112 protein-coding genes and 2 tRNA genes (1 of these 114 running past the window's edge) are annotated in these 115,343 nt (G+C 46.2%); 22 read left to right on the top strand and 92 right to left on the bottom strand.

Going from position 1 to position 115,343, the window contains the following annotated elements:
* Positions 1 to 142: 142 nt before the first annotated feature.
* The 9 genes from J2T16_RS20955 to J2T16_RS20995 form a co-directional block, all read right to left on the bottom strand.
* The gene (locus tag J2T16_RS20955; protein WP_336122181.1) at positions 143 to 1,159 is read right to left on the bottom strand and encodes an RluA family pseudouridine synthase; all 1,017 of its coding nucleotides are present in this window, start codon (positions 1,157 to 1,159) and stop codon (positions 143 to 145) included.
* Positions 1,156 to 1,731, bottom strand: coding sequence for a cob(I)yrinic acid a,c-diamide adenosyltransferase (locus tag J2T16_RS20960; protein ID WP_090922268.1), 576 nt, complete (start codon positions 1,729 to 1,731; stop codon positions 1,156 to 1,158). Before J2T16_RS20960 ends, J2T16_RS20955 begins: the two co-directional genes overlap by 4 nt.
* A gap of 72 nt (positions 1,732 to 1,803) precedes the next feature.
* Entirely contained in the window at positions 1,804 to 2,346 is a 543-nt protein-coding gene (locus J2T16_RS20965) for a bifunctional adenosylcobinamide kinase/adenosylcobinamide-phosphate guanylyltransferase (protein WP_186811661.1), read from the bottom strand.
* A gap of 36 nt (positions 2,347 to 2,382) precedes the next feature.
* Positions 2,383 to 2,934: a hypothetical protein gene (locus tag J2T16_RS20970; RefSeq protein WP_336122180.1), complete on the bottom strand. Its 552-nt coding sequence runs from the start codon at positions 2,932 to 2,934 to the stop codon at positions 2,383 to 2,385.
* Between the two features lie 183 nt (positions 2,935 to 3,117).
* Positions 3,118 to 3,306: an aspartyl-phosphate phosphatase Spo0E family protein gene (locus J2T16_RS20975; RefSeq protein ID WP_308722269.1), complete on the bottom strand. Its 189-nt coding sequence runs from the start codon at positions 3,304 to 3,306 to the stop codon at positions 3,118 to 3,120.
* 220 nt (positions 3,307 to 3,526) lie between these two features.
* Positions 3,527 to 4,735, bottom strand: coding sequence for an aminotransferase class I/II-fold pyridoxal phosphate-dependent enzyme (locus J2T16_RS20980; RefSeq protein WP_090922260.1), 1,209 nt, complete (start codon positions 4,733 to 4,735; stop codon positions 3,527 to 3,529).
* Between the two features lie 13 nt (positions 4,736 to 4,748).
* A complete protein-coding gene (locus tag J2T16_RS20985; RefSeq protein WP_123065064.1) occupies positions 4,749 to 5,249 on the bottom strand; it encodes an Lrp/AsnC family transcriptional regulator in 501 nt (166 codons plus the stop codon).
* A 156-nt stretch (positions 5,250 to 5,405) separates the two neighbouring features.
* Positions 5,406 to 5,789 (bottom strand): spore coat protein, encoded by a 384-nt coding sequence (locus J2T16_RS20990; protein WP_336122179.1) that lies wholly within the window; start codon positions 5,787 to 5,789, stop codon positions 5,406 to 5,408.
* A 53-nt stretch (positions 5,790 to 5,842) separates the two neighbouring features.
* Positions 5,843 to 6,076, bottom strand: coding sequence for a hypothetical protein (locus J2T16_RS20995; protein ID WP_090922254.1), 234 nt, complete (start codon positions 6,074 to 6,076; stop codon positions 5,843 to 5,845).
* Positions 6,077 to 6,171: 95 nt separating this feature from the next.
* Between J2T16_RS20995 and J2T16_RS21000 the strand changes: the two genes are divergently transcribed.
* Positions 6,172 to 7,392, top strand: coding sequence for an FAD-dependent oxidoreductase (locus tag J2T16_RS21000; RefSeq protein ID WP_154887436.1), 1,221 nt, complete (start codon positions 6,172 to 6,174; stop codon positions 7,390 to 7,392).
* 115 nt (positions 7,393 to 7,507) lie between these two features.
* Here the strand turns inward: J2T16_RS21000 and J2T16_RS21005 are convergent, their stop codons facing one another.
* The 4 genes from J2T16_RS21005 to J2T16_RS21020 all read right to left on the bottom strand — a co-directional run bounded on the left by J2T16_RS21005 (position 7,508) and on the right by J2T16_RS21020 (position 12,390).
* The gene (locus tag J2T16_RS21005) at positions 7,508 to 8,716 is read right to left on the bottom strand and encodes an MFS transporter (protein WP_253495888.1); all 1,209 of its coding nucleotides are present in this window, start codon (positions 8,714 to 8,716) and stop codon (positions 7,508 to 7,510) included.
* A gap of 132 nt (positions 8,717 to 8,848) precedes the next feature.
* A complete protein-coding gene (locus J2T16_RS21010) occupies positions 8,849 to 9,415 on the bottom strand; it encodes a hypothetical protein (protein WP_336122802.1) in 567 nt (188 codons plus the stop codon).
* A gap of 120 nt (positions 9,416 to 9,535) precedes the next feature.
* Positions 9,536 to 9,961: a DUF350 domain-containing protein gene (locus J2T16_RS21015; RefSeq protein ID WP_090922248.1), complete on the bottom strand. Its 426-nt coding sequence runs from the start codon at positions 9,959 to 9,961 to the stop codon at positions 9,536 to 9,538.
* A gap of 62 nt (positions 9,962 to 10,023) precedes the next feature.
* On the bottom strand, positions 10,024 to 12,390 hold the full coding sequence (locus J2T16_RS21020; RefSeq protein WP_308722136.1) for an endonuclease MutS2: 2,367 nt from the start codon (positions 12,388 to 12,390) through the stop codon (positions 10,024 to 10,026).
* A gap of 193 nt (positions 12,391 to 12,583) precedes the next feature.
* Between J2T16_RS21020 and J2T16_RS21025 the strand changes: the two genes are divergently transcribed.
* Both J2T16_RS21025 and J2T16_RS21030 read left to right on the top strand, forming a co-directional pair.
* On the top strand, positions 12,584 to 12,943 hold the full coding sequence (locus J2T16_RS21025) for a phage holin family protein (protein ID WP_090922244.1): 360 nt from the start codon (positions 12,584 to 12,586) through the stop codon (positions 12,941 to 12,943).
* Between the two features lie 222 nt (positions 12,944 to 13,165).
* A complete protein-coding gene (locus tag J2T16_RS21030; RefSeq protein WP_090922242.1) occupies positions 13,166 to 13,534 on the top strand; it encodes a cupredoxin domain-containing protein in 369 nt (122 codons plus the stop codon).
* A gap of 102 nt (positions 13,535 to 13,636) precedes the next feature.
* On the opposite strand, the gene J2T16_RS21035 is transcribed toward J2T16_RS21030, so the two are convergent.
* The 16 genes from J2T16_RS21035 to leuB form a co-directional block, all read right to left on the bottom strand.
* Positions 13,637 to 16,441 carry a hypothetical protein gene (locus tag J2T16_RS21035; RefSeq protein ID WP_221786802.1) on the bottom strand — a complete coding sequence of 935 codons (2,805 nt, stop codon included), beginning with the start codon at positions 16,439 to 16,441 and terminating at the stop codon, positions 13,637 to 13,639.
* 139 nt (positions 16,442 to 16,580) lie between these two features.
* Positions 16,581 to 19,034: a phenylalanine--tRNA ligase subunit beta gene (gene pheT, locus J2T16_RS21040; protein ID WP_253495894.1), complete on the bottom strand. Its 2,454-nt coding sequence runs from the start codon at positions 19,032 to 19,034 to the stop codon at positions 16,581 to 16,583.
* 57 nt (positions 19,035 to 19,091) lie between these two features.
* Positions 19,092 to 20,126 (bottom strand): phenylalanine--tRNA ligase subunit alpha, encoded by a 1,035-nt coding sequence (gene pheS / locus J2T16_RS21045; RefSeq protein WP_221786804.1) that lies wholly within the window; start codon positions 20,124 to 20,126, stop codon positions 19,092 to 19,094.
* Positions 20,127 to 20,546: 420 nt separating this feature from the next.
* Positions 20,547 to 22,448, bottom strand: a complete 1,902-nt coding sequence (gene abc-f, locus J2T16_RS21050) for a ribosomal protection-like ABC-F family protein (RefSeq protein WP_221786809.1) — start codon at positions 22,446 to 22,448, stop codon at positions 20,547 to 20,549.
* Positions 22,423 to 22,620 carry a hypothetical protein gene (locus J2T16_RS21055; RefSeq protein WP_221786810.1) on the bottom strand — a complete coding sequence of 66 codons (198 nt, stop codon included), beginning with the start codon at positions 22,618 to 22,620 and terminating at the stop codon, positions 22,423 to 22,425. Before J2T16_RS21055 ends, abc-f begins: the two co-directional genes overlap by 26 nt.
* A 280-nt stretch (positions 22,621 to 22,900) precedes the next feature.
* Positions 22,901 to 22,971, bottom strand: a tRNA-Gly gene (locus J2T16_RS21060).
* An 11-nt stretch (positions 22,972 to 22,982) separates the two neighbouring features.
* Positions 22,983 to 23,056: transfer RNA gene (locus J2T16_RS21065), tRNA-Pro, on the bottom strand.
* A gap of 141 nt (positions 23,057 to 23,197) precedes the next feature.
* A complete protein-coding gene (locus J2T16_RS21070; RefSeq protein ID WP_221786816.1) occupies positions 23,198 to 25,324 on the bottom strand; it encodes a bifunctional diguanylate cyclase/phosphodiesterase in 2,127 nt (708 codons plus the stop codon).
* A gap of 309 nt (positions 25,325 to 25,633) precedes the next feature.
* Positions 25,634 to 26,590, bottom strand: a complete 957-nt coding sequence (locus J2T16_RS21075) for an aldolase catalytic domain-containing protein (protein WP_090922231.1) — start codon at positions 26,588 to 26,590, stop codon at positions 25,634 to 25,636.
* Between the two features lie 83 nt (positions 26,591 to 26,673).
* A complete protein-coding gene (locus J2T16_RS21080) occupies positions 26,674 to 27,993 on the bottom strand; it encodes a hypothetical protein (RefSeq protein WP_221786818.1) in 1,320 nt (439 codons plus the stop codon).
* Positions 27,990 to 29,105: a DUF58 domain-containing protein gene (locus tag J2T16_RS21085; RefSeq protein WP_221786820.1), complete on the bottom strand. Its 1,116-nt coding sequence runs from the start codon at positions 29,103 to 29,105 to the stop codon at positions 27,990 to 27,992. Before J2T16_RS21085 ends, J2T16_RS21080 begins: the two co-directional genes overlap by 4 nt.
* A 4-nt stretch (positions 29,106 to 29,109) precedes the next feature.
* Positions 29,110 to 30,075, bottom strand: coding sequence for an AAA family ATPase (locus tag J2T16_RS21090; protein ID WP_090922225.1), 966 nt, complete (start codon positions 30,073 to 30,075; stop codon positions 29,110 to 29,112).
* 120 nt (positions 30,076 to 30,195) lie between these two features.
* Positions 30,196 to 31,302 (bottom strand): ATP-binding protein, encoded by a 1,107-nt coding sequence (locus tag J2T16_RS21095; protein WP_090922223.1) that lies wholly within the window; start codon positions 31,300 to 31,302, stop codon positions 30,196 to 30,198.
* Between the two features lie 472 nt (positions 31,303 to 31,774).
* Positions 31,775 to 32,191: a hypothetical protein gene (locus tag J2T16_RS21100; RefSeq protein WP_090922221.1), complete on the bottom strand. Its 417-nt coding sequence runs from the start codon at positions 32,189 to 32,191 to the stop codon at positions 31,775 to 31,777.
* 356 nt (positions 32,192 to 32,547) lie between these two features.
* On the bottom strand, positions 32,548 to 33,087 hold the full coding sequence (locus tag J2T16_RS21105) for a peroxiredoxin (RefSeq protein WP_090922219.1): 540 nt from the start codon (positions 33,085 to 33,087) through the stop codon (positions 32,548 to 32,550).
* Between the two features lie 367 nt (positions 33,088 to 33,454).
* Positions 33,455 to 34,540, bottom strand: a complete 1,086-nt coding sequence (leuB, locus tag J2T16_RS21110) for a 3-isopropylmalate dehydrogenase (RefSeq protein WP_110897647.1) — start codon at positions 34,538 to 34,540, stop codon at positions 33,455 to 33,457.
* A 253-nt stretch (positions 34,541 to 34,793) separates the two neighbouring features.
* Between leuB and J2T16_RS21115 the strand changes: the two genes are divergently transcribed.
* Positions 34,794 to 35,774, top strand: a complete 981-nt coding sequence (locus J2T16_RS21115) for an aldo/keto reductase (protein WP_090922215.1) — start codon at positions 34,794 to 34,796, stop codon at positions 35,772 to 35,774.
* A 209-nt stretch (positions 35,775 to 35,983) separates the two neighbouring features.
* Here the strand turns inward: J2T16_RS21115 and J2T16_RS21120 are convergent, their stop codons facing one another.
* The 4 genes from J2T16_RS21120 to ilvB all read right to left on the bottom strand — a co-directional run bounded on the left by J2T16_RS21120 (position 35,984) and on the right by ilvB (position 41,213).
* Positions 35,984 to 37,525: a 2-isopropylmalate synthase gene (locus J2T16_RS21120; protein WP_221786822.1), complete on the bottom strand. Its 1,542-nt coding sequence runs from the start codon at positions 37,523 to 37,525 to the stop codon at positions 35,984 to 35,986.
* A 140-nt stretch (positions 37,526 to 37,665) separates the two neighbouring features.
* Complete coding sequence (ilvC, locus tag J2T16_RS21125) at positions 37,666 to 38,658, bottom strand: ketol-acid reductoisomerase (protein ID WP_090922211.1); 993 nt, start codon at positions 38,656 to 38,658, stop codon at positions 37,666 to 37,668.
* Positions 38,659 to 38,982: 324 nt separating this feature from the next.
* Positions 38,983 to 39,465, bottom strand: coding sequence for an acetolactate synthase small subunit (ilvN, locus tag J2T16_RS21130; RefSeq protein ID WP_090922209.1), 483 nt, complete (start codon positions 39,463 to 39,465; stop codon positions 38,983 to 38,985).
* Positions 39,462 to 41,213 carry a biosynthetic-type acetolactate synthase large subunit gene (gene ilvB / locus J2T16_RS21135; protein WP_336122176.1) on the bottom strand — a complete coding sequence of 584 codons (1,752 nt, stop codon included), beginning with the start codon at positions 41,211 to 41,213 and terminating at the stop codon, positions 39,462 to 39,464. Before ilvB ends, ilvN begins: the two co-directional genes overlap by 4 nt.
* A gap of 598 nt (positions 41,214 to 41,811) precedes the next feature.
* On the opposite strand from ilvB, the gene J2T16_RS21140 reads away from it, so the two are divergent.
* Positions 41,812 to 42,255: a GNAT family N-acetyltransferase gene (locus J2T16_RS21140; RefSeq protein ID WP_373323213.1), complete on the top strand. Its 444-nt coding sequence runs from the start codon at positions 41,812 to 41,814 to the stop codon at positions 42,253 to 42,255.
* Positions 42,256 to 42,261: 6 nt separating this feature from the next.
* Here the strand turns inward: J2T16_RS21140 and J2T16_RS21145 are convergent, their stop codons facing one another.
* From J2T16_RS21145 to J2T16_RS21185, 9 genes are all read right to left on the bottom strand, one after another.
* Positions 42,262 to 42,636: a hypothetical protein gene (locus tag J2T16_RS21145; RefSeq protein ID WP_221786825.1), complete on the bottom strand. Its 375-nt coding sequence runs from the start codon at positions 42,634 to 42,636 to the stop codon at positions 42,262 to 42,264.
* A 186-nt stretch (positions 42,637 to 42,822) separates the two neighbouring features.
* The gene (locus J2T16_RS21150) at positions 42,823 to 43,785 is read right to left on the bottom strand and encodes an ABC transporter permease (RefSeq protein WP_090922200.1); all 963 of its coding nucleotides are present in this window, start codon (positions 43,783 to 43,785) and stop codon (positions 42,823 to 42,825) included.
* Positions 43,786 to 44,865, bottom strand: a complete 1,080-nt coding sequence (locus J2T16_RS21155) for an ABC transporter permease (protein WP_090922198.1) — start codon at positions 44,863 to 44,865, stop codon at positions 43,786 to 43,788.
* The gene (locus J2T16_RS21160) at positions 44,858 to 46,396 is read right to left on the bottom strand and encodes an ABC transporter ATP-binding protein (protein WP_221786826.1); all 1,539 of its coding nucleotides are present in this window, start codon (positions 46,394 to 46,396) and stop codon (positions 44,858 to 44,860) included. The genes J2T16_RS21155 and J2T16_RS21160 overlap by 8 nt, the downstream gene beginning before the upstream one ends.
* Positions 46,397 to 46,595: 199 nt before the next feature.
* The gene (locus tag J2T16_RS21165; protein WP_090922194.1) at positions 46,596 to 47,636 is read right to left on the bottom strand and encodes a BMP family lipoprotein; all 1,041 of its coding nucleotides are present in this window, start codon (positions 47,634 to 47,636) and stop codon (positions 46,596 to 46,598) included.
* 573 nt (positions 47,637 to 48,209) lie between these two features.
* Positions 48,210 to 48,569: a 50S ribosomal protein L20 gene (gene rplT, locus J2T16_RS21170; RefSeq protein WP_017689664.1), complete on the bottom strand. Its 360-nt coding sequence runs from the start codon at positions 48,567 to 48,569 to the stop codon at positions 48,210 to 48,212.
* Between the two features lie 88 nt (positions 48,570 to 48,657).
* Entirely contained in the window at positions 48,658 to 48,861 is a 204-nt protein-coding gene (gene rpmI / locus J2T16_RS21175) for a 50S ribosomal protein L35 (protein ID WP_017689665.1), read from the bottom strand.
* A gap of 24 nt (positions 48,862 to 48,885) precedes the next feature.
* Entirely contained in the window at positions 48,886 to 49,380 is a 495-nt protein-coding gene (gene infC / locus J2T16_RS21180) for a translation initiation factor IF-3 (RefSeq protein WP_139168915.1), read from the bottom strand.
* A gap of 340 nt (positions 49,381 to 49,720) precedes the next feature.
* The gene (locus J2T16_RS21185) at positions 49,721 to 50,959 is read right to left on the bottom strand and encodes a glycosyltransferase family 2 protein (RefSeq protein WP_090922190.1); all 1,239 of its coding nucleotides are present in this window, start codon (positions 50,957 to 50,959) and stop codon (positions 49,721 to 49,723) included.
* Positions 50,960 to 51,670: 711 nt separating this feature from the next.
* Between J2T16_RS21185 and J2T16_RS21190 the strand changes: the two genes are divergently transcribed.
* A complete protein-coding gene (locus tag J2T16_RS21190; protein WP_090922188.1) occupies positions 51,671 to 52,198 on the top strand; it encodes a phosphatase PAP2 family protein in 528 nt (175 codons plus the stop codon).
* 50 nt (positions 52,199 to 52,248) lie between these two features.
* Complete coding sequence (locus tag J2T16_RS21195) at positions 52,249 to 53,400, top strand: MGDG synthase family glycosyltransferase (RefSeq protein ID WP_499019174.1); 1,152 nt, start codon at positions 52,249 to 52,251, stop codon at positions 53,398 to 53,400.
* 111 nt (positions 53,401 to 53,511) lie between these two features.
* Here the strand turns inward: J2T16_RS21195 and J2T16_RS21200 are convergent, their stop codons facing one another.
* The 3 genes from J2T16_RS21200 to J2T16_RS21210 all read right to left on the bottom strand — a co-directional run bounded on the left by J2T16_RS21200 (position 53,512) and on the right by J2T16_RS21210 (position 57,041).
* Positions 53,512 to 55,065, bottom strand: a complete 1,554-nt coding sequence (locus tag J2T16_RS21200; RefSeq protein WP_221786828.1) for an ABC transporter substrate-binding protein — start codon at positions 55,063 to 55,065, stop codon at positions 53,512 to 53,514.
* Positions 55,066 to 55,163: 98 nt separating this feature from the next.
* Positions 55,164 to 56,099: a carbohydrate ABC transporter permease gene (locus J2T16_RS21205; protein ID WP_244159348.1), complete on the bottom strand. Its 936-nt coding sequence runs from the start codon at positions 56,097 to 56,099 to the stop codon at positions 55,164 to 55,166.
* Between the two features lie 36 nt (positions 56,100 to 56,135).
* Entirely contained in the window at positions 56,136 to 57,041 is a 906-nt protein-coding gene (locus tag J2T16_RS21210) for an ABC transporter permease (protein ID WP_090922181.1), read from the bottom strand.
* A 385-nt stretch (positions 57,042 to 57,426) separates the two neighbouring features.
* On the opposite strand from J2T16_RS21210, the gene J2T16_RS21215 reads away from it, so the two are divergent.
* Positions 57,427 to 59,691 (top strand): AraC family transcriptional regulator, encoded by a 2,265-nt coding sequence (locus tag J2T16_RS21215; RefSeq protein WP_499019175.1) that lies wholly within the window; start codon positions 57,427 to 57,429, stop codon positions 59,689 to 59,691.
* A 73-nt stretch (positions 59,692 to 59,764) separates the two neighbouring features.
* Here the strand turns inward: J2T16_RS21215 and trmB are convergent, their stop codons facing one another.
* Positions 59,765 to 60,520, bottom strand: coding sequence for a tRNA (guanosine(46)-N7)-methyltransferase TrmB (gene trmB / locus J2T16_RS21220; RefSeq protein WP_154886924.1), 756 nt, complete (start codon positions 60,518 to 60,520; stop codon positions 59,765 to 59,767).
* A 151-nt stretch (positions 60,521 to 60,671) separates the two neighbouring features.
* Positions 60,672 to 60,872: a hypothetical protein gene (locus tag J2T16_RS21225; protein WP_090922175.1), complete on the bottom strand. Its 201-nt coding sequence runs from the start codon at positions 60,870 to 60,872 to the stop codon at positions 60,672 to 60,674.
* A gap of 314 nt (positions 60,873 to 61,186) precedes the next feature.
* Here J2T16_RS21225 and mnmL point away from each other — a divergent pair, with 314 nt between their 5' ends.
* The 4 genes from mnmL to J2T16_RS21245 all read left to right on the top strand — a co-directional run bounded on the left by mnmL (position 61,187) and on the right by J2T16_RS21245 (position 64,972).
* Positions 61,187 to 62,140 carry a tRNA modification radical SAM protein MnmL/YtqA gene (gene mnmL / locus J2T16_RS21230; protein ID WP_499019176.1) on the top strand — a complete coding sequence of 318 codons (954 nt, stop codon included), beginning with the start codon at positions 61,187 to 61,189 and terminating at the stop codon, positions 62,138 to 62,140.
* Entirely contained in the window at positions 62,141 to 62,725 is a 585-nt protein-coding gene (mnmM, locus tag J2T16_RS21235) for a tRNA 5-(aminomethyl)-2-thiouridylate-methyltransferase MnmM (RefSeq protein ID WP_154958273.1), read from the top strand.
* A 207-nt stretch (positions 62,726 to 62,932) separates the two neighbouring features.
* Positions 62,933 to 63,913, top strand: coding sequence for a type I phosphomannose isomerase catalytic subunit (locus tag J2T16_RS21240; RefSeq protein WP_221786831.1), 981 nt, complete (start codon positions 62,933 to 62,935; stop codon positions 63,911 to 63,913).
* Positions 63,914 to 63,952: 39 nt separating this feature from the next.
* Complete coding sequence (locus J2T16_RS21245) at positions 63,953 to 64,972, top strand: alpha/beta fold hydrolase (protein WP_090922167.1); 1,020 nt, start codon at positions 63,953 to 63,955, stop codon at positions 64,970 to 64,972.
* Positions 64,973 to 65,128: 156 nt separating this feature from the next.
* Here the strand turns inward: J2T16_RS21245 and odhB are convergent, their stop codons facing one another.
* The 7 genes from odhB to J2T16_RS21280 form a co-directional block, all read right to left on the bottom strand.
* Positions 65,129 to 66,403, bottom strand: a complete 1,275-nt coding sequence (odhB, locus tag J2T16_RS21250) for a 2-oxoglutarate dehydrogenase complex dihydrolipoyllysine-residue succinyltransferase (protein WP_221786832.1) — start codon at positions 66,401 to 66,403, stop codon at positions 65,129 to 65,131.
* Between the two features lie 5 nt (positions 66,404 to 66,408).
* Positions 66,409 to 69,282 (bottom strand): 2-oxoglutarate dehydrogenase E1 component, encoded by a 2,874-nt coding sequence (locus J2T16_RS21255; protein WP_221786834.1) that lies wholly within the window; start codon positions 69,280 to 69,282, stop codon positions 66,409 to 66,411.
* 719 nt (positions 69,283 to 70,001) lie between these two features.
* Positions 70,002 to 70,244: an NUDIX domain-containing protein gene (locus tag J2T16_RS21260; protein WP_312027573.1), complete on the bottom strand. Its 243-nt coding sequence runs from the start codon at positions 70,242 to 70,244 to the stop codon at positions 70,002 to 70,004.
* A gap of 53 nt (positions 70,245 to 70,297) precedes the next feature.
* The gene (locus J2T16_RS21265; protein WP_090922159.1) at positions 70,298 to 70,783 is read right to left on the bottom strand and encodes a GNAT family N-acetyltransferase; all 486 of its coding nucleotides are present in this window, start codon (positions 70,781 to 70,783) and stop codon (positions 70,298 to 70,300) included.
* 152 nt (positions 70,784 to 70,935) lie between these two features.
* Positions 70,936 to 71,370: a GNAT family N-acetyltransferase gene (locus tag J2T16_RS21270; RefSeq protein WP_499019177.1), complete on the bottom strand. Its 435-nt coding sequence runs from the start codon at positions 71,368 to 71,370 to the stop codon at positions 70,936 to 70,938.
* Positions 71,371 to 71,544: 174 nt separating this feature from the next.
* On the bottom strand, positions 71,545 to 72,027 hold the full coding sequence (locus J2T16_RS21275) for an 8-oxo-dGTP diphosphatase (RefSeq protein ID WP_090922157.1): 483 nt from the start codon (positions 72,025 to 72,027) through the stop codon (positions 71,545 to 71,547).
* Positions 72,028 to 72,206: 179 nt separating this feature from the next.
* The gene (locus J2T16_RS21280) at positions 72,207 to 72,995 is read right to left on the bottom strand and encodes a DUF3891 family protein (RefSeq protein ID WP_221786835.1); all 789 of its coding nucleotides are present in this window, start codon (positions 72,993 to 72,995) and stop codon (positions 72,207 to 72,209) included.
* Between the two features lie 226 nt (positions 72,996 to 73,221).
* Between J2T16_RS21280 and coaA the strand changes: the two genes are divergently transcribed.
* Both coaA and J2T16_RS21290 read left to right on the top strand, forming a co-directional pair.
* Positions 73,222 to 74,151: a type I pantothenate kinase gene (coaA, locus tag J2T16_RS21285; RefSeq protein WP_090922153.1), complete on the top strand. Its 930-nt coding sequence runs from the start codon at positions 73,222 to 73,224 to the stop codon at positions 74,149 to 74,151.
* Between the two features lie 25 nt (positions 74,152 to 74,176).
* Positions 74,177 to 74,539 carry a DUF423 domain-containing protein gene (locus tag J2T16_RS21290; protein WP_499019178.1) on the top strand — a complete coding sequence of 121 codons (363 nt, stop codon included), beginning with the start codon at positions 74,177 to 74,179 and terminating at the stop codon, positions 74,537 to 74,539.
* Positions 74,540 to 74,614: 75 nt separating this feature from the next.
* On the opposite strand, the gene J2T16_RS21295 is transcribed toward J2T16_RS21290, so the two are convergent.
* The 17 genes from J2T16_RS21295 to J2T16_RS21375 form a co-directional block, all read right to left on the bottom strand.
* The gene (locus J2T16_RS21295) at positions 74,615 to 75,190 is read right to left on the bottom strand and encodes a histidine phosphatase family protein (protein WP_499019179.1); all 576 of its coding nucleotides are present in this window, start codon (positions 75,188 to 75,190) and stop codon (positions 74,615 to 74,617) included.
* A gap of 24 nt (positions 75,191 to 75,214) precedes the next feature.
* Entirely contained in the window at positions 75,215 to 76,012 is a 798-nt protein-coding gene (murI, locus tag J2T16_RS21300; RefSeq protein ID WP_499019181.1) for a glutamate racemase, read from the bottom strand.
* A gap of 81 nt (positions 76,013 to 76,093) precedes the next feature.
* Positions 76,094 to 76,492, bottom strand: coding sequence for a hypothetical protein (locus J2T16_RS21305; RefSeq protein WP_499019182.1), 399 nt, complete (start codon positions 76,490 to 76,492; stop codon positions 76,094 to 76,096).
* A gap of 12 nt (positions 76,493 to 76,504) precedes the next feature.
* Positions 76,505 to 76,957 carry a hypothetical protein gene (locus tag J2T16_RS21310; RefSeq protein WP_499019183.1) on the bottom strand — a complete coding sequence of 151 codons (453 nt, stop codon included), beginning with the start codon at positions 76,955 to 76,957 and terminating at the stop codon, positions 76,505 to 76,507.
* Positions 76,954 to 77,109, bottom strand: coding sequence for a hypothetical protein (locus tag J2T16_RS21315; protein ID WP_499019184.1), 156 nt, complete (start codon positions 77,107 to 77,109; stop codon positions 76,954 to 76,956). Before J2T16_RS21315 ends, J2T16_RS21310 begins: the two co-directional genes overlap by 4 nt.
* A gap of 13 nt (positions 77,110 to 77,122) precedes the next feature.
* The gene (locus J2T16_RS21320; protein ID WP_318283219.1) at positions 77,123 to 77,335 is read right to left on the bottom strand and encodes a hypothetical protein; all 213 of its coding nucleotides are present in this window, start codon (positions 77,333 to 77,335) and stop codon (positions 77,123 to 77,125) included.
* A 226-nt stretch (positions 77,336 to 77,561) separates the two neighbouring features.
* The gene (locus tag J2T16_RS21325; protein ID WP_499019185.1) at positions 77,562 to 78,440 is read right to left on the bottom strand and encodes a serine/threonine-protein kinase; all 879 of its coding nucleotides are present in this window, start codon (positions 78,438 to 78,440) and stop codon (positions 77,562 to 77,564) included.
* A 24-nt stretch (positions 78,441 to 78,464) separates the two neighbouring features.
* The gene (locus tag J2T16_RS21330; RefSeq protein ID WP_499019188.1) at positions 78,465 to 79,019 is read right to left on the bottom strand and encodes a GNAT family N-acetyltransferase; all 555 of its coding nucleotides are present in this window, start codon (positions 79,017 to 79,019) and stop codon (positions 78,465 to 78,467) included.
* A 111-nt stretch (positions 79,020 to 79,130) separates the two neighbouring features.
* A complete protein-coding gene (locus J2T16_RS21335) occupies positions 79,131 to 79,274 on the bottom strand; it encodes a hypothetical protein (RefSeq protein WP_499019190.1) in 144 nt (47 codons plus the stop codon).
* A 76-nt stretch (positions 79,275 to 79,350) separates the two neighbouring features.
* Positions 79,351 to 80,361: an SDR family oxidoreductase gene (locus J2T16_RS21340; RefSeq protein ID WP_499019192.1), complete on the bottom strand. Its 1,011-nt coding sequence runs from the start codon at positions 80,359 to 80,361 to the stop codon at positions 79,351 to 79,353.
* 157 nt (positions 80,362 to 80,518) lie between these two features.
* Positions 80,519 to 81,838, bottom strand: coding sequence for a F390 synthetase-related protein (locus J2T16_RS21345; protein ID WP_499019194.1), 1,320 nt, complete (start codon positions 81,836 to 81,838; stop codon positions 80,519 to 80,521).
* On the bottom strand, positions 81,835 to 82,719 hold the full coding sequence (locus J2T16_RS21350) for an MBL fold metallo-hydrolase (protein WP_499019195.1): 885 nt from the start codon (positions 82,717 to 82,719) through the stop codon (positions 81,835 to 81,837). Before J2T16_RS21350 ends, J2T16_RS21345 begins: the two co-directional genes overlap by 4 nt.
* Positions 82,719 to 83,708 (bottom strand): NAD-dependent epimerase/dehydratase family protein, encoded by a 990-nt coding sequence (locus J2T16_RS21355; RefSeq protein ID WP_499019196.1) that lies wholly within the window; start codon positions 83,706 to 83,708, stop codon positions 82,719 to 82,721. The genes J2T16_RS21350 and J2T16_RS21355 overlap by 1 nt, the downstream gene beginning before the upstream one ends.
* On the bottom strand, positions 83,705 to 84,946 hold the full coding sequence (locus tag J2T16_RS21360; protein ID WP_499019197.1) for an ATP-grasp domain-containing protein: 1,242 nt from the start codon (positions 84,944 to 84,946) through the stop codon (positions 83,705 to 83,707). The genes J2T16_RS21355 and J2T16_RS21360 overlap by 4 nt, the downstream gene beginning before the upstream one ends.
* Positions 84,936 to 85,937 carry a beta-ketoacyl-ACP synthase III gene (locus tag J2T16_RS21365; RefSeq protein ID WP_336122164.1) on the bottom strand — a complete coding sequence of 334 codons (1,002 nt, stop codon included), beginning with the start codon at positions 85,935 to 85,937 and terminating at the stop codon, positions 84,936 to 84,938. The genes J2T16_RS21360 and J2T16_RS21365 overlap by 11 nt, the downstream gene beginning before the upstream one ends.
* Before the next feature lie 258 nt (positions 85,938 to 86,195).
* Positions 86,196 to 87,083 (bottom strand): TIGR01777 family oxidoreductase, encoded by an 888-nt coding sequence (locus J2T16_RS21370; RefSeq protein ID WP_499019198.1) that lies wholly within the window; start codon positions 87,081 to 87,083, stop codon positions 86,196 to 86,198.
* Between the two features lie 160 nt (positions 87,084 to 87,243).
* Positions 87,244 to 87,774 carry a hypothetical protein gene (locus tag J2T16_RS21375; protein WP_499019199.1) on the bottom strand — a complete coding sequence of 177 codons (531 nt, stop codon included), beginning with the start codon at positions 87,772 to 87,774 and terminating at the stop codon, positions 87,244 to 87,246.
* 227 nt (positions 87,775 to 88,001) lie between these two features.
* On the opposite strand from J2T16_RS21375, the gene J2T16_RS21380 reads away from it, so the two are divergent.
* On the top strand, positions 88,002 to 88,376 hold the full coding sequence (locus J2T16_RS21380) for a BlaI/MecI/CopY family transcriptional regulator (protein ID WP_154886970.1): 375 nt from the start codon (positions 88,002 to 88,004) through the stop codon (positions 88,374 to 88,376).
* 9 nt (positions 88,377 to 88,385) lie between these two features.
* The gene (locus J2T16_RS21385; RefSeq protein WP_221786857.1) at positions 88,386 to 89,831 is read left to right on the top strand and encodes a M56 family metallopeptidase; all 1,446 of its coding nucleotides are present in this window, start codon (positions 88,386 to 88,388) and stop codon (positions 89,829 to 89,831) included.
* Between the two features lie 97 nt (positions 89,832 to 89,928).
* On the opposite strand, the gene J2T16_RS21390 is transcribed toward J2T16_RS21385, so the two are convergent.
* The 5 genes from J2T16_RS21390 to J2T16_RS21410 all read right to left on the bottom strand — a co-directional run bounded on the left by J2T16_RS21390 (position 89,929) and on the right by J2T16_RS21410 (position 94,428).
* Positions 89,929 to 90,684: a YdcF family protein gene (locus J2T16_RS21390; protein WP_208606798.1), complete on the bottom strand. Its 756-nt coding sequence runs from the start codon at positions 90,682 to 90,684 to the stop codon at positions 89,929 to 89,931.
* A gap of 24 nt (positions 90,685 to 90,708) precedes the next feature.
* A complete protein-coding gene (locus J2T16_RS21395; RefSeq protein ID WP_499019200.1) occupies positions 90,709 to 91,260 on the bottom strand; it encodes a nucleotidyltransferase family protein in 552 nt (183 codons plus the stop codon).
* 326 nt (positions 91,261 to 91,586) lie between these two features.
* On the bottom strand, positions 91,587 to 92,432 hold the full coding sequence (locus tag J2T16_RS21400) for an AraC family transcriptional regulator (protein ID WP_336122160.1): 846 nt from the start codon (positions 92,430 to 92,432) through the stop codon (positions 91,587 to 91,589).
* 91 nt (positions 92,433 to 92,523) lie between these two features.
* Positions 92,524 to 93,381 carry an EamA family transporter gene (locus tag J2T16_RS21405; protein WP_090922113.1) on the bottom strand — a complete coding sequence of 286 codons (858 nt, stop codon included), beginning with the start codon at positions 93,379 to 93,381 and terminating at the stop codon, positions 92,524 to 92,526.
* Between the two features lie 87 nt (positions 93,382 to 93,468).
* Positions 93,469 to 94,428 (bottom strand): metallophosphoesterase family protein, encoded by a 960-nt coding sequence (locus J2T16_RS21410; protein ID WP_336122159.1) that lies wholly within the window; start codon positions 94,426 to 94,428, stop codon positions 93,469 to 93,471.
* 341 nt (positions 94,429 to 94,769) lie between these two features.
* Between J2T16_RS21410 and J2T16_RS21415 the strand changes: the two genes are divergently transcribed.
* The 3 genes from J2T16_RS21415 (at position 94,770) to J2T16_RS21425 (ending at position 97,362) form a co-directional block, all read left to right on the top strand.
* Positions 94,770 to 95,540, top strand: coding sequence for a DeoR/GlpR family DNA-binding transcription regulator (locus J2T16_RS21415; RefSeq protein WP_336122158.1), 771 nt, complete (start codon positions 94,770 to 94,772; stop codon positions 95,538 to 95,540).
* 85 nt (positions 95,541 to 95,625) lie between these two features.
* The gene (locus J2T16_RS21420) at positions 95,626 to 96,159 is read left to right on the top strand and encodes a TetR/AcrR family transcriptional regulator (RefSeq protein ID WP_154958299.1); all 534 of its coding nucleotides are present in this window, start codon (positions 95,626 to 95,628) and stop codon (positions 96,157 to 96,159) included.
* A 90-nt stretch (positions 96,160 to 96,249) separates the two neighbouring features.
* Entirely contained in the window at positions 96,250 to 97,362 is a 1,113-nt protein-coding gene (locus J2T16_RS21425; RefSeq protein ID WP_499019201.1) for an MFS transporter, read from the top strand.
* A 264-nt stretch (positions 97,363 to 97,626) separates the two neighbouring features.
* Here J2T16_RS21425 and J2T16_RS21430 read toward each other — a convergent pair whose 3' ends face one another.
* Entirely contained in the window at positions 97,627 to 98,163 is a 537-nt protein-coding gene (locus J2T16_RS21430) for a hypothetical protein (protein ID WP_499019202.1), read from the bottom strand.
* 200 nt (positions 98,164 to 98,363) lie between these two features.
* Between J2T16_RS21430 and J2T16_RS21435 the strand changes: the two genes are divergently transcribed.
* On the top strand, positions 98,364 to 98,642 hold the full coding sequence (locus tag J2T16_RS21435) for a SunI/YnzG family protein (protein WP_253495943.1): 279 nt from the start codon (positions 98,364 to 98,366) through the stop codon (positions 98,640 to 98,642).
* Between the two features lie 67 nt (positions 98,643 to 98,709).
* Here the strand turns inward: J2T16_RS21435 and J2T16_RS21440 are convergent, their stop codons facing one another.
* From J2T16_RS21440 to J2T16_RS21500, 13 genes are all read right to left on the bottom strand, one after another.
* Positions 98,710 to 99,888, bottom strand: a complete 1,179-nt coding sequence (locus J2T16_RS21440; protein ID WP_499019203.1) for a DUF4272 domain-containing protein — start codon at positions 99,886 to 99,888, stop codon at positions 98,710 to 98,712.
* A gap of 120 nt (positions 99,889 to 100,008) precedes the next feature.
* The gene (locus J2T16_RS21445; protein ID WP_336122154.1) at positions 100,009 to 101,229 is read right to left on the bottom strand and encodes an RtcB family protein; all 1,221 of its coding nucleotides are present in this window, start codon (positions 101,227 to 101,229) and stop codon (positions 100,009 to 100,011) included.
* A 199-nt stretch (positions 101,230 to 101,428) separates the two neighbouring features.
* A complete protein-coding gene (locus J2T16_RS21450; protein ID WP_251502545.1) occupies positions 101,429 to 101,878 on the bottom strand; it encodes a GNAT family N-acetyltransferase in 450 nt (149 codons plus the stop codon).
* Positions 101,875 to 102,327, bottom strand: a complete 453-nt coding sequence (locus tag J2T16_RS21455) for a GNAT family N-acetyltransferase (protein ID WP_336122153.1) — start codon at positions 102,325 to 102,327, stop codon at positions 101,875 to 101,877. Before J2T16_RS21455 ends, J2T16_RS21450 begins: the two co-directional genes overlap by 4 nt.
* Positions 102,328 to 102,510: 183 nt before the next feature.
* Positions 102,511 to 104,604 (bottom strand): S-layer homology domain-containing protein, encoded by a 2,094-nt coding sequence (locus tag J2T16_RS21460; protein WP_499019204.1) that lies wholly within the window; start codon positions 104,602 to 104,604, stop codon positions 102,511 to 102,513.
* Between the two features lie 133 nt (positions 104,605 to 104,737).
* Positions 104,738 to 107,407, bottom strand: coding sequence for a winged helix-turn-helix domain-containing protein (locus tag J2T16_RS21465; protein ID WP_339837093.1), 2,670 nt, complete (start codon positions 107,405 to 107,407; stop codon positions 104,738 to 104,740).
* A 174-nt stretch (positions 107,408 to 107,581) separates the two neighbouring features.
* Positions 107,582 to 108,118, bottom strand: coding sequence for a CDP-diacylglycerol--glycerol-3-phosphate 3-phosphatidyltransferase (pgsA, locus tag J2T16_RS21470; protein ID WP_221786874.1), 537 nt, complete (start codon positions 108,116 to 108,118; stop codon positions 107,582 to 107,584).
* Positions 108,115 to 108,828 carry an SDR family NAD(P)-dependent oxidoreductase gene (locus J2T16_RS21475; protein WP_499019207.1) on the bottom strand — a complete coding sequence of 238 codons (714 nt, stop codon included), beginning with the start codon at positions 108,826 to 108,828 and terminating at the stop codon, positions 108,115 to 108,117. Before J2T16_RS21475 ends, pgsA begins: the two co-directional genes overlap by 4 nt.
* A gap of 74 nt (positions 108,829 to 108,902) precedes the next feature.
* Positions 108,903 to 109,628: a class I SAM-dependent methyltransferase gene (locus tag J2T16_RS21480; protein ID WP_499019208.1), complete on the bottom strand. Its 726-nt coding sequence runs from the start codon at positions 109,626 to 109,628 to the stop codon at positions 108,903 to 108,905.
* Positions 109,629 to 109,896: 268 nt separating this feature from the next.
* Positions 109,897 to 110,280 (bottom strand): VOC family protein, encoded by a 384-nt coding sequence (locus tag J2T16_RS21485; protein WP_499019210.1) that lies wholly within the window; start codon positions 110,278 to 110,280, stop codon positions 109,897 to 109,899.
* A 172-nt stretch (positions 110,281 to 110,452) separates the two neighbouring features.
* Positions 110,453 to 110,977, bottom strand: coding sequence for a YfiT family bacillithiol transferase (locus J2T16_RS21490; RefSeq protein ID WP_499019212.1), 525 nt, complete (start codon positions 110,975 to 110,977; stop codon positions 110,453 to 110,455).
* A 69-nt stretch (positions 110,978 to 111,046) separates the two neighbouring features.
* Positions 111,047 to 111,589 (bottom strand): GNAT family N-acetyltransferase, encoded by a 543-nt coding sequence (locus tag J2T16_RS21495; protein WP_499019213.1) that lies wholly within the window; start codon positions 111,587 to 111,589, stop codon positions 111,047 to 111,049.
* A gap of 146 nt (positions 111,590 to 111,735) precedes the next feature.
* Positions 111,736 to 112,197 carry a hypothetical protein gene (locus J2T16_RS21500; RefSeq protein WP_499019214.1) on the bottom strand — a complete coding sequence of 154 codons (462 nt, stop codon included), beginning with the start codon at positions 112,195 to 112,197 and terminating at the stop codon, positions 111,736 to 111,738.
* A 163-nt stretch (positions 112,198 to 112,360) separates the two neighbouring features.
* Here J2T16_RS21500 and J2T16_RS21505 point away from each other — a divergent pair, with 163 nt between their 5' ends.
* The gene (locus tag J2T16_RS21505) at positions 112,361 to 113,134 is read left to right on the top strand and encodes a sporulation protein (RefSeq protein ID WP_499019215.1); all 774 of its coding nucleotides are present in this window, start codon (positions 112,361 to 112,363) and stop codon (positions 113,132 to 113,134) included.
* 72 nt (positions 113,135 to 113,206) lie between these two features.
* On the opposite strand, the gene J2T16_RS21510 is transcribed toward J2T16_RS21505, so the two are convergent.
* The gene (locus tag J2T16_RS21510) at positions 113,207 to 113,488 is read right to left on the bottom strand and encodes a hypothetical protein (RefSeq protein WP_499019216.1); all 282 of its coding nucleotides are present in this window, start codon (positions 113,486 to 113,488) and stop codon (positions 113,207 to 113,209) included.
* Between the two features lie 19 nt (positions 113,489 to 113,507).
* A complete protein-coding gene (locus J2T16_RS21515; protein WP_499019217.1) occupies positions 113,508 to 114,077 on the bottom strand; it encodes a DMP19 family protein in 570 nt (189 codons plus the stop codon).
* A 179-nt stretch (positions 114,078 to 114,256) separates the two neighbouring features.
* On the opposite strand from J2T16_RS21515, the gene J2T16_RS21520 reads away from it, so the two are divergent.
* On the top strand, positions 114,257 to 115,343 hold the 5' portion of the coding sequence (locus J2T16_RS21520; protein ID WP_499019218.1) for a glycosyltransferase family 4 protein. Its footprint extends 71 nt past the window's final position; 1,087 of the gene's 1,158 nt are visible here — the first part of the coding sequence; it begins with the start codon at positions 114,257 to 114,259; its stop codon lies off the right edge, out of view.

Here is a 115,343-nt window from a genome sequence, read left to right on the forward strand (position 1 = left end):
TGCGCTGCTCTCTGAACTCTAAGGCTCAAATACCTTAAAAGCTCAAAACCTCTCTAGCCCTCGGCATGCTGTTCAGCTGCGCTGCTCTCTGAACTGTATACACTTTTATTTTCGAACATGCAGCTGCGTCCTAAATCCGAGGTTACTTTTCCGCTTGGGTTTGTCCCTCTGCTTCCTGAAGCATTACTCTCGGGGCCGCCTCGGTATCCAAACGTTTTTCCAATGCGGCCATATCTGGCGGCAGTGGAGCCTGGAATGTCATGCGTTCCCGGAGGATCGGATGTTCGAATATCAGTTCACACGCATGTAGCGATTGGCGTTCAATCCACGTATCCCGTTCCTCACGAACAGCCATTGTCTGCTCATCCACGTTATGCATTGGCAACGTCTTATACATCTGATCACCGATCAACGGGCAACCGATAGACGTCATATGTACCCGGATCTGATGGGTTCGTCCACTCTCCAGCTTCAAACTTACAGCACTGGCACTTCCATCATCCCAGCGAGACAACGTTGTGTAGAGCGTTCTGGCCGCATATCCGTCTGGTGTAACGATACGGCGATGCGGTTCCTCGGGATCGCGATCAATTGGCCCGTCAACTGCCCCCTGTTCGGGAACAGGGCTGCCATGCACCAGAGCGATATATTTTTTATCCACAGTGCCGGCGATCATCTGCTCTGATACATGCTGGTGCACATACGGGTTTTTGGCAATCGCCAGCACGCCGGATGTTTCCTGATCTAATCGGTGGATTGGACGGAAGCGGAATTTCTCGCCTTTTTGTTGCCAATAATGCACCACACCATTAGCTAAAGTACCTGTATAGTGCCCATGGGTTGGATGCACGATAATTCCGGCATCTTTATTCACGATCAGCAGATGTTCGTCTTCATACAACACAGCGAATGGAATATCCTCTGGCAAAATATCATCGGATTCCTCTCGCTCCATCCGAATCTCCACCAGATCACCTGCACTCACTTTGACACTGATATATACCCGTTCACCATTCAGCATAACACCTTGTTCGGTGAGTTTGATTTTGGATAAAAGCTTACGCGAAACCTGAAGCCGCTTTTGAAGCACGGTTTTTAGCAGCCAGCCGTCCTCTACTTCGGTCACCGTGTAGGCAATCGGTGCATAATATTGGCTCATTCTTTGCGGCGGAATACTTTTTTGCTCCGCACATATTCAATATCCGCAACTTGTTGTCTTGCATTGGCTGTCCGTGCAACAACAAAGAAGTAATCCGAAAGACGGTTCAGATACCGACGCACCGACGGATTAATATCCGTATGCTGTCCCAGCGTAACGGTACGGCGCTCTGCACGACGGCATACTGTCCGGCACACATGTAGAGCAGAAGAGAGTTGACTTCCGCCAGGGATAATAAAACGTTCCACTTTAGGATTTTCAGCATCATATTGATCGATCCACTGCTCCAAACGTGTGACCATCTCATCCCTTACTTTGTACTTTGTCTCACTTATTCGCACAAAAGCCAAATCTGATCCACAGTCAAAGAGCTCCTGTTGCACTTCAAGCAAATGTTCGCGCAAATCCTCAAATTCTCCGTTAGCAGAGTCAATCAAACTGATTGCTTGACCCACAAAGCAATTTAATTCATCGATCGTGCCATAAGCCTCTACCCGATCATCATCTTTGATAACTCGGCCTCCAATGACCGAAGTCTGGCCTTCATCACCGGTTCGTGTATATATCCCCATCATAATCCCTCCAATTGTGCATCAATCATTTATCAAACGCTGAAATATCTTACCCGATTACCCAAAGCTCGTCTATCCTTCATCTTCATAACGCAAATGCAGAGCTTTCAGATCAATCGCAAGTCCAGACACCAACATAAACATCTGTTTTGCATTAGACTGCAGAATCCGGTTCACCGAAGCCATTCTCGCTGCAAAAATACGTTCCTCTTCTGACGGATGTAAGCTACCATGCATCTCATTTGTAATGATAAGTATTTTCCCCTGATAGGATAGCAGTGCATCTAGTAGCCGTTGTGTTTCCACACGTTGCTGACCCAGATCCGTTGCTTCCCTGAAACTGGCTGCCATCCAGGACGTCAGGCTATCCACAATCAACATGCGTTGATCCGCCAGAAAAAGATTGGATTCCCGATTAATCTGGTTCACCACTTCAGCAAGCTTCGGGCCGTTCCCCACCTGAATGGCACGATAATGAGCGGATGGCAATTCGGGAATTACGGAATCATGATCACCAGTGGACAAATATACACCTTCCCGGCTCATTTGAGCCGCATATTTCAGCGCAAAGCGCGTTTTTCCGCTGCCCATACCGCCTGTGACCGTAATCAGCAATCCGTTCCCTCCTCCCATACCTGTTCTAGATAGATGTTATTCTGTCAGCGCTTTGAGCACTTTTTTCGACTCTTCAATGTTAGCCGCTGACAATGGAATGGTAGCGAACAGATTGCTTGGGGCATAGTTTACATCCTTGAACATCTGCATATTCTCCAGCGGAATACCGTACAAGTGGGTTTCTTTTTTCATATCAGATCCATCGTCGCCCTTCCCTTTTTCAACCAATACAGATCCCTCAAATACACCACGTTCATATTTCTTGGGATCAAATGTATCATCTAGCGGGACATTCGAGCCGTTCCGACCATACTGTTTCATATCATTTTCAGGCAAAATAAAGATATCATGGCTGCCAGCGGCATATTCAACCAATATTTTTTGAACATCATACATCGCACTTGTAATGATTTCTACTTTTGGTTCTTCACCAAGCTTTTGCTGCAGATTTGTTTGTAACTGTTCCGAAATACCCGATGGATTACCCTGGTTATCAATAATAAACACCGTAAAACCATCTTTACCGCCACATCCGGCTAATATAAAGATTAATGAAATTATTGCGGTCAGTCCCCAAAATCTCCTCATTCCAGTTCCCCCTTTAGTCTCCTAACTCCAATATATCACAATTGTTCCACGCAAAAAAATAACCCATATTCGACATTACATTAAAGTACATAACAAAAAGGAGACCCTTTCGGACCTCCTCCCTGCCGTGTTACAAATTATATCATTCTACATGTTCCTAGCATATATCCATCAACCCGATATTTACTTCGGTTTAACCGGATTAGCCTTCATGTATTCGTTAATTTTCAAGTCCAGCAAACTGCTGATTTCAATCACAATGTCGGATGTAAATGATTTCTCTTCCAGAAAAATCTGTTCCATCTTGCTGCGAAGCATGCGGATCTCATCTTCCAAGGAAATGTTATGCAAGGATGCGTCATCAGGGTTCACCGACCATCGGTCGCCATGATCGCTTTCTGCCAGAACGTGTCCACGATTTGTCGGTAAATCATATTCAACACAAAACAAAGCTAACCCCTCCTCAGAAAATAATTTTCCAAATATATGAAATCCTATTTCAAATTGAAATTATATCATAATATTTTGTAAAAGAAAGTATTTTTTTGGAAAAGTACCAAATGCCTTATTTATACTGTAGTTCTTCTTTGTATTAACCCTCTTTTTGAACTTTGTAAACAAAATTTCCGATACGTTCCAAAGCTTCGTTTAACTGGGATACTGAGGTCGCATAAGAGCAACGTAAAAATCCTTCTCCTTGCGGCCCAAACACGTTACCTGGCACCGCAGCCACCTTGTTCTCCGTTAACAATCGTTCAGCAAACAGATCGGAGCTGAGGCCTGTCTTCTGAATACTCGGAAAAGCATAAAACGCTCCCTGCGGTTCATGACAATCCAGTCCAATATCACGGAACCCCTGTACGATCAAACGTCTGCGCTGGTTATAGGATTCGACCATTCGGTCTTTTTCACCCAGTCCATTTGTCAATGCTTCGAGAGCTGCTACCTGACCCATTGCCGGCGCACACATTACCGTGTACTGATGGATTTTGAGCATTGCTGCAATGAGTTCAGGATGTCCACACATATATCCAATCCGCCATCCCGTCATCGCAAACGCCTTGGAGAAACCGCTCACCAAAATCGTGCGATCTTTCATATCGGGAATTGAAGCGAAGCTAACATGTTTTTGATTATAAGTCAACTCAGCATATATTTCGTCAGCAATGACGATCAAATCATGTTTTTTGATGACCTCTGCAATCGGCAGCCAGTCTTCGTAGGTCATGATCGCCCCTGTTGGGTTGCTTGGATAACATAAAATAACAACCTTCGATTTCGGTGTAATGCTAGCTTCCAGCGCTTCAGCCGTTACCTTGAACTGATCCTTTGCATATGTCTCTACCCCGACAGGGATACCTCCACCGATGGAAGCAATAGGAGAGTATGCGACATAAGATGGCTCAGGGATAAGAATTTCATCTCCGGGCACGATCAATGCACGCAAAGCAAGGTCAATTGCTTCACTTCCACCTACGGTGACAATAATCTCATCTTTCGGATCATACTTGGTATCAAACTGCGTATCCAGATAACTGCTGATTGCCTCACGCAACTTCGGCATACCTGCATTCGATGTATAACTGGTCATGCCTCTCTCGAGAGAGTATACACAAGCTTCACGCATGTGCCACGGTGTTACGAAATCCGGCTCGCCTACACCAAGCGTGATGATATCTTTATTGTCGCCCACCAGATCAAAAAACTTGCGGATGCCGGATGGCGGGATCTGTTTCACGAGCGGAGCCAAATATGAGGACATTGTTTTGTTATTCCCGGTTGTCTGTTCATTCACTATCATGACACATCTTCCTTTACGGCGAGATCATGAGACGGTTGTCTTCCTGATGGTCTTCAAAAATAATCCCGTCCTGCTTATATTTTTTAAGAATAAAATTCGTCTTGGTTGACAGTACTGAATCAATCGGAGACAGCTTCTCCGATACAAAGTTAGCCACTTCACGCAGATTACCACCCTCTACTTCAACAAGCAGATCGTATGCTCCTGACATGAGGTAAACCGACTTTACTTGCGGATAAAGATAGATTCTTTCGGCAATCCCTTCAAAGCCACGCCCACGCTCAGGTGTAATCTGAACTTCAATTAGGGCCGTCACTTTCTCATCATCAATTTTGCTCCAGTTCACTACCGTTGCATATTTCACGATGACGTGTTCTTCTTCAAGCTGTGCTACAGCAGCTTTGATTTTATCTTCCGACTCCCCCAGCAGCGTTGACAGCAGTGCGGGAGTCCTTCTCGCGTCTTCCTTCAACAGATCCAGAACTTTGAGTTGCAGATCGTTCAACTCTTTCATCGTTTTCCCTCCAGCGTCATCCAGGTTCCTAAAATGAATTAATACTTATATTACATGAATTCAACGTTGGTGCATAGACAAAAGACCGCCTGCCTTCAATTCAGGCAAGCGGTGGTATGGTCTTTAAGCATATGCTTCAAAACCCTTATCTACAGGTTACATGTAATAAGGGTTGCCGTAATTCGGTTGACGCGGAGATACATTTGGTACTTGACCATAAGAGCTAGTTTGTACAGTTTTTTCTTGCACGAATTGCTGACACTTCTGCTGTGCCTGGTGTGCAGACTGAATCTGCTTGTCCAAGTCCTGACGCGGTGCTTTGGCAGAAGCGGAGTACATGTTGTTCTGCTGCATCAGGTTAAACAGTTCTCCTTGCAGACGAAGTGTATCATTCGTCAAATCATTGAACATAGTGCGAACCATCGGACAGGAAGATTCTGTTGTAGCCGTTGTGTATTCGCGCGAAGTTCGTCTCAGGTCTGCAAGAAGGGTTTTTAACAAATCCTGTTCTTGCATAAAAGTTCCGGTTTGATTATACATGTGTTTTCCTCCTATGTGCTGATTTATTGCTGTGGGTTGCTTGTTGATGTGAATTATTGTGATTGGGAAGGTGCAAGAGATTGATGCTGATGCAATGTTTGAATCAATGTGTTCATATGTTGCTCATGAGAGCGAACATATTGATTCAATGCCTGTTGAATAGCCGGATGTGTGGATATGGAAGCTGTAGCTGCACATTGCTTGATCAGCATCTCCTCGTTGGAGATGGAATCGGCAATATAGTTCAATTCTTTTGGACTCAGGGCTTGCATTTGTGAATGTTGCATGTACGTCGTACCTCCTAGATCTATAGTTTATGCGAGTTTATTGTTACCTTGAAATACAAAACTATACCAATGTGAAGACAAAGGAGCTGGTTCAATTGGATCTTGTATATGGCACACCTTACTGGCCTTCAACTTATAAATCGGATGTGGATTATCCCTCTTTAAATGGCGACATCTCTTGTGACTGCTTGATTATTGGTGGCGGTATGGGAGGTGCACTGACTTCAAGGCTGCTTGCAGAGCGTGGATTCGATACGGTTGTCATTGACAAGCGGAAAATAGCACATGGAAGCAGTTCAGCCAACACCGGCCTGCTACAATATACCAATGACAAAACGTTGACATCGTGCATCAACACATTTGGAGAAGCAAAAGGGGTACGCTTTTATCAGCTGTGCCGTGAAGCCATGCAGCAGCTTTCCGAAATTGCGGGGAGTCTGAAGACCGATCCGTGGTTTATTCCGCGAAACAGCTTTTGTTTTGCCAGCAGCGAAGAAGATGTTTCTTTGCTAGAGGAAGAATATCAGACCTTACAAAAGCATGGATTCGAAGCAGAGCTATGGAACGCAGACCAAATCAAAAGCCATTTTCCTTTTGTGAAACCAGCCGCCTTATACACCAGAGGAGATGCGGAAGTAAATCCGTATCGGTTTGTGCAAGGGCTGTTTGAGTCGGCCGTTCAACATGGGGCACGTATCTACGAACAAACAGAAATGATTCACTGTGAATATGACGATGAAGGGGTCTTGTGTTATACTCCCCATGGCAAAATTCGAGCTAAACAGATCGTGTATGCCGCTGGTTATGAAACGCAAGAGATCAAAAAAGACCGGGGAGCGTATTTGAAAGCAACGTATGCTATAACAACCAAACCTCTGTCTGATCTGAGCTCTTGGCATGAGCAAGCTATGATCTGGGAAACGGCTCGCCCTTATCTATATATGCGTACCACGCCAGACAACCGCATTATCGTGGGTGGACTTGATGAAGAAACACCGGACAAGGATCAGCGCGAGCTCCGTTCCAAAAATCAAGGCGATGTTCTGCTAGATGAGCTCAAAACATATTTCCCGCTTGATCAGCTAGAGGTGGATTATGCTTGGGGTGCTGTATTTGGTAATACACATGATGGCCTTCCCCTCATTGGTACGCATCCGGATTACCCACATTCATACTTTGTCGAAGGGTACGGTGGGAACGGAACGGTGTACAGCATGATTGCGGCCTCACTGATCGCAGATGCCATTAGCGGCGTTCAGAATGAAGATATGAAGCTTTTCTCCCTAACAAGAACGAGCAAACCATCTCCAGCCTAAACGCAAAAACACATTGGATGACATACGGTTTCATCGTATGAAAAACAACAAAAGGGTACGGCTAAAGGATAACTTCCATTCCCTCGCTGCACCCTTTTTTTTCAGTTATAAACTTTCATGAATCGCGAGCTGTCGTGTTGATCAAAAGTTTCCTCATAAACATCCAGCCAATGAGCGGAAAAGCCCCAAGGATGATAATGAGCCAGATTAACACTTTAGTTGATGGCGAGTTTAACACAGTAATCATAAATACGGTCAAGCCAAAAAGCCGCCCGCACATCAGACTGAGTTCCCTCAATACGACAAGTTCAACCCTTTTCTCCACATTTTCGCCGCTTGTGCCCATCATGTCGAAACCTGCGGAGATCATCGGCAAAATATATAGCGGCATCGCTATAGCGCTTCCGATTCCCATAAAAAGCAGTGTCCCATATGTCACTTTCCAGAGTAGTGGTAACAACACCAGAAGTAACAACACGGAACCTGTAAACATCCCTTTAGATCGATAATGAGGTTTAAACCATTTTCCTGCTGCCCAGTAACTGGCGAGCGCAACAGCTGAAGTAATAAGAGAGAATTGTCCAAGCTTGTACTCCTGGCTTGTCGCCAGATAAACCAGCAGTGCAATCAAAAAGGCAAATACCCCTTCCCGAACGCCTTGGGCAAACAGCCCCATGGAAAGCGGCCGCCACGGACTCTTTGGGGTGGACAACTGCCGGATGGGTTCTAACCAGCAGTATGTCCCGCTAACTTTTCGTTTTTTCAGAAAAAAACTGAAAATCACTGCAATAATATAAATAACAAGAGATACGGTGAATATAAGCCGATATCCTGTATTATCTGCCATACGTGAAATAATGAGGCCCGAAAACCACGGCCCAACAATGCCTGTCATGGACCCTAACAAACCAACCCAGCCATTAAACAAGTCCCTATTTTCCCGATCCGTCACTTCGAAATAGACGACATTAAAGGCAATCCAGAATAGCCCCAATGCACATCCTAGGAGCAAACCTAACGGCCAGATCCAATCCACAGCGCTCTTGCCAGTCCACAGAACAAGCATATAGAACATACCAGATAATGCTGTCCCAAGCCTCAATGCACTCATTTTATTATGTTCCTTGACCCACTTCCCCGCGAGCCAAAACGTGATGCCAATAGCCAGTTGCTGACTGATGGTAAACCAGCCGAGCATGGCGTAATCCGGACGGCTTTTCCATAGAAACACGTTCAAAAACGTACCGGACAAGGCTCCGGCTAACGCAAACAATCCATTCACGCCTAAAAGCAGAATGGATTGTCTTCCCAAAGTAATCTTCATCTGCCCCTCCTCCATCACCTGAATCCAACTTAACGTGAACAGGTGGCTCTTGAGGCTTAACGTACCCCAAGCCGGAGGAAAACATGATGAATCTTTGGTGTTGTATAAAATTAGTTTTCAAACCAATGTGATCTATTCGTGTGCACTCAGGTTCTGAATCAAACGCAGACGGTCATCCTCTGATAAACTGTATTGAACCTGGAAGCAACCAGAGCACACGTAAGTCAATACCGTAAATGGAGATGACAAGACAACACCTTTCCCAGAAGCAGCATTGGCCACTGGTGAGAATGTATCCTGACTCGCTGTCTGCGTACCAGCTAGAATCATGAATTCCCGACAATTCGGACACTCTGGTACTTCCTCTTGCTGATCCAGTTGCTTTTCTACACCTTGTTCATATTGAATCAGATCGTTGCCCTCATCTGCATATTTATTCAATGTCCGAAGTTCTGGCAACTTCAGTTCCACTTCATCACCCCAAAGCGAAGTCAGGTCCGAGATTTGCTCTTTATCGTTTGAAATGTCCTTCATGTCGAACTCTTCTTCGCTATCATCATTCTCTTCATCACCAATGTTAATGTTCAGTGTACGGTAACCCTTTAATTCATTATGACAATACGGACACTCTTCTTCCGGACCCAGTTCCTCATCCCAAACAATCTCTGTTTGACACCAAGGACATACCGTTGTTTCCATCATGTATCAACCTTTCTCTTTCATATAATTACGTATTTAACACATAGATCACACCGATGGCAAAAAACACAATCGACGCCGCAAACAAAATCCGTATCAATATTTTCATCATCGATCCCCCTAGACAATGCTTGCGCCAATAACAAAGGACAGTGAGACAGAAATGATCATGGATATTAATCCAACTGCACGGTTATCTGCTTCAATCTCCCGGTCAATTGAAAACACTGGCGTCAGGAACTCGAACAAAAAATAAGCAATGAGCAACAAAACAAACCCGACAAATGACCATGTCATCGCTTCATATACTGAAGATTTTGCTTGAATGCAAAAACGGAGTACGTTGCAAATCCCAAAGATTTTCCCGCCTGTAGCCATAGCCACAGCCACATTGCCTTTTTTGATCTCCGTCCAGCATTTATATTTGGTCACCAGTTCGAAGCATGCCAGAAAAACAAGCAACTCCATAATGGCAACCGAGAAGAAACCGAGGACCATCCCGAGCGGATGAGACAGCAGTCCGTCAATCGCTTCTTTCACTCCCATTCTCCTTCCGAACCTGCTATCCACCTTGACTGAACAGCAGGCATTGTTTATTCATCTTGAGGCTATTCCAGTTCAGCGACGGTTACACCGTTTCCTCCCTCTCCGTAATTGCCTAGACGATAACTTTTAATATGTTTATGCTTCCGCAGGTAATCCTGAATACCCGTACGCAAAATTCCTGTACCTTTGCCATGGATAATATACACTTGACCCAAGTTGGCAAGGAATGCTTCATCGATGAAACGATCTGCTTCCATCAGCGCCTCTTCCAGGTTAGCCCCCCGCAGATCCAGCTCACTCTTCACGTTATCATCTCGAGTACGCTTCATGCCTGTGACTGGTTTTTGCTTTGGCTGTTTTGCTGCTGGTGCTGTCTGTTGCAACTCCAAATCATCCAGCGACACTTTCATTTTCATAATGCCGAGCTGTACCACAGCATCCTTGTTGCCTGCCATCTCCACGACATGCCCCTTCTGATTCAGACTATAAACCAGAACTTCATCACCTGGGCCAATTGCACGTGCTTTCGGAGCAGCTGTCTTTTTCACCGTTTTTTTACGTTTTTCCGGTTCTGCTTCATCCAGCTGCTTACGAGCAGCGATCAATTTATGCTCCTTGACAGAAGCCCCCTCTTCCAGGGCCAGCTGACGAAGATCCGCAATAATTTTCTCTGCTTCTGCACGGGCCTTATCAACAATGCTGCGTGCATCTTCCTCCGCTTTTTCAATCCGGCGGTCACGCTGTTGTTCCAGCTTTTCCAGCTCGGCTTGATGGCGGCTGCGCAATTTCTCCATATCCTGACGAAGCGTTTCCGCTTTCTGGCGCTCTTGTTCAGCTGTTAGACGGTTCTCTTCGAGCGAAGCGATCATGTGTTCAATCCGCTGATCTTCTTCTTTCACTTCACCGCGTGCATAATCCAGAATGTAACCCGGAAGCCCCAAGCGCTCTGCAATCGCAAAAGCGTTACTGCGTCCCGGTACACCGACAAGCAAACGGTATGTTGGACTCAGTGTATTAATATCAAATTCCATACTGGCGTTAATAACGCCTTTACGCTCGTACGCATAAGCTTTCAACTCACTATAGTGAGTCGTTGCCACCATGCGGCAACCTGTCTGGTGCATATGCTCCAGCATGGAGATGGCGAGCGCAGAACCTTCTGCCGGATCTGTTCCTGCTCCAAGTTCATCCAACAGGATGAGACTTTTCGGCGTCATATTTTTCAAAATACGAATGATGTTGGTCATATGGCTAGAGAACGTACTCAGATTCTGCTCGATACTCTGCTCATCACCAATGTCGGCATAGATCGCATCAAAGACACATAGCTGACTGCCGTCTTCGGCTGGAACAAACAATCCCGACATCGCCATTAAACTTAATAGACCGATGGTTTTCAACGTTACCGTTTTACCACCCGTATTCGGTCCAGTCACGATAATAGAGGTGTAGTCGTTGCCCAGCTCTACATCAATTGGAACGACATGTTCAATCGGAATCAGCGGATGACGTCCTTTTTTCAGCTTCAGGAAACCCCGATCATTCATCCGAGGCAGGGTTGCTTTCAGTTCACGGGCTAAACGTGCTTTGGCAAAAATAAAATCAAGCGATGCCAGCAAATCGACATCATATAACAGCCACTCACCCTGCTCACTGACATGGGCCGTCAATTTTTGCAAAATAACCTCAATCTCACGTTCTTCCCGAATCCGGGTTTCGCGTAATTTATTGTTCATAGCCACGATGGATTCCGGCTCAATAAATAGAGTCGCTCCTGAACCAGACTGATCATGAACAATGCCGCCGAAATAAGAGCGGTACTCTGCTTTGACCGGAATCACAAATCGATCTCCACGAATCGTAATAAGCTGATCTTGAAGCATTTTGGATACCGTAGATGAACGAATCATTGAATCCAGCTTTTCCCGAATCCGTGCTTCTCCCCCGCGCAGTTCACGGCGAATCTGTGCCAGCGTTACACTCGCACTATCTGCAACCTCCGCATTATCATCAATACAGATACGGATCGCATCTTCAAGCTCCTTCTGCTCGGACAACTGGTCACTGATATAGAAGAGCGACGCTATCGGCTCGTCCTCATGCAGCGTTGCAATCTGACGTTTCAATCGTCTGGCCGCATGTGTCGTTGTGGAAATACCCAGCAGTTCATGCGGGTTCAGGGTGCCTCCAATCTCAGCACGTTTTACAGAAGCCGTGATGTCTACAATCCCGCCAAATGATGGGGAACCTTTGAGACGCTCAAAGGTGAAAGCTTCATCCGTTTGTTGAAGTAAACGTTTTACTTCTTCAAGATCACTATTCGGTTCAAGTTGCTCCGCTTTTTTCTTGCCCATTGACGTTTGAGCAAAGCCAATCAATGTATTTAGAATTTTGCGATATTCTAATGTGTGTAATATTTTCGTGTCCAAGTGTACAACTCCTTCCAAACTATACCTGTATTATAACGAAAGAAACTTTGTTGCGCTATTTAACGAATCCTTCCACACATAACTTGGGGTATGACGCCACAAACTACATGTGTCAGGATTGTGCTATTCATTTTACTCCCTTAGAGTTCCCATGTTTATGCCCAATCCAATCTGAACAAAGGAGGTAACCCCTATGAATTTTCTGGGCCATGTCGTACGATTTATTATTGCAGCTATCGTCTTAATGGTTGTAAGCTGGATCGTTCCCGGTTTCGCCGTTGGTGGTTTCTGGAGCGCACTGATGCTTGCATTGGTCATTGCCTTGCTGGGCTGGATCGTTGAAGGCATCTTTGGCAAAAGAGTGAATCCTTTTGGCCGGGGAATCGTCGGCTTTATCGTAAGTGCACTGGTCATTTGGCTGGGTCAATATGTGGTTGATCATGTTGAGGTCAGCCTGCTCGGTGCCATTCTCGCCGCATTGGTCATCGGGATTATCGATCTCTTCATCCCGGTATCCACACCGTTTGATGCCGGACGAAGCTCCAAAAGCTAAAGACTGGCTGTCATTCTGCTAGCGCTCTAACAAGACACCTAAACCTCGGAAGGCCGTTGGCCTGAAGAGGTTTTTCTTTTTGCACATCAAGTGATCAGCAACCATCGATAAATTTCAATAAAACGACATACCCCACATGTACAGGCATCGCCAGATTGCGGTATGATGACTTGAGAAATCATTCAAATTTTATCCATCCCACACGTCTGAAGGAGGTACATGATGAAGAAAGGTATAACATGGCTTGCCGCGTGTATGTTAATTCTTGTTCTTGCTGCATGCGGTAGTCCCAAAGATTCAGCATCCGAGCCAGAGATTACAGCCAGCGAACAACTGGTGATCAAGGCAAGCAACTACGAATTCGATCAACCCGAATATCGACTCAAAAAAGGTGTGCCTGTGAAGATTGTTTATGAAAACGTCAACGGAAATCACGGTTTGCTCGTGCCTGAGTTCAATCTTCGGTTAGACACTCAAAAAAGTTCCAAAGTCATTGTCCCGGAAAAAGTCGGCGAGTTCGAAATGTCATGTTCCGTTTTTTGTGGTTCTGGACACAGTAGCATGATCTCCAAAATTATAGTAGAAGAATAACACTTCAAGACAAGAGCCCCCGTAGCGACGGGAGCTCTTTGTGTATTATAACAAATTATGCAAGAGTTTGCTGGTCAGCATATTGACGAAAGTGTCTATCCTCTACGTCTGATCCTGCTCAATCAATTCAATCCATTCGTTATATTCCGTCTGTAACTTCGTATATTCATCGTGCAGCTGACGATATTCCGTATTGAGCTGCTCCGCCTTTTCTTGTTCCATCTCCCGCTCAACCTGCAACAACCGAAGCTGGTTTGCCGCTAGTTCATAACGTTCACTTATTTCTCGCAGTTCATTCTCCATGATCTGCTTCTCCTCATCAGCCTCCACTTGATGCTGTTCCCGCTGTGAACGTTCCCTGAGCAACTGGTCCCGTTCTTGTACCAGTTCTTCCAGCTTCTCGGAACTCGCTGCACTCTCTCGTTGCCACGCTGTCAATTCACTCTCCAGCGCTGTCCAGCGATCCTGCCATGCCCGTTCCTGCTCCGCCCATTCATCAGCTCGGAGCTTCCATTCCTGTTCGTTCTGTTCTGCCGACTGAGTTGCCTGTTCCAACTGTGAGCGAAGCTCTTCTTCACGTGTCATCAGTTGCTGGATACGAGAAGATAGTTCCGCCTGATTGGCGGACAGATCCTCATGTTTAATTTGCCATTCGAGAGCTTCCTCTTCCGTCTGCGCGAGTTGATTCGCTTGCTGTGTATAACGCTTGGCAAGCTGCTCAGCGGACTGTCTTGCTTCGTTCAGCGATTGCTCCAGCGCATTCTTCTCCGCTTCGAGTTCACTCATTAGAGAACCAGCATTTTCTTCTCGTTGGAGAGCATCACTATAATCGTTACGGATCTGCTTGTATTGTTCTTGCAAACGGCTTAATTCCTCTTGGGCACTATGCAATTCATCGCGATTATCAGCTAACTCCTCATGCTTATCATTTAGTTCACGGCGTGTGCCTTGTAATTCCTCATCCAATTGCTTGAGTTTTTCTTCCAGGACCTCGTTTTCTTTCTCATAACGAACAGCCTCTTCATTGTAGAGACGTGCTTCTTCCTTTACAACGGAAAGTTCATCATGTAAGGACTGTACACCAGCCTCCAGCGTTTCATTCTGATCGGCCGCTTCGAGAATCTGATTCTCCAGATCGCCAATATCGGCGAGTCGCTGTTCAGCAAGATCTTTCCAGGATTGTTCACTCTCCGTTAGTGTTGTGATCTCATTTTGCAATGTACGTACAGCCGCATGTGCCTGCTCAAGCACCTTGTGCAATCTGCGCTGTTCTTCTTCTGACTTCGCTTCTGCTTCAAGCAAATGCTGCGCATCCTGTTCAAGCTGGGTATGCTGTTCCTGGAGTTTACGCAGTTGAGCTGTGAGCGCTGTTTCACGATCCACTGCTTCATTATACAGATCTTGCAACTGTTGCTGAGAGTCCTGTGTCTGTTTCAACGACTGCTCCGTTTCACGAAGTTTGTTTTGCAGATCATTGCTGTCTCCTCTCAATTGCTCCAATTGCTGCTGAAGCTCCGCAATTCGACGTGTCTGAGTCTCCTGATCCTGAATACGGATCTCGTGCTCCTGTTGCAACGACTCCACATGGGTACGTTCCGCTTGAAGCAACTGTTCTTGCTCAGACACCACTTCCTGCGCATGTTGAAGCTGACTCCGAACCTCTCCCAGTTGTTCATTGATCTCCGTTATGCGAGCATTTGCCTGAGCGCGTTCTTCCTGCAACTGACGAGCCAGTTTACTCCGCTCCTGCTGTAGCGTTTCTTCAGCCGCAGCCGTTGCCTCAGCTGTACGGGTAGCCGCTGCTTCCTGCTCTTCTTTCAATTGTTCTTCATAAAATGCCTCTTTCTCCATCCATTCCAGTTCGGATTGCTCGGAAAGAGCTTTAAACTCAGCCTGCAATTGCTCCCGTGTAGCCTGATGCTTCTGTTCAGCTTCAGCAATCCATGCTTCACGCTCTTGTTTCGCTTGTGCTTGGAACGCATCCGCCTGCTTCTGTGCATTCTGCTCGGCTTGCTCCAGACGTTGCTTCATTTGACTTTCAAGTTCGCTGTATTGGAGGGTTGCCTCCTCCTGCACCTGTCTCAATTTGACTTCAGCCTGTTCCAGTTCAGAGAGGATCGCAGCTTCTGCCTCTTCTTTGGCCGCTTGTACCTGCTCTGCCGCCTGAACCTGCAGTTTTTGGCGCTCTGCTACTGCCTTGCTTTCGGCTTCCTTCAATTGTGCCGCAGTTCTTTCCTGCAACTCCTTGTACTCAGTTGCGGCTTTGGCCCGCACCTGCTGTAGCTCAGCTGCCGCACGGTTCTGTGCTTCTTTAAGTTGCGACGCAGATTGAGCCTGTACTTGTTTGAGTTGGTTTGCTGCCTTTTCCTCTGCTTCCTTTACACGTGTATTAGCTTTCACTTCTGCCTCTTTGAGTTGTGCCGCGGCTTGCGCTTGCATCTTCTGGATCTGATCCTTCATTTGGCTGCGCTCTTGCTCCAACATCGCATTCAGTTTGGAGATTTCAGCCTGCTTGTCTGCGGTGAGCTTTTGCAAAGCCTGCTCCGCCTCAATCTTCTGCTGGCGAACCTCAGCGAGAGACTGATCTCGCTGTTGCAATTCATTTTGGTGTTCGCTCTGAATGGCGTTTAATCGGTTCAATTCATTTCGAAGTTCTGTACGTTCTCCCGTGAGCATCTTGAGCTCATTTCGGATCTCCTGCGTCTGAAGAGACTGCTCAGCCATATGTACGGCCGCAAGTACAGCAATACGCGGCGTGTCCAAACGGGAATGACTTTTGGAGATGGCGCTCATACGCTCATCTACCAGATTAGCTACTTGTTTCATATAATCGGCACTGCTGCCGACCAGTTTATAGGAAGTCCCGTAGATCTCTACGGTGACGCGTGTACGATCAGGTGTAGTCACAGTTGTGCCCTCCTTCAAGTCTGTATGTTGATTCTAAGCTGTAATGACAAAAAAGTCACATCGATCCTCTATTGCTAAGGATTCGATGTGACTTCGAGCAATTCCTGCTAATCTTTGTTCAAAAAAATTGACTTCTGTCCTATTTGCGCAGTTCTGCGTTGAATTGCTCTTCCAAACGTGTTACGACCCGCGCATGAGCTTCGGTAACTTCCTCGTCTGTCAACGTGCGTTCACGGTTTCGGTATACCAGAGCCATGGCCACACTTTTCTTGTCTTCACCCAGCTTGCTGCCTGTGAATACGTCAAATACCTGTACGTTCTGCAACAGTTCACCCGCACATTCACGGATGGTACGGAGCATGTCGCCAGCTTCGATATTCTTGTTTACCACCACGGCAATATCCCGCTCTACTGCCGGGAAGCGCGGAAGCTCACGATAACGAATATCCGCATCCGCTTCCTGATATATCGCTTCAAGAGCAATTTCAGCAACATAAACATCATTCAGATCATATTGTTGCTGTAGTTCTGGATGCAACTGACCGAGAGTACCGATCAATGTGCCTTCACTTCCATCTTTGCCATCCAGATAGATGGAGGCAGAACGCCCTGGATGGAATCCTTCCGGACTGTTCGCCACGAAGCGAATCCGCTGCTCAAGCCCCAAATAAGCAAACAAGTTCTCAAGTGCACCTTTGATGTCAAAGAAGTCCACTTTCTCTGCTCCTACATTCCATTGTTGCGCTACACGGTCACCCGTAAGCAACATGGAGAGTACCGGAATTTCATGCGGTTGCTTCGTCAGCTTCTCTTCCTCCGTGAAGAAAACACTGCCTACTTCAAACACAGCAAGCGAATCCTGCTTCCGATTCATGTTGTATACAGCAGCATCCAGCATCTGCGGCAGAATGCTCGTACGCAACACACTACGATCTTCACTCATCGGCATAGCCAGCTTAACCGCTTTGCTTCCTTGTGTCAGCGCAGGGAACAGCACTGATTTGTCCGGATGAACAAAGGAATAACTGATCATTTCCTGCCAGCCGCTACCAGACATCAACCCACGGATCGTACGACGAATGGCTTGAGGACGGGTATATGCTCCTGGTGTAGTCGGGCCCTCAATCCACGTTGTTGGAATGTTGTCGTACCCGTATAGACGGGCAACCTCTTCGAACAGATCCACATCTATCGTGATATCCCCTCTGCGAGTAGGCACTTCCACATCGAGAACACCCTGCTCCGCATCACCACATGCAAAGTGCAACCGGGCAAAGATTGTTTTCACCTCAAGCAGAGAAAGATCCGTTCCCAAATAACGATTAAGTCTGTTCAGAGACATTTGAATGACACGTTTCTCGGAAGCTTCAGCCCCAGCCTGCACAATCCCTTGATGTACTTGGCCTGATGCATAACGCTGAATGAGTTCAGCCGCACGATCCAGAGCCGTAATTACAGCACCCGGGTCTACTTCTTTTTCAAAACGCAAGCTTGCTTCGGAACGAAGCCCCAGTTGGCGCGACGTCTTCCGAACCGTTCCGCCATCAAACTTGGCGGACTCCAAAAGCAGATTCACGGTGCCTTCCGATACCTCGGAATTTTCACCACCCATAACCCCGGCGATGGCAACAGGCTTCACGCCATCGGTAATCAGCAGCATATGCGGTTCCAGCTTACGCTCCTGTCCATCCAACGTCACAATCGTTTCGCCTTCGTGTGCCATGCGCACCTCAATACGGCCGTTCTCCAGCTTATCCGCATCAAACGCATGCAACGGCTGCCCGTATTCCAGCATGACATAATTGGTAATATCCACGATATTGTTAATTGGACGTACGCCTGCCGCCATGAGACGGTTCTGCATCCAGAGCGGGGAAGCCCCCAGCTTGATTCCAGTCACATAACGAGCCGCATAATGGCTACATTGCTCCTGGGCTTTGATCTCTACAGAAATATGATTAGCCGCTTCATCACCAGCTTCAACCAGTTGATCTTTCGGATTCGGCAACGTCACTTCGCGTCCCAGGATCGCACCCACTTCGTATGCCGCACCGCGCATACTCAAGGCGTCAGAACGGTTCGGCGTCAAGTCGAGCTCCAGCACATGATCATCCAGACCCAGCACCTGGCTGATTGGCGTGCCGATCTCTGTGTTTTCCGGCAGAACAAGAATACCTTCCTGTTGCTCTTTAGGTAGCAATTTGTCGTTCATGCCAAGCTCCTTGGCCGAACAGATCATACCAAGCGACACAACGCCGCGCAGCTTCGCTTTTTTAATATCCAGCCCGCCTGGAAGCTTTGCGCCAACAAGGGCTACAGCTACTTTTTGACCCGCATCCACATTTTTCGCGCCACATACGATCTGTAGCTCTTCCTCTTGTCCTGCATCAATTACACAGACATTCAGTTTATCAGCGTCCGGGTGTTTCTCCTTGCTCTTCACATAACCGACAACAACTTTGTTTACCCCTTGGTTGCGGTTCTCCACAACATCAATTTCGATCCCTGCACGGGTGATTTTTTCTGCCAGCTCCTGTGGGGTTACACCTTCAAGGGCAATATAATCAGACAGCCAATCTGTCGATACTCTCATGCACGTTCACTTCCTTAATCTTTGTATTAGTTTGACGTTCATTGACAATCAATATCATTACAGACGTCCGAATTGTTTCAGGAAAGTCTGATCACTGTTATAGAAATGACGAATATCATCTATGCCGTACTTCAGCATCGCGATCCGTTCTACACCCATACCAAAGGCAAAACCACTGTATTTCTCCGGGTCATATCCGCCCATCTCCAGCACTTTCGGGTGAACCATACCGCCGCCCAAAATTTCGAGCCAGCCTGTTTGCTTACAGACACGACATCCGCTACCACCGCATTGTACACAAGTTACATCCACTTCCGCACTTGGCTCAGTGAACGGGAAGAAGCTTGGACGCAAACGAATTTCCGTGTGAGCGCCGAACATTTCACGCACAAATTGCAGCAACGTTCCTTTCAAATCACTCATTCGAATGTTTTCACTGATTACAAGGCCTTCGACTTGATGGAACTGGAAGGAGTGTGTCGCATCGTCGTCATCGCGGCGATATACTTTACCAGGGCAGATGACTTTGACAGGCACCTCACCTTTCATGCTTTGCATCGTACGAACTTGTACTGGAGAGGTGTGTGTACGCATCAACAGATCCTCAGTAACATAGAAGGAATCCTGCATATCGCGCGCCGGGTGGTTCTTCGGCAGATTCAGAGCTTCGAAGTTGTAATAGTCCATCTCCACCTCAGGACCTTCTGCTACGCGGTATCCCATCCCGATGAAAATATCTTCGATCTCCTGCACCACTTTGGTCAATGGATGCAATCCGCCTTGACGTCCGCGACGCCCCGGCAAGGTTACGTCAACCTTCTCGGATTGAAGACGCTTCGCAGTCTCTTCCTTTTGGAACTGCTCCTGCTTACTGTTGATCACTTCTTCAATCGCTCCACGAACCTCGTTACCCACTTGCCCAATGATTGGGCGTTCTTCGGCACTTAGTGAACCCATGCCGCGCAGAATCTCAGTCAGTGCCCCTTTTTTGCCCAAATACTTTACACGCAGATCAGCCAGCGTCTGCGGATCGCTAACGCCCGATAGCTGTTCCAGCGCTTCGATCTTTAATGCTTCCAAACGTTCTTTCATGTGTAATTGCCTCCTTTAAATGCTGTTATTGCAACAAAAAAAGGCCTTTTCTCCCCAAAAGGGACGAAAAGACCGTGGTACCACCCTTGTTAGACTCCCGTTGTCACATTGCAAAAAAGCTCTGCAACACGTTCTGTCTCACTTTGTACGGAATAACGACCGTTAACCGTTTACCCCTACTGTCGTCTCTGTGTCTGCACACATCATCAGGTTCAGGGAACCGCTCCGGAGTGAATTTCGGCAGCCTGGTTCTACAGAAACGCTCTCAATCTACGGCGCTTCCTTCCTGTCCAGAGGCACTGCTTACTTGTCTCCATCAATACGTTTATTCAAATGAACATAACCTATATCGATACCAATGATCGACGATCGTTCATTATTATATGCAAAATACGGTGAAATAGCAAGCATGCCCAATTGCTAATTTGCAGATGCACCTTGATCTCTCAGCTCCTTCAACCGTTGCTGAATGACACGAATCTCGGCTGATTCCGCTCCCATCTCTGCCGCAGACTCCGTGAGCGAAAAGCGTTCTCGTTCCGTTCCTGCAGGACTTGTGGGAGAAAGCAACTCAGACAGTCTCATCTCCAGCCGCAGACGCTCATCATCCGAATCACGTGTGTCCAGTGCAGACTCCCGTAGTTGCACCGTTTGTTCCCAATCGGCTACACCGCCTTCGAAGAGCGATGCTGTTCCATCCGGCTTTAAGTCGCACAGACGATTCGCCAAAGATCGGATCAACATCCGGTCGTGGGATACGATAACCAGTGCGCCGGAGGCTTCTTTTAACACATTCTCCATCACTTCCTGGGTGTCGATGTCGAGATAATTCGTTGGCTCATCCAGTACAAGCAGATTAGCACCGCCGAAATACAACCGTAGAAAGGCTACACGGCATTTCTCCCCCATACTTAAATCTCCAATACGTTTAAACACATCTTCTCGTGAAAATAAAAAACATCCCAGGATGGTTCGCGCGGCACTTTGCGTCATGGAAGGAAGAACCAGCAAACTGTCCAGCAGCGTTGCATCCTCAGGCAATCCCTCCAGTTCTTGTGAAAAGTAACCGATGCTAAGCTGGGGATGACGGCTGATCTTTCCCTGCGAAGGCTGAAGCTCCCCAATTATTAATTTCAGCAACGTGCTCTTGCCCGTTCCGTTTGCCCCACGCACGGCAAGCCGATCCCCACGCTCGACCGCAAGCCGCAAATCATGAAGAAATGATTGCTTTGGATCGTATGAAAAACTCACTTCTTCCAGCGCAAGAAGTTGACGTGCACCGAGTGAAGTCATTTGTAGCTCCATGTTAAGTTTCGTAGCTTCCCGTGGTTTATCCACTCGCTCATTTTCGAGCCGCTCCAGTTGCTTCTGTTTGGCATGATAACGCGAAATATTTTTGTTGGCTCTGGCCTTGTAGAAGCTCTGGGTAATCTTCACCTCTTGGCCTCCTGCGGAGTCATGAGCTTTATGGAACCACTGCTGATAATTACGAATGGTCTCCTCCAGTGCTTTACGTTCCAGCTGTTGCTTGCGATAAATCGTCTCCTGTTCCTTCAGTTCCCGCTCTTTATGGCCTTTGTAATCGGTGTAACCGCCCTTATATTTGGTTAGTTTCTCTGCATTAAATTCAATTACACTGGTCGCTACCCGGTCAATAAATGTCCGGTCATGGGATACAAACAGCACCGTTCCCTCGTATGCGGATAACCAAGTCTCCAGCCAACGCATGCTCTCTTCATCCAGATGGTTTGTTGGTTCATCCAAAATCAGAAATTTGGGATTGCTGACCAGCAGTCCTGCAAGTCGTGCTTTCGTTTTCTGACCACCGCTGAGTGAGTGATAAGGCCTGCTCCAGTGTTCTGTAGTAAGCCCGAGGCGAGTTAATACCTTCTCCACCTCTGTTTCCCACATGTAACCGTTCAATTGCTCATATTCCTCCAAAAATCGGGCATACTCGTTCAGCAAAGCGTTATCTTCGGTACCATCAGCATCGCTCAATCGGCGCTCGAGTTCTTCCAGCTTCCGCTTGATTTCATCAATACGTCCACTCTCCCGCCTTACTGCATCCAATACATTTATTCCACTCGGCACCTCTGAACGCTGACGCATGAAACCCCATTCTGACAATGGAAGTTGACGATCAATCCGTCCACCTCCATCCTCCTCGCCGAGTATAATCCGTAAAAGTGTCGTTTTACCGCATCCATTGCGGCCTAGTATGGCAAGTCGCTCGCCCTCGTTAATTTCAAGGTTCAATCCGGCAAACAATTCATTACCGTTCCATTCTTTTGATACTTCATGTAAGCGCACCAATGTCGTCATGAGTCCTCATCCTTCCTGAACAAAAAATCCAAAAAAAACCGCTGGCATCAGCCGGCGGTTTAGCAATTTTGAATGGATTAACGCGTTCAAAATACAGATATGAGGCTACCATAGCATGAACAAAGAAACCCTGACGAGGGCCTACGCAAGCCGAAAAACTTGCTTCTTCCATACTATTCCCTATAGCTGAATTTGGACACACGAATCCCCTCATCGCTCAGCCGCTCGGCTGACTGCGTCATACAACAATCTGCAGTTAACTGGGGTTCACCTCATGTGTCTTACTTCATGGGACGTATGGTTACCTCTCATTCATGTGTAGTATCAATTCTCCGTTATTGTACCAGATCATTGAAAAAAAGCAAAGGTCAAGATGTCATTATCTGTATCTAAATTCAAAAAAAAAAAGAAAAACCCTTGAACATCCAAGGGTTTTCCAGGTACTGCTGTTAAGCGGGTGATGGGAATCGAACCCACGCTATTAGCTTGGAAGGCTAAAGTTCTACCATTGAACTACACCCGCAAAATGAACAATCGGGACGACACGATTTGAACATGCGACCCCCTGGTCCCAAACCAGGTGCTCTACCAAGCTGAGCTACGTCCCGTTAAATTCCAAATGGAAGTTAACAGTGATTTTACAAAACCTAATATACCACGATCCGCACTAACGTGCAAGGCATATCAACAGTTTTTTCCTAGAATTGGATACCAGAAAGGCAGGAACGCTCTCGCGACCCTGCTACTCCTTATCCCGCAGGCTTGTCAATATCTCTAAGGAACCTTTGCTCAAAGTCCGCCGCTTCAATCGGTTTACCGAAAAAATAACCTTGTGCCTCATGACAATGCTGATTGCGAAGAAACATCATCTGTTCCTCGTTCTCAACACCTTCTGCTGTAACCTTGAGTTGTAAATGGTGTGCCATCGAAGTAATCGTGGATACAATAGCAGCGTTATTGCTGTCTTCCATTATTTCATTCACAAATGATCGGTCAATCTTGAGCCGGTCAATCGGCAGATCCTTGAGATAATGTAGTGAGCTGTATCCCGTGCCAAAGTCATCAATACTGATATGTACACCTATCTCTTTAATTTTATGAAGCTGTTCAAAGGCCCGGTCTTTGTCAAACGTCATGCTCTCCGTGATCTCCAGTTCAAGCCATGCCGGTTCAAGTCCCGTTTCTCTGAGAATACTGTTGATGCTGTCGAGCAGGTGGGAATGTCTGAACTGTCTCATCGACAGGTTAACGGACACACATAACTTGCGATATCCCGCTTCCTGCCATAGCTTGTTCTGTGCACATGCCTCTCGCAGCACCCATTCTCCAAGCGGAACAATCAGTCCACTCTCCTCGGCCAGCGGAATAAACTCTGCCGGTGACACTGAACCGCGTTGCGGATGATGCCATCGCACAAGGGCTTCCATGCCTACGATCAGTCCGCTTTGCAGATTCACCTGAGGTTGGTATACCAGATAAAACTGCCCCCGAGCCAATGCTTTGCGCAGATCATTTTCAAGTTGCAATCGTTCCTGAGCTTTCATCTGCATGGCATGTGCGTAGCGGTTGAGTTCAATTCCCTGCTCCTTCGCACTATGCAGAGCCGTATCGGCATTCTGAATAATCTCTTGGGGAGATTCTCCATCATAAGGAAAGATCGCCATGCCTATGCCCAGCGTAAGATGATATTCGCTCCCATCCACCATAACGGGTTTCTCAAAAAGTTGCAGAATGGACCGTGTCCGGCGTAATGCCGTATCTGTACTATAAAAGTCCGTCATGGTCAGCGCAAATTCATCTCTACCTAGACCAAACACCTCTTCTCCCGGAAGAGATGAATGATTCAATCGCTGTCCAACCTGACGCAGAACCCGATTAGCTGCCTGTTGTCCCAGGGAGTCATTTATGGTTTTGAAGCGGTTAATATTAAGTACAAGTACACCGACGAGCTTTTCCTCCACAACAGCATCATCCAGCATGAGTTGCAGGCGTTGACTTAGGCGACGGCGATTTGGAAGGCCGGTGACGTCATCATGGTGTGCGATATAATTCATTTTGGCCTCAGCGGCCTGTTGTTGCAGGAAGGGGGTATCAACTACAGATGCATAGAGGCCCTTTTGAATGAAAAAGTAGCCCAAACAATTGCTGAGCATACCAAGCAACAGATTGAGATCGTCTACTATACTTGCAGTCACGAAATACCCCTGACCTAGCAGAAAACAGAGTATACCGCTCAGGATAGGTGGTAGATCGGCGTTTTTTGTCTTTTTCCACTGCACATACAGAACGACAGCCCCAGTAACATACAGCAGACCTGCAACCCAATGCAGGCGAGTGAATACTTTACCAAGCAGATGACCATCAAGCATCTCAGGTAGAAAACTCCACTCTTGGATAGAACAGATGTACAAAATCAGAAAGGCACCAAGGGTAGCGCTGAACAGAAGAAATTTGCGCGGTAATGCAACTTGCTTCTCGTGTAAGCTATATATAAATAACAGTCCCGCAGAACAAACCAGTGATCCCATTGTTGACATCATTAATGAAAAATCGGATTCCATCATCGCTCTGTTAGGAACTTCTTCTGCAAACGAAACGATATGCACCAGTTCAAATAGACCTAACATTAAAAAGAGTGTTGTCATTAACACTCTGCGTAGCGTCAATTTTTGAGTTTGAAATAGCCAGCTTTGATTATAAATACCGATACAGGCGGCCGTTGCAGCAAATCCACCTAAAAGTGTTATCACCGGGTAACCCGAATAATTCAGATCATAGCCTGAAGAAGAACGAAACCATTGACTTACGAGGAAAAACAATAAGCCGCCGATGGCGACCCAACCTATTTGACTCTGACCTTGCGTTTTAAACTTCATGCCATGTTTTCCTTCCCGGGATCACTATCCTGTAATACGTGTACAACTGAATTCTATTGATCTGATTCACCAAGTATATTACACATTTCGACAAAAACATATATTGACCACTGTTTAATTTAATTATCCATATATTCTATCTGGTACATAATAACATTTAAATCCCTATTCGTGAACTAAAAAATAGTTATAAGTAGGAATATCTATTCAGAAAAATGAGTAAAAACAAGGCACAAAGAACTAAAAAAACATGGACCTCGAGTAAGAGGCCATGTTTTTTTAAATTTACAACTGTATTTAAGACTATTTTTATTTATCGAAGTTTACTTCAGGCGTTGTCAACTTATCATAGAAGTCAACGACTTTGTCTTTGTTCTCCGATGAACGAAGTGCCATAGCCGACCGTGGATGCTCATCCAGCGTCCCTGTAATCATGTAAGGCAGGATATAACCCCATTCTTCTTTTTCTCTCAGTGGAACCATAAGCTGTTCCAATACTTCAAGCACTGGGCGTAAATTATACTTGGTTCCTTTCAAATGTGCTACCAGCAGTTCCGTTGGGCAGTTTCCTGCCGCGCGTCCCATACCGTATACAGAAGCATCCAGCAATTCTACTCCAAGTTCAGCGGCTACGAGCGTGTTAGAGAACGCAAGTTGCATGTTGTTATGCGTGTGAACGCCAAGACGTTTGTTCGGAAGATGAGTTTTGAACTTCTCCACCAGATATTTCACATCGTTATGATCCAGACTACCGTATGAGTCTACGATATAGACGACATCAACGGAGCTCTCCTTGATCATTTCAAAAGCTTCCAGCAATTCATTCTCCATCACATTCGAGAGTGCCATAATATTCAGTGTTGTTTCATAACCGCGATCATGGAACGTTTGCACCAGTTCAAGCGCCTTGTCCACATCTTTACTGTAACAAGCGACACGAATCAGATCCAGCATACTCTCGCTGCGCGGCAAGATATCGTTCTCATCTACACGTCCTACATCCACAAGTGCGGACAGTTTGGTGTTGCCTTTTTGCGGAATGACTTTACGAAGAAAATCATCATTCAGGAAGCGCCAAGGTCCGGCATCTTCGGAGCCTTTAAGCAACTTCGGCGAATTTTTGTAGCCAATTTCCATATAATCAACGCCAGCTTCATTCAGCCCTGCATACAGCTTTTGAACAAAGTCGACGCTAAAGTCCCAATTATTCACCAATCCACCATCACGAATGGTACAATCTACAATTTTACTATGATTTGTCTTCATTAATGTCTGCTCCTTTTCTGACCAACTTGTGTATTCCTCTCATGATACTTGAACGTGACAAGAAAAGTAAAGGGATTCCGGGCTTATTTACTGTAAGATTTCCAGATTCGGTCCATCTCAATCATATCCGGGTTATGTTCATCTTTCTTCCCGTAGCGCACAGCATTATAGACTTCAGGAAGCCTCGTTGCCAACTCTTGCTCTGTGCTCTCTTTACTCTTAAGATAACTCTCCTTAATGCTTTCCGCTGTCTCTAGTGGCGTATAAGACTTCTCAACCTTTACTCCCCGATCCATCGCATTGCTTACCCATACCCGATAATAGTATCGAATACGCTCTCCAGCCTGAGTGGGGACAGGTTCCTTTTTGCGGAACCATCGTTTACGAACCTTTGTGGGCACCTCCAGCGTTTCGCTGATATCGACATACTCCGTTCTCGGTTCTTGTCTTTTTTGCACAGGCTGTAACAATCCTTTGAAACGCTCCGCCAGTTTGTCCATGATGGTTCTGCCCAGTTTGACCAAAAGCCATAAAATCACAGCCGCCGCTGCCCCAAAAACGATCCAGCCGAGGATTTCCCAGAATAAAGAAGGATCTGAAGGTGGCTCTCTGAACTCATCCGGCAGGTTCATCGGCTCATTCGGCATCTCAGGTGTAAGTGGCGGTTCCTGAGGTGAAGAAGCTCCGAACAGACCTCTGATCCACGCAAGCAGACGATCCCGCAACGGTGCGAGCCATGCAGCAAGACTCGGAAAAGCACCGATACCTGCAATAATAATTAACATCCATAGGATCCGAAGGTGGTTTGCTCGTGTGAATTCCCGCAGGACCAATCTGCGCTTGCCATCATTAAGTACCGCACGATCCAGTTGTGCCCTGTATTGTCCCACAATCCAACATCCAAAACTGATGACTCCAGCAGCATAGATGTAGCCCGTGTACATCTGCATCGGTAGCATGAATTCAATCTGCATTGCCGCGATCGTGGATACAATGGCACTGATTACACCCACGAGTTGCAGGCGCCACAGCCTGCTCGAATGAAAAGCAGAATCAAAATTCAAACCTGTGAGTGCAGCAATAAATAAACCTGCTCCAAGCGTAATGATTGCTGGGAGTGAAAGCGTCAGTAACATACCAGAAACCCATACGAACAAAATACAGATAGCAAATGCCATTACACCTCGAACGAATGAGCTTTTCTCAATAACGCTCGTAAAACGATGCTGAATCCATAGACCGAGCAGGCCTGCCATAACATATAAGCCGAACAACAGATATGGAAAATAAGCACGGGTATACAATGATGTGATCGTAAAGATTGGAAACAAATATATGCCTATCGAAAGAACAGCCAACATGGATATGATATGCGCTCGCTTTATTGCATCATTTTCACTCATGCGCCCACCGCCCCTGTATCACGCTTCAACTGCTCTACAGGCAAAACCGTTACCCGATGTCCCTGCTCATGCAAACGTTCGATTTCATGTTCCATGGCAACCGAGACATATGATGTAATCAACAAATAACTGCGAATCTGCTTCTCTTCTTCATTCAATCGTACTTCATCTTGCAAAAACTGCTCCATCGGTATCAAACACTTCAATTCAGTTTCAGCCATAGCTTCCAGCAACATCTCCAGATGAGGTGTACCGTAATCCGGTTCAATACGAAGTACATCGCGTCCCCCGCCTACATGGTAGCCGTTATGTGCAAATCCAGCAGGCAAGCCTCTTCCAATAGCCTCTACCGCTGCAGTGGCTGCGTAGCGGAGTGCCTGCTCAATCAGTTCAGGCCGAGTAACCACACTCCACATCTCAGCAGAGTCCTGTATATTTACAATAATCCATGACTGGGGATCTGCCGTCCAGCCTTGCTTGTACACCTGAAGTTCTCCTGTCCGCGCACTTGCTTTCCAGTGAATACGATTCATTGGATCACCAGCCCCATAAGGCCGCACCCCCAGGATTAGAAACGGGTCTTCCACAATCCACCGAGAAACTTCCACCTCTCCTTGCCACACTTGATAGATGGCTGGCATATCTTCCGTGTTAACCAATGAAGGATATACAATCATCGTCATCTGCACAGGAATCGGCTTTGAGGAACGCCATACTCCAAATAGATCTCCACCGGTCATGGTAGTTGTATCCATCGTGTACACACCCCGCTTGGAGCAGACAAACGGATGAGTGCGTGTAATCCGATTATACGGTTTTAATGTGAAAACACTTTTATGGTTCTGATAAATATTACCTTGACTAATATCCATACCTGAACCTGAACGAAACACAAATGAAGCAGGCATCATTGCTTCAAGTCTAAGCCAAGGTACAGAAATTCGTTTTTCATTGGATATCGTTTCGATCATCTCCAGTTCATCACCAGCGTAACACCTTGTTTTGCTGAACTGTCTACTATACTTGAGATTTCGCAACACAGGCCGTCCAAACCATATGCCATGCAACACAATCACTAAACTCCCCACAACGACAAGCCATAGAAGTGCCATAAGCTTAACGTCCGCCTGTAGTAAGTGTCTCGGTTGGCACCTCGGTTTCGGTCAGAATCTGTTGAATGATGAGTTCCGCAAGTCCTTCTTGCTGTCTGATTCGATTACGAAACACCAGGCGGTGAGCCAGAACAGGCTCTGCCAGTAATTTAATGTCATCAGGTACAACATAATCTCTACCGTGAAGTGCCGCCCATGCCTGACTTGCTTTTAGAAGCGCCTGAGCCCCCCGTGGACTAACCCCAAGTGACAGTTCAGAATGTTTTCTCGTTGCTTCAGTGAGTTGTACAATATAAAGCAGGAGGTCCTCGTTTATGTTAACCGTCTTATACGTTTCCTGTGCTCTCAGAAGTTGCTCGCGCGAGATAATAGAAGACAGATCATTTACTGAGCGGCTGGCCACCGTCCTTCTTAGGATCTCTACACTTTCTTCATCAGTTGGGTACCCCATACGAATCTTCATCATAAACCGGTCCATCTGAGCTTCGGGTAACGGAAATGTTCCTTGATTATCAATAGGATTCTGAGTCGCGATAACGATAAACGGCCGCTCGAGCTGCCTTGTTGAACCATCAATGCTGATCTGGCGTTCTTCCATACATTCGAGCAAGCTGGACTGTGTACGTGGTGTTGCTCGATTGATCTCATCTGCCAGTACAAGATTCGCAAACAGCGGTCCGGGCCTGAATTCGAAATCCCCTGATTTTTGATTATAGAAATGGATACCCGTCAGATCGGATGGTAGCAAGTCAGGTGTAAACTGTATCCGCTGAAATGTGCAGTCCAGTGAAGACGCCATCGATTTGGCTAGCATTGTTTTCCCTGTACCAGGGACATCTTCCAGAAGTACGTGACCTGATGCAATGATCGCTGTCAACATCAGTTCCATTGTATGCTCTTTACCCACAATCACTTTGCCTACATGTTCCATGAATTGTCCGTTCATTTGCTCCATATCTTGAATATTCAAAGAAATCCCTTCCTTCCGCGATGCTTATGTATTCGCATTCATTTCTAACTATAACCCTTATCCTGCCAACAAAAAACAAAGGAATCGGCAAAATACCGATCCCTTCAGAAAACGTTTGTGTCAATTCACCAGTGGAAGCTTGATCATAAAGCTGGTGCCTTCACCCTTTTTACTATCCACAGAGATGGTACCCCCATGATTTTTAATAATACGGTAACTCACGGAAAGTCCCAAACCCGTGCCGCTTTCTTTTGTGGTGAAGAAAGGATCGAATAAGCGTACCAGCGTGTTATGATCCATACCTCTTCCATTATCCGCAATCGTAATTTGCACAAAATTATTTTCCGTAGCTGTTGTGATTCGGATCAAGCCTGTATATTCTTCACCGACTTCTTCAATGGCGTCCATTGCATTTTTGACCATATTCAGAATGACCTGTTTGATCTGTTTCACATCAATGGATACATTAAGCGGGGTGTCATCCACCTCAAGCAGAATTTCGCATCCTTTCATCAACCCTTCACTCTCGGTCAATAGAACGACCTCTTTAAGTAAAGATTCTACGGTCATGACCGTTTTCTGCGGAGCCGAAGGTTTCGAGGAGTTCAGAAATTCATAGATAATGTCATTTGCCCTGTCGATCTCGGTGAGTATGATTCTGGCATACTCGTCTTTACCCAGCTGTAGCAGGTGGGGCCGAAGCAACTGGATGAATCCGCGAATGGCTGTTAACGGGTTACGGATCTCATGAGCAATTGATGCGGAAATGCGGCCAAGCATAGCCAGTTTATCGTTTTGATAGGCCGTCTGCTCGATCTGCTTATAATCCGAAACGTCCTTGACACTAAAAAGAAAATCGCCATCCATCTGATCACCATAGGTCACGGTCACAAGCCAGTGCCTTCCATACTCATCCGTCAGTTCATGATAACGCTTACGATGAAAGATCGTTTCCCGATAAATTCGTAAAATTTTCTTTTTCTTAAATCGGCTCATCTGGGGCAGACGCAACATCTGCATTAACGTGCAACCGCTTAACAGATCTCTCGGCAGCTCCAGCAGCTTAGCCATCTGAACGTTAATAAACGTCAAGACCCCATGATTATCAAATAACATAATACCGCTATCCATGTGTTCTAGTACATTTTCATACTTATTGTTATCCAGATGTACTTGAGGAATCACATCCGTTGGTTGAGGCGCTATATCCTGAAATTCACGAATCACTTCAGGTTCCTCCTTTTCACGTAAATGATAAACTTTGCCGTTCGGACATCATATCATCACAGAAACAGGAAGGGCCGATTTTTTATTGATTACCGGGTCCCTTTCATTAGGGGGCTGAGCCGAAAATAGGATGGCATGTCCGGAACTTAAGCTGGTCTAATCCGGCTCATTCAAGAATGTCCGGAAAAATCATTTACGTTTTGTTCCTTACTAACCTTTTCCAATTCCCAAACGAAAACCCTTTATTTTGCTCCGCCTCTTTTGCAAGTCTGCTTTTATCATAGACAAGTTTAGGGAATAGAGTCAATCGGAGAAAGTGTCGAATGGAAATTATTTTGCAAAAAAAAAGAAAAGATCACTCTAAAACACACAAAAAACGAAGCCTCCTCTCCATAAAGGGAGATCAGCTTCGTTTCATACTGCTTATTACAGATATAGATATTGGTCTATCCATGTCACATCTCACTGCAATCTATAGCCCAGTCTTGTTATGCTGAATTTTAAGTTTTCGTTGACTCATGACGGCAAGGCGGCGTTTCAATTCGCTCTCCCATTTCTCATCCTTCATTTCCTTGGCGAGCCGTAGCAGATCAAGTGACATATCAATCTGGCGCTGAACAATCACCATTGCATCTTCACTTTCACGGTTTACGCAATTTTCGAAGATGGCATCCTCGTCTTCTGTCACATAGTCTTGAAAATCAATCTCAGAAGCCCCATCGCCATGCGCATATTCAGCAAGAATTTCATATTCATTCTCAACCTTGTAATGCACCTCAACCCGGTGACACACCGGACAAAACAGCAGGGGAACATTATGAACCTGGGTGCGGTAATGCTTCAGCGTGCCCTTCGTTCCCACCATACTTGCCCCACAACAGTAACTCATTTTTGTTCACCCTCCTTATTAGGTGCCGGGAATTTAGTCAATATACACCCGTGCACTTGAAAGACCTCCGAAAGGGAATCGTTCAAACAGTGTATCACATTCATATGCAAATTATAAATGCGGATTACCGGAATGACTTAAATTACCGGGTTTCCATACCCTATTCGCCTTACAAGCCTTCAATTCCTCTTTCTTTTATAAAAAAGAAGATCTTCTTCTATTACATTATTAACACGTCTGACAGCTTGTTCAAACACCTTTATTAAGTTAACGGTATATCTTTGAAAAAGGTTGCAAAAAGCCCTCAATCCCGAGGGGGATGAGGGCTTGAACATCAATCGTTCAAGTAAACCGGCTTACAGATTGCTGTCGCCTGGTTTCCAGTTCATTGCACACAATCCACCGGATTGAAGTGCTTGCAGTACGCGAAGTGTTTCTTCAACACTGCGGCCTACATCGTTGTGGTTAACGACTTGATATTTCAGTTCGCCTTCTGGATCGATGATGAACAGACCGCGCAATGCTACGCCTTCTTCTTCGATCAGAACGCCGTAATCTTTAGCTACTTGCTTCGTAATATCGGAAGCAAGCGGGAAGCTCAACTGACCAAGACCGTTGCTGTCTTTAGGTGTGTTGATCCATGCTTTGTGACTGTGTACGGAGTCTACGCTCACGCCAAGGATTTCTGTATCCAAAGCTTTGAATTGCTCGGAAGCATCGCTCAAAGCTGTAATTTCAGTTGGGCACACAAATGTGAAGTCCAAAGGATAAAAGAAGAATACGAGCCATTTGCCACGGTAATCGGACAGTTTAACGGATCCAAAATCTTGTCCGTCTCCTGATACTGTTTCCATTGCGAAATCTGGTGCTGGTCTACCAACCAAACGTTCTGCCATAACTAAAAATTCCTCCTTTGGGATTATGTAAGCATCCATATGGATTGCTCATCATCAGGATGCACGCAGGGCGCTTGTCCTGTCATTAAATTGTTGATACTTGTTCTCAAGTACAAATAAAATGTTATCATCCGTACTTCTCAAAGTCAAGATTATAAACGTTATTTTTTTATAATAATTATAAATAAGAAATTTTCGTGCCGAATTCGAGTTGTAAATGAGAAAGGAACAGCCCTTTGCATTCTCCACTATTAGAAACCAAAAGACGGTCTACTAGGGCATCAAAGGGCTGTTTCTTATACGAACCACAGGACTGTAACCTGAGATCTGTTAATGTCTCAATAAGTGGACAAGGCTAAAACGAAACTTAAGCTTTTTTCTGAATAGCTGCAACAATCAGATCGCCCATCTCGGTCGTGCTGATCGCTTTGCTCTTATCAACAGCGATATCACTTGTACGGTGGCCCGCATTCAGCACGTTCGCTACCGCTTCTTCAATCGCATCTGCACCTTCTGCATAGCCAAACGTTGTACGGAACATCAACGCGAGTGACAAGATGGTAGCAATCGGGTTAGCCAAGCCTTGACCGGCAATATCCGGCGCTGAGCCGTGTACCGGTTCATACAGACCGAAACTTCCTTCACCTAGCGATGCCGAAGCGAGCATACCGATGGAGCCTGTCAGCATAGCCGCTTCATCACTCAATATGTCACCAAACATATTCTCTGTTACGATGACGTCAAAGCTTGCCGGACGACGCAGCAACTGCATCGCGCAATTGTCTACAAGCACATGCTCCAGTTCAACATCCGGGTAATCTGGAGCTACACGGTTAACCACTTCACGCCAGAGGCGGGATGTTTCCAGTACGTTAGCTTTGTCGACAGAAGCCAGTTTTTTACGGCGACCTTGAGCGATCTCAAATGCTTGACGAACGATGCGCTCTACTTCCGCAACATTGTAAGCACAAGTGTCTACTGCCTCTTCACCTTGGGCACTTTCACGTCTGAACTTCTCACCGAAATAAATTCCGCCCGTCAGTTCACGAACAACCATCAGGTCTGTACCTTCAAGTACTTCCGGTTTCAGCGTGGATGCGTCTTTCAAACAGTCAAACACAACGGCAGGACGCAGGTTGGAGAACAAGCCAAGCGCTTTACGAATACCCAGCAGTCCTGTTTCAGGACGCAACTCTTTACTGTTATTATCCCATTTCGGTCCACCTACTGCTCCAAGCAACACTGCATCTGCATTTTTACATACAGTCAATGTTTCTTCCGGAAGCGGCGTGCCCTTCTCGTCAATGGCAATACCACCAAACAGTGCGTGCTCTGTTTCAAAACGATAACCGAACACTTCCTCCGTACGTTTCAGAACTTTTTCCGCCTCGGCCACAACTTCAGGACCAATTCCGTCACCTGCGATTACTGCAATTTTTTTCACGTCTGCCATAGGTTGTCCACTCCTTCATTTTCATTCATCACTGATCCGCCCATGTTAGCGTTTCTGTGTAAACATCGTCTCATAAATAACTCTCTTCTTTGTATCATATTCTACGGTCATTTGACCAAGATATACAATCTATGACTTTAATAGCTTTTGCCTATAAGAAGGATCATTACAAGCACTTCGAAGTTGTTCGCCAGTTCAGGGTAAGGTAAAATATAGCTGAAATCAAATCAGGTATGCTGGAGGGATGTTTAACATGCAATATTCGTATTTGGGTAAATCAGGCCTTAAGGTCAGCCGTATCTGTCTCGGTACGATGAATTTTGGACCAGCCACGGACGAGAAAGAAGCTTTCCGCATTATGGACGCAGCACTGGATGCCGGCGTTAACTTTTTTGATACCGCTAACATTTATGGCTGGGGTGAAAATTCCGGTCTCACCGAAGAAATCATCGGACGTTGGTTCAAACAAGGCGGAGGCAGACGTGAAAAGGTCGTGCTTGCCACCAAAGTCTACGGTTCCATGCATGATGAAACAGATGGCCCTAACAATGAAGCCGGTCTCTCCGCATATAAAATCAGACGTCACCTTGAAGGCTCTCTTCAGCGTCTGCAAACCGATCATATTGAATTATACCAAATGCACCATGTCGACCCTGTTATCACATGGGACGAGTTGTGGGGTGCATTTGAACATGCAGTATACCAAGGCAAAATCGGATATGTCGGTTCAAGTAATTTTGCCGCGTGGCAGATCGCCCTTGCTCAGAGCGAAGCGAAAAACCGCCACTTCCTCGGCCTTGTATCTGAGCAACATAAATACAGCCTGAATTGCCGCCTGCCTGAACTGGAGGTATTACCGGCCGCTAAAGCCCTCGGGCTTGGCGTTATTCCATGGAGCCCGCTGGATGGCGGTTTGCTCGGACGCAATGCCTTACAGAAACTTGAAGGGACTCGCAGTGGAGGCATTGCAGAACGAATTGAGAAACATCAGACGCAGCTTGAAGATTTCGCCGCACTTTGCCGTGATCTTGGTGAGCCACAGGATACAGTTGCACTTGCCTGGGTAGCTGCCAATCCAGCTGTTACTGCGCCAATCATTGGTCCGCGCACACTGGAGCAATTCGAGACCGCCTTGAAATGTCTTGACATGACGCTCGATGAATCCACTCTTAACCGTTTGGATGAAATCTTCCCTGGTCCTGGCGGACACGCCCCTAACGCATACGCTTGGTAAATTTACAATAAAAAAAGTCTGACCCTTGTTGGACTGTACTCATAGATAGACTTCATCACGTCTACACTACCAGGTACAGTCCACTCCAGAAGGGTCAGACTTTTTAATATGTTCGGCTTTAGCTTTACTATACCGACTATGGCTTTACTATACCGACCTAGTTAGCAGGTTTGTAAATTTGTACTTCAAGCACACCGTGCAGTACTTCTCTACAAATTGACGTTCACACGGTTGGTGTACGTTTTACGTTTCTCAATGAGTTGGTTCAAGCCGTCAACATACGCACGAGCGCTAGCACCGAGAATATCTGTGCTCACACCGCGCCCTTGAACAGAAACTTGATTTTGGGTAAGGACAACATGTACTTCACCAAGTGCGTCTTTACCGTGTGTTACGGATTTGATGGAATAGTCCGATAGCGTTACTTCTTCTCCGCTCACCTGATCAATAGCGTTATAGATCGCATCCACCGAACCATTACCTTCTGCCTGTTTTTCCACCGTCTCCCCATCCAGCGTAGCAATACGAACTTTCGCTGTAGGCACGGATTCATCACCGTACGTAACAAAGATCGATTCCAGTTTGTACACCTCAGGTGCATCCTGTAACTTTTCTTCGATTACGGCAAGCAGGTCTTCATCGGTAACTTCTTTCTTCTTGTCTGCCAGATCTTTAAATTGTGCAAAAGCACGGTTCAGTGCTTCATCGTCCAACTCATACCCAAGTTCAATCAAGCGTTCACGGAACGCGTGACGTCCGGAGTGTTTACCAAGCACTAGCTTGCTCTCTTTGAGACCGATCGTTTCTGGCGTCATGATCTCGTAGGTTGTTTTTTCCTTCAACATACCATCCTGGTGAATACCGGATTCATGAGCAAAGGCATTAGCTCCAACGATTGCTTTGTTGCCAGGAACAACCATACCGGTCAAACGGCTAACCAAGCGGCTGGTACGTGCGATCTCGGACAACTGCAGTGTCGTTTTCGCCTGGAAAAACTCCTGACGTGTTTCGAGTGCCATCGCAATTTCTTCAATCGCGGTGTTGCCTGCACGCTCTCCGATGCCGTTAATCGTACCTTCAATCTGATCAGCGCCGTTCAAAATGGCGGCAAGCGTATTCGCTGTTGCCATCCCCAGATCGTTGTGACAGTGTGCACTCAGCTGAACTTTATCGATGTTATGAACATTTTCTTTCAGATGTTTAAAAATATTCCCGTATTCATATGGGCTCAGGTAACCGACCGTATCTGGAATGTTAACGACAGAAGCACCCTCTTCAACTGCCATATTTACCATTTCCACGAGGAAATCATACTCGGTACGCCCTGCATCCTCCAGGGAAAACTCAATCTTGGAAAATGTCTTCCTCGCATAACGAATCGCAGAGCGAGCCGTGTCCAGAACCTGCCCTTTATCCATGCGCAACTTGTGCTGGCGATGGATTGGCGAAGTGGCCAGAAATACGTGAATGCACGGATCTTCTGCACCTTTAAGCGCTTCCTTGACCGCATCGATATCCTGCTCTCTGGAGCGGGACAAGCCGATCACCGTAATATTTTTAACCGCTTTCGCTACGGCGTTGACTGCGGCCAAGTCACCCGGAGATGCTGCTGGGAAACCTGCTTCCATCCGGTCAATGCCAAGACGCTCCAGCTGATGGGCAATCTCCACCTTTTCGCGAGTGTTCAGATTGACTCCTGGAGATTGTTCTCCATCCCGCAGCGTTGTGTCAAATACATAGATTTTACGCACCTTCGCACCCCCTGCATATTATTCATTTCTGTAAACCAGAATAGCGGCTCACGCATAAGCACGGCCGCTATTTCCAGTTCACGCTGTAAGTTGCTCGAATCCCTTAAGATGCTTGTTCAAAAAGTGAACGGAATCGTTGCTTACTTTTTGATCCAGTGCATCATTTCACGCAATTGTCCGCCAACCACTTCGATTGGGTGTTCAGCTTCGTTACGACGTGTTGCTGTCAAGAATGCACGGCCGGATTGGTTTTCCAAGATGAAGTCACGTGCGAATTTACCTTGTTGGATATCGGAAAGCACTTCTTTCATTGCTTTCTTCGTATCTTCAGTAACGACGCGAGGTCCAGTTACATAGTCACCATATTCCGCAGTGTTACTGATGGAATCACGCATGCTTGCAAGTCCACCTTCGTACATCATGTCAACGATTAGTTTCAATTCGTGCAGACACTCGAAGTACGCCATTTCTGGAGCATATCCAGCTTCTGTCAACGTTTCGAATCCAGCTTTAACGAGGGCACTTACACCGCCACACAGAACCGCTTGCTCACCGAACAAGTCTGTTTCTGTTTCTTCACGGAAGGAAGTTTCGATAACGCCTGCACGTGTACAGCCGATTCCTTTAGCATAAGCGAGACCGATGTCTTTCGCTTTACCAGTCGCATCTTTTTCGATCGCGATCAGACCAGGAACACCGAATCCTTCTACATAGGTACGACGTACCATGTGACCAGGGGACTTAGGAGCTACCAGCAATACATCGCTGTCTTTTGGAGCAACGATTTGGCCGAAGTGAACGTTGAAACCGTGAGAGAAGAGCAATGCTGCGCCTTTTTTCAGGTTTGGTTCGATTTCGTTTTTGTATACAGAAGCTTGTGTTTCATCCGGCAGCAAGATTTGAACCACATCTGCACGGCTAGTTGCTTCAGCCGGAGACAACACTTCAAATCCATCATTTTTAGCAGCGTCAAAAGATTTACCTTCACGAAGTCCGATGACTACGTTCAATCCGCTGTCACGCAGGTTTTGTGCCTGAGCATGACCTTGGCTACCATATCCGATCACCGCGATCGTTTTTCCTTTCAATACGCTAAGCTCTGCATCCTGTTCATAATAAGTAGTTACTGGCATGTTATAAGTCCTCCTTTGTATTGTAAAGAACCCTTCATTAATGAGCGGGTGTCTCAATGGACCGGTCAACCTCACATCTTTTAAAAAATTACCTGATCAATGCTGATTATCGCCGCTTCTGATCCGATCCGTTCAGACACCCGCTCGTTAATGCGGGGGTGTGGCTCTCTTTTCAAGCGTTACATCACTAAAATGTTACTTTACAGCAGTTACTGGACTGACACATTTGGATCAGATAGCATTTATTTTACGCTAACTGAGCATTTTCACAAGTAAATCATTGTGTTCATGTATGGATCAGCCCATCTTGATTTCATTATACCTCTATACGTTGCCTCGTACCAATGCTGTTACGCCTGTACGGGACAATTCACGAATGCCATATGGCTTGAGCAGTTCGATCATCGCATCAATTTTGTCCGTATCACCAACGGCCTGTACCATCAGACTTGCTGGGCCTACATCGACAACCGATGCGCGGAAGGTTTCCACCACACCCAAAATTTCCGGACGCTCCGAGGGCTCCGCCTTCACCTTGATCAGCGCGAGTTCACGAGCAACCATCGGTTTCAAGCTAAAGTCAACCACTTTGATAACATCAATAATTTTATACAGCTGTTTTTCAATCTGTTCGAGTGTTTTGTCGTCACCAATCGTAACAATGACCATTCGGGAAAGTCCTGGCTCTTCAGATTGACCTACTGTAATGCTTTCGATGTTATACCCGCGTCGACCAAACAATCCGGATACACGCTGAAGGACACCTGGCTGGTCATTAACCAATATCGAAATCGTATGTCTTATCATTCTTCAGCATCTCCCATCAGCATTTGATCGATTGTTGCTCCTTGCGGAACCATTGGATATACATTCTCATCCTTACGTACAACGAATTCTACAACGACTGGCCCTGGTGTATCCAAAGCTTCCTGCCATGCACGCTCGGCTTCTTCCTTGTTCGTTGCCCGCAGTCCCTTCACTCCATAAGCTTCAGCCAACTTCACAAAATCAGGGCTTCCTGCCAGATCAATGTGACTGTAGCGATTTTCGTAAATCAGTTCCTGCCACTGACGAACCATACCAAGTACTTCGTTGTTAATAATTACAATTTTAACTGGAATGTTATTGATCGCACAGATTGCCAGTTCCTGAGAACACATCTGCATCCCGCCGTCTCCGTTAATGGAGATTACCAGTCGATCCGGATTAGCCATTTGTGCACCGATCGCAGATGGGAATCCAAAGCCCATTGTTCCAAGTCCACCTGAAGTAACCCATGAGCGCGGTTGATTAAATTTGTAGTATTGTGCTGCCCACATTTGATGTTGTCCAACGTCCGTTGTTACGATTGCTTCACCTTTTGTGGTGTCGTTCAACAATTCAACAACCCATTGCGGCTTTAACACTTCATCCGAATCCGTGTAGCTATATGGCTTTTCCTGTTTCCACTGTTTGATCTGATCTCTCCAGGCATCTGCACGTTCAGCACGTCCAATTTCCTTGTTTGCAATCTCCAGTACTGTTTTCACATCGCCTACAATCGGAATATCTGTCGCAATGTTTTTGCCGATCTCTGCAGGATCAATGTCGATATGGACAATTTTCGCGTGTGGTGCGAATCCGTCCAGCTTACCCGTTACCCGGTCATCAAATCGTGCACCGATGTTGATGAGCAAGTCCGATTGCTGAATGGCCATGTTCGACGTGTAGGTTCCGTGCATTCCCGGCATTCCAGTCCAAAGCTCATGTCCACTTGGAAAAGCTCCAAGTCCGAGAAGTGTTGTTGTGATCGGGATGCCCGTCTTCTCCACAAACTCGAAAAGCGCTTCGTGTCCGCCAGAGTAAACTACACCGCCACCTGCAATAATCATTGGTCGCTCTGCTTCCTGAATGGCCTGTGCCAAACGATCCACCTGCAGTTTATTCGGTACCGTGCGTGGATTGTACCCTCTCAATATAACAGGTTCAGTGCTCGGTTCAAACAACGTTTTGTTTGCCGATACATCTTTTGGAATATCGATCAGTACAGGTCCTTTACGTCCGGTATTAGCAATATGGAATGCCTCATGAATGATGCCCGCCAGGTCTTTTACATCTTTCACCAGATAACTGTGTTTGGTGATCGGCATTGTAATACCAGTGATATCCGCTTCCTGGAAAGCATCCGAGCCGATTAAGCTGGAATTGACATTACCCGTAATGACAACCAGTGGTACGGAATCCATATATGCCGTTGCAATTCCTGTAACGAGGTTCGTTGCACCTGGACCGGAGGTCGCGATACATACGCCGACTTTTCCACTTGCTCGTGCATAACCGTCAGCCGCATGAATGGCACCTTGCTCGTGACGAGTTAGAACGTGTTTGAAATCTTCAAAGCCATACATCGCATCGTAAATGTACAATACCGCACCGCCCGGATAACCGAAGACACAGTCCACACCTTCAAGCAGCAAACTTCTTAGCAAAATCTCGGAACCGCTAATGACCTCCGGCTTCATCCATCTTTCACGTAATTCATCTGTCGATCGTACTTCTGGAATTTGAGCTCCCATTAGTCATCCTCCTCTCGAAATTTACACCATTCTGACATAAAAAGGTACAAAAAAACCTTCCATCCCTGCAAACAAGTTCATGCTTGCGAGGGACGAAAGGTTATCGCTTCCGTGGTACCACCCAACTTTGTCCGAAATTTCGCAATAACGGACCTTACCAGGTATAACAAAACGATGTACAAACGACGTAGTCGTCTCCCATACCTGTTGTCTGTAACGCAGACTTACGATTCCCCCTAATACGCATGGATTTGACGTTCCAATGCTTTTCAGGAAAACAGCTCCGAGGTGAGCTCGTATATAAGGGGTAATGGTGGTGGTTTCAGCAAATCCATCCACTCTCTGAGCAAAAGAGCCCTTAAAACTTCGTCCTCTTCATAGCCGATGAAATATTCTCGTTAAATGTTAGGAACATTATATGATTCCTCTAACCGATAAGTCAATACCTGTTTTTGATAAAAATATGCTAACCACATTTACACACGCTCTCCACTCTATGATTGCCTCAATGTCCGGCCTTCATGCAGTCACCTTTTATCTCGCCCCAGGCATAAGATATACAGGCCGCACGACTGGCCTTGAAAGGAGGCCCCGCATGATCATTCGTCAGCGTTCATCCAAGCTGGATGACGGAGCAATTATGAAGCTGATTGACACACAGCTTGTTCCTTTATCACATATGAGCGAGAAGGAAATCCATAAAATACGCAAAGAAATACCCCTGCGAATGAACAGGGGCATGACCTTTGTAATCTCGCCGGAGCCAAATAAACCTGCTGTGGCATTCATTCATTTTCTCATGCATGGAGAACTACTTTACGTAGATATGATGGCCGTTAGTTCGAAAGAGCAACGAAAGCGTTACGGACAGACATTACTGCATGAAGCAGAGAACTTTGCAGCATCCCGTGGTTGCAAAAAATCCAAAGTCATGGTGGATGAAGGCAATATCAAGGGGAATCAATTCTATCAAAAAAATGGATATCAAAACCTGAGATATATCCTGATCAGTCGCTGTTACGAAATGGAAAAAAGACTCTAGTCGCTTTTAGAAAAATCCAGGCGGTCTCGGTCCGGGACCATAAGGACCATATCCTGGGCCTGGGCCGTAACCCGATCCAGGTCCATAACCAGGGCCGTACCCTGGGCAACAATCAGGTTTCGGACCTGGACCATACCCTGGTCCAAATCCCGGGCCTTGGCCATAAGCGTAAGGTAAGGTCGCAATGGCCAGCAGATCAAATAATACCAAAGGCAAGATGGCTTTGGTACGTACTTTTTTTCCACCTAAACGCTTGAGAACGAGTTTGTTACCTGATACTTTTAACAGTTTCCCCGTAACCCGAGTACCGTCTTTTTTGACCGCAACTATGTTTTTGCCTATAAGTTTCATCGCTTCAGTACGCGTAACCTGTTTTCTCATACTATCCCTCCTCCTCGGATCATTCAAAACAGTGTATTCGTCCATGACCGAATTCGCCTGTTTCTTTGTCCCTACCTTAAAAGTTGGGTACTACAATGGAGCGCACAAAAAAAAGACCCGCTTAAAATCGCAGGTCTTTTCTCGAAATTATGTTTTGGATAACAAATGATATCCGGTTTGCTAAAGTTACCTTTTACCAGGATCATACGGTTCGCCCAGCGCAGATGGAGCCGAAGAACGTCCAACCGCAGCCACCAGAACGATGATCGTAAGCAAATAAGGCAACATGAAAATAATTTCCTGGGGAATACTCTGTGACCATTCAAACAATTGCACATAGTTACGGATCGCTTGAGAGAATCCAAAAAATACAGCCGCGCCGAAAGCACCGATTGGATTCCATTTACCAAAGATCATCGCTGCAATCGCAATGTAACCTTGACCGGAAACGGTATTATGCGAAAACGTACCTGTTGTTGTCAATGTAATGGCTGCTCCACCAATCGCCGCAAGTGCACCACTGATCATAACAGCAACGTAACGGTAACGACGAACTTTAACCCCGACAGTATCCGCCGCGCTTGGATGTTCACCTACAGAACGCAGACGAAGTCCAAACGGTGTTTTAAACATAATGTAATATGTCAGGAATACAAACAAAATCGCTAGGTAAGTCGTTGGATATACATTTTTGAAAAATGCTTCTCCAAGCAAAGGAATGTTTTCGAGAAACGGCACATTAAATTTGCTGAAGCCTTGTACCAAAGGTGAATCACCTGAACCTTCAAACAGCAGTTTTACCAAATACAGTGTACTTCCTGCCGCTAAAAAGTTAATGACGATACCACTGATAATCTGATCAGCTTTAAACGTAATGGATGCTACCGCGTGAATAAGTGAAACGAGTACACCAAGCACGATGGCAAGCAGTACCCCCATCCACGCCGATGTTGTCCCGCCCATACCCGCTTCTTGGGCATAGTGAGCACCAATACCGGCTGCGAACGCACCAAACACCATGAAACCTTCAAGTCCAAGGTTTGTTACCCCAGATTTTTCCGAGAATATCCCGCCAAGGGAAGCAAAAATCAATGCCGTAGCAAAGACAAGCGTCGTATTGATAATTTGCCCGATTGTCAACAAGTCCATCTACAACACCTTCTCTTTCTTGCGCTTGGAATAGAACGGTTTAAGTACCCAGCGCACGATGCCTTGTGCGGCAATGAAGAAGATAATCGAACCGATGACAATCCGAATAATCTCAGGTGGTACATCCGCAGCAAAGCTCATTCCTGCAGAACCGTAAGTAAGCGTACCAAAGAGCAACGCACCAAGTAACACTCCAAACGGATGATTTAGACCAATCAAAGCAACTGCGATCCCGTCAAACCCGGTGCCTGGAGAACCAGACATTACGGTCTGATACTGGAATACCCCGAGAACCTGGAACGCTCCGCCAAGCCCTGCGAGCATGCCACTGATAAACATCGCTTTGACGATATTCCGATTAACATGCATACCTGCATATTCCGCTGCATTCGGGTTATAACCGACGGCACGGATTTCATATCCCTGCTTTGTTTTCCACATGTAGATATAAAAGAGCACTGCCATTACAAGAGCAATCAACGTTCCCATATGAACACGTGAATTGCCCATCAATTCAGAAAGCCAAGTCAGACTGATCGAAGCCGATTCGCTGATATCAACGGAGCGGTTCTCCCCTTGCAAAAGCAAAAATTGACGCACGATCAGATTGGCTAAATATAAACCAATCCAGTTCAGCATAATACTACTGATAACTTCGTTGACCCCGCGTGCAGCTTTCAGGTAACCAGCAATTGCTGCCCAGAGCCCACCAAATACCGCACCCGCAATTAGCGCCAGTGGTGCATGAATATAAATAGGCAGACCAGTAAACTTCACACCTACAAACGTAGCTGCTGTCATCCCTACGAGAAACTGTCCTTCGCCCCCGATATTAAACAACCCGGCACGAGCCGCAAAAGCAAAAGCAAGGCCTGTCATAATGAGCGGAGTCATTTCCCGCACAGCTTCCCCGAAGTTGTACATGTCACCAAATACTTTTTTGAATAAAGCACCGTATGCTTCAAACGGGTTATATCCACCAATTAGCATAACAATTCCGCCGAGAATAAGTCCCATCAGAATCGCTACAACAGGCAAAATAAACGAATCTCGGGTAAACCATTTTAACACTTTATTCATGCACAGTACCTCTCTTTTGGGTGCTGCCCGCCATCATCAAGCCAAGCTCCCTGTCATTGGTTTCTTCCGGCAGCACCTCGCCAACGATCTGTCCTTCATATATAACCGCGATGCGGTCTGAAACGTTCATAATCTCATCGAGTTCGAACGAAATCAATAAAACAGCCTTCCCCTGATCGCGCTGAGCAATCAATTGCTTTTGCACGAACTCGATAGCCCCTACGTCCAATCCACGTGTTGGCTGGGCAGCAATCAGCAATTCAGGGTTTTTATCCACCTCACGGGCTATAATGGCTTTCTGCTGGTTTCCTCCCGACAAGGAACGTGCTTTCGTCTCGATACTCGGTGTACGCACGTCGAATGCTTCTACAAGCCGCTTGGCCTGCTTTTTTATCGCATCAAAATTCAGGAAGCCTTTGCGCGTATACGGCTCCTTGTAATATGATTCCAGAACGATATTTTCACTCACCGAAAAATCCAGAACAAGCCCATGCTTATGACGATCCTCCGGAATATGAGCAATGCCCGCTTCTGAGATGTGACGAGGAGAGTGATTGGAAAGCTCTTTTCCTTCCAAACGGATCGATCCGCTATCCACTTTGCGCAACCCTGTCAAGGCTTCAATCAATTCACTTTGACCATTACCGTCTACCCCGGCAATACCAACAATCTCTCCAGCACGCACATTTAAGTTCAGATCGTTCAGAACCGCGATACCTTCTTTATTTTTGGCCATCAGCTTGCTGACCTCAAGTACATTGGCTCCAGGTGTGGCAGGCTTCTTATCCACTTTAAACGTAACGTTTCGGCCAACCATTTTTTCTGCAAGTTCATTCGGATTGGTTTCCGAAGTTTTAACCGAATCAATGACTTTACCACGACGAATAATCGTAACCGTATCCGAAATTTCCATAATTTCTTTCAGCTTGTGCGTAATCAGAATGATCGACTTGCCTTCAGCGACAAGCTTTTTCATGATGACCATCAGCTCTTTGATTTCTTGTGGTGTAAGTACTGCTGTTGGTTCATCAAAGATCAAAATGTCCGCACCGCGATATAGCGTTTTAACAATCTCAACACGCTGCTGCATGCCGACAGAAATATCGTGAATTTTGGCGTGAGGATTTACTTTGAGTCCATATTGCTCGGACAAGCGCTGTACTTCTGCAGCGGCCTTTTTATAGTTAATATTGAGACCCTTTGTAGGCTCGGATCCCAAAATAATGTTCTCTGTTACCGTGAACGGCTGCACAAGCTTAAAGTGCTGATGCACCATACCGATGCCAAGATCGATCGCCCGGTTCGGACTGTCAATGATGACAGGTTTGCCATTCACTTCAATGGAACCTTCATCTGGCTGATAGAGACCAAAAACAATGTTCATCAATGTTGACTTACCAGCGCCGTTTTCGCCCAGTAGAGCATGAATTTCGCCTTTCTGAAGCTGAAGGCTGATGGCGTCGTTGGCAACAATGCCTGGGAAACGCTTCGTTATCTGTTTCAACTCAACGACGGGGGTTGCTGCACCCATGTAATCACCCTTATAACTGATATAGTTTGGTTCCGCAAACGAAAGAAAAGCTCCTACTCGGAGCACTATTGCAATAGTTAGATTGTACAAATGTTATAATGCCTTGATCAAATGTTCCTGGCTTTACAATCACAAGGCCGGTCAAGACCGGCCCGGATGATTATGATACAGCAGATATCAAAATGACTACGAATTCGTATTACTCAGTAGGTACTTTGATTTCGCCGCTGATGATTTTTTCTTTGTATTCGTCAACTTTAGCCAGAACTTCTGGTGATACATTTTTACTGGAAGTGTCCGCAATGCCAACGCCGTTTTCTTTCAGCGTCAGATTCTCAGATCCACCCGCGAATGTACCGTCAACAACTTCTTTATTCACGCGTTTAACCGCTTCGTCTACTTTTTTAATCATGGAAGTCAGTGTCACTTCATCGCCAAATTCAAGGGATTGGTCTTTATCCACACCGATAACCCATACATCTTGACCTTGTTTTTTACGAGCAATCGCTTCATTGAACACGCCGTTACCTGTTGCACCGGAAGCGTGGAAAATGATGTCAACGCCTTTGTTGTACAATGTAGCTGCAGCTGCTTTACCCAAGTCAGGCTTGTCAAAAGCACCTGTGTAGTTAGAGATGAATTCAGCTTTAGGGTTTACTGCTTTAACCCCTTCTCTGAAACCAACTTCAAACTTTTTGATCAGTGGACTATCCATACCACCTACGAAACCAACTTTGTTTGTTTTAGTGCTAAGACCAGCAACAACACCAACAAGATAAGATCCTTCTTCTTCAGCGAACGTTACGGATTTCACGTTAGCTGCATCCACTACGCTGTCGATGATCGCCAGTTTAGAGTCAGGGTTTTGTTCTGCTACCGTTTTGATCGCATCAGCCAGTTGGAAACCAATACCCCAAGTTAGATCATATCCACCTTTAACAAATTCGTTCAAGTTTGGAATATATTCTTCATCGGATTTACTTTGCAGGTATTTAACTTTAGCACCTGTTTCAGTTTCGGTTGCTTGCAGTGCTTCCCAAGCGGATTGGTTAAAGGATTTGTCGTTCACGCCGCCTACGTCAGTAACCATACCGATTTGAACATCGGATTTGGCTTCAGTGGAAGTTCCACCATTGTCTCCTCCGGCATTTGTTTCTTCTTTTGGTTTGCTTCCGCATCCTGCGAGCATAACCGATACTGCCAGCAACATTACCAGAGACAGGCTAAGCATTTTTTTCATTTCTCTTTTTCCCCCTTAATAATATGTCCCTTTCAAATCTCGTCTGCATTGCACGGATCAACAGATATAAAGAACAGGTTAAAAGCGAAATGTTTCGCCAATGGCTCACTAAAAGCGCATTCTTTTGCTCGATGCATCTGTTCATCTGTCGAAAAGCCGAACATTATGACCCGAAAAGAAAAATTTAGGACTGGCCTACTAGAGGTGATTATACAATCAACCAGTGTTAAAATCCAGATGTATAATCACCAAAAAGCACTTATTTTTGTACTTTTTTATTGAAAGCGCTTAATAATTTAACGTTTTAACACACTAACGTTACAACGATGTGATGTTATATAACAAAAATATCACACCCACTTCTAAATTTTCGTAAAACCACTCTAATTCATTTGTATTATTGTACCGTTCGTGTTTTATGTAATGCCATGCTGTGTTATTCACCAACGGCGCTCGCACTCTGCTATCACTTCCAGCTTTTGCGATAAGTTTAGGTTGTTCTTCCTAAGCCGTTTTTATTCTCCAGTCCGTAAAAAAAGCCGCCATAGGTACGGCGGCTTACTTCATACAGATTTAAGCGTTAATTTTACCTTTAGCTACAGTAGCCAAAGAGTTGAACGCATTGATGTCATTAACGGCCAGATCAGCCAGCATTTTGCGGTTCATGTCTACACCAGCAAGTTTCAATCCGTGGATCAATTTGTTGTAAGACAAACCGTTCATACGTGCTGCAGCATTGATACGAACGATCCACAGTCTGCGGAAGTTACGTTTTGTGTTGCGACGGTCACGGTATGCGTATACCAGGGATTTCATTACTTGCTCATTAGCTGTTTTAAAGATACGGTGTTTGGAACCGAAATAACCTCTTGCCAGTTTCAAAACCTTTTTATGACGACGACGTACTACAAAACCGCCTTTTACTCTTGCCATATTAAAGAACCTCCCAAATAAATATAAATGTATCCGTGGTATGTGTATGGCCGAAGCCAATCCCCCGTACGGAATCTACTATTTTGAATTAACCTTTCAGGTTAGCCAAACCTTGTTTCAAACGTCTAACGTCACCAGCAGCCATTACAGGGTTGCCGTTCAGAACGCGCTTAGCACGTTTGGATTTGTGAGAAAGCAAGTGGTTTTTGTGAGCTTTGTAACGAAGGACTTTACCGGAACCGGTAATTTTGAAGCGTCCTTTCAAACTGCTGTGTGTTTTCATTTTAGGCATGTTGTGTTTCCTCCTCCAATGTTATCAGGCTTTAGGAGCCAAGATCATAATCATACTGCGGCCTTCCAGTTTCGGTTGACGTTCAACGGTACAAAGTTCTGCAACTTCTACCTTAACGCGTTCCAAAATCCGTTGACCAATAGACGCATGTGCAATCTCACGTCCGCGATAACGAACGGAGCATTTCACTTTGTCGCCTTCTTTCAAAAACTTAACTACATTACGAAGCTTCGTTTGATAATCGTGCTCCTCAATATTGGAACGGAACCATACTTCTTTAATGTCAACAATTTTCTGGTTCTTACGGGCTTCTTTTTCTTTCTTTTGTTGCTCATAGCGGAATTTGCCATAGTCCATGATGCGGCACACCGGCGGTTTAGCCTGTGGGGCCACATTAACCAGGTCCAAGTTCAGGTCAATTGCCATTTGAAGTGCTTCACGAATGGGAGTGATCCCGATTTGTTCTCCTTCAGCTCCGACAAGGCGTACTTCCTTCGCCCGAATCTCGTCATTAATCATGTGATCTTTACTAATAACCGTCCACCTCCAGGTCATTTTGAATATCCTGTTACACAAAAATAAAAGGGATGCCGGTCAAGCTACCGACATCCCTGTAATCAACACAATTCTTCATGAGTATACACTTCATAAATTATTGGGATCGTTGACCAGCCAACGTATGTTGGTCAGGTGAGAAGTCGGACTTCTGCTTGTGATTCCATTTTGCTATTTGTTTAACGCACTTGAATACTATAACACCTGCCAACAAACATTGTCAACATACAAAACACTTTTTTTTCAAAACAGTGTGACAACATTCATAGCTAGGCAGAGGTTCACCAATTAATCGATCCAAAAGTTAGCCTTGTTTGCTCTGTACTTCGTCCAGGCGTACAACCCGTGTATGTTGCGTGTGGCTCCATTGTTTGTTGTTTTGCGTAAAGAACGCATAAAACGTAATTGGATACCATGACAACAAATAAATCGGGAAAAGAATCAGATACAGATACACTTTAGCAAACTTAACTTTTTCGAGCGCCATGGACAACAGAAACGTTAACACGTTCATGCCGATCGCTATGAAACCAACCCACAATGGGAAATATCCATAAATGTTAGCGATATGTGGGCCGTCCAATACGTAAATATCAATTGACATGACAGCCGTCAACAGGAAAGTGAGCAACACCACATACACATTGGCACCATATACAGCAAGGTCAAACTTCACGAGACTTCTTTCTTTAATGGACTGCCATAACAATGGGAAGAAGTATCTTCTTGCTACCGTAAAGTGCCCTTGCATCCAGCGCAAACGTTGTCTAGCTGAAGCTTTAAATGTTAATGGTTTCTCATCGAAAACTTTGGCATCATAGTTAAACACCGGATACACATTACGCTGTACACTTCGCATCGTAAACTCCAGGTCTTCTACAAGGCTTGTAGCGCCCCAGCCAATTTCTTTCAGCAGATTGGTTTCGAAGCACATCCCTGTACCGCCGAGGAAATTCGCCATGTTCAGGTTGTGACGAGACAACTGCCATAGACGGTTGATATACCAGTACGATACACCATAAGCCGCAGTGATCCATGAATCTTCAGGATTTTTCGTATCGATGTATCCCTGAATAACGCGTGCTCCATTGCACAAGTCATTGTTCATTTCGAGCAAGAAGTTTTGCTCAACCAGATTATCAGCATCAAGCATTACAACCGCATCATACTGACGCGGCAAATCCCACAGGTATTTAAGCATCCACTCGATGGCGTGCCCTTTACCTCTCAAGTCTGGATTCGTACGTACACATGCATTCCAACCATGCTGACGAACGATTTCTGCCGTGCTGTCTGTACAGTTGTCACAGATGACAAATACATCGTACAGATCTCTCGGATAATCCAGTTCCTTCAGGTTTTCCATCAACGCACCAATAACTTGTTCCTCATTGTGTGCAGCAACCAGCACAGCAAATGATTTTGTTGCAGGATAATTTTTCTTTTTCTTTTTCTTATACAGACCGAACAGCGAAAACGTGAATTGGTACACGGCAAGCAGTGCCAAAATGACCTGCAGCGTGACGAATATAGCGTCCAACATCGTTCTCTGTTACCCCCTTTTAGATAAAACCCAGATTACTTTAGCATTTTCTCTTCCTGATTCTGCATTTTATTTTTTTTGTAATTGCAGAATATGACCCTGTGCTTTTGTGTACTACGTCAGTCATTCAGACAATGTTTCAAATCATGGCTGCGGCCAGTTGGCTGCTTTATCGATTCTGTATTCTTTTCAGCAATTTGTCAAAACCCCAATTCCACTTTCTGAAGCAGAAATGTGAACTTTAAACGCTGAATAGCCACTCCGTGATGCCACAACCTCGCATTCATGCCTGATATATCTTATTTTCAGCCGTTTTCTTGATTTTTATTTCTAAAGTCCCTTCTTTTTGATGTGGCTTACTGCAACTGAACCGTCTCTCTACATCAAATAACGTAAATGGCCACCAAAAAGTTTAATCTAAAACTCACATTTTTTTACCTCATTTCAGCCATGTTGAATCATTGTATCTTTTTTAGCAGAATGAAGTCAAAAAAGACCATTGGTTTTTCATCCACTCTTTTACATGAATTTTACGTTCTTCACATGTCTTCTTCTTGAAAAGGACAACATTTAAAAATATGATAAACATATGCCTGAAATAACCTCAAGACCTTCAAAATCGGTTATATACTTAACAGGTGGCAAACCGACACGGGTAACTTCCCGGAAATACTGCCGTCCTCGGGACGGCCTGACTGGCAGGAGGCCAATATGAGCCGTTTTTTCTTAAAGTTTCAAAAGTACGATCGTAATGTGTTTATGTGGATTAACGGCCGGCTTCATAATCGTTTTATGAATTTCTGGCTGTACTATTTCACCCATCTTGGTGGAGCAACTTCTTCCATTGCAGTATCTTTGTTAATCTGGCTACTGGCCCCGGCTCCATGGAGTACGACTGGACTTCAAGCCTGTATCGCATTAGCGGTAAGTCATATTCCTGTAGCCATTGCCAAAAAATTGTATCCTCGCATTCGACCTTATCTGGCCTTGCCTGATACAATAACGTTTCGCAACCCACTGACAGATCATTCGTTTCCGTCGGGGCATACAACCGCTATTTTTTCGGTCACAGTACCCTTTATGACTACTGAGCCGTTTCTATTGCTGACTTTGCTTCCTGTGGCCCTTATTGTCGGATTCTCTCGAATCTATCTGGGGCTACACTATCCGTCCGATGTTTTGGCAGGAGCCACAATCGGTACTTTAGTCGCACTTGCTACAGTTGCATTCTGGACTTAAAGCCGATATGTTAGACTCAGGAAAACCTAGCAGGAACAGGTGAAGCAAGCGTGGAGAAAAAAAGAATCTTACTATTATCTGAGGGCTTTGGCGCAGGGCATACCCAAGCTGCTTATGCATTGTCCAGCCACTTACGAAAACTGTCGCCGAATATCCAGACCAAAGTGCTTGAACTCGGAAGCTTTCTTAACCCGAAAGTAGCACCACTTATCCTTAATGCATACAAAAGAACGGTGACCAATCAACCCAAACTTGTTGGATACATGTACAGACAGCAATATAAAAAGCCATTGAATCGGTTAACAACTCTTGCACTGCACAAAGTGTTTTACACCCATACCCGCAGTGTGGTGCGTCAGTTGCATCCGGATGCTATTGTCTGCACGCATCCCATTCCAAGTGCGGTTATATCCAGGTTAAAGCGGTTAGGTACGAAGGTGCCTTTATGTAACGTTTTAACGGATTATGATGCACATGGTACATGGATTAGTCCTGAAGTGGATCTGTATCTCGTCTCCTCAGACGAAGTTAAATCCAAGTTGATGCAACGAGGCGTATCCGTAGAGAAAATCAAAGTAACCGGTATCCCGGTGCACCCAAACTTCTGGGAGCATCCCGTGCACGACGAGATCCGATCCAGATTTAACCTAAAAAAAATGCCTACCGTGCTTGTGATGGGCGGTGGTTGGGGAATGCTCAGTGACAAAGTTGTTCACCAATTGTTAGCACGCTGGCATGAAGATATCCAGATTATTTTCTGTCTCGGACGTAATGACAAAATTCGGATTAGCATGGAACAGGACCCACTGTTCCAACAAGAAAATATCCACATTATCGGGTATACAACGGAAATTGATAAATTAATGGAAGTCTCTGATCTACTAATTACAAAACCAGGCGGAATGACTTGCAGTGAAGGTTTGGCAAAAGGTATTCCGATGCTGTTTCATAATCCGATCCCGGGTCAGGAGGAAGAGAATGTACATTATTTTACGGCCAGAGGATTGGGTGAACGGATTACCTCCCTTGATGTGGTTGTAAAGTGGATGAACAAACTGCTTCATCACTATCCTGAGGTGCTTGAGAAGCGAAAACGCCATCTGGCCGAGATAGCCAAAGTACATCCGATGGAAAGCGCGCAGTCTATTATGAATTTGTTACAGGATATGCGGCCTGTATCATCAGAGTCGACCCGTTTATAACCTTGTATAGTTAGAAAATCCCGTCCTTCTTGTCTCTTATAACGAAGAGAAAAGGTGCCTTCGAAGCTGAAGGCACCTTTTTTTCTTAAGTCTGCAGAATAATCACACTGCTTATTGTATACCAGCAGATTTCAGATACTCCTGCCATTGCTTTGTATACTCGGACTGAATTTTGTCCAGACCGGCTTGTTTTGCTTTTTCCATAAACGTATTCAAACCGCCCTCTACATCCGCAACAAGGCCTACGTTAAGTGGATACAGATATTGCTTCTCGACTTGCTCCAAAGCCGCTTTCTCAGCTTGATAAGGTGTCCAATCCTCGGCAAAACCAGTGAAGATATCCGGTTTTTTGATCTTATCAAGGTCTTTAAACATAGCGAGTACATCATCAAAGCTCTTGTCATACAGCATAAACTCCGGATTACGCCATGCCCAGCCATTCATGCCTTCACGCGGGAAACCATTGCTTTGTGCATCGCCAATCATATGATAGTATCCGTCTTTTACTTCAAAGTTTTTGCCTTCCACACCATACTCGGTCAGCCAGTTGTAACGTTTGTCGGTTACAAGCTTCTCGTAAAATTCCAGTGCTCTTTCCGGGTTTTTACTGCTTCGCGGAATAGCAAAACCGTTGTGAATCGGATGCACCGGCTGTGCAAAACCTTTCGCATTCGGATATGGGAAATATCCGAGCTTCCAGTCCGGGTGAGTGGACTGAACCTTGATCACATCAGAATTGAATTTGTTCGGATTCTCCCCAGCGAGAATGACAGCTGCTTTACCATTTTGCAACAGGGAATTGGATGTATCCTTCACATTCAGTACGTTTTTCGGGAAAAATCCTTTATCCATCCAACGTTTGTATGTTTTCAGGTCTTGTAAATGCTGTGGTGATCCCCAATAGGACGTCACTGTTGATGGTGTATCATACATAATATCCAGGCCATATGGAAGCTGACCCGCCGTATTTACCAGCTTGGAAGTCAATTGACGAACACCATGGGTATGGTTTGCATTGCTGTCTGCAATCGGAATCATGTTGGGCTCATTCGCCTTGATGCCGTCCAGGTATGCTTCGAGCGTTTCCATCGATTCCGGCTTCGGCAGATTATACTTCTCACGCAGGTCTTCACGGTATGCAATACCTTCCGTTACGTATTCGATCCACGTGGATGGAACCGTGTAGATTTTATCGTTAATCTTAACCGCATTCCACATATCATCCGGGACATGAGATTTGAGCTTTGGTGTTTTTGCCAACAGTTCATCCAGCGGCAGGAAAGCACCTTTCTTCGCATAAGACTGGTAGTTCGTCCAGTCTGCTGTAAAGATTAAGTCAATCGGCTGTCCGGAAGACAGCAACAATTTATATTTTTGATCCCAGTCCGTCCAAGACGTAAAGTTGAATTTTACATTTACATTCAGATCGGCTTCAGCAAGCTTGTTAATCTCCGACTCAATCACAGGCAGGTCTTTCGGAGCATCTCCAAGCATGTAAAATTGCAGGGTTACTTTTTCGCCTTTATTATCCGTTGAGCCTCCCTGAGCATTACCTTGCGCATTCCCTCCAGAACCGCCACCGTTACACGCGGCCAGCACGCCAGCAAATAACATCAGAACAAGTACCATAGACAGGTGCCGAATCATTTTTTTACGCATATGCATCCTCCCTTTTTGTGTTAAACCTATATGTTAGCGCAGACCCGCTATGCATCAGACCATTCATATCCTCAGTAGCCTGACGTCCCCAGCGTGTATACGTTCTAACCTTTTACAGCTCCAATGGTGAGTCCTTTGACAAAATAACGTTGAACAAACGGATACAGGAATAAAATCGGGCCTGTTACGATAATCGCCATTGCCATCTTGGTCGACTCTGTTGGAACGTCTTGACTGAGCGTTACCCCCGTACCAATCGCCATCTGGTCAATGAAGGTAATCGTATTCATCGTGTTGTACAAATAAAATTGGAGCTGGTACATATCCGGGTTGTTGATAAACAAGGAAGATGTAAACCAGTCATTCCAATAACCCAGGGCAAGAAACAGTCCAACGGTTGCAATGCCCGGCATCGCCAGTTTTAACACAATGCTGAAATAGATCCGGAAATCGTTGGCACCGTCAATCTTCGCCGATTCGATCAGTTCATCCGGCACCGCGGAGCGAATAAAGTTTTTCATCAGAATGATCAGAAATGGTGTCATTAACCCTGGGAAAATGAGTACCGTATACGTATCCGTCAGATTGAAGTAGTTCGCCAGCATAATGTACCAGGGCACAAGACCTCCGCCAAACAACGTTGTGAAGTAAATGAAAAAGGAGAACGTGTTCCGGTATTTGAAATCTTTACGCTGGAGCACAAATCCCGCCATCGTGATAAAAAACAGGCCCAGTGTTGTTCCCACAACCGTTGTGAACACCGTAACGCCATACGCTTTGAGTACCTGTGTGGGGAATTTGAATACCATTTTGTAACCTTCCAGAGAGAAGTGTGTTGGAAAAAGATGATACCCATCCCGCACGATCGATTCGTTGCTGCTGAATGAACCTGACAAAATGAGCAGGAATGGCAGCAGACACATCAATGACAAAACAATGATGATACCATAGGCAATGAGCTGAAAAGCCAAGTTGAATTCCGAATCTTTGGCACGGGTCCGGGTCCGTATCCGTCTTTGGGTATGCGTTTGTGTGCTCATAGTTGTTCTCCCTTCTGCCCTATAGGCGTGCTTATTCTAGAACAAGGCGTAATCTTCGTTAATTTTGCGGATAATGTAGTTGACCGTCATGATGAGAATGAACCCGAATAATGATTGGTACAAGCCAGCTGCTGTTGCCATACCGATATCAAAGGTTACTTTCAGTGAACGATAGACATACGTATCAATAATATCTGTAGCGTTGTAGAGCACGCCGTTATTCCCGATCAATTGATAGAACAGGTCAAACTGTCCTTTCATGATGCTGCCAAGCGAGAATAACAGGAGAATGACAAACGTTGGTTTGAGCATTGGCACGGTGATGTACCAGATCCGCTGAAAGATGTTCGCCCCGTCAATGCGCGCCGCTTCATAATACTCGTCACTTATTCCCGTTATAGCGGCCAGATAGATGACCATGCTGTACCCGAGGTTTTTCCATAAGTAAAAGATAATGATCAGAAACACCCATATCCATGGTGTGTTGTAGATATCCACCGGCCCTGCCTCAAAACGTTTGAGCACGGTATTCACAAACCCAGATTCATAGTTAAACATGTTGTAAGCGATTACACTTAATAGAACAAAAGAGATAAAGTACGGCAGGAACATGACGGACTGGGTTATTTTTTTGAACAACTTGCCCCGAATTTCACTGAGCATGATCGCACAAAAGATCGCCAGACCGTTCCCCAGTATAATGAAAGCCAGGTTATACCCTACGGTATTGGTCGTAAGTTTCAACAGCATTCCCGATTGCCAGAGAAATTTAAAGTTGTCTAACCCGACAAAGGGGCTTCCGAATAATCCACCTGCAAAATCATAACTGGTAAATGCGTAGTAAATACCGACCATCGGAAAATACGAGTTAATGAGAAAAAAGATCAGCGTGGGTAGCAGCATCAGAAACATGATTTTGTTTTTGTTCAATTCTTTGAGCATGGCTCGATCCCTCCCAAAATGTAACGGTGAAGCTCTGAATTCATTGTAGACTGACTTCTTCGTTAATGAATACTGAAGCTTCCTCCCATTGGTGAACGATACTGCGAATTGAGAAGTGAACAATATGTACTAATTATGAAATGAACGCATGTACGTTCACAAAAGTTGATATCGTGCATAACTCCAACCGAATGAACAATCCCGCGAAAGTTGAACTTTATCTAGGGAAAAGGAACCAAAACGCTTGTCCACCATTGATGTAAACGCATACATATTATATAATTCAAGTTACCTTGTACTTCTGTTTTGCTACATATGAAATTCAGTACTTCTTATGAAAAATACATAAGTTCACTCATATCAGAAGGTTCGAGGGGGAAAAAGAATGCGCAAACGTTCAGAGGACAGCCAGAAAGTGTTCACGCGGATTCTGATCGGTATTATTATCAGCACTGCCGCAACGTTACTTGTGGCATCAGCCATTTTATACGTTAACTACAATCGAATTGCTCTCCGTCAAGTCTATCGTACCGATGTGAATAGCCTCACCCAGACCAGCCGTGAAGTGGCCAAAATGACGGAAAGTGCCAAGTCTCTCTCCTACCAGATTTATCAGGACTACACGATCTCTTCCTTAATGCTCTACTCTAAGCCCAGTATCTATCAGATCACTTCGGCCATGGAGCAACTCGATAATTACCGTATGTCTCTTCCTTTTATTGAATCCATCTATGTATATAACTCTAAAAGCAGTGAATTTTTTATCAGTTCCGACGGGGTTCGCAATGGGCAGCAGTCTATATCCGAGATCGATGATCAGGGAATCAAACATATTCTGGATCGTTTCCATGACTATAAACCGTTTGTACCTATTCCCCGAACATATAAGGTCGGCTCAACCGAAGCCAGTGAGGTGAATAGTTACACTTACCTGTGCTACGACACCATTAACGACAACGCCAAGCTCAATTACGCCGTTATCGTCAACATTAAGGATGACTGGCTTAGCCCCAATATGAATGCGGCAGACCAGCCTGGCAAAACATTCATCGTGAATGAACAAGGCGATTTGTTGTCCGATTTTGGTGATCGCCCGTTGCTTAACAATCTCGCAAACGAAACCTTCATGCGTCCAATCATGCAAGATACGGAGCATTCTGCTTATTTTACTGAGCAAGTGGATGGGGAAAACTCACTTATCACCTACACCGCCCCAGACAGTCTAGGATGGCGTTATGTGCGAATCACCCCCTATGACGTGATTACAGCCGATATTCGCGGTATGCGCACGCACACCCTGTTATTCTGCCTGGGGTTACTGGCCGCGGGTCTGATTCTCTCTTATCTTGTATCGCGCAAGCTATATCACCCGATTAACAACGTACTTGTCCGCATGCGTGTGATGGAAGCCGAACGCCGGGGTAGTCTGCACTTGCTCAGACAGGATTTTTTACGAGGTGCGCTGCAAGGACGGGAAACCGTAACCTGCAATATGCTGGAAGAGCGGATGAGGTTCTACGGTTCCCCCATTGATGTACATCAACCCTCAAGAATGGTGCTTTTGCGTATCGACCATTATACCGAATTTTGCGAGACTTATCGGGATGATACCAAGCTAGTCAAATACGCAATGATGAACATTTGCACCGAAACCGCAGATATTCACTATTATGTTGAAGCTGTGGATATGGGCGGTGACCTGATTACGCTTCTGTTTAATGAAAAATCGGAAAATGATTCTTTGTCAGAGAATGAGGCTTCGGCTTCGCATCAAATTGAGGAATTGCTACGTATGATGCAGGCTGCAGTCATGACCCATCTCAAATGCTCCATCTCCTGTACGCTGGGTCCAGAGGAAAATTCACTGGAGGAATGTATTGAAGGTTACGCTCGTTCCGCTGAAGCATCGCTGCATCGCCTGTTCATGGGGCCAGGTTGCTTGATTCATACCGCAAGTATTATGGCGTATCAGAGCAAAGAGTATACTTTTCCCGCAGGCAAAGAAAGACAGCTTGTGGAATGCTTAATGACCGGCAAAACTGAGGAAGCCAAGCTAATATATGCAGATATCGTGAGTGAGACGGCCGCTTATCCGTTCACCGTCTTTCAACTCGCTCTGTCCCATCTGACGATGACCCTTAATCATGTTCGCAATACCCTTAAGAAGAACAATCAACTTACACTGGATTCCGTTTCAGGCAGTTTGATGCTTCCAGTGAAAAATGCTGAGGATCTCAGCGAGGTGCATGAACATTTTTATCGGATGTTTGACGAACTCGGCTCCAAGGTGGAGGAAAAACGCACACTCAAGCATGAGGAACTCATTCGGAGAATCAACGATATTGTTGAACGGGATTATGCTGACCCGAATCTGTGCTTGACCTCAATCGCAGAGGAATTAAGCATGTCGCCAATCTACGTCAGCAGGTTATATAAACAGCTCACATTGAAAGGACTTACAGATGTCATTAATGAGACACGCATTGCTAAAGCACAACATATGCTCGTGCAGACCGAAAATTCCGTTGCAGATATCGCCGAGCGAACCGGTTTTACCAACAGTTCTTATTTTTATCGGATGTTTAAAAAGTTGAACGGCGTAACCCCTAACGATTATCGCCGTAAAGAACTTCATTCTGAGCATCTGTAACCTCTGTTTATGTTTATAAAAGAAAAAGAGCGGTACCTTGGAGCAATGCATTTGCCCTTGGATACCGCCCTTTTTATGCTTCGTCCTGATCTTCACCAGACTCGTCTGTCGCTTCACGCACTTTGTACTTATCCAGACGCATTTCATTGTACTCTCGTAAAGCCTCTTCTCCTACAATCACTTCGACCCGATGAATGTTCATGCCTTTACCCATGAATTTTTGTTCATACTCGGTCATGACATGCTCTTCATTCAAACCCTCACGGTGCAGGTTCAGAGACAAATTCGTCATCTGCAAGCCAAAATCAGCGATTGAGTTCAGGGAGAACTCAAACAACGTTTCTGAATCCGTTTTAAAATGGATCTGTCCTTTGGGATTCAGCAACTCAATGTATTTTTTCAAGAAGCGTGGGTGTGTCAACCGGCGGCGTGCATGTTTCGCTTTTGGCCAAGGATCACTAAAATTCAAATAAATGCGTTCCAGTTCCTTCGGATCAAACACCTCTTCGATCTGTTCGATGTTCGCAAGCGCCAGCTTCAAGTTCGGGGGTGTCTCTACCTCAGCTTGACTCCAGGCATTACGCGCCTTCTCACTGGCACGACGAACGAGCTCATCATACATATCGATACCGATAAAATTATATTGTGGATATTTATAACTCATTTGGCTGATAAATTGACCTTTACCCATGCCAAACTCGACAAAAATCGGATGATCATTGCCAAACAGCTCGGCCCACTTGCCTTTGTGTTGCTTTGGCTCCAGTACAACAAGGTCCTCTTGCTGCTCCAGATTTTCTCTAATGCCTTTTCTACCACGTAAACGCATGTTATTCCTCCGTTTGTCCATACTTGTCCTAAACTCATTTTGCCCAAGAACCGGCAAATTGTAAAGAGCAATGAAAAAGGAATCTCCGGACCTGCCACGTTGGGCAAATCTCAAAGATTCCCTTCTCGATTTATTTGGAATTGGGGTCCAACTACTTTAGTAGTTCATAGTCTACCTTATCTTGGTGTGAAAAATCAAATGTCTTTTCGAAAGCATCGCGAACTTTTTGTCTTGCAGCCGCTTTCACTTTCGGATTTCCATTAAAACGAACGCCTGTCAGGGCCAGCGCCTCTTCTGCCGTCAGTTCAACAGATACATGCTGGAATTCGTTATTTTTAACTTGGGAATTCATTCATATCACCTCACGGTATAGTATGATCCATGACGTCAACATTCATTCAAATGCCACGATGAAAACTACTCACTGGATGGTGTCTGACGCTGATTTAAATATAACACAAGGTGTAAACTACATCAAGTAAAAAACCTTGATTTGACGGTCTTTTTTTTCGTTTGCATTCCCCTTTTTTTCGGATTTTTGGTACAATAAATGACGAAAACCGCACAGCATCTGCATACCCTGCTCAGGTATGATATTACAGAATAAGAAATGAACCAAAAAAGGACTACATTTTAAGCCATAGACCTCAAAGGAGTACCTTGAAAATGAATGCACCAGCTACACAAGCGCCACTAATGTGGGGGGATAAACGGTTCCATACCTGGAATTATGAAATGCGAGATCAATTTAACAACAAAGTATTTAAAGTGATGCTGGATGCCGGGTTCACTTGCCCGAATCGGGATGGCTCCATTGCCATAGGGGGCTGTACCTTCTGCAGTGCAAGGGGTTCAGGTGATTTTGCAGGAAGCAGACGTGAAGACCTCGTCAGCCAATTCAATACGATTCGCGACAGGCAGCATCTGAAATGGCCTTCGGCTCACTATATCGGTTATTTTCAGGCGTACACCAACACCTATGCACCAGTCGAAGAACTGCGTGAATACTTTGAAGAGATCTTACAACAGCCCGGCGTTGTCGGTTTATCCATTGCTACTCGCCCGGACTGTTTACCGGATGACGTTGTGGAGTATTTGGCAGAGCTTAATCAGCGAACCTATTTATGGGTAGAGATGGGACTGCAGACGATTCATGATTCCACTTCGAATTTGATCAACCGTGCACATGATACGTCGTGTTATGAAGAAGCGGTAGAAAAGCTACGTAAACACAATATTCGAGTCTGCACGCACATTATCTATGGCTTGCCGCAAGAAACCCACGAAATGATGCTGGATACCGGTCGCGCGGTGGCAAATATGGACGTGCAGGGCATTAAGATTCATCTGCTTCATCTCATGCGCAAAACGCCGATGGTTAAGCAATATGAAGCGGGTCTGCTTCGTTTCCTTGGACAGGATGAGTATATCAAGCTAATTGTAGATACCCTCGAGATGCTCCCACCGGAAATGATTGTACATCGTCTTACAGGAGATGCCCCGCGCGACCTGCTTATTGGCCCCATGTGGTCATTGAACAAATGGGAAGTTCTGAATTCCATCGACCGAGAACTGCGTGAACGCGATACATGGCAGGGTAAGTATTGGAGGGAGGCATAAATGGGCTTTCTATCGGTTCTCAGCTGTGCACATCAATGGATTGGTTCTCGGCTCCAGCCAGGAGATTTCGCCATTGATGCCACGGTGGGCACAGGTGCTGATACCTTGTTTCTCGCAAAGCAGGTAGGCCAGCGTGGTCAGGTCATCGGATTTGATATTCAAAACGAAGCGCTAACACTGGCTCAGGCCAGGATTCGAAAGCAATCTGAAAGCAGCAAACTCGGCTCTATTTCCATGATGGAATTAAGCCATGCACGCATGGCCGAAGCCGTACCGGGCGCCTGGATTGGTAAAGTAGGAGCTATTATGTTTAATCTGGGTTACTTACCTGCTGAAGGGGCAGATGCTTCTATAATCACAGAAACAACCAGCACAATCACAGCACTTGAAGCTGCTATAAAGTTATTACGTCCACGCGGTATAATTACTGTCGTGTTATATCCGGGTCACGAAGGTGGCGATCAGGAAGCTGATGCTGTATCTACATGGGCAACCGCTTTACCTGTCGAACAGGCTCAGGTTGTGATGTACCGCCAGTTGCAACGTCAAACTTCACCTTATTTAATCGGCATTGAAAAAAAATAAAAAATAATTCTCTTTGTTCACCAAATGAAATACACTGAACACATCGACTGGACAAGCCTTTGCTGGTTCACTCAACATCGCAGTTACCACCTACATGGTGCAACTGTATTCTGCACATGTTCATCTACATCTGCATATGCCGATCGTTAGAGGGGCCTGAACTGGTTAAAGCGAATCACCATTTCATATACTAGAGGAGAGATATCCATGTCTACGCCATACCCGCTTCAATTCCAACCCGAATTCAAAGAACGTGTGTGGGGAGGCCGAGCGCTCGAGCAATTTGGCCTAACACCCCCTGAAGGACATATTGGTGAAGGCTGGATGATTGCAGATCACGCCAATGGTACGACCAAGGTAATAAATGGACCACTCGCTGGCAAAGGACTTGATGAGGTTCGTGAACAACTCGGAACAGCCTGGCTGGGAACCAAAGGTGTTTCTGAAAAAGGCGGACGCTTTCCTCTGCTAATCAAACTGCTTGATTGTAACGATGACCTATCCGTTCAGGTTCATCCTACAGATGATTACAAGGCTCTTCCTCCAGGTGAACTGGGTAAAACCGAAATGTGGTACGTACTCGACGCCAAACCCGGCGCCCATATTATTTACGGACTTAATGAAGGTGTAGATCGTGAGGGGTTGAGACAGGCGCTGGAGAATGGCACTGTTATGGATACCCTTCGTCAAGTGCCTGTAGAAGCAGGAGATACATTCTTCATCCCTGCTGGAACGGTGCATGCTCTCTGCGCCGGTGTAGTTGTAGCAGAAATACAGCAAAATTCAGATACAACGTACCGGATCTATGATTACAACCGACCTGGACTGGACGGCAAGCCACGTGAACTACATGTAGAAGATTCCTTAAATGTCACGGCCTATGAAGGCGCCGGAGCCACAACAATGAAAACCAGCAATACAGTACCTGGTGAATGGCTCCAGCTTGCTTCTTGTCCTTACTTTGTAGTAGAGAAAGGCGTGGTGACTGAACGTTGGGATTTATCTACGACACCGGACAGCTTTACCATTCTTGTTGTATGTGAAGGTGAGGGTGCGCTTGAATGGAGTGGTTCTGAGGAAGGCGAGCAGCTGACATTGAAAGCAGGTCAATGTTATCTTTTGCCGGCTAATCTGGGTAACTATACATTAAGTGGCAATACAACCGTTCTTCGATCCTATCTTCCTTAAGTTTGTCACCGATAACCTGTGAAGGAGGAATTACACGAGATGCAGGAATCTACCTTTACGCTGATGGGCAATGAAGGTACCCGTGTTCATGTATACTGCTGGCTTCCCGATCCGGACGAACACATCCAAGGCGTTGTACAGATCGCGCATGGAATGGGCGAAACCGCAGCGCGTTATGCCGAATTTGCGGGTTATCTTACGAAACACGGCTTTGCTGTGTATGCTAATGACCATCGGGGTCATGGCAGAACGGTGGAGAGCACCGAAGCACTGGGTGATGCAGGTGTGGACGCATTTCGCTGGATGGCTAAAGATATGGTCAATCTGGGCGAGCTAGTTGCCAAAGAACATCCAGATGTCCCTCTGTTCCTTATGGGGCACAGTATGGGTTCTTTTTTGGTACAGCACCTCATGTATGCGGGACATGAGAGATACCACGCGTTTGTGCTGTCCGGTACAAACGGCAAACGAGGCTTGCTTCGGTTTGGAGAAAAACTGGCTCTACTCCAGTGCGGCATTCAAGGTGACAATCATCGAAGCCTGTTACTGAATGCCATTGTATTTGGCGGATTTAACCGTGCTTTCCGGCCAGCCACAACCCCCTTTGACTGGTTATCTCGTGACCGGCAGGAAGTACAGCGATTCATCGATGACCCAATGTGTGGAGCGATATGTACCGCTGGTTTTTTTCGAGATTTCTTTAAACTGTTACTCGAAATCCATCTTCCTCAGCATATGGAACGTATCCCGAAACACAAGCCGGTTCTTCTGTTCTCTGGTGAACTAGATCCTGTCGGACTTCGGGGCAAAGGTGTGCTTAACCTATACTCTCAGTATCAGAAGCTTGGACTTCAAGATGTAGAATATCATCTTTATCCAGGCGGACGGCATGAGATGCTCCATGAGACCAATCGTAACGAAGTGGCTCATGATGTCCTGAGTTGGTTAAAACGTCATATGCCGACAATCGAGCAGCAACATACACAAAATAGTAGTCAACAAGATGCCGATACCGTTCCGTCTTTTGAAATTCAATCGAATCAGACGGCTTTGATGTAAGAAATCTATTTCTGATTCTATTCCGATTCAAATGTGAGCAAAAACCCCCTGAACGAGCACAGTATGTAATGTGCTCATTCAGGGGGTTTTATTCTAGTGAAGTATCTCAGATTTCATAGGATGAGAAATAAAGTCCAATGCTAATCTCAGAAGTCATTAACCTTCAATCAACAATGATTCTGGATCTTCAAGCAATTCTTTGACAGTCACCAGGAATCGTACGGCTTCGCTTCCATCAATAATCCGGTGATCGTAGGACAAGGCGATGTACATCATTGGACGGTTTTCCATCCGTTCAGCATCAATCGCTACCGGACGAAGCTGAATTTTGTGCATCCCGAGAATACCTACCTGAGGAGTATTCAAGATTGGTGTAGACAATAGGGAGCCAAAGGTTCCGCCATTCGTAATCGTAAAGGTTCCGCCTTGCAGATCAGACAATGCCAGCGTATTCGAACGCGCTTTGGACGCCAGGTCTGCAATGCTTCTTTCGATTTCGGCAAAGCCCAGACGGTCAGCATCACGTACAACCGGAACAACCAGACCTTCTTTGGCAGATACCGCAATACCGATATCGTAGAATTTTTTCAACACAACGTCTTCGCCATCAATCTCTGCGTTAATCGTTGGGAATTTTTTAAGTGCACCGACAACCGCTTTGGTAAAGAAAGACATGAAGCCCAGGTTAATATCATGCTTCTCTTTGAACTTGTCCTTCCGACGTTTACGAACGTCCATGATCGCTGTCATGTCAACCTCATTGAACGTGGTCAACATCGCTGCGGTCTGCTGTGCTTCAACCAAACGCTTCGCAATGGTTGCCCGGCGACGGGACATACGCTGACGCTCTACAGGCTTGGCAAAAGTTGCGCCGCTGGCTGCTGGAGCACTAGGTGCGGAAGCAGGAGCTTTAGCTGCTGGTGGTGCCACTGGAGTGGATGGCTGACTTCCATGGCTTTTCACATCATCCTGATATACGCGGCCAATCGGATCTTTGCTCTGTACTTGATCCAACTCAATCCCACGCTCACGAGCAAGCTTGCGTGCAGAAGGAGACGCTGTTTTGTTGCTATCGGATGACTCTGGTGGTGCCGCAACAGCAGCCGGTGCTACTGGAGCTTCCGGAGCTGGTGCAGAAGTGGGTTTGGATTCAGCCGCTGCCGGTTCGGAAGCAGCCGGAGCGTTTCCGCCCCCTGCTCCAGCCGAAAGTGTACCGATCGTTTCACCGATAACTACCGTCTCGCCTTCTTGACGAATGATTTTCTCGAGCACACCGCTCTCCTCAGCACTGATCTCGATGTTGACTTTATCGGTCTCCAGTTCAAGCAGAACATCACCCTGATTAACGGTGTCTCCTTCTTTGACCATCCATCTGGATACCGTTCCCTCAGTTATTGACTCACCCATTGCAGGTACTTTAATTTCACTCACAGCTGTTACCTCCCCAGTGGAATATTATTCTTCGCCGTTTGTTTCAACGCTGCTGTAATAATCAATTGTTGCTCCATGCTATGCACAAGCTGGTAACCGCTGGAAGGACTTGCATGTTCCGGACGGCCTTCATATCTCACGGTAGTGCCTTCAGGCGCGATCTCGCGAAGACGAGGCTCCATATATGTCCATGCACCCATATTTTTGTTCTCTTCCTGCACCCATACCAGCTCTTTTAATTGGCTGAAACGTGCGAGTACACGTTTGATCTCTTCTGCTGGGAACGGATAGAGTTGCTCGACACGAATGATGTGAAGCCAGGAATAATCGCCCTTCTCCTTTTCAATCGCATCTTCCAGATCAATAGCAACTTTACCACTGCACAAAATAATGCGTTCTACCCGATCCGGTTTTGTGCCCAGACCCGGTTGCTCCAGCACAAGTTCGAATTTACCTTCACTAAATTCCACAGCTGGTGATGCAACACGCGGATTACGAATCAAGCTTTTTGGTGACATCATCACAAGTGGGCGTGCATCTTCTGTCTCGGTTAAAGAAGCTTGACGACGCAACAGGTGGAAGTACTGTGAAGCACTCGACAGATTAACCACAGTCATATTGTCTTCCGCACACAATTGCAGGAAACGTTCCAGACGTGCGCTCGTATGTTCTGGCCCTTGGCCTTCGTTAGCGTGTGGCAACAACATAACCAGACTCGATTTTTGAGACCATTTTGCACGCCCTGCTGATATGAACTGGTCGAAAATGACCTGTGCACAATTTGCAAAATCACCAAATTGTGCTTCCCAGATTACGAGTGTATCCGGTGAGTACACGTTGTATCCATATTCAAAACCAACGACAGACTCTTCTGACAATGGGCTATTATAGATCGCAAACGATGCTTTTGCTTGTGGCAGATGATGCAACGGACAGAATTTATCACCATTCGTAGCATCATGCAACACAAGGTTACGATGAGCGAAGGTTGCACGCTCGGCATCTTGACCACTGATTCGGATCGGCTTGCCATCTGCCAATATCGTCGCAAATGCCAGCGTTTCTGCAAGGCTCCAGTCTACTTTTTCCCCTTCATTAAGAGCCGTACTCCGGCGTTGCAAAATCCGTTGCAATTTTGGATAAACATTAAAAGTCTCTGGCCATTTCAGAAGATCGGCATTAATGCTGCGCAATTGCTCCAAAGGCACCGCTGTTGGCGTAATTGTGACTGCCTCGGACTCACTGATGTTGCGCTGATAGTATTCATGCACTTCATTTTTCTTCATCTGATCGTAGGCTTCTTTTAAGCGATCTGCTACGCCATCACGTACACTTGCGATGAACGCATCATCAATGACCGATTCCTTCTTAAGCATATCCTGATACAGATGACTGACTGTTGGGTGATTCTTCACCTTGTCATACACGAGCGGCTGCGTCGTTTCGGGATCATCTGTTTCGTTATGACCATAACGACGATATCCGATAAGGTCAATCAGGAAATCTTTCTTGAAACGGTTGCGATATTCCGCTGCCATGCGAATTGCCGCAATACAAGCATCTGGGTTATCTGCATTGACATGCACAATCGGAATCTCATAACCTTTGGCAAGGTCACTTGCATAATAAGTTGAACGCGAGTCACTGCTGTCCGTAGTGAAACCAAGACGGTTATTCACAATGATGTGAATCGTTCCGCCATTCTGGTATCCTGGCAATGCCTTGAAGTTCAGCGTTTCGGCCACAATACCTTCTCCCGGGAATGCCGCATCCCCGTGCATCAGAATCGTCGCTGCTTTGGTTACATCCTGCTTCGGATAACCTGGTTCACGGCGATCATCCTGAGCTGCACGTGCAAAACCTTGCACAACCGGATTGACGTATTCCAGATGGCTAGGGTTGTTGGCGAGTGTCAGGCGAGCCTGCACAGTCTCCCCGTCTTTTACAAAACGGTTCGCGCCCATATGGTATTTGACATCCCCCGTCCAACCATAATTGATTCCGGTTGAACCTTCTGATGGAACCAAGTCTTTGTTCGGGGCATGATGGAATTCAGAGAAAATTTTGCTGTACGGCTTGCCCAGGACATGAGCGAGCACGTTCAGACGTCCGCGGTGAGCCATCCCCATCAAAATATGACTGGAGCCTGCTTCTGCCATAAGGCGGACTGCTTCATCCAGCATAGGAACAAGTACATCGTTCCCTTCAATGGAGAAACGTTTCTGTCCAACAAACGTTTTGTGCAGGAAATCTTCAAATTGCTCAGCTTCAACCAAACGTTCCAACAACGCTGTACGTTCTTGTTGCGTAAGCGGGGCCGGAGATGTGCGGGATTCCGCACGACGATTCAACCACTCGCGTTCTTGTACTTCATGCACATGGCTGAATTCGTAAGCGATCGGACCTGTATAGATTTGACGAAGACGTTGAATTGCATCCCAGCCAGTCGTTGTCTGACCGTCTGCACCTTCCCAGATCAGCGACGCAGGCAGTGCTTTCAAATCTTCCTCATTTAATTGAAAATGCTTAGGCTCCAGCAAAGACGTATCTGTTGCTTCACTGATTCCAAGTGGATCAATATCTGCAGCCAGATGGCCATACGTACGGATGTTCCATACAAGCTTGCCTGCTGTAACCGCTTTCTGCAATAGTTGAATATCTACATTTCCAGAAGCAATTTGACCATTCCCGCTATTCGAAAGAGTCTCTGCACCCTTGCCAGACATTGGCGGTGCTCCCCATTGCTCGAACAATTCACGATAGGCCGGTGTCACTGCACCTGGATCTTGGGTGAATAATTCATACTGTTCTTGTACGTATCCCATATTGGGACCATAGTAACTCTCCCAGGGTTTCATGTTGCCTTTCTCGATCGTCATCGACGTTCCCTCCGTCTTGATTTTGTCATAGGGTTTGACGGAAATCATTGAATAAGCTGTAATTCGCGTTCGTTCAACATTTTAAGCGAAATTTTTCATGAAGTCCAATCATCGTGCTGTTCGTGGTAATAACGTTGTTCCGACGCTCCCGTCAAAGGTTTGTCTGCGTTTTCAAAATCAAAGTAATACAATGATTAGTTCTACCGTCGCACAGATGTCGAATAATGTCCTGATCCGTTCGAAGGTTATACGTTCTTCCCCGTTTCCAAAGAAGTTCGTGTTCTAATCTCTATTCTATAAACTTTTACGCTCAGGAGCATTTCCTATTTTTAGCTCAATTGATGCATAAATTAGATGAATCGAATAATTGGTGCAATTCAAGGCAAGCCAGAAACGCTGGATTCGACCAAATCCAGATCTGATGTCCGTATATACCTCCTTAATAAGAATTGTGGTCCATTCTGTCCAAAAACAAACCGTCCATTTAAACATTAACCAATTCAAATGTCATTCAACAAGAAATTGGATTTTTCAGAATGAACCCTGACAATATACAACATAGAATAAAGCCGCTCGAATGCAAATCCCGGCGGCTTCCTGACTGATGGTCCTATCTTTCCTTCTGGGAAAGATTCATCATATATTGTGCAAAGGGCGTTAATTGCAGATCTTTCACTTGCTCTAATGTAAACCACGCTGCTCCCAGCGAGTCTTCACCATCAGGATTTCTTTTGATCTGTTCCAGCGGATTGTGAGGAACGAATGGACCATTGCAAAGGAATGATCCCTGTTTCCTCATCAAACTCTCGTTTCAATGCAGTTTCCGGTGACTCCCCGAATTCCATTCTTCCACCGGGCAAATCCCATTTTCCGTAGTATGGCCCACGAGCCTTCTGGATCAGCAGATAGAATTGTTCCCACACAGCCAGTCCATATACACCAACATGCGTATGCGTGTTCACATTTGCGCCCTACCCTTCCCTTACTTCGAAATTTCAGTTTCTTCACTTCTGCTCTACTTCTTCTCCTCGTCTGTGATGTCATTCAGGTCAACGGACAGGCGAATCATATCTACACAGCGGATGCCGTCCTCGATTATCTCTTCCTCATAATGTCTCACAAAAAAGTCCCGGTCCACGCCGGTTATCCGAAATCCACAGCGCTGGTACAGCTTCAATTGATGAAAGCTTGAATTGCCCGTTCCGATCTCCAATATACGACAACCTAGCCTTCTTGCCGCCTCCATCGCTTCCTTAATCATGTGTTTGCCAACACCCTGTCCTTGCAGTTCCTCCTGTACCGCGATGTTCACAATCTCTGCTGTCTCTGGACGAGTCTTAAGTAATACAAACTCTCCTACCATCTCTCCTTCATACTCTGCTATAAAACAAACACCTCTGCTGAGATATTCGTCTACAATCGTTTTTGAAGGATCTGCCATCAATAAAAGTTCATACGGTTTTTCTTCATCCCAGTCCAATATTCGGAACGACAAGTTCATGCCAATCCCCCACCTTTTCACATCCATATTATTCTTTTCCATGCCGTTTGCAGAAGCCTATGTATGGCAAATCTACAAATTACTCATTCTGAAGCTCCCAGTCTCCTCATGATCCTGTTATTCCTGATGTTTCTGCTGTCTCGAAATCTATGTTAGTCGTTCTGTTTGTTGTCTATGTGTCCTGCTTGATTGGAGTAATGGCGAATGGACATCCCCGTCGATCTCTGCATTCCTTGTTTTTCATAAAACGTCTGGACATCTGGATCACACAAGAGATCGATCATATATAGCCCCTGTAGACGCTGAAGCATGCGCTGTGTGAGTTCACTTACGATCCCTTGACCTTTATACTCCGGCAGTACTTCCAGCAAAGGAACATATGCACTAAGTACTCCATCCGAGATCGCTTGAATAAAACCGACGACATTCCCGGTTTGCTCATCGATCGCAAGTTCAATCGCATACGACTGCTCTAGCAATTTCAGAAATGTTGAAGGTGATGGCGGGTTCGGCCAACCGTCAAAGAACCCGCCAGTTAATTGCTCACTACCAATTCCATCCAGCTTATCTCGAAATACGATTCCCATCGCTTGCACCTCCAAAACAAAGTAAATTCCATTATATCATAATATCTGGAACTAAATATATAGATATGGATATGATGTGATCGTTGCTATTCAGTCAGGCTCCTCTGCACGATAGACCTCTTCTTTCACCTTATCCCAGACATTTTCGAAGTAAGTCAGAAACATGGTCACAGTCTAATCACTATATGTCTTGAACGTCTCTTGCAAGGTTCGTCCGCTCGACTTCTCCCAAACTACACTTCGTTCAAATGTACCTGAGTTAAAAAATCGCGGGAACCGCTCTGCAAACCAGTCTTGCATCGGCAATTCCAATGCCTGTTTCAAGGGTACCCATACTAACTCCCCCTCCGGCGGGTCGGTAAGAAGTTCGCCTTCATATGAAGTCACCAGATAATTAAACACCATATATCTTAACCCTTGCTCAGGATCACAGAACTCATCCAGCCCTTTATATGTAATTTGCTTGGCCCAAAGTCCTGTCTCTTCACGAACTTCACGGATGGCCCCGTCCACGATACTTTCGGGGAACTCCACTTTACCGCCAGGAGCAATGTACCCCGGAAACCCTTTATGACTCGGCCGGTTCATCAGCAAAACCTGATCGCTAACCGGGTTCCACACCATGCTCATCGTATAAATCTCAACCTGATAATTCATGTTCAGCCTCCCAAGATGCGCTTTTCTTACGTTGTTACTAAACATTTCTGGAAATCATACGTTTATTCCTGCTAGACTTTGTTCCATATCAAAGACGGACGCCCGTAATATCAGATGCCCGCCTTTTGATCACGTATATTTGTGGTTTTCGTTAAATTAGAGGTACGCTTAAGCTTAAATTAGGATACAGTTGTAATCCATATCTGGCGTTTCTTCCAGTCCGCCCGGCGATATGCCTGTAACATCCCAAACTTGCGGATGCTGGCCTTGGGTATCACTTTATAAGACATCGTCACTTCGAACTCCTCATCAAATGGGAAAAAGGATAACGCCACCTTTTCGCCTGACACCCACTCAACTTGGACATTGGAACTTGGACAGGTGTCAAAACTACAGCCGAGCCCTTCTGCAAAAAAATCATAACGCGCCGTAGGTGTGCCTGGCTCTTCCATACATAAAAAGAGACTAAGCTGGTCACAGAACAGCATGATCTCTACATCGTTTTTCAGCCGCACTTCCAGTTCTGAAGCATTAACGCCCAGTTCTTTCTTCCAACTCTCCTGCTGTAGTTGCTCTTCTTGCAAATACTGCCTGATGTCATCATCATCCTCAGAATTTGCCCCCAGCGTTTTTTGAAACAACTCTGTATACATCAGGCTACATAGTAAACCCGCATAAGGATTCTGCTGCCTTACTTCTTCGATTCCCTTGCGGTAAAACACAAAACGCGGTCTCAGCGGGAAATCACGAAAGGAGTACGGAATTTGACTATAATCGTTCCATAAAGGAGCGGCATCCAAGTCAATCCAGCCCCGGTCATGCTCCTTCGCCGCGAGAATCAGGTCATCCCGATGCGAGCCGTGGGGAAGCCACTTCTTTTTCCAATGTGCAGCCATATCTCCAGCGACAATTCCATGCTCATGCTGTGCGGTCAAAACAAAATCATGCTCTCTCTCATATACGATCATTTGCTGTCACCCTTCCGCATGGTTTACGTTTACATTTACGTTGACTTTAACATAATTTGGGTTACACTTTCTTATAAGCTGCCTTTCATCCTACAGTTAAGCTATCTTATCCCGGTATTTATAACATTTCGGATTAAGCAGAGCATGTAAAGGTGTTGTCAGTTCGCTGAAATTTGGTACACTTGATTGTGTCTTCGATTACATTACATACAGAAAGCGGGATCTCATGAATTTATACTCACCTTACATCGAGTTTAACCGCAAAGAATGGGCCGGACTCAAAGAACATCAGGTCACTCTTCCGCTGACGGAAGCTGAACTGGAACAATTAAAGGGCTTGAACGAAGAAGTATCCATTCAGGAAGTTGAGGATGTTTATTTGCCCCTAACCCACTTCATTGACCTATATGCAAGAGCATCAAGAGAGCTTGATCGCCTAACGGCCTCTTTTATGAAAAAAGAAACGCTTCACACCCCCTATATTATCGGGATCGGGGGCAGTGTTGCCGTGGGAAAAAGCACAGCAGCCCGCTTGCTTCAGGCGTTACTTGCCAGAGGCAAAAACAAACCCAAGGTCGATCTGGTCACCACGGACGGCTTTTTATATCCCAATGCGGTGTTGCAAGAAAAAGGCATCATGAACCGCAAAGGTTTTCCTGAAAGTTATGATATTAAATCACTCATTAAGTTCATGGGTGATGTAAAATCAGGCAAGCCTGAAGTACAAGCACCGGTCTATTCACATCTGGCCTACGACGTAATCCAGGGGGAAGAGAAAACGATCTGCCAGCCGGATATTCTGATTATTGAAGGCATCAACGTATTACAAGTGAAGCGGGAGACTCCATTACTTGTAAGTGATTTCTTTGACTTCTCCATCTACATTGATGCAGAGGAAGAACACATTCGTCACTGGTACGTCGAACGTTTCAAGTTGCTCCGTCAGACCGCTTTTCAGAACAAGGATTCTTTCTTCCATCAGCGGTTCGCCAATATTAACGAAGAGGAAACCATTGAGACAGCCAATCAGATCTGGCAGGACATTAATGCAAAAAATCTGCATGAAAACATTTTACCAACCAAAGGACGTGCACGGTTAATTTTGAAAAAAGAAGCCGATCACTCCATTCAACAGATTCAATTGCGCAAGTTGTAACCTGATTAAAAGGAGAGAAAATAACATGCAAACCCTCGTGGTTCTCGGCAGCATTATGATGTTTCTGGCCGTTGTACTCGGTGCCTTCGGGGCACATGCGCTCAAACGCAAGTTATCCGCTGACATGATCAAAATCTATGAGACCGGTGTCCAGTATCATATTGCTCACGGACTCGGCATCATCCTGCTTGGACTGTTCGCAGACAGATTAACCTCTACATCCCTTGTTGTGACCTCGGGATGGCTCTTGTTTGCCGGAATCATCCTGTTCTCAGGAAGTCTCTATACATTGAGTGTTACAGGTGTTCGCAAGTGGGGAGCCGTCACACCCATAGGTGGTGTAGCCTTCCTTGCCGGCTGGATAACATTGCTGTTCGCAGCTCTTTAAGAAAAACAAACGCGTAACAAATATATGGAGTGTCCTGGCTGAATGAACATGCGATGCCGGGATGCTCTTTTTTGTTCAATCCAGCCACAGTCTGGAAATGGCAGGTTGTTTCCCCTCCTCATATTCCTCTTCACTCGTAGACTCCTGCTCCCGTTTTAGAACATATACATCAGGATTCGAAAGCTTGGCCCACTCCGCATAACCAAAGGATGGATCATAATAACGAATGATTAGGGACAACAGGTTGCCATGCGTAACAACAGCTCCATGACGCTCCGGTCTGCGCCAACATTCCTTCAGCAGCGCCAAAGCTCTGGCAGCTGCGACTCTGGAAGATTCTCCGCCCTCTGCTGCCCAATCTTCATCCTCATATGTACGTTTAAGCACATCCATCCAGTCTGGCAGATCCCTTGTACTCAGCACTCTTTCCTGCAAGCGCTCATCGGTATGAATGTGCTGCTCTATCGCTGCACCCAAAGGCATTGCAGTCTGTACGGCTCTTTTCCATGGACTGGATACGATATAAGAGATTCCATGACCAGACAATACATCTGCCAATTTTCCAGCCTGACTGCATCCCTCATCCGTCAGACCTGCGTATGGCTCCTGTCCTTCGGCTTTTGCGTGACGTATCAGGTAAATCGACTCCATTACTGACACCTCCCATAGTCTAGTCTACAATACGTTGTCGCTTAGATATTGAAGTGCTACACGCATCTTATTATGATCTTCCGTTCGACCCGATGAACTGAAAAAGGACACATTCCCTGCCTGCACCTGCCCTGTGTTTCCAGCTTGCTGCTGTGCACCAAGTTCAAGTCTTTGACTCAAATGACTTACCGTACCCACGCTACCATCAACAATCCGGATATGATCTGGTAGCATCTTACGCAGAATAGCTGTATAGAACGGGTAATGCGTACAGCCCATCACCACGGTACCGTATTGTTCCAGGTCCAGGCCTGCTAGCTTGGAGCGGAAGTATGCTGTTATTTTGACCGGATCAAACTCCAGCTGCTCACACCACTCCACCAGTTCAGGCAGCGCAAGGGAATCGACCCGATGCTCATCATCCACACGAGAGACCAATTCGTTATACTTCGTTTGACTCAGTGTCAAAGCCGTAGCAAACACTAGCACGCGCTTGCCGTTGTCCCTATTCATCTCGACGGCCGGTTTGACCGCCGGTTCCATACCGATAACAGGAATGTTATACATGGAACGCAGATCATTCACCGCTAAGCTGGTTGCCGTATTACACGCAATCACGATTGCATCTACTTGTTCCCGTACAATCGCCTCCACGCAAGCAAAAATATAACGACGAACCTCGTTCGCCGGCTTGGTTCCATAAGGGACATGTAATGTATCTGCATAATATAAATAGGATTCTTCCGGAAACTGCTGCAAAGCGGTATGCAGTACCGTTAATCCACCGATGCCTGAATCAAAAAAAGCAATCTTTTTCGTCAAAGATGTCACCTCTATAACGTATTCTTTCGGTTCTGAGGACCGTAAATGTACTGCTCATGCTGACTGGAGGTGAAGGTAATGTTAATCGGATTGATCTGCTGCGATCATGTTATATTGCCTCAACCAGTCTTTACCACTGTCCCAGTCTTGCACTGGATTGTCTTCTCCCAATAGTTCAGCACTGGCCCGAGCCATGATCCACTCTTTCAAACCATTATCCGGGCTAGAATCAAGCTGATTTAATAAGAAATTCAGACCTTCTGATCCCGTTTGTAGAATAGCATCATATACGTCCTGATTGCCCGCAATATAATCATTTGGATTGCTGCTGGCAGCCAGAACAGGCTCGTTGACCATCGTATTCAAACTTTGTTTAATCGTTTCTGCTGCGGAACGATTATCCGCTGTAACAGTACATGCAGATAAAGCTATAGCTGTGCATAAGGAGAGTACGCTCGTCATAAACCATTTACGTTTCATTACAGCCCCCCATTATAGAAGGTTTTCTTCGAATAGAGACTTTCCTTGTACCATCCAGTATCGTTCCTTCTCTGGTACCCTCTCCAAAAACTCCTTGTAACTCCCGATCCAGCCATCCGGCATGTAATGCTCAAAGGAGGCAGGCTCCGGGAACATCGAGAAGAATAGCCGCTTATCGAAATCGACAAGAAAGGACGGCACATACTTCAGCCATTCATCACCGACAAGATGGGCTTCACGAAATTGATGAAGCGCACTCCTCAGTTCAGACGCGCTTACCTGCTCCTCCTGAATGGCTTGTAAGAACACAGCCGCCGTCTCCTCATTCAATACATCGATACCAAACCGTTCTTCCATCTCTATATTTAAAAACCAATACTCCCGTTCGGTGACGTACCAGCGCCACACGCCCTGAAACCAAACGCCAACAATGGTATTTTCAGCATAGACAGGTTCTGTTTTCATCGCTCTATCTCCTGGCGCAAATTCTGCCCTTGCTTCACTGCAAAGGTAATACATGCCGCAAAGCTGTCATCATAATTATACTTGTCCCGATCAATACGGATATGCGCTTCAATGACATATTCTAGGTCTTTTTGTATGAAAGTACGAATCATACGATTTGCTCTCCTATTCCATCCAACGATGAAGTAACTTTTCCCCTTCACTTCTCCGGCCAGCAGCCTGCTGCTCCAGAAATTCGGGAACTTCTCGCAGTTCAGTTGGACGATATCCGGCTCCGCATCCACAGTTATGATAAGTAACACCATTCTGGTATAACGTCATGACTTTGGTCCACTGCTTAATATCCGTTTGCTTGGGTGCTTGAAAATCATGTCCCATATTCACCATAACCTCCGCACATTGTGGACATTTATGTTCAAGTCGCGCTGCGGTTTCCTTACTTAGATCATACGGTGATACTTGTTTATAAGACTTACGGCAGTTAAAACATGCATATATTTCTTTATAAGGTCCAGACATGGCATATCGGCACATCTTCCATCAAGCCTCCTTGTCATTTTCCATTATACGGGTTTTTATACATGGTTACGAATCTACTTTTACATTACTTGTGCATAACCTCTTTCCAAGCCAAGCACAAATCCGCCACAGATGTGAACCGCTGGAACCGATCCGGATTTACCGCACGAAGGGCAACTTCATATAATGCTTCTCCAGCATCCCAACGTTCCTGGGAGCGATCAAGTTCTCCCCCAAGCAGTGCAAAGGCCATAGCGCCCATGTTAAACACATTCGTGACAGCATCTATTGACGCACCAAGTTCAAATTCCTCCGGAGACATAAAGCGGGATGAACCCCACATCCGTCCCATCGTATTCGTGAATGTCCCTGCACGGTATAGATCAATATCACAGATGTGAATCTCGTCCGTAGCAAAATCATAAATCAGACTGCCGTCGTAGAAGTCTACAGCCACATATCCTTTGCGCTCCGCTTCAATATGAAAGTCCAGAATGCGCTCCATGGCTTGAATTCGCGTCTGTACCGGAAGTTGTCTGAACTGAACATAAGGTGAGCGTGGATCTTCGTACTTGGCTGGAGGCGGGAAAGACCAGTGCGAATGCAAACACTCTCCCTCCACCCAATCAAACACACAAGCGTAACCGTTGTCAGTCGCAAAATGGTCTATTAACCGAATCAGACTGTCATGTGCCAAATCTTCATAGATCAAGACGGAAGACTGCAAATGACGTATAGCTTCCTCCGGGTCTGCCATATCATTGGCCTGAAGAGTACGTGCCCCCGCATACTTCACAAATTGCTTTTGACCATCCTCCTGCACTAAACCGAATGAAATATTGCCGGAGTCCTGTTGATCAAATACACAAAAGACAGTACCCAGCGGGGTCAGCCAGTCGAAGGCATGTTTTTCTTTTAACATAAATGATACACCATCTATTTCATGAACAACCTGATCGGTCATAGAACTGCTCCTCTTGCCTATAGATTAGATGTTTTTATCTACACTTTTGTTGTAAAAATACGTCATGTGCGCTTCATCATACCCTTGGCCGCCCACTTCTAGCGCATTGCGTTCGATGCCGTAGGTTTCAAATCCATGCCGCTCATACAACCGTTTTGCTGGACTATTTGTAGTCACTACACTTAGATTAATTTGCTTCATAGTCTCCAGATGTTTACCCCGTTCCAGAACCTCGGATAACAGCTGGGAAGCCAGTCCATTCCCCCTATGAGCTGGTGATACATAGACACCCCAGATAAATCCTTTATGCCTGAGCTTTAGACCATATTCTCTTTTGAAACCCATCATGCCCGCAAGCATGCCATCAGGTGTGAATGCACCAAGAATGTAATCATCAGGCTCATTATGTATTCGCTCTTTCACCTCACTGATGGATAACTGGCTGGACAACTCGTATGAAGCGCCAAAGGCTTCGGGATGCGTCCGTAGCGCTTCAAGCCGCAGAGGCCAGTACAGATCCGATTCGTCCCGTTGAATATTACGTAGCATATACCTTTCTTTGAAAGCATCTGAACTCATCCCTCATCCACTCCTTACATGTCAAGAAATATCAGGTCAATCACAATACAATCACTTTCTTACTCTGAGCACCCTTATTTCAGTTTATCCGTTCTGCTTCGCCTACCGATCTCAGCTCTGGTTCTGACTGTCGCGTCGATCACGGTCACGTTCCATCGCTTCTTGAACCCGGTCACGGGCCGGGAGTTTGCTGTTGATATGCAGGAGTAGTCCTGTAATGATCATGAGCAACGCAATGACAATCACTTCAAACATTGATCAGACCTCCATTTTCACTTGGAAAAGATGATGATTCTGCTTCATGTATGGTCGTATAATCACTTATTCCCCACTATTGCAGACCACGGGCAATCAGCCACTCCAGCCATTTCCACGGCAACAACGCCTTTGCAATAATAAGAACCCGTGAACCTTTGCCCAGTGCATAGCGCAACCTTGGTGAACGCATGCGTGCAATACGTCCGATTAGATCAGCGACCTCTTGCGGATCAGGAGCAGTCTCACTGGCATGTTTCGAATAACGCAGAACCGCATCCAACTTATGTTTATAAGCCGAATCCTCATTCCGGTGAATCTCACCGAGACCTTTGTTCCAGATGGGCGTGCGATAGGCTCCTGGCTCCACCAATACGACCCGTATTCCAAATGAAGACATCTCATGGCGCAGACTTTCTGTGAATCCTTCCACAGCAAATTTTGATGCAGCGTATGGGGCATATCCCGGAAAACCGGATAGGCCGCTTACACTCGAAAGATTAACAATCAGCCCGCGTTTCTGTTGACGCATGACAGGCAGAACCGCTCGGGTCACACCGATAAGTCCAAACAGGTTTGTTTCCATCTGGCGCCGCCAGTCCTCCATCGACACTTCCTCAATAAATCCGCCTACAGCAAAACCAGCATTATTCACCAGCACATCGATTTGTCCATATTGCTGAAGCACCGTATCCACAGCGGTTTGTACAGATTCCGAATCTGTCACATCAAGCTGTACATAATGAATCCGCTCGGTCACTCCTGCTTCCTCGGCACGATTCGCAAGTTCTCCCTTGCGACTTAGATCACGCATTGTAGCCATAACACGATACCCTTGCTTGGCAAGAGTGATGGCAGTCAGCATCCCAAAACCGCTGGAGGTACCTGTAATGAGAGCTACAGGAGGTTGTTCCCCCGGCTGGCTTGATCTGGTTACATTTGCATGAGCTGATTGAAATAATTCCGTTGTTTTTTCCGCTCCTGATGTAACCTTGCCATCCACAGGTTTTGGCGAATCCTCTCCTATTTTATAAGCCCACACGGTCACATTATCACCTACTTTCATGATCGTTCGATTCATTTTCAACTATATAAGTTGAACTAAAGATTTTACACAGTCCACTCCGATGACAGAAGAACCTGGAGAGTAGCTGTTATCCCCAGATTTTTTCTGTCCTCTTCGTTAACGTGTAAAAGAATAGTTCAACTTATATAGTACGTGTAGACTCTGTATTGAACCTCAATTAATCTAACCGTCTCTCCACCCGCCGCATCTTCGTGATCCCTGCTTCAAACGTATACGGCACAAATTGAACCTCAGGTAGCACACATTGCAATCGACCTGCCAATTTCCCCAACTCTTGCAACACAGCGGTCTGCACCTGCTCCTGACCCTCTTCCTCACTGACCCGCATTGACACCTCCAGCATTCCACTGCCACGTTGCACCACACGATAATGCTGAATAGCCGGTGAAGCCGCAATCACCGCACGACTGATAAAATCCGGAAAAACCGAAACAACCTTCTCCTCATAGGTATGCGAAAAATAAAGCGTATCATCACAGCGGCCTTCAATCCGCTCGATGGCTGTGAACAACGAACCACAGGCGCACGGCGCTGCCGCCTCGGTTAAAATATCATTCAGCCGATACCGGATAATCGGCTGCGACGTTCGGGAAAAGTCTGTGATCACAGGCACGAACCGCCGGGTTGCAGGATCAATGTACTCTTTTTCAATATACACAATGTCTTCATTCAGATGTATCGTTCCGTGCTCGCACGTCGCTCCCAAAAAGCCTTCTGTACACTGGTACACTTGATGAACCGTCTGACCGAAGATATGCTCCAGCACCTTACGATCCAGAGGGTCAAGCACCTCGGCTACGGAAATGATTTTCTGAGGCACATGTGTTAGACGTCCTTGCTGATAAGCATCAGCCAGTATACGAAGCATGGAAGGAGGAGCCACCCACACCGTAGGCTGGTATTCTTTCATACGTTCAATCAGGACATCCACACGCTCCAGCAGGTCAAAATATTGGAATTGCAACTTGCCACGCTTGACCGATTCGTACAGATTGCTATTCGCCCGCAGGAAGAACGCGATTTTCGCAGGTTTCCACAACCCGCCTGGAAGAAGTTTGGCCAGCACGGTGCCCGTCCACGCATCCTGCTCCCGATCACTCACCAGAAAAATACCCCGGTTACCCGATGTGCCAGAAGATAGTCCTACCGTGACGCCTTGAATGGAGGACTGCTGGAAATTACGGGTATCCTCACTTTCGCCAGCAAGGACCAACGCCTCTTCCTTCGTAATACCTACCGTGTTCAGCGTGTCGAAATACTGCATCATCACCGTTTTATCGATCTGCGGGAACTGTCTCCACTCGGTTGCGTTCAGTCCTTCCCACCACTTTTGATAAAATGGAGACTTCGCCCGAATCCGTTCAACCTGCCGAATGATTCGGCGTTCCTGCCACTGTTCCAGCTGCGCCCTGGTACGCCATCTGCGCAAGCCACGTGCAAGTGCATAATGAGTAACAATACGGACAGGGTTGCTCATCGTTCCGTTCCTCCTGTGCCCCATGCGCTCAGCGCCTCTTGGCAATGACTCGGCACGATGCGGAGTGTAGGGAATTGTTGATGAAGTTGAACCAGCTTGTCAAAGTTCTGTCTGTACTCCTGCCGATCTGACATAATGATGCCTGCCAGTGCATGAGGTCTACGTTGTTCACGGAAAGCCCGGCTCGACCATACTGCATCTGCACATAAAAAATAATCATGTTGTTCTGTCCGCAGCAATAAGCCCATCATGCCTTCCGCATGACCCGATACATCCACGCCAAGCAGGCTGCCATCTTCAAATAGATCGTGTACCTCTTGCCAAGGAAACCCTGCCGGGGCTTCAATCCCTGTATTCTCCCACATTTCCCTCCATCGCTTGGCAGGTTCGTTCACGGGCAGTGACCGCTGGATAAAGTCGTCAGGTAGCAGCCCAGCCAGAAAACCAGCCTTCACCGCCGCAATCGAACCAAGAGAGCGAACCGCATCATAGGCTCTGGGCAAATAAATAAACTGAGCCTCCGGGAAGTCCTTGGCACCTGCAATGTGATCCCCGTGAAAATGCGAAAGAATAACATAACGGACATCTGACGGCACCAGCCCTATTTGCTTCAGAAAATAAACAGCACTGTCTTCCTCCTGAAATACAACGGGCGTGATATGACGATATAACGCGTTCGGCAACCGAGCGGTCTCTTCAAAAAAACGGGAACTGTACCCCGTATCCAGTAGTATCGGGCCATGATCGGGATGAAGAATACAAGCGAATCCTGCCGGGAAACGAACAGGCCGGAAGCTTCCTCCCCGTAACGTAAGGAACTCTGGATGAGTACAGTAACCCGCTGCGCCTAAATATAATTTTACCGGCTTCGTTGTTAACATCATTCACTCCTCCACCAATCTGCAAATTGTTGCAATCCCGCTTCGATGGACACCCGCGGTACATATCCTAGCTGCGCCTTAGCATCGGTAATGTCCAACGTTTGCGGCACACCCAAAGATCCAACCGTGTATCTGGTCAGTAGCGGCTCTCCCAGAGCAGGGATGAATCGATGTACACCTTCCAGCATACTGGCCACTCCATAGGCCACTCGATAAGGAATATTCAGACGCCGCAGCGGCATGTCTAACATGTCAAAAAGAGTCCCGACCAGCTCTGCAAAAGGCCTCGGGTCTGCGTTCGAAATATTGTAGGCTCTCCCAAGCGCATCATCAGAAGCATCACTGCACAATAACAGCGCATCCACCACATTATCTACGCACGTCAGATCAATCAGCGCCTGTCCACCTTCAATCATCGGTACTCCCCGCTTGGCATTCGCTGCAACAATCCGCGGGAAAAGCGTTTGGTCATACGGGCCAAAAATGGCTCGCGGACGAATCATAATCGATGGCAATCCGTTACGATGTGCCTCCATCACAATGTCTTCAGCAATACGTTTGGTAGCCGCATAATGATTGGCCGGTTTAGCTGGTAGCAGGTCATGTTCATGAACTTCATAACGCGGTATGTAGTTAAAATAAATACTCGGCGTGGAAACATGCACGAACCGCTGCACCTGATGGCGTAGAGAATGATCAATCAGATTTTGCGTTCCCTGCACATTACTGCTGTAGAAATCCTGATATTTCCCCCAAGGTGAGGATAAGGCCGCACAGTGGAACACGATATCCTGACTTGTACATGCTGCATCTACAATCTGGACATCCCGAATATCTCCCCTGATAAAGCGAACTCCAGCCGCTTCAAGCACACTGCCGATCTCTTGCTGTCGCCCCATGCCTGTCACTTCCCAGCCTTCTGCTGCAAGCCTTATCGCCAGATGTCTACCCAGACAACCTGTAGCCCCGGTCACTAATGCTCTCTTCATCGTTGTTCACCGTTCCATTCTATGTCATGAGTCAATGCTTCCGTCAGCGTAATCTGCTGTGAACGTGCAAGACGCCAAGCAGCAAGTACGACCGCAAATTGTTCAAAAAAAGGCCGCCGATCCTGCCGCACATACACCACATCCCTGGCACCCTGCCAAGCCGTCCTCCAAGCTCGCAGGCTACCTCTGCTGCTATGAATCTGCCGGATACCACTTCCCAGCATGGGCAGTGCTAACATCGCCTTATCATTACCTAACCGCGGTGTCACTTTTATCCCTTCGCTAAGTACCACTTCAGGTTCAAGCAATGCACGCACCAATTCGTTACCAGGATGAAATAGATGAATGCCACTGGTTGCCCTCGGGTTACACTCAATCGCAGACACCTGACCCGTCACGTCTTCGATAAAATCAAATCCAATCTGTCCGCTGAAGCCCGTCGTGCGCACAAAGTGTTCTACCCACGCGCGCGTGCCCTCATGTTGCACCTGTTCAAAAAAAACACTCGCGCCTACACTGCCCGTACGATATCGGCTGTCGTAGGTGGCATACGCGATCAAATGGCCTTCATGCACTACACTGTAGGTGCACAGTCCTCGTCCATGAATGTACCGCTGCGCCACCCAAGGTGAGGCAGGAGACAACTTATCTTCGCCCGGTGGATCGTGGTACCCAAGTTTCGGCATACGTACTTTGGCCGCAAAACGGGAATAGACCGGTTTCCAGACCCACTCTCCCTTTAAAACCTGCTGCATCTCCAGCCACTCCTGCGGAGTTTGAATCAGATGTGTATCCGGAACCGGAAGCCCCATAGACTTGGCAAGCCTATTAAAATCATACTTATGATGCAGAACGTGCAACTGCTCCAGACTGGAAACAAGAACACGACAACGCTGCCTTAAGCGTTCAGCCCCACCAGCCACATAAAACACTTCTTCGCACATCGGAATCAGCACATCGATCTGCCATATCTTAACCCAATGTTCCAGTGCCGACAGGTACTTCTCCGTATGGTGACGTGGCGATGGAACAAGTACGCATTGCTCCACCGCACTAGACGTTTTGCACAGATGATGGTCCATACTCTCCGCAATAAATACGAGGTGACCTGACCGATGCAACATACGCGCCAAATCCAGCGTAACCGGAGCTCTTCCTCCGGTAAGGAGTACCCTGTATGTATGACCCGCTTGTCCATGAAGCACACGTTGGTCACGTCGTGCAAATCTAGTAGTCAAAGATCAGTCCTCCCAAAGACAGCCCAGCCGCCGTTCCAATCATCAATACCCGATCACCACGCTCTATTCGTTGCTGACGAATCGCCTCATGCAATCCCATCGGAATGGAGGCCGCAATCGTATTACCATGACCTTGTGTAATATCCATGAACCGTTCTGCCGGAATTCCAAGCTTCTTGCGAATCAGGCGCATCGCCATTGCACTGCCCTGATGAGGAATGACCAGAGAGAAATCCTCCATTCGATCCCCGGAAGCTTGAAGCATCTCATCCATAAACCCGGGTAACAGCTTGGACGCCATGCGAAAAATCGCCTGTCCATCCATATGAAAGAGGAATGGATCTGGATGTGCCACATCATACTGGGCCGCATGATGCCGCGTGCCTCCGCCTGCAATCTCCGAAAACCGTGCCCCGCGGCTATAGGTTCGCAGCGATGCATGAACGATCTGTGACCCGGATTCCTCAGATGCTCGCTCAATGATGACTGCCGCCGCGCCATCACCAAACAAGGCAGCACTTTCAGGATCTTTCCAGTTTAATCCTGCTGAAGCAATCTCGGTGGCTACGAGCAATACACGCTGGTAACGTCCAGCGTCTACCATATAAGAGATGACATCAAGTCCGTTCAGGAAACTCAGACAAGTCGCATCCATATCAAAGGCAGGAACACCTGATTCTTCCTGTCCCATGGCCTGCTGGATAAAGACGGCTGTGCTTGGCAACGGCTGTTCTTTCGTACCGCTGGTGCATACCAAACAATCGATCTCACCAAAAGACAGCCCTGCATCGGCCAGAGCTGCTTCTGCCGCTCTTGCACCCATATAGGAAGAAGTCTCCTCGTCCGAAGCATAATAACGATAGCCGACGCCCGTCGCTTTGCTGACCCAGCCTGCGGGCACATGTAATCGCTCATCCAACTCTTCGTCTGTCACCTTCATCTGAGGCAGGTATTTCCCTGTACCTGCGATTCTTACTCTTCTAAGCTGCATATGCCCAACCTCTTCTCTTTCATGCGTGTTATGTAAATTTCGTGATATTACCCATTAAACGAATATACCTGCAACTGAATAATAGTGATAATGAAAAAGAATATTTGAAACAGCCTGATGATCGATCCCGAGCCTAAATATCATCGAAATAGACGGAAGGGCAGATTGCTCTGCCCTCCCATTCACATATTAATGATTCCTGCACATGTTTTTCACAGTCAGAAAATGGAGGCACCTATGTAAACTGTCTGCTCCCCATTATTTGGATTTAAGGAGATCAGCAAGTGCCTTATCCAGCGAAGCATAAGTGAACGTAAAACCTGCCTTTTCGATTCTGTCGGGAATGACCCAGCGGCTCTTGAGTACCAGTTCCGTTTCCGTACGGATAAATATAGCTCCAAGCTCAAGCATCCAGCGCGGGGACGGAAGTCCGATACGTGCACCCATCTGCTTCCTAAGACTTGCCATCAGTTCCCGATTGGTCACTGGATGAGGAGATGAAGCATTATAGACCCCTTCCAGCTCCGGATGCTCCTGTACAAATATCATCATGCGGAACAGGTCCTCCATATGAATCCAGCTAAATTTTTGGGTTCCTGCTCCCTGGGCTCCACCCAGGCCAAATCGAACCAAATTCGTCAGTGGTTCCATCACCCCACCTTCCCCAAGCACAATCGCAATGCGTAGTGCAATTTGACGTGTAGATGGTAGCTTGAATCCGAAGAATGCCTGCTCCCAAGCCTTGGCAACCTCCACAGAGAAACCCGAACCAATCTCTCCATCTTGTTCCGTCATTGGACGATCTTCCGCATGTCTATAGATGGTAGCCGTACTGGAGTTAATCCACAATTCAGGCGGATGCACACAAGTCAATACCGCTTCCCCAAGAATGTTTGTGGTTTCTGTTCTGGAATCCATAATGATTTTACGATTCTCGTCTGTGTAACGGCAATTGACCGATTTACCAGCCAGATTAATCAGCATCTCCGCGCCTTCAAGTGCTTCAATGATGGCTGTTCGATCTTCCCAGGCGATGTGTCCAGACTGGCGTGAGATCACCAGCACATCGTACCCCAGCTTTTTAAACCGGACTGTAAAATCTTGACCAACAAATCCCGTTCCACCAGCAAGTACAACCTTTTTCACGGTATCCCCTCATTTCAGCAGATGCATCATGCCATCTACGCATTGCATTCATATCAGACTAAACAACGTAGCAGACCGTTTCGTTTGATATGGATTCCATTTCCGTGTAGAGAGACGCCCATCGACGTTTAAAAAGTTCAATTTCATTCAAATCGCTCGCTCAGCCTGCTTCTTGCACGCCAATCGCTGTATATAACCGACTTCGCTCTTCGTTCGCCCAAGCATTCGATGCATCCTGCTCTAGTCGAACCTGTAGTTCGTCATGAAAATCATGAATCATATACCCTTCGGGGAGTTCACCCAATATGGATGCAAAATCATACTCAGGCAAAGTTCGCCGCCCTTCGCCAATTTCTTTTAGCCAATTCATCCAGTCTTGCAGTGCAAGCACACCTTCCTGCCACAACTCAGCCTGCAGACCAAGCACATCCTGCAACTGCTCATAGGCAAGTACATCCGTAAATTGGCGACAAGCCTTGACCCCCAGTTCGTACAATTCAATCGCTGCACGACGAATATCATGCGTTAACCCTATCTCAAGACCTTCCAGGTAATCCTGAACCTGAATATGCTGACCATCATCATACAGTAAAGGCGCATGGGCGAGCATGCGAATAATGTCTTGTAAATCGTTCGTTGAAATAATGTTCTGCTCCTTCAGAGCAGGTAATTGATATGCTGTAATGATCATTCACTCCTGTTTCGGTCATCTATTGTTGACCTATAGTATAACATGCTTTTCTTCGTTGAATCTGGGATATAGAAACAGAACCCTCTTGACAAACAGAGGAAGAAACGAGGTTCTCACACACTGCGCTTGACTATATACTACATGTTGTAGTAGTTTATATTTACTACGTAGTGTAGTAATAAAATTATCGTTATGGACGCATAACGTTGTAAAGGAGTGCTTCTTTGGTGCACCAAACTCAAAAATGGTCCGAAACCGAGCTGGAACTGATGGAGGTGATCTGGTCTTGTACTCCTCCGGTCACTTCTTCCGAACTGTTAGACATGTTTAAGGAAAAGGGAAAAGCGTGGAAGGCACAGACCATTTCCACTTTCCTATCCAGACTGGTGGATAAAGGGGCGCTCACTGTCACGAGACAGGGTCGAACCAACTATTATGAGCCTCTTTTACAGCCAGAAGACTACAAACTTCAGAAAACCAAAACAGTACTCGATGGCCTCTATCAAGGCTCTGTTAAAAATCTGGTTTCAGCCATGTATGACGGGGATAAGCTTTCAGAGAAAGACATTGCCGAACTAAAACAATGGCTGTCGGAAAAGTAGGTGGCGCGCATGAATCTCTTTATTGATCTGCTGATAACGTTGACGGTGGCTGGAAGCATTGCCGCTGCTTGCATTCTTGCCTTGCGCCTTCTGCCGGTACATCTTTTCCCCGCTTCCTGGCGTTACGGGCTGAGTAAAATGGCTTTCGCCTTTTATGTACTGCCCCTATCGTTCGGAATGACATGGTTCTCCAGTCTTTTTCATCATGCTTCACACCGAAACCTTGAACAATCAAACTTTTTGAACAGCATGCTTGAAGGAGTAATCACCACAGAATGGACGATATCTTCTACGGCGGCGTATGTTTTGCTCGGTGCTTGGGGGGCAGGCGTTTTCAGTTATTCGACGTGGCAGATCTATTGTTATTACAGATTCATCCATGCGTTGAAACGTACACAGTCAGATGTAAAAGAAAATAGTGAGGCCGCCTTACTGCTCCCCATGATCAAAGAAAAGTTAGGTATTCGGCAGCATGTCAACCTGGCATATAGTCCAATGTTACGAAGTCCCGTGCTGGTCGGATTAACGAAACCTACGATTTATTTGCCTCAAGCGGGTACAGCTCACTTGAATATGGGTCTTGTTTATCACCATGAATTAACTCACCTTAAACATAAAGATTTGTGGGTCAAGGCACTCACTCTAGCGGTCAGCGCTTTGCACTGGTTCAATCCTCTCGTTCACCTCCTTCGCCAAGAGATTCACACCTGGAGTGAATTTTCTTGTGATGAAAAGGTTGTCCGGAAGATGTCCATCGAAGATCGCAAACGTTATGGCGAAACCATTTTAAATGTCACCGCAGGAGCGCAAAGCTTGCCTGTGCAATTTTGCTCATCCCTTTCAGGGGAGGGAAAACAATTAAAAAGGAGACTTACGATGATGTTTGATGTCAAAAAAATGAAAAAGAAACATTGGATCATAACAATTTCATCCGTTTGTTTAATTGCTGTAGCAAGTACGTCTACAGCTGTATGGGCATCGAGTCATACGCCCAAAGTAGAGCGTGGAGCCACTGAAGCTATAATTGTACCTGACAACTCCAGAGAGACTGCCAGTCGAGCCACCGAACCTAGTGCTTCTACACCTCGAGATGAAGTCTCTGAAGCCGTAATTGTACCTGACAGCTCCAGAGAGGCTACCGTTCCAGCGGCTGCTTCCAGAACCACTTCTCCTCGGGATGAGGTCTCTGAAGCCGTAATTGTACCTGACAGCTCCAGAGAGGCTACTGTTCCAGCGGCTGCATCCAGAACCACTTCTCCTCGTGATGAGGTCTCTGAGGCTACAATTGCACCTGACAATGCCAGAGAGGCTACTGTTCCAGCGGCTGCTTCCAGAACCACTTCTCCTCGAGATAAGGTCTCTGAGGCTGTAATCGCACCTGACAACTCCAGAGCAGCTGCCGAGTCCAGAGCAACTGAGCTTAGAGCTGCTTCTAGCGATTCTGCAAAAAAATGAGTCTTGTCCACCCAAGTTTAATGTAGTGTTCACCATAAAAAATAGAAAACAGGACGAAGCATTTTATTCCTTCCGCTTCGTCCTGTTTCTCGTTTGACTATAAAAACGCCTTCACAGTGCCAAAATATTCACGAATCATATTAATCGGCTTTAAATACCCTGGTGAAGGAGCGGATATGCCGTATTCTGCAGCGTATCCGTTTTTGGCCGCAATATATTTCGACCTGAACATGTGGTAATCGCTTGTGACAATCATAATTTTGGGATGTTCCAGCCCGGAAGCAAGAATGATTTTTTTAGAAAAAGCCAAATTTTCCTGCGTACTTGTCGAGCGATCCTCCATGATGATCTGAGCAGGGGCAATGCCCTGATCCACCAGGTAATTTTTCATCGCAAGGGCTTCAGGAATGGATTCACCTGGCCCCTGTCCACCAGATACAATGACTGGAGTCTGCGGGTGAGTGCGAATATAATCCAAGCTGGCATCCAACCTTTGTTTCAAGGTCAGAGACAATTCGGTTCCCTTGATGCCCGACCCAAGTATGATGACATAGTCCGCTCGCTCCTCTTCCTTTGAACCAAGCTGGGTAAATACCAGAGCTTCAATAATGATAAAGGAAACGGCGCCAATGCCGAAAACGACCAACAACCCACGTTTCAGCCAGATGTGTTTCTCATAATCAATCCGTCTTAATATGATAAAGGTTGCCGCGAGGAGAGTAAAAAATTTCACGGCAAAGTTCCAGCCCCAAAAGATCAGAAAGAAAACCAAACACGCCAGTAGGATCAGATCCAAAATATATCCTTTCTCCCGTAAAAATTTCTGTATCAGTACAGCAACACTCCTTCCCATACATAGACATCCACACTTGTTATATTATGCCCTTACAATCGTGAGCTTGGGCCAGTGCTGTTGCCAATTCTTTTTGCACACACGTTCGTTATAATAGACAGCGTCCATAAACGCCGGACTTTTGCGAACAACCAACGCATACAGATCCTCCAGCCCATAAGGGGCACATATCCTGATTTGATCGTCAGCATGTAGTTGTACACCAATGGCTGTTACTCGCTCAGGCCAAAAGCGCAGTGCATCTTCAGTCGAGTGATACGGCATGTCTCCGTTGCGCAGGTGCATCCTGGCCTGATTTTTAACCGACCACTTCGAGTTACCTGTTGCAGTACATAGCTCCTGCTCAAGTTCGTAATCCCGTTCCTCTTCAAGATCGGCAGCATTAAAATAAACAACATCAATATCGCTATGCAGCTCCCGTCTGGTAAATCCATGAAGATCATCCCATATGTAATTACGAATATAACCCGCACCGATGTAACAATCGGGCAACTCTAGCGAACGTACAATCCGCAGATCCTGCATGATCTGCTCATGTTGTCGCAACGTTTGCACAAGTCGTTCTTCATATTGCATAGCAAATCCTCCTTGACCTACTCGAATCCGATATCTTCATTCCAGCTTGGCCGTCCGTCGTTCTTAGGGGTGGATGAGACTACTGTTTTTTAATATAACATGTTTCGAACCCTGGAATAAAATAAACAACTCCCCTCAAGCTGTCATTTTCATGTACATCCAAAACGAATGCACGCCTGAAAATCACGATTCCTGAGCGGAGTTATGATGTCATATTGATCGATGATCATTGGTGAAGATAATTAATGCTTACGATCCAGATATTCAATACTTATTATAGAACTATTTAATACTTACTATCCTGCTATTTAATACTTACTATCCGGCTATTTAATCGGTATCCAGATTTGAGGCGCATGTTTCATGCCGCGGTAGACTTCCAGTTCAGGCAGCCAGGCATGTTCGTATGCATTTGAAGGGAACCATTCACCTACAATACGTTTCCACAGCTTTTGTATTCCCTGAGGCATCGGTTCCTCAACCTCGAAAACCACCCATTTACTCGCGGGGAACGTGAACGTAGATAGCCCTTCCGGTTGCTCCCCTTCATACGTTGTTGCAATCCAGTACTCCATCTGCTTGTCCTCGATCTCGCCCTGATCTACACACACCCCTAGCAAACCCGGGATAACCCCGTTATTCAATGCAGCTATCCGATCCTCTACGCCGCTGTGATACGCTTCCTCCCACATATTAGGAATCCCCAGCAAATGCTGCCCATCCACATATGAAAAGCGTTGTTTGATGCCTGCGATGGAAAATGCCTCTTGTTCGACAATATGATGTTTCATTGGCTCTGCTCCTTGTAAACTGACTTGAATAACGAGTCGATTATACGACTGGACTGAAGCACCGGACTTTCGGGTTTCGCTTGGCGATATTCCATGTTGTCTGCGATAAGCTTTGGTGAACGATTCAGGCGTATCATAACCATACTTGAAGGCCAAGTCCATAATTTTGGGATCTCCCTGCAACAGTTCATTGGCCGCCAGGGTTAATCTTCTGCGCCGGATGTACTCCGCCACGGTAACGTCGGTCATTAGACCAAAGATACGTTGAAAATGAAATGCCGACATATGCGCATGCGCCGCAATCTGATCCGTCGTCATAGGCTCCAGTAGATGCTCTTCTATATATTGAATCGACTTCTGTATGGCTTCAATCCATTTCATGTACTACATCACTCCTTGCTTATGATGATACACGAAGAAGGGTAGAGAAGCCTGTCATTTTGTGCTTTCTTTTGACCGATGTCTTTCTATCCTATCCCCACACACCAATCAGGAGAATGCCGCCAAAAATAACGATGGAACAGAGAATCCTTTTCATGCCCTGCTGTTCTTTTAATAACCATATCCCGAGAAAAGCCGCAAATACCGTTCCCACTTCCCGAAGCGGGCCCAATCTGGCCATCGGAGCCTGTTCCAGTGCAAATAGAAAGAGCAGATATGATCCCGGATTCAGCAAAGCCCCAAGCAAAATCGTCGAACGATTGACCTTCCATTCCTGACGCAAGCCAGCTGAAGCGAGCAGCGCTGGCGTTAATCCAGCCACAAAACCAATATTCGTAACCTCAAGCAACGCCAAGGGCGAAATATGTTGCAGATTTAATTTGTCCACAAATACATAACTCGTCGTACATAACCCCACACACAAGGCCATCAGAACTGGCTTCGCCCCCTTCATTCCAGAGCCTGCTTGTCCTTTCCTGCTCCCCACACCGCTAAGAACGATGAAACCAACAATCATGCAGGCAATGCCTAGCCATCCGAATCCCGACAACCTTTCTCCCAGGAAAGCAACCCCGATCAACGGCACCAGCAACGTACTCGTGCCCCGCATAATCGGATAGATCTGAGACAAATCGCCAAGCTCATACGTCTGAGACAACAGCCAGGAGTATAACGCCTGAAGTGCCATCGACACGATCAACAGCGCATAAGCTGACACGGGTAACGACTCGCGGGACAATTCTACCACCAGCACAGGCAGCAGCAATACGGTGGGAATCATCATAATCGACCATAGAAAAACACTTTTGTTCAAACTTCGTTTTGTAAACATACTCCAGACGGCATGTGCCATTCCTGAAGCAAGCACCAGAATTAACGGTAAAATCATGCTGTATACGTCCCTCTCTGTTTTCCTTGCTTATTTGCTTATCTCTTTCTATTTCCCTTGCCACGCTATAGTACACTCTAGAATACCTTACGTCGCGGTCTCCGGTTGATGCTCCGGCTGTTCATTCACCACCGATCCATCCTCCAGACGAAGCCAGGTATTAAACTCCCGCTCACCTTCACGCATCTGAATGACACGTCCTCCGCGTAGCATACCTTCCCTTCCGTAGGTACTATGACCACTCGAACGCCCGTAACAAAGACGTATCCCTTGATACCGGCCGTGAAAATCATTCACATGGTCGTGTCCGCAGAACGTACCCATTACATCCCCCATCTCCAGCAGTGCAGCAAACAAACCCGAATTGACTTGCGCACAGCAGACAGGTTCATATTTGTTGCCATAGCAAACTCGACTGTTCCACATCAGTTGATATTCCGGAATCGGGATATGGAAAAACGCCAAGGCTGGTAGCTTATCCCCCGGGCTGCGGCCGGGATTGACGCGTGTGGATTCATCCATCAGCCATCGGAGCTGACTCTGCTGAATCCAACCATAACCGGGGATCGATTCCACGGTCGAATAACTCCCGGAATCGAGCAGATACAACACGGCTGCCGGAAGTCCATTCGCCCCGGCAATCTCCAGCGTGTAATTGCCCAATCCTGCAATATCACGCGGGCCCGCTTCCGTCACACTATGCGCATGCTCCTGAACTACACGCATGAGCTCTACTGGATTGATTCGTTGCTCGGCATCATGATTGCCAAACACAAAAGCCCACGGAATCCCACACGCCTCCACAGCCGAGACAGCATCGCGAAAAGCCTGCTCCGGATGCTCGCACGCCTGATTTCCCGAATCGACAGGCCCGGTGTAGATCACATCTCCTGTGAAAATAACCAGATCCGGCTGTTCCAGTCCGATGATTGATTGCATCATCCGCCGGCTTCGCAGATCTTCAGGCCGCCCGTCTTTCCAGTGTAGATCGGTAAATTGTACGATGGTAAAGGTTCCATTTTCACGAAAAGCAAGCGGTCGTTTCACTGTGTTGTCCTCCCGAATACCACATGAATACGCATTGAACGCGAGCAATAAGCTTCACTTCATTCATGCAGTTAGATCTATTGGTTATATGTATTGCTGGTTAGTGCTTGAAATAACTCGTGTTCAATCCGTTTTAAAATGTGGTTTATTGTGGTTTTTAGTTGTTTCATTTGATAATATCGCCACATCTATCCTCTGTCAACTCATCTCTTGATATCTAACAACCATATCTACCGAATGAAATTGACAATTGATTTTCATCAACTTAAACTGTTAAAAACAACAACAATCCACACAAAGGCCAAACTTCTATAAAAGAACGTAACGGAGGCGGAATTTGAATGTCGTTAACATATGAGGAGCGAAAACAGACGATCCTTGCCCAGCTTGCCACACAAGGCAAAGTTCAGGTACAAACGTTGGCTCTGCTATTTCAGGTATCCACGGAAACCATAAGGCGGGATCTGGATCGGCTGGAGAAGGAAGGTGAATTACGTAAAGTGTACGGGGGCGCTGTACGTGTCCGCTCAGGTATGATCGAAGCGCCCTTCCAGAAGCGCTCACAGTTGCAAGTTCAAGAAAAGCAGGCTATTGCCGCCGCGGCAGCTTCGTTGATTGAAGACGGCGAAACCATCATGCTGGACAACGGCACAACCACACTCGAAATCATGCGCCAATTGCAACATCGCTCCCTTATCACGGTGATTACGAATTCTGTACCCATCCTGACTATTGCCCTAGAATCTTTTACAGGTAAAATCATTTTTGCTGGAGGCGAAATCAACACTGCTGTTCAAGCCGCCACTGGGCCTGGGGCACATGAGATACTTGACCAGTTCAAAGTGAACAAAGCGTTCATTTCGGCTGGAGGTGTTTCCTTCACCGATGGAATTACCGATTATATACTGGAGGAAGCCCTGATCTCGCGTAAAATGATGGAACGCGCCGAAGAAGCCATCCTGGTGGCGGATCACACCAAGTTTGGACGCTCCACGTTTGCCAGAATTGCACCTGCCGATCACATATCCATGGTGATTACGGATTCAAGCTGCCCTACTGAATGGATCGAAAACTTTGGGCGACTGGAGATTGAAACGGTCATTTCAGATTGACATCGATATACACATTCTATATTTTGGATATAATGATCATTCTATTTTTACTGAAAAATGGGTGAAAGGAGTGGCCCAAGCGATTATGAGTAGCAAAAAGGAAACGCTTCTTAACGTGTCTGAGGACCTGTTCTATCTGCATGGCTTTCATGCCATTGGCCTAAAACGGATCATTACCGATGCTGACGTGGCCATCATGACGTTATATAATCACTTTGCATCCAAGGAAGACCTGATTGTCGAGGTGCTTCTGCGCCGCGAACAGCGCTATCTGGAGCAACTACGTATATATGCAGATAACAAGGCACAGTCCGTCTTTCTCAATCTGGCTGAGGGTCATGCCAAGTGGCTGATGGAACATGAAGCCAGGGGATGTCTTTTTTTACGAGCGAAGGAAGAATTCGGGGCTGATCCAAACCATGTTATCGTACAAACCGTTAACGGGCACAAAAAACACCTCATAACCCTGATAAAAAAAAGTGATCCCGAAGCAAATGATCGAAGCATCATGCAATTTATGCTGTTGTTAGAGGGTTCGACGGCGCTGGCCGAAACGGAAAATGTAAAAGAGGTCTGCCGGGAACTGATTCACATGACTCAAAATAGTTTCAATTCATAACACAAAGGGTGAGTTCATATTTCAACTCACTTTTTTATTTTCATAAGAAGTATAATGATCGTTCTATCTAAAATAAGGCGGTGAAATTCAATGAAAAAGATAGTCCTTCCTGGCGTTGCCCTGATCGCAGTATGTTATGCTTTTGGGCGTTTCAGTTACGGACTGTTTATGCCAGAAATCTCCGAGGCTTTACAATTATCCGAATCGGCATCCGGGGCCATTAACTCGGCAACCTACATTGCTTATTGTCTAGCCCTTTTGACTGCGCCACTCATCATTAATCACAAAGGGCACCATTACGTCATTCAACTTGCTGGAATCAGCGCTATTCTTGGCTTGATCGGCATCGGACTGGCACATGATACCTGGCTACTTGCGGCCGGTGTTTTTCTTGCCGGACTCAGCACAGGATGGGCATCTCCAGCCCTCGGGAATGCAGTAAGCGCAGAACTCGCACCAGATCTGCACGCCAGAGGGAACAGCTGGATCAATACAGGCACCAGCTTTGGCATTATCGTCTCCGGTCCACTCTACTTGCTATTCACCGATTACTGGCGTATAAGTTATATCCTGTTTGCCCTCATAGGCATAACCGTGTTGCTATGGAACCGACATGCGATTCCTGCAACCAAAACACTCCCTTGTACGAAGTCCATCTGGTCTTGCATGAGACCCACCAGACCGGGATCGGCTTTACTCATGGCTTGTATGTTAACAGGCGCAAGCTCTGCGATTTATTGGACTTTTGCCCGAAACTTTCTTACGGACGAGAAAGGGGCCTCCGATTCGGAAGCCGTCTTGTTCTGGATTGTTATGGGCGTGACAGGCATACTCGGCGGAAGTGCGGGTCGGATTATAGAACGGATTGAGTTAGGCTGGTCTTATCGTATAGGCATTCTGTTGTTATCGATTTCGCTTGGCGTTATTGTCCTGCCTTCGATGACATCAAGTATGGTTTCAGCCGTCCTGTTCGGCAGCACGTACATTTTTCTAACAAGTGTTTTCATTGTATGGGCAACGAGACTGTTCCAGCCAAATGTCTCCATCGGCATTAGTCTTGCATTTCTCGCGCTGGGCGTGGGTCAATTCCTAGGATCATTTATGGCGGGATATACTATCGAGGTATTTTCAAGCACGGTCGCTTTTCTGGCTTTTGCTATTCTCGGTTTGCTGGGACTATTCCTTCGCGTGAAACCGGCCTGAGCCGTCTCCAAAGCTGTCGGAAGACAGCGCATCATTATACTTGCAACATATTTCTGTAGAAGCATGGTTGCAGACTTACACCGTTTAATGTAACTTTGGTTCCTGTTCCGAGCGGAGATTAGGCTACAATAGGCTTAAATCTCTTCGGAACAGGCCGCACCAAAATAACGAGCTAGCTTCCATCGCTCTCCACCCTTGACTAATTCAAAAGGAAGCTACGCCCTGCCCTGACCAACCGAAAATGAGGACTCGCAATGAGTAGATCTACCGATATGCCCCTATGACGTCGTTGTCCCAGACCTGAACCTCAATATACCGTTCGGGACCCTGTTTGCCGGTCTGATTCCAATCCTGTGGAAAACCATAGGTCTGAATTAGTTCAACTATTTCGTCTTTGGTATATACCTGCTTGCGATAGGATTTATCGTCTTCATAACGCATCGTTGGGAAGAGATCACCGTAGGTGAAGCTCACAACTTCTACGGGTAATTCCTCCCATGGAATAATAATATGATCGGGATCCTGATACCATGATTCTAGCCAGGGACATACACCGAGCGTTAGATAATGGGGATAGTCTTGTGCCGGCTTTCCTCCCTTAGCTATGAACTTCTCAAATGCCATATGCTCAAGGCGTCTCCTTATTGTTATGTAGTCAGATGACCACTGAGCGGCAAAAACTCGGCCTTCCTGCCGAATCTGTTGTGAAACTGCTTCGGCCTCTCTCTGAGACAGGCTTGAGAGATTACGGAACGGGCCTACATTTTTCTCGAAATAATGGTATCCATTAAGTTTTTTCATGCAACTCATCTCCTTACAAAACATTGGATGGATTGATTCTACTCAAACATCATATCTTATGTTGAAATTTTTAGTTACTTCATCTTTATTAATTAGGAATTTTTAGCCAAAAATGATAAACTGGAACTATCGTATACGCAAGACTGTTTCATTACTCTATTAGTCCAATCATTTTATTGTACAAAAAAGGAGGTCATCCTATGTTTGACGTAAACGTAAAGCAAGTAGATGATCAACTCGTCATTCGCTGGCAGTTTTCCAAGATTGAAATCCCCATTTCTCAAATCACATCTGTAACTTTAGATAACACCTATGGAGGAAGTGAGCCTTCAGCTGTCCGAATCGGTTATGCTCGTTCAACCGAGCGGATTCTGATCCGAACCACTCATCAATCCTACATTTTATTTACGAGCAGCGAGAACATGTATCCTGCAATTCAAGCCATGGTCTCTCCCTCAGTAACCTCATCTATCGAATAGCACATAGTTAAGAGCCACCGATCAGATTAAAAAATCTAGTCGATGGCTCTTTTCAATTTGATTTCATTTACGTATCCGTCCGTACCTCATCCCACGCTTGATTCAGATAACAGATCAGCCAGTTAAGTGCACGATGCCGTTCATAAGCTACACCGGAATTTAAACCTGCAGGTGGTAACTCCTCTTTAATTCTGCTGTTTACACAGACCCAATTGTACCGATAAATCAAGTCGGCCTCGTCCAAAATTTCATCTTTACTACGCAGAGTGGCATCCGACAGGAACTCTGCATAGCTGTCCTTTTGCTGTAGATAACCAACGTCCTTACTTACGTTGCACAACTCAGTAGGTGCACTCAATTCTTCCACGTACCCTAGTGCCCATAGCATGACATGGTATGCCTCATATCCCCAAGAGAAGCGAATGACCTCTTGCTGCTGTGCTCCATGCTGATCCAGAAAAGATTTTTCATCCGGAGAAAAGAAGGCGGACGCATCATACTTGTCGATGACTTCCTGCACAAGCGCCGCGGTGTCATCGTTACTCTCACCTGCTCCCAGGCACTCACCTTTTAGGGCGGCTATACAAAGAGCTACAGCACGCTGCGCAACCTCTTCCTTCGTTCGAATCGTTGTATCCTGCTCACCTGCCCTTGCTGGCAGATTGGCATTATACGGAACACCTTGCGCCGCTAATCGCTGCTCTGAACGTGCCTTGCGGTCCACAGCATCCACTGAGGGTGGACGAGTGTCATCCAGATAACTCGTATGTGCGGTTACCGTGTAATCCTCTACTTCGGATTCTCCGTTTACATCCAGAAGCAGCTGACCCTGAGCATTCAGTAGGGAGCCACCTCCCCAGAAAATGACGGCATCCAGCGCTTCAGCCAGTTGTAATAACTCGTTAAAGAACTCTTCCGAGATATCTTCCTCTGTCTCGATGCCGATCACCATGTTCAGGGTGGAGCATTTAATCAGTACCTTTTCCTGAAGCGCAGCATTACGCCCTTCGATCTGACTCATAAACCCAAGCATACCTTGAATCATCGTGCCGAACTCCTCGGGATGCGTCTGGCTGGTCATGATGTTGAAACCCTTTGTTTTTTTGCTAAACCATTTCTTCTGAATCACCTGTATGTGCGTATGGTCTTCTCTTCGCTGGATGGCGGCATCAGGATAGATGGATTGGATCATTTCATACAACTGATCCAGGTCAAACTGGGAGCTGTATATCGCACAGTTTCTCATGGGGTGTTCGCCCTCCTTCTTGTGTCTGAATTCTTGTTAAGTTAGACTAAAGATTTTACACAGGCCACTCCAAAGACAGAACAACCTTCCAATCGCTGTTATCCCCAGGTTGATCTTCGATTAATCCTTGTAGGGGTCGAACTCATTGCCACCCGCCATCGCTACGCCTACCGGGCGCAGTGCATGATTAATTTTGAGTGTATTCGCGTGCGAAGTGAGCACGTCTTGCAATTTTTTGTAGACAAACGGGCTCTCATCCGTGCCTGCTCCGCGGAGCTCCACACCATAATCACGAATCGCGGCTTGCATCTGTTCTTCACTAATTTCGCCGCCCATACGCGTGCGAAGTTTGTAATTCATTTTGCCTGCCGCCTGCGTACGACTCATGATTCGTCCTGCCCCGTGAACCGTACTGCGGAAAGACTCCGTATTCTCCTCACTATGAATGCCTTCTACAATGACCGAAATATCCCCCATACTCCCGCCGACAAAGCCAAGCTGGCCCGGTGCCAGCGGTGTCGCTCCTTTACGAACAACGACGACTTCCTCGCCCATATGCTGCTCTTTCCACGCAAAGTTATGATGATTATGTACGGCATATTCAGCACTCGCTCCAAGGATATCAAGCACCTGTTCAATCACGTAATCCCTTCCGGCATAGGCATAACGACCAGCCAGTGTCATACCCGCCCAATACATATCACCCATTTCACTGTTCAAGTCAAACAGGGTCGGCGGCTGATCCATCGATTCACCCGGTGCTTTGCCACTGAACTCCCGTCCAGCCGCCAGATTAAGGAATCCACTCGCTACCTTATGCCCAAAGCCACGGCTGCCAAAATGATTGGCAATCCATACCTTGCCCGTCTGCTCTTCCACAAAAATATCGACAAAATGATTGCCGCTACCGACGGTTCCGAGTTGATTCCGTGCGAGTGTCTTCAACTTCTGTTGCAATCCGCTTTCGATGGTATCAAAAAGCTTCCAGTTCGGATCGTCGAACAGCTCATGCTCCACCGGGGTTGGGTTGTTCCGGCCTACGCCGAATGAGATCGTTGCATTAATATCATCCATAATGACCGCAATCCGGTCACGAATATCGTCCCACATCAGGTTCGTGCGCACAGCTTTGTTGCCGCAGGCAATATCGTACCCCACTCCTGACGGACTGATCATATTGCGGTAAGCAACCACTCCGCCAATCGGCTGCGAATATCCCTTGTGATGATCAGCCATTAAGGCCACGCCCAGCACATCTCCATATTTCGAACAAGTCACCGCCTGACTGACGGCATTCTCCAGCGGTTCCCCCCAGACTTTGATGTTATCCACGATACGCATATTCGGTAACCTCCTATGTATTCTTTTTCCTAAAGTTTAACAAAAATCTATCCTTCTCGATATGCTACTAAAGTATAGGTGTAGGATACGCTATACTGCTGTAAAAAAGGCTCCCCTTTTCCGTTCGCTCACTAAAAAAGAGAGCGTCCGCTAGGGGCTCACTCCCTTTTTTTACAGTGTATAGAAAGAATACTGCCGTTTATAAATGTTTTCGGTATCCCTGAACCTTCTCGTCTCTAAAGCCCAGTTTCTCGTAAAATCGATGGGCTTCCTTGCGCTGATCTCCAGACACCAGAATGATGTACGCACATCCCAAATCTTTGGCAATATGTTCGATCTTAAGCATGAGCTTCTGTCCAACACCCTGCCTGCGAACCCGTTCGGAGACAATGACATTTTCGACGACCATAAATGGCTCGCAAGTACCCATCAGATCCATGCATTCAACCCCCATAACCGATCCCACAAGTTTATCCTGATCGTAGGCTCCAAGCACATAGTAATGACTCTGTTTCTTCATTTGTTGAAACGTCTTTTGCATTTGCTGTGCATTCATCTGCTGTTCATTGGGAGGTGTACCCATCAATTCATGGTACAGCTGGTTTAACGCAGGCAAATCCTGCGGTTCAATCTGTTTAATTGTAATCATCGTGATGCCTCTGCTCCTTCTGATCTGATGAGATCCTTCTTGAAATAGTATTGTTGGTGTCCCGTAGGTGCATTCTCGATCATCGTCATCAGCTCATACCCATGTTTTAGGTAAAATTCAGGAGCCTGATATGAGAAGGTGTTCAGCATAATGAAATCACACCCCTTCTCCCGGGCCAAACGCTCTACCTCCTGTAGCAGTTTCGTTCCATACCCTTTGTGCCTCTCTTTGGCATCAACCCATAAGATATCTAGCTCGACCCAGTTCCAGCATAAGGTGCTCAGTACCCCTGCTACAATCTGCCCTGCCTCGTTTCGAATATGAAAATGAAGCTCCTCGTATCTGTTCCTTAAATCCTCGCTCACATGTGCCGCATTGTAAGCGACCAGTTGCTGGCGGACATAGGCTGAATCTTCTTCGGTACTTGGCGTAATGTTGGTATTTGGCATATTTGCTCTCCCTCTCGGTTCTACGTCAATTAAAATTCGCAATCTACTGTCTATGTATTTCATATTATCGCTTAACGTTATCTCACTCATCTTATACTAAATTACACAAAATGGAAACAACGCACCTTCCTATTAGGAAAGTGCGTCTGTTATCGTTCCATTCAAATTAGACTACGATATGCTTTACTGGGCTTCTCTCAGATAAACCTCTACATAACCCCCACCCGTCATACCCAACGAATCTGTAGCCATTACCCAGATTCGTACAGGCGTATTACTTGTCCCTAATGCTGTCACGTATAATTTCTGTCCAACCATTCGAACGGTTGCTAATTGTTCGTCAGGAGACTCCGCTTCTAACACAAGTGTCGAGCTGTCGTCATCCTCATCTCTAAACATGTAGGACAAGTCTATCTCGATTTCATCTCCACCTACATAAGCTGTATTTCCCGCTGGTGCCTCGATCAATTTAGGAGGAGAACCATCAAAACCATATATCAGTTCTTCTTTCAGTAGCAGGGCATGATGCATTATGGAATCTGGTTCTTTTCTGAGGTTGATTTGATTGGAATCTAACCTTACATATTCCAAATTCATTAAATCTACCAGTCCCCCTGGAATGTGAACAAGCTGATTGTTTTGCATAAACAATGTTTGCAAGGAAGTCAGCCCTGTCACGTCCAGCACACTAAGCTCATTATCTCTCAGATTTAGGTAATGCAACTTCTCAAGCCCTGTGACGTTAATTTCACTCAGACGGTTGTTCGACAGATCAAGCCACTCTAATTGTTCAAATTCAGAGGCATCCGCTTTGCTTATGTTATTTCCAGATAAATCAATTTCTACGACATTTAATCCATTAAATATATCGACACCGGTAAGATCGGAAATGCCAGCATCTCTTGCATACAATCCTCCTTGAGTCTGGACAAGTGCCGTAGCTAATTCTGCTTTGGTCAGCGGATCATCTAGCCCCTTCTGTAGCCAAAATGCCATAGCTCCAGCCAATTGCTCGTCAGGGAATTGGCGGCTAATCGTATTCACTTGCACGGTAACCTGGAGTTGTGCCGTTACACTGGCACCTTGTTCATCAGTAGCTTGAATGGTCAGCATCGTCTGACCAGCAGCTCGTGGTGCAAGGCGAATTACCGAGTCAGTCACAGTAGAAGATACCATGTTCTCCTCTCCCGACAAGACAGCGAACTTCAATGGTCCACCCTCTGGATCGCTGAAATAAGAAGAGGCCTGCAAGTCCTTAGAAGCGTGATCCAACGTCAATTCCTGAGCAGGCAAACCTCCTGAGGCAACGATTGGAGCACGATTGCTGGTTCCTGGATTAGATGGATTTGCTGGATTGGAAGGGGTTGAAGGTACAGACGGACTAACCGATCCTTCGCTTCCTCCACCTGTTGTTCCGCCGGACGTTGTTCCAGTATTATTGTTGTTGTTGTTCCCTGTACCTGTACCATTCGCAGTACCTACTGTTCCTGTAATTGTACCTTGTGTCTCCGTTACCTTGCCTGGATTATCTTTTGGAGCCTGCGAATTAGAACCATCTTGTTCTGAACCTGATTCCCTCAATACTCGAATCGTGTCTGTTGCCCGCACTGCAATGACAGCCATCTCTTGTCTGGACGTGGAACGTTTGGGTGCAAAATATCCATTTTCCCCCTTGAGAAGACCTAATCCAACGGCCTGTTGCACACCGGGCAAAGCCCAGACGCTAATATCCTTACTATCCTTAAATGATAACGATTGTTGACCATCAGATAGCCCATCATACCCTTTCACCTTCAGTGCCCGAATCATCGTAACAGCGAGCTGTTCTCTCGTCACTACACCATTCGGCCGGAATGTACCATCGGGATATCCATTCATAATCCCAGTTAAGTTAAGAGCATAGATATAAGATTCGCCCGAACTTGCACGCTCTAAGTCTTTAAATAACTGTTTCGGTCGTTGGTCTGAAGACGAGACCTTGATCTCCAGAAGCTGAGCTAACATATGTGCAAGTTCCCCTCTTGTCATAGGTGCATCTGGGTTGAAACGACCTGTTCCGTCTGGAATAATCCATTGTTGCTGGGTAGCTTTTTCAATAGCTTGCTGGGCCCACGGGGCAGCAAGCTGCAAGTCCTGGATACTTGTTCCATCCTCCGCGGCACCTACTGCTCCCGGAGCAACAAAGAGAGTGAACGAAAACACAGCGGCTATATATGGCACAACTTTATTCCGACGCTGTTTAGAGTAACCTTTGTAATTGGAATGATGATTAGACATTTCTTAACACAACCTCCTACGGAATCTTATCGCTATTGACACCGGAAATTCACAGCGTTATTTCGTTAGATTCATTGTAGGAGAGACGACATCATCCAAACAGTCTACAAAAAAGTAGACATTGTTTCATAACTTATAATAAGCCCCGCTGTTCAGCAATTTGTACCGCATGCGTACGACTGCTTGCTCCGAGTTTGGCGAACACACGGCGAATGTGAGTATTTACGGTTCCAGGTGATATCCCAAATTCGGCAGCAATCTGCTTGCTGGTTAACCCTTCTGCAATATGACCAAATATCTTCTGCTCCATGGGACTCAGTCCCACTTCTTTCTGTTCATGCTTTGCTTCATCTGGTGCTGAACGGCCCCGTACCTTTTGGTTTTGGACAAAAGCAGAGAGTAATTGCTTCACATAAGCTAATTTCACTCCATCATCCGAGATGGCCTTCTTACGGCGAAGCACCAAATACTGTTGAAGTAGCCATTTTACCGGCTCGCCTTCGGAAACAAATGAACGGATATATCCTTCAGGTTCTCCCAAAACAAGAGCACGCGATAAGGCTACAATACCAGCACCTGAGTCCCCCTGCTTCTGTAGTATTACGGACTCTAACAGAGCACATTCAATCTGTTCCGTCAACAGATCGCGTTTTTCAGCATGTTCTCGAACTCGTTGCAGTTCCTCTTGTGCGTAATCATAATGTTCAAGAGCCACGGCAGCACGTAATCGAACCATCCATTGAAATAGTTGGTCACAGCTCATTTCAACGAGCATTTGTTGTTCGTCTACCGGATTAGCGAGAATGTGGGTAGCCGTGTCCACAGGGCTCTGCTCAAGCCCTATTCGATTGCGATGTGCTTCTAATACAGATTTCCAGTACTCTCTATCCTTCTCAGACAGCAGACTCTCAGCCTGCTGCAACAGCTTTATACCTTCCTCAGCTCTACCTGAATGTAATTCAAGCCTAGCTTTCAGTACATATGCAGGAACAAGTATCGCCGCCACTTTGATCTGCAAGGCCACTTCAAGAGCTCGTTCCGCATACTTCACGGCTTCGGATAACTGGTCCTGTTCCATCAAAACCTCACCATATCCTGCTCCGTAGTAGGACGTTACATAGGCAGGTTCATCATACCAACGCTTTGTGATGGCTCCAAAACAAGCTTCCGCTCTCCTCAAGTAACCATGAACGCCGTGAAAACTTCGCATACGCATGCTCTCTCTTCGATCGTAGTCCATATACTGAAACGCAATATCATCAGGGTAGCCCTGATCAATGTAAGATACGAGATAAGAAGAAAGTCCTTCTAAATCACGGTTAAGATACGCCATATAAGCTCTCATGACACAGATCACTTGCAACAAATATTCAATAATTTCTGGCGCAACCTGCCCTTGGAGATGCACGCGGATGACATGCTCGAGCTCATCCAGTTGCTTCACCATCTCCCCATAAGGCATTTCACGTGCAACAAGAAACAAATAAGACATATATAACTTAGGACGAGCTTTCACTATTTCCAGCGGCAAAACATCAAAATATTTACGAAGTGTCCACCACTCTCCCATGATAAAATGGGCGAACAATTCTTCTAGCAATCTTGCGGCATCTTCCAAATGTAGCCCAAGAATATAATGATCCAGCGCTTCAGATGGATATCCGTTCTGTTCATACCAAAGTGCGGCAAAACCATGTAATTCGTTGGCCAACTCGGCGTGATTCCGTCTCAACTCACGCCTCAGAAATGCCGAGAATAAATGATGATAACGGTACCATTCTCCTTCCCGATCCAGAGGGATAAGGAAAAGATGTTCTTTCTCCAGCTGCCTTAACAACTGTGGAGCTTCATGCAAACCACTTAACACCTGACCTAAACGGCTGTTCATTCTTCTTGTTATTGCAGTTCGAAGCAAAAAGCGCTGCATTTCTGGTGACTGACGCTGGAATACCTCTTCTAACAAATAATCCGAGATGTTTCTGTTTCCTGCTTCTTGATCCTTTGTACGAGGTGGGAATGAAGTCATGTTTACCATTGAACTTTTCACCGTGCCTGCACCTAATGTGTGAGATAAAGCAAGTAGCTTTAACCCGGCTGCCCAACCCTCTGTGTGCTGTACCCACCCAAGTGCATTCTCGCTGGCATGCTCGATACGCATAACGTTCTGGCAAAAGTCAATGCCTTCTTCCGCTGTAAACGCAAGTTCCTGAAGGGTAAGCTGCTTCAATTCCCCTCTCAGCCGTAGCTTCTCCAGCTTAAACGGAGGATACGTCCGACTCGATATGACCAGATGGATAGACGAAGGAAGGTTTTCAATAAATTCCTGCATCTGCGAATGAATCTCCGGCTGCGTTATAACATGGTAATCATCCAAAATAAGCATCGTAGGCTGATCAATCTGGGCAACACGATTTAACAGCAAAATTAGTGCTTTTCTCGGCTCGACTGGATAGCGCTGCAAGAAATCAGGCAGGACCTCCCCACATAACCCCTGTCTCACGCGGTCCAACGCATGAATAATGTACAGCCAAAACTGAAATGGATCTTGATCCTTTTCATCCAGACAGACACAAGCCGCTTGCCCTGCGGCACTTCTCAGCCAACTCCCCAATAGTGTTGATTTTCCCGAACCGGCCGGAGCAGTCAACAACGTCATCTTGGATTGCATAACTTCATCGTATTGCGAACTGAGCCTTGGACGATCCATGGTATCCGCTGGTAGAGGGGGTAATTCCAGTTTGTTCGCCAAAATCATAAATTGAAGCCAGTCGCCATGGAAACCAGCTGTTTGTTCTTGCTGCATGTAATCCTCCTGAACCCGCACTGGGGTGCACATTATAGAAATCGTTGTATGTACATTTAGACATTCTAAGTATACAGGGAACAACGTCGATGCCGCACACCATTTTATACAAAAACCAAAGGCAAATAACCCTGCACAGACAGTACAGGGCAAATGAGACGATTATTTATCTTTTTATCTCAGCAACTTCAAATTGACGATGATATAATTCAAACCGGATAATAGCGTAACACCTGTCGCAATCCATATCAAAATCATATCTATTCTCAAATCTGTAAAAGTACTAAATATCACATGATGAAGTAAAACGGTAAGGATTGCAACGACTTGAAGAACCATTTTTATTTTTCCATATCGATCAGCAGCAAGTGTGATTCCCTGTTCTGCAGCTACCATACGCAAGGCTGTGATTACAATTTCACGTGCAATAATAACAACTGCAACCCACGAGCTAATCATATTCACCTGAACCATCATAATAAGTGCCACTGAAATGAGAAGCTTGTCTGCAAGAGGATCGAGCAACTTACCCAACCTGGTTACCTGATTGTACTTTCTGGCAATATACCCATCCAGTTTATCTGTACAAGCGGCTAGTGCAAAAATAATTACCGCAACCATCAAACCCGGCTCCTGCTGAACGAGAAAGCATAGCATAAACAGCGGAATCAATGCGATTCTTGCCAGAGTGACCCCGTTTGCCAGATTCACTGCTCCTTCGCCCCCTCCAGTAACTTCAGGATTTCCAATGCCACATCACGTGGGGTTTTCAATTGCCCTGTCTCATAAGCATCTCGAAATGCGCCAGACAGTGCAAATTCCTCTGTACTTTTTCCTCTCGCCACAGCCTGCAATTCCGTATCCACCATGCCCGGATCATAAGCGATGATCTCTACCGGATTAGACTGCGAGGTTTGTTCCATCGCTACACATTGTGTGAACATGTTGATTCCTGCCTTCGATGTACAATAGGTAGCCATCGAAGGAGCAGGATAACTGCCCGAAGCAGAACTCACATTAATAATTTTTCGGCGTGCCGTTATACGGTTAGTATGGTGAATAAATGATGACGTAAGAATCATCGGCGCAACCAGGCTAATATTCAGATGAACGCTAATCTCATCCGCAAGACACTGATCTATGGGTTTTAACGGTTCAAGCATGACCGCATTATTAATAAGTCCGATGCATTCCCCAGGAAGAAGCTGAATCTGCTCCAATATGCCCGAGATTACATCGTCGATGCCATGAATGTCTTTAAGGTCGAACTGGACATGAGTGTACCCTTCGTAGATATTGCCCAAGTCGGATGCTCCGCGTGCTATGCCGTAGACGGAGTCTCCTTTTTCCAAACAAAGTTCTGCAAACTGTCTACCAATGCCTTTGGATGTACCTGTGATAATAAAGGTTCTGTTACCCAATATGCTCCTCACCTTTCAATTCTCATATCTGCTCTAATGCCGCAGGATTGATATGTATTTCATCTCTAAACGTGTCAGTCACGCTCTTCCGGTTTTCTCCACATGGTCACCCACAAAATAGGCAAACCAAAATACGGATCTTCCTGCCCCATCGCTTTCATTGGACGCAGTTCCACACACTCAAACGGGTCCTCCAGTAAATACCGAAGCTTCTCCTCCGTAAAAGCAAGCCCGCCCCGCATTGACTTCTCGCGGTAAACTTCCCAATCGTCCATGACATGCTCCGGGCCGCCTTGACCACCGAATCCTGGTGCAAAACAGGTCATGCCGAACAGCCCTCCCGTCTTCAGCGCACGATGAATCATCTCAATGTAAGGAATACGCTGATGCGGTAGCAGATGGTGCAGACAGCCCGAATCATAGACCAGATCATATTCCTGCTCCGGCGTCAGTTCGAACACCGAACGACATTCAAAATGTACATCCAGCTGTTCTTCCGCGGCCCGTTCCTTGGCCCAAGCAATCGCAGTCTCTGACAGATCATAGGCGTCAACCTGATAACCGTGCCCTGCTAGATACAATGCATTCCGCCCGGGGCCACATCCCAGCTCCAGTGCTCTGCCCCCTCTTAAGCGTCCAGCTTCTACATCAGCAACCAGATTCTCGTCTGGCTTGTTTGGAAAAAACGGAATGGGTCTGTCCCGATTCTCATAGAACGGCTCCCAAAATTGCTTGGCCGATCTGAAATCCGCATCGAGCATATCATAGAGATCCTGCACACTTTTTATCGTTTTCTCCAAAGTCTGAATTCCTCCTGTTTTACCGCTTAAGATGGGTTCTTCTTCACTACTGTTCCCTACTGTTTTCCCTAGCATTTTTGCATGAAATCCAACTCAATTCACTACACTTCATTATAACATTTTTAACCATTAATTCTCTATTTTTCATGTGTAAATTTAGTAGAATATGCATTATTTTTTCCATACAAAAAGCGAACGACATCACATGTCGTCCGCTTGAAATTCCAGCTATAAGATTACCACTGTACAGCTATAAATACGTTTAATTTTATCCCTTGCGCTCCATCACGGCAAAGTAATTTTTCTCATTATCTGCAAAATTAAAGACACGTCCTGTCGGCATCTCTACAATCTCTCCAACCGTTACATGTTTAGCAGACAAATCCGCATATAACCGATCAAGGTCATCGGTGAAAAACATCAACGAAGGTGTGCCCAGATTTACTCCAGCCGACATACGTGCCACGACCTCTTTATCATGCAGAATGATGCTGGTCTGTGAATCTTTCGCAGGCGCGATCTCAATCCACCGCATACCTCCCTCAAGAATAACCTCACCCACGATATGGAACCCGGCTACTTCCGTCCAAAAAGCCAGAGATTCATCCTGGTTATCGACGTACAGCATAACTTGGCCTACTTTGCTAAACATGTGCCAACCACTCCTCTAATCAAGTTATCTCGGTATACCTTCAAACTTAGATTGCCTCAGATTCCAGTTGAGTATAACACGCATGTCCTGGTTTAAGATAAACATTTTAGAGCAGCTAAATTGACGTTGCATGCCACCTATACGGCGAGGAAAGTTTGCTGTAATTTCTTTTTTATATTCCCAGTCGTTCTCGAAGTGAAGTGATCTGGGCAACATGATGTTTGCCATGCCATGCATACAATCCTAGACAATGATCCAGTCTCATCGTTTCTTTGGATGCTGGATGATAGAACGCTTTGGCATAGTCTTCGTCCGTTAGCGCGTATAGCAATGCCGACCAGCGGCGATGTAGTGCATCTAGAAGATGCAGTGAAACCTCCACACCCAGATCCTTGGAATCGCTCAGTTCGGCCCAACGTTCCTCAAAATACGGGCGAATCGTGGGGGTATCCTCTGTCAAAGCGAGCTTGAAGCGAATCACACTGTTCATATGACTATCTGCCATGTGGTGAATAACCTGTTTAAGCATCCAGCCTCCGTCCCGATATGGCAGACTTAGCTGCTTTTCATTCAATCCTTCTACCGCTTCTCTCGCACACTTAGGCAGGTCTGCAATATCTTGAATCCATTGTTGCCTTTGAGCCAGCGTTATCTCGCCTTCATGTGTGAACTGACCAATCGGATATCTAAAGTCCATCTTATTTCCCCCATGATCCCAGTGGATTTGTTTACTGCATATGAACACGACACCACTCACCGGGCTATTTTATAGAGTATACTCCATCAGCCAGCAATCTCTCATCTGTCCTTCATGCAGTTCATGCTGTGGCAATGGTTTAACCCTTTTAAAACCACATTTCTCGTAACAAGATAACGCACGTTCGTTCCACGCTTGCGGGTCCATAACCACTCTCCGGGCCTGTTTCTCCTGAATCAAATACGCTGTCATAGACTTCACCAGTTGTGAGCCGATCCCCCTGTTCCAGCAATCCGTTTCCCCTATAAACTGATCGGTCCCATAGATGATCTCGCCATTGTCAGCATAACCATATTCCGCACGTTCCTCTGTCTCCAGCTCATAGAACTGAATGTATCCGATTGCCTTCCCGTCATACTCTACAATACAACGGGCAGCCTCATCATCCTGTTTGTAAAAATGTGCTCTCACAAGCTCCAGATCATGCGGCTGATCACGACCTTCGTAGTACTGCAGAACCTCCGGGTCAGACAACCATTGGACTAGCAATTGCTCATCCTCCGTCTGTAGCAGGCGAACTGTCAATTTTCCCACTTGATATACGATATTCATTTCAGCTCCCTCCACGAACCCCGCAGAATGGCTGATGATATGACATCAGCCATTCGCGTCATTCTCTCCAACTCCTTACGCTTTTACAGCCTTCCATATATATTTATGCTCTCGAACGGCTATTTTCCCATTGATCGTATGTTCCTTTAACTTGGTTTGCAATTGTTCACGAAACTCAGAGCTTGTGTAATCCGGGTTACCCGGAACGTCTGCAAGGAAGAGAGCAAACTCATTTTCGTCAGGAAAAACCATAAGTGCCTCATGATATTCTTCGATCTCAATCTGCTCGTAAAGGTTACGTTCCAACCGTTCACGAACCTTGGTAACATCCGTATGTATTCCAAACAGCAGGCCTCCCTGAGGGAGAAGTCTTCCGTATTCAATAATGGATGTGGGAACCCTGTTATATGAGTAGCATGTGCCGCCATTTTAAGAGTAAAGTCACCGTGTCCACAGCCTGCATCAAGGACCGATGTATACGCAGGCAGTAACTGGATCAGCCGCTCTTCGAACATTTCTTCTGCGGACTTCCCCTCCCATATGTACTGTGCCCGAGCTCTGTATCCACCATTACGTCGTGCAATCATATCGTACCACTCCATACTCATAGACATCCTCCTATCTGGAATTTTGATCCTAAAGTAACATTCGGGCGAAACCATACAGATTCCCCTGTTCTTGTAAAAATTGAAACGCATCTATTTCATCGTCCGTATTATGCTCGAAATCATAATTCCCCCATAATAATCCATGAATCTGGAGGTTGCTCACATGTCATTTTTCAAAAAAATGCTGGCCAGTGTTGGTGTAGGTGCAGCAAAAGTAAATACGGAGTTACATACAACAGAAGTTATGCCCGGAGGAACTCTTTCGGGAATAGTGTACATTGAGGGCGGAGGTGTGGAGCAGCAGGTTGATCGGATTTATCTATTAATCAAAACGCACTACATTCGGGAAAGTAATGATCGCAAAGTGAAGGAAACGGCTGTTGTAGCCAAATATCTGCTCACCGAGGGGTTCACCCTGCAGCCTGGTACAAAACTGGAAAAGAGCTTTCAATTCGATCTACCGGAAAATTTACCGATTACACTGCACCGTGCGGAAGTATGGGTGGAAACAGGGCTCGATATCTCTAGTGCAGTCGACCCCTCAGATCGGGATCTTTTACATGTTGTGCCCTCCAGAGAGATGGAAATTGTACTGGATGCCATAGATATGCTGGGTTTCAAGCTTCGTGAAGTAACCAATGATTATGCACCAAGGCTCGGTGGCAATCTGCCGTTTGTACAGGAGTTTGAGTTTGTGCCGACCACCAAGTTTCGCGGATATTTGGATGAACTTGAAGTTCTCTTCTATCCAATGGGGAATTCCTTGGAACTGTTGATCCAGATCGACCGTCGTGCACGTGGACTTAGCGGAATGCTCTCCGAAGCCATGGGCACGGATGAGACCTATGTGCGCCTGCAACTGCACGAGAGACATCTGGAGCGTGGTGCACGTTCCGTCGCACAAGGCTTGGAAGAGATTATTTCAGAGCATCTATAGACTACGAACATGCAAAACATCAAGAGAGCAGCCCCTGGCTATGTATCCATCTGATGCCAAGGGCTACTCTCTTTATCTCTTGTTTTTTCCCACAACATAAGAACGAACAACATAGTACGCTATAGCCAAAAGGAATATACCACCAACACTTAGGGTTATCATCAAACCGCTTCCACTTGCCACATGTCCAAAGTCAACTTGCGATATCCCACCAGAGGTTTGTAATGGTGTACCTTGCGGGACATGCTGTAATGTTAGAAACATGCCTTGGACTACTTTCCAAACCACCAACAAAAGCAGGAAAGTAAAGCTAACGATAATGGTTTCCATCCCCACACGTTTGTTCAGACGCATCCATTTCTCCCCCTTATTCTTATAGAACGAGAAACTGCTCCAGTTGCTGCTTTAATTCATCTTTATGCTCGTCTACATACTGGTACAGCAAATCGAAAACTTCTTCATTATCCGCTTGAAAGCTTAAATGTTGACCTTCCTGCTCTACCTGCTGTAATAACTCATGGATCTGTATCCCATGTGTCTGCAAACTTGTTGAGATGTCGTGTTCGGACAGACGTTCCACGTTCTCTCTGAGTTGTTCTGGCGTGATTCCTTGTTCCTTCAAGAGTTGTTCCACCTTTTGCAAAATCATCGCATCTGTCTCATTGCCACTTCGGATTAACGCTTCGATGACCTCTCTCAGATGCTTTCCGCTGGCATTCTCCAAATAACCGGTCAATCCATTCATGGATAGTTCCGTATCCAGATCAATAATCAGCATCATATCTCGTATTACAACAGGCAGATCTGAAACTTGTTCCCGAATCGTGGCAAATTCAGCCCGGTACATATCCATCGCAATGCTGCCCACCATTTCTTCGCCTGACATCTCTTCGATATTCACAAGCGGCATTAACTCCGCCAGTTCTTCCTGTAACTTGTTCATCTCACTTGTCCTCCTGCCTCTCTCTATATAGCGTAGTCATGATCTGCGCCGCCACGTCTCTCCATCATACCAGAATATGCTGTATAGAAAAGAAATCGCGCCAAGTTAACATGCATTTGACTTATGGAAAATAATTCGCTGTTATGATCTTGGCATCACAAGTTTAGGGAGGGGTAAGGATGCGTCTGGCCTTGTTCACAGATACTTATCTTCCAGAAACCAATGGTGTCGCAGGTACACTCCATCGTCTAAGCAACCATCTGAATCGCAGAAGTATAGAACATCTGCTGTTTACATCCCAATCCATCATGGAAGGAAACATTGAAGTTCCCGTAAGCTCCGTAATCAATGTCCCTTTTTTTCTGTATCCCGAATGCCGCATAGCATTCCCCAGCAGAGTAACTGCCTATAAACAGCTACAGGAATTTCAGCCTGATCTGCTTCATGTCGCTACACCATTTAACATGGGGCTACTTGGCCTGAGATATGCACTTAAGTTCCAGCTTCCACACGTTATCTCTTACCACACCCACTTTGATCGTTATCTCAATTATTACAAGCTTGGAAGTGTCATTCCACTCTACTGGAAGTACATCAAGTGGTTCCATCGCACTTGTGATACTACATTCGTCCCATCCCAAGACACGATGTACACCTTACAGGCTCAGGGGATTCAGTCTCTCAAGCTCTGGTCTCGCGGTATTGATTGTAACCTCTATTCTCCATGCAAACGAACCCCCAACATTCGCGAACGGTATCAGATCACCGCACCTCTCATCTTGCTCTACGTTGGACGCATCTCCCCGGAAAAAGATATAGCCACCCTGACAGCCATGATGCAACAATTGCCCGGAGAAATACAAGCACTTGTTCACTGGATCATTGTTGGCGATGGACCCAGCCTTCCCAAGATGCGGCAGCAGGCACCAACGAATGTTACGTTCACAGGCTATCTGCATGGCGAGCAGCTTGCATCGATGTATGCATCTGCGGATCTGTTTGTCTTTCCTTCCTGTACGGAGACCTTCGGCAATGTTGTGCTTGAAGCGATGGCCTCGGGTCTTCCCGTTCTTGCTGCTAACGCCGGTGGAGTCAAAGACCTCATCGTGCATCAACGTACCGGCATACTTGTTGAGCCGGGTAACGTGGATGCATTTATAAGAGAAATAAGTTTACGAGTTCATTCTTCGGAAAGGCTGAGTACAATGGGACGTGAAGGTAGAAAATTCGCCGAACAGCGTTCCTGGGAACAGATTTTCGACACTT

The organism is Paenibacillus intestini (genome assembly GCF_030803945.1).
In the GTDB taxonomy this organism is placed as follows: Bacteria; Bacillota; Bacilli; order Paenibacillales; family Paenibacillaceae; genus Paenibacillus; species Paenibacillus polysaccharolyticus.

Excerpts from the sequence above, each read along its gene's own strand:
- J2T16_RS20955 (WP_336122181.1), bottom strand. The coding sequence starts at position 1,159 with ATGAGCCAATATTATGCACCGATTGCCTACACGGTGACCGAAGTAGAG.
- J2T16_RS20960 (WP_090922268.1), bottom strand. The coding sequence starts at position 1,731 with ATGGGGATATATACACGAACCGGTGATGAAGGCCAGACTTCGGTCATT.
- J2T16_RS20970 (WP_336122180.1), bottom strand. The coding sequence starts at position 2,934 with ATGAGGAGATTTTGGGGACTGACCGCAATAATTTCATTAATCTTTATA.
- J2T16_RS20980 (WP_090922260.1), bottom strand. The coding sequence starts at position 4,735 with ATGATAGTGAATGAACAGACAACCGGGAATAACAAAACAATGTCCTCA.
- J2T16_RS20985 (WP_123065064.1), bottom strand. The coding sequence starts at position 5,249 with ATGAAAGAGTTGAACGATCTGCAACTCAAAGTTCTGGATCTGTTGAAG.
- J2T16_RS20990 (WP_336122179.1), bottom strand. The coding sequence starts at position 5,789 with ATGTATAATCAAACCGGAACTTTTATGCAAGAACAGGATTTGTTAAAA.
- J2T16_RS20995 (WP_090922254.1), bottom strand. The coding sequence starts at position 6,076 with ATGCAACATTCACAAATGCAAGCCCTGAGTCCAAAAGAATTGAACTAT.
- J2T16_RS21005 (WP_253495888.1), bottom strand. The coding sequence starts at position 8,716 with ATGAAGATTACTTTGGGAAGACAATCCATTCTGCTTTTAGGCGTGAAT.
- J2T16_RS21010 (WP_336122802.1), bottom strand. The coding sequence starts at position 9,415 with ATGGAAACAACGGTATGTCCTTGGTGTCAAACAGAGATTGTTTGGGAT.
- J2T16_RS21015 (WP_090922248.1), bottom strand. The coding sequence starts at position 9,961 with ATGGGAGTGAAAGAAGCGATTGACGGACTGCTGTCTCATCCGCTCGGG.
- J2T16_RS21025 (WP_090922244.1), top strand. The coding sequence starts at position 12,584 with ATGAATTTTCTGGGCCATGTCGTACGATTTATTATTGCAGCTATCGTC.
- J2T16_RS21030 (WP_090922242.1), top strand. The coding sequence starts at position 13,166 with ATGAAGAAAGGTATAACATGGCTTGCCGCGTGTATGTTAATTCTTGTT.
- pheT (WP_253495894.1), bottom strand. The coding sequence starts at position 19,034 with ATGAGAGTATCGACAGATTGGCTGTCTGATTATATTGCCCTTGAAGGT.
- pheS (WP_221786804.1), bottom strand. The coding sequence starts at position 20,126 with ATGAAAGAACGTTTGGAAGCATTAAAGATCGAAGCGCTGGAACAGCTA.
- abc-f (WP_221786809.1), bottom strand. The coding sequence starts at position 22,448 with ATGACGACATTGGTGCGCTTACATGAAGTATCAAAAGAATGGAACGGT.
- J2T16_RS21055 (WP_221786810.1), bottom strand. The coding sequence starts at position 22,620 with ATGGAAGAAGCAAGTTTTTCGGCTTGCGTAGGCCCTCGTCAGGGTTTC.
- J2T16_RS21070 (WP_221786816.1), bottom strand. The coding sequence starts at position 25,324 with ATGAAGTTTAAAACGCAAGGTCAGAGTCAAATAGGTTGGGTCGCCATC.
- J2T16_RS21075 (WP_090922231.1), bottom strand. The coding sequence starts at position 26,590 with ATGAAGACAAATCATAGTAAAATTGTAGATTGTACCATTCGTGATGGT.
- J2T16_RS21080 (WP_221786818.1), bottom strand. The coding sequence starts at position 27,993 with ATGAGTGAAAATGATGCAATAAAGCGAGCGCATATCATATCCATGTTG.
- J2T16_RS21085 (WP_221786820.1), bottom strand. The coding sequence starts at position 29,105 with ATGGCACTTCTATGGCTTGTCGTTGTGGGGAGTTTAGTGATTGTGTTG.
- J2T16_RS21100 (WP_090922221.1), bottom strand. The coding sequence starts at position 32,191 with ATGAGTTACTGTTGTGGGGCAAGTATGGTGGGAACGAAGGGCACGCTG.
- J2T16_RS21105 (WP_090922219.1), bottom strand. The coding sequence starts at position 33,087 with ATGGCAGAACGTTTGGTTGGTAGACCAGCACCAGATTTCGCAATGGAA.
- leuB (WP_110897647.1), bottom strand. The coding sequence starts at position 34,540 with ATGGCAGACGTGAAAAAAATTGCAGTAATCGCAGGTGACGGAATTGGT.
- J2T16_RS21115 (WP_090922215.1), top strand. The coding sequence starts at position 34,794 with ATGCAATATTCGTATTTGGGTAAATCAGGCCTTAAGGTCAGCCGTATC.
- ilvC (WP_090922211.1), bottom strand. The coding sequence starts at position 38,658 with ATGCCAGTAACTACTTATTATGAACAGGATGCAGAGCTTAGCGTATTG.
- ilvN (WP_090922209.1), bottom strand. The coding sequence starts at position 39,465 with ATGATAAGACATACGATTTCGATATTGGTTAATGACCAGCCAGGTGTC.
- ilvB (WP_336122176.1), bottom strand. The coding sequence starts at position 41,213 with ATGGGAGCTCAAATTCCAGAAGTACGATCGACAGATGAATTACGTGAA.
- J2T16_RS21145 (WP_221786825.1), bottom strand. The coding sequence starts at position 42,636 with ATGAGAAAACAGGTTACGCGTACTGAAGCGATGAAACTTATAGGCAAA.
- J2T16_RS21150 (WP_090922200.1), bottom strand. The coding sequence starts at position 43,785 with ATGGACTTGTTGACAATCGGGCAAATTATCAATACGACGCTTGTCTTT.
- J2T16_RS21155 (WP_090922198.1), bottom strand. The coding sequence starts at position 44,865 with ATGAATAAAGTGTTAAAATGGTTTACCCGAGATTCGTTTATTTTGCCT.
- J2T16_RS21160 (WP_221786826.1), bottom strand. The coding sequence starts at position 46,396 with ATGGGTGCAGCAACCCCCGTCGTTGAGTTGAAACAGATAACGAAGCGT.
- J2T16_RS21165 (WP_090922194.1), bottom strand. The coding sequence starts at position 47,636 with ATGAAAAAAATGCTTAGCCTGTCTCTGGTAATGTTGCTGGCAGTATCG.
- rplT (WP_017689664.1), bottom strand. The coding sequence starts at position 48,569 with ATGGCAAGAGTAAAAGGCGGTTTTGTAGTACGTCGTCGTCATAAAAAG.
- rpmI (WP_017689665.1), bottom strand. The coding sequence starts at position 48,861 with ATGCCTAAAATGAAAACACACAGCAGTTTGAAAGGACGCTTCAAAATT.
- infC (WP_139168915.1), bottom strand. The coding sequence starts at position 49,380 with ATGATTAATGACGAGATTCGGGCGAAGGAAGTACGCCTTGTCGGAGCT.
- J2T16_RS21185 (WP_090922190.1), bottom strand. The coding sequence starts at position 50,959 with ATGTTGGACGCTATATTCGTCACGCTGCAGGTCATTTTGGCACTGCTT.
- J2T16_RS21190 (WP_090922188.1), top strand. The coding sequence starts at position 51,671 with ATGAGCCGTTTTTTCTTAAAGTTTCAAAAGTACGATCGTAATGTGTTT.
- J2T16_RS21200 (WP_221786828.1), bottom strand. The coding sequence starts at position 55,065 with ATGCATATGCGTAAAAAAATGATTCGGCACCTGTCTATGGTACTTGTT.
- J2T16_RS21205 (WP_244159348.1), bottom strand. The coding sequence starts at position 56,099 with ATGAGCACACAAACGCATACCCAAAGACGGATACGGACCCGGACCCGT.
- J2T16_RS21210 (WP_090922181.1), bottom strand. The coding sequence starts at position 57,041 with ATGCTCAAAGAATTGAACAAAAACAAAATCATGTTTCTGATGCTGCTA.
- J2T16_RS21215 (WP_499019175.1), top strand. The coding sequence starts at position 57,427 with ATGCGCAAACGTTCAGAGGACAGCCAGAAAGTGTTCACGCGGATTCTG.
- trmB (WP_154886924.1), bottom strand. The coding sequence starts at position 60,520 with ATGCGTTTACGTGGTAGAAAAGGCATTAGAGAAAATCTGGAGCAGCAA.
- J2T16_RS21225 (WP_090922175.1), bottom strand. The coding sequence starts at position 60,872 with ATGAATTCCCAAGTTAAAAATAACGAATTCCAGCATGTATCTGTTGAA.
- mnmL (WP_499019176.1), top strand. The coding sequence starts at position 61,187 with ATGAATGCACCAGCTACACAAGCGCCACTAATGTGGGGGGATAAACGG.
- mnmM (WP_154958273.1), top strand. The coding sequence starts at position 62,141 with ATGGGCTTTCTATCGGTTCTCAGCTGTGCACATCAATGGATTGGTTCT.
- J2T16_RS21240 (WP_221786831.1), top strand. The coding sequence starts at position 62,933 with ATGTCTACGCCATACCCGCTTCAATTCCAACCCGAATTCAAAGAACGT.
- J2T16_RS21245 (WP_090922167.1), top strand. The coding sequence starts at position 63,953 with ATGCAGGAATCTACCTTTACGCTGATGGGCAATGAAGGTACCCGTGTT.
- J2T16_RS21255 (WP_221786834.1), bottom strand. The coding sequence starts at position 69,282 with ATGACGATCGAGAAAGGCAACATGAAACCCTGGGAGAGTTACTATGGT.
- J2T16_RS21265 (WP_090922159.1), bottom strand. The coding sequence starts at position 70,783 with ATGAACTTGTCGTTCCGAATATTGGACTGGGATGAAGAAAAACCGTAT.
- J2T16_RS21270 (WP_499019177.1), bottom strand. The coding sequence starts at position 71,370 with ATGGGAATCGTATTTCGAGATAAGCTGGATGGAATTGGTAGTGAGCAA.
- J2T16_RS21275 (WP_090922157.1), bottom strand. The coding sequence starts at position 72,027 with ATGAATTATCAGGTTGAGATTTATACGATGAGCATGGTGTGGAACCCG.
- J2T16_RS21280 (WP_221786835.1), bottom strand. The coding sequence starts at position 72,995 with ATGATCGTATATGAGAGAGAGCATGATTTTGTTTTGACCGCACAGCAT.
- coaA (WP_090922153.1), top strand. The coding sequence starts at position 73,222 with ATGAATTTATACTCACCTTACATCGAGTTTAACCGCAAAGAATGGGCC.
- J2T16_RS21290 (WP_499019178.1), top strand. The coding sequence starts at position 74,177 with ATGCAAACCCTCGTGGTTCTCGGCAGCATTATGATGTTTCTGGCCGTT.
- J2T16_RS21295 (WP_499019179.1), bottom strand. The coding sequence starts at position 75,190 with ATGGAGTCGATTTACCTGATACGTCACGCAAAAGCCGAAGGACAGGAG.
- J2T16_RS21305 (WP_499019182.1), bottom strand. The coding sequence starts at position 76,492 with ATGAAACGTAAATGGTTTATGACGAGCGTACTCTCCTTATGCACAGCT.
- J2T16_RS21310 (WP_499019183.1), bottom strand. The coding sequence starts at position 76,957 with ATGAAAACAGAACCTGTCTATGCTGAAAATACCATTGTTGGCGTTTGG.
- J2T16_RS21315 (WP_499019184.1), bottom strand. The coding sequence starts at position 77,109 with ATGATTCGTACTTTCATACAAAAAGACCTAGAATATGTCATTGAAGCG.
- J2T16_RS21320 (WP_318283219.1), bottom strand. The coding sequence starts at position 77,335 with ATGGGACATGATTTTCAAGCACCCAAGCAAACGGATATTAAGCAGTGG.
- J2T16_RS21325 (WP_499019185.1), bottom strand. The coding sequence starts at position 78,440 with ATGACCGATCAGGTTGTTCATGAAATAGATGGTGTATCATTTATGTTA.
- J2T16_RS21330 (WP_499019188.1), bottom strand. The coding sequence starts at position 79,019 with ATGAGTTCAGATGCTTTCAAAGAAAGGTATATGCTACGTAATATTCAA.
- J2T16_RS21335 (WP_499019190.1), bottom strand. The coding sequence starts at position 79,274 with ATGTTTGAAGTGATTGTCATTGCGTTGCTCATGATCATTACAGGACTA.
- J2T16_RS21345 (WP_499019194.1), bottom strand. The coding sequence starts at position 81,838 with ATGAGCAACCCTGTCCGTATTGTTACTCATTATGCACTTGCACGTGGC.
- J2T16_RS21350 (WP_499019195.1), bottom strand. The coding sequence starts at position 82,719 with ATGTTAACAACGAAGCCGGTAAAATTATATTTAGGCGCAGCGGGTTAC.
- J2T16_RS21355 (WP_499019196.1), bottom strand. The coding sequence starts at position 83,708 with ATGAAGAGAGCATTAGTGACCGGGGCTACAGGTTGTCTGGGTAGACAT.
- J2T16_RS21365 (WP_336122164.1), bottom strand. The coding sequence starts at position 85,937 with ATGCAGCTTAGAAGAGTAAGAATCGCAGGTACAGGGAAATACCTGCCT.
- J2T16_RS21375 (WP_499019199.1), bottom strand. The coding sequence starts at position 87,774 with ATGATCATTACAGCATATCAATTACCTGCTCTGAAGGAGCAGAACATT.
- J2T16_RS21385 (WP_221786857.1), top strand. The coding sequence starts at position 88,386 with ATGAATCTCTTTATTGATCTGCTGATAACGTTGACGGTGGCTGGAAGC.
- J2T16_RS21390 (WP_208606798.1), bottom strand. The coding sequence starts at position 90,684 with ATGGGAAGGAGTGTTGCTGTACTGATACAGAAATTTTTACGGGAGAAA.
- J2T16_RS21395 (WP_499019200.1), bottom strand. The coding sequence starts at position 91,260 with ATGCAATATGAAGAACGACTTGTGCAAACGTTGCGACAACATGAGCAG.
- J2T16_RS21400 (WP_336122160.1), bottom strand. The coding sequence starts at position 92,432 with ATGAAATGGATTGAAGCCATACAGAAGTCGATTCAATATATAGAAGAG.
- J2T16_RS21405 (WP_090922113.1), bottom strand. The coding sequence starts at position 93,381 with ATGATTTTACCGTTAATTCTGGTGCTTGCTTCAGGAATGGCACATGCC.
- J2T16_RS21415 (WP_336122158.1), top strand. The coding sequence starts at position 94,770 with ATGTCGTTAACATATGAGGAGCGAAAACAGACGATCCTTGCCCAGCTT.
- J2T16_RS21420 (WP_154958299.1), top strand. The coding sequence starts at position 95,626 with ATGAGTAGCAAAAAGGAAACGCTTCTTAACGTGTCTGAGGACCTGTTC.
- J2T16_RS21425 (WP_499019201.1), top strand. The coding sequence starts at position 96,250 with ATGAAAAAGATAGTCCTTCCTGGCGTTGCCCTGATCGCAGTATGTTAT.
- J2T16_RS21430 (WP_499019202.1), bottom strand. The coding sequence starts at position 98,163 with ATGAAAAAACTTAATGGATACCATTATTTCGAGAAAAATGTAGGCCCG.
- J2T16_RS21435 (WP_253495943.1), top strand. The coding sequence starts at position 98,364 with ATGTTTGACGTAAACGTAAAGCAAGTAGATGATCAACTCGTCATTCGC.
- J2T16_RS21440 (WP_499019203.1), bottom strand. The coding sequence starts at position 99,888 with ATGAGAAACTGTGCGATATACAGCTCCCAGTTTGACCTGGATCAGTTG.
- J2T16_RS21445 (WP_336122154.1), bottom strand. The coding sequence starts at position 101,229 with ATGCGTATCGTGGATAACATCAAAGTCTGGGGGGAACCGCTGGAGAAT.
- J2T16_RS21450 (WP_251502545.1), bottom strand. The coding sequence starts at position 101,878 with ATGATTACAATTAAACAGATTGAACCGCAGGATTTGCCTGCGTTAAAC.
- J2T16_RS21455 (WP_336122153.1), bottom strand. The coding sequence starts at position 102,327 with ATGCCAAATACCAACATTACGCCAAGTACCGAAGAAGATTCAGCCTAT.
- J2T16_RS21460 (WP_499019204.1), bottom strand. The coding sequence starts at position 104,604 with ATGTCTAATCATCATTCCAATTACAAAGGTTACTCTAAACAGCGTCGG.
- J2T16_RS21465 (WP_339837093.1), bottom strand. The coding sequence starts at position 107,407 with ATGCAGCAAGAACAAACAGCTGGTTTCCATGGCGACTGGCTTCAATTT.
- J2T16_RS21485 (WP_499019210.1), bottom strand. The coding sequence starts at position 110,280 with ATGTTTAGCAAAGTAGGCCAAGTTATGCTGTACGTCGATAACCAGGAT.
- J2T16_RS21490 (WP_499019212.1), bottom strand. The coding sequence starts at position 110,977 with ATGGACTTTAGATATCCGATTGGTCAGTTCACACATGAAGGCGAGATA.
- J2T16_RS21495 (WP_499019213.1), bottom strand. The coding sequence starts at position 111,589 with ATGAATATCGTATATCAAGTGGGAAAATTGACAGTTCGCCTGCTACAG.
- J2T16_RS21500 (WP_499019214.1), bottom strand. The coding sequence starts at position 112,197 with ATGAGTATGGAGTGGTACGATATGATTGCACGACGTAATGGTGGATAC.
- J2T16_RS21505 (WP_499019215.1), top strand. The coding sequence starts at position 112,361 with ATGTCATTTTTCAAAAAAATGCTGGCCAGTGTTGGTGTAGGTGCAGCA.
- J2T16_RS21510 (WP_499019216.1), bottom strand. The coding sequence starts at position 113,488 with ATGCGTCTGAACAAACGTGTGGGGATGGAAACCATTATCGTTAGCTTT.
- J2T16_RS21515 (WP_499019217.1), bottom strand. The coding sequence starts at position 114,077 with ATGAACAAGTTACAGGAAGAACTGGCGGAGTTAATGCCGCTTGTGAAT.